Annotated in this window: 95 protein-coding genes, 1 tRNA gene and 2 pseudogenes (1 of these 98 running past the window's edge); 66 read left to right on the plus strand and 32 right to left on the minus strand. The window is 71.6% G+C overall.

All coding sequences use genetic code 11. The annotated features are described in order from the left end of the window. Positions 1-227 precede the first annotated feature (227 nt). Together AC27L3_RS18655 and AC27L3_RS18660 are read left to right on the plus strand one after the other, a co-directional pair. On the plus strand, positions 228-1,085 hold the full coding sequence (locus tag AC27L3_RS18655; RefSeq protein WP_487235177.1) for a thioredoxin domain-containing protein: 858 nt from the start codon (positions 228-230) through the stop codon (positions 1,083-1,085). A 125-nt stretch (positions 1,086-1,210) separates the two neighbouring features. Then, positions 1,211-2,893, plus strand: coding sequence for an alkaline phosphatase D family protein (locus tag AC27L3_RS18660; RefSeq protein ID WP_487235178.1), 1,683 nt, complete (start codon positions 1,211-1,213; stop codon positions 2,891-2,893). Positions 2,894-3,105: 212 nt separating this feature from the next. On the opposite strand, the gene AC27L3_RS18665 is transcribed toward AC27L3_RS18660, so the two are convergent. Together AC27L3_RS18665 and AC27L3_RS18670 are read right to left on the minus strand one after the other, a co-directional pair. Beyond that, a complete protein-coding gene (locus AC27L3_RS18665) occupies positions 3,106-3,843 on the minus strand; it encodes an LON peptidase substrate-binding domain-containing protein (RefSeq protein WP_487235179.1) in 738 nt (245 codons plus the stop codon). 70 nt (positions 3,844-3,913) lie between these two features. Then, positions 3,914-5,515 carry an oxidoreductase gene (locus tag AC27L3_RS18670; RefSeq protein ID WP_487235180.1) on the minus strand — a complete coding sequence of 534 codons (1,602 nt, stop codon included), beginning with the start codon at positions 5,513-5,515 and terminating at the stop codon, positions 3,914-3,916. A gap of 201 nt (positions 5,516-5,716) precedes the next feature. Here AC27L3_RS18670 and hisD point away from each other — a divergent pair, with 201 nt between their 5' ends. Genes hisD through hisF form a run of 8 tightly spaced genes read left to right on the plus strand, consistent with a single transcriptional unit; the run spans position 5,717 to position 11,446 of the window. Beyond that, complete coding sequence (hisD, locus tag AC27L3_RS18675) at positions 5,717-7,042, plus strand: histidinol dehydrogenase (protein WP_487235181.1); 1,326 nt, start codon at positions 5,717-5,719, stop codon at positions 7,040-7,042. Continuing rightward, complete coding sequence (locus AC27L3_RS18680; RefSeq protein WP_487235182.1) at positions 7,039-8,145, plus strand: histidinol-phosphate transaminase; 1,107 nt, start codon at positions 7,039-7,041, stop codon at positions 8,143-8,145. The genes hisD and AC27L3_RS18680 overlap by 4 nt, the downstream gene beginning before the upstream one ends. After that, positions 8,142-8,735, plus strand: a complete 594-nt coding sequence (gene hisB / locus AC27L3_RS18685; RefSeq protein ID WP_487235183.1) for an imidazoleglycerol-phosphate dehydratase HisB — start codon at positions 8,142-8,144, stop codon at positions 8,733-8,735. The genes AC27L3_RS18680 and hisB overlap by 4 nt, the downstream gene beginning before the upstream one ends. Next, positions 8,732-8,899: a hypothetical protein gene (locus AC27L3_RS18690; RefSeq protein ID WP_344439203.1), complete on the plus strand. Its 168-nt coding sequence runs from the start codon at positions 8,732-8,734 to the stop codon at positions 8,897-8,899. The genes hisB and AC27L3_RS18690 overlap by 4 nt, the downstream gene beginning before the upstream one ends. Beyond that, positions 8,896-9,549, plus strand: coding sequence for an imidazole glycerol phosphate synthase subunit HisH (gene hisH / locus AC27L3_RS18695; RefSeq protein WP_487235184.1), 654 nt, complete (start codon positions 8,896-8,898; stop codon positions 9,547-9,549). Before AC27L3_RS18690 ends, hisH begins: the two co-directional genes overlap by 4 nt. Next, positions 9,549-10,274, plus strand: a complete 726-nt coding sequence (gene priA / locus AC27L3_RS18700; RefSeq protein ID WP_487235185.1) for a bifunctional 1-(5-phosphoribosyl)-5-((5-phosphoribosylamino)methylideneamino)imidazole-4-carboxamide isomerase/phosphoribosylanthranilate isomerase PriA — start codon at positions 9,549-9,551, stop codon at positions 10,272-10,274. The genes hisH and priA overlap by 1 nt, the downstream gene beginning before the upstream one ends. Then, complete coding sequence (locus AC27L3_RS18705; RefSeq protein WP_487235186.1) at positions 10,271-10,681, plus strand: RidA family protein; 411 nt, start codon at positions 10,271-10,273, stop codon at positions 10,679-10,681. Before priA ends, AC27L3_RS18705 begins: the two co-directional genes overlap by 4 nt. A 9-nt stretch (positions 10,682-10,690) precedes the next feature. Then, a complete protein-coding gene (gene hisF / locus AC27L3_RS18710; protein WP_487235187.1) occupies positions 10,691-11,446 on the plus strand; it encodes an imidazole glycerol phosphate synthase subunit HisF in 756 nt (251 codons plus the stop codon). 135 nt (positions 11,447-11,581) lie between these two features. Here the strand turns inward: hisF and AC27L3_RS18715 are convergent, their stop codons facing one another. Then, the gene (locus tag AC27L3_RS18715; RefSeq protein WP_487235188.1) at positions 11,582-12,106 is read right to left on the minus strand and encodes a DoxX family protein; all 525 of its coding nucleotides are present in this window, start codon (positions 12,104-12,106) and stop codon (positions 11,582-11,584) included. Between the two features lie 50 nt (positions 12,107-12,156). Beyond that, positions 12,157-12,789 carry a TIGR03085 family metal-binding protein gene (locus AC27L3_RS18720; RefSeq protein WP_487235189.1) on the minus strand — a complete coding sequence of 211 codons (633 nt, stop codon included), beginning with the start codon at positions 12,787-12,789 and terminating at the stop codon, positions 12,157-12,159. Between the two features lie 166 nt (positions 12,790-12,955). Between AC27L3_RS18720 and hisI the strand changes: the two genes are divergently transcribed. From hisI to AC27L3_RS18780, 12 genes are all read left to right on the plus strand, one after another. Then, a complete protein-coding gene (hisI, locus tag AC27L3_RS18725) occupies positions 12,956-13,321 on the plus strand; it encodes a phosphoribosyl-AMP cyclohydrolase (RefSeq protein WP_365964910.1) in 366 nt (121 codons plus the stop codon). A 91-nt stretch (positions 13,322-13,412) separates the two neighbouring features. Continuing rightward, positions 13,413-14,876: an anthranilate synthase component I gene (locus tag AC27L3_RS18730; protein ID WP_487235341.1), complete on the plus strand. Its 1,464-nt coding sequence runs from the start codon at positions 13,413-13,415 to the stop codon at positions 14,874-14,876. Positions 14,877-14,917: 41 nt separating this feature from the next. Beyond that, the gene (locus tag AC27L3_RS18735) at positions 14,918-15,610 is read left to right on the plus strand and encodes a TIGR02234 family membrane protein (RefSeq protein ID WP_487235190.1); all 693 of its coding nucleotides are present in this window, start codon (positions 14,918-14,920) and stop codon (positions 15,608-15,610) included. 53 nt (positions 15,611-15,663) lie between these two features. Next, entirely contained in the window at positions 15,664-15,909 is a 246-nt protein-coding gene (locus AC27L3_RS18740) for an HGxxPAAW family protein (protein ID WP_487235191.1), read from the plus strand. 134 nt (positions 15,910-16,043) lie between these two features. After that, positions 16,044-16,499: a DUF2752 domain-containing protein gene (locus tag AC27L3_RS18745; RefSeq protein WP_487235192.1), complete on the plus strand. Its 456-nt coding sequence runs from the start codon at positions 16,044-16,046 to the stop codon at positions 16,497-16,499. A gap of 223 nt (positions 16,500-16,722) precedes the next feature. Beyond that, on the plus strand, positions 16,723-17,532 hold the full coding sequence (gene trpC / locus AC27L3_RS18750) for an indole-3-glycerol phosphate synthase TrpC (protein WP_487235193.1): 810 nt from the start codon (positions 16,723-16,725) through the stop codon (positions 17,530-17,532). Between the two features lie 7 nt (positions 17,533-17,539). Continuing rightward, positions 17,540-17,701, plus strand: coding sequence for a tryptophan biosynthesis modulator TrpM (gene trpM / locus AC27L3_RS18755; protein WP_425583338.1), 162 nt, complete (start codon positions 17,540-17,542; stop codon positions 17,699-17,701). A gap of 51 nt (positions 17,702-17,752) precedes the next feature. Then, on the plus strand, positions 17,753-19,030 hold the full coding sequence (gene trpB, locus AC27L3_RS18760; protein WP_487235194.1) for a tryptophan synthase subunit beta: 1,278 nt from the start codon (positions 17,753-17,755) through the stop codon (positions 19,028-19,030). After that, positions 19,030-19,845 (plus strand): tryptophan synthase subunit alpha, encoded by an 816-nt coding sequence (gene trpA / locus AC27L3_RS18765; protein WP_487235195.1) that lies wholly within the window; start codon positions 19,030-19,032, stop codon positions 19,843-19,845. The genes trpB and trpA overlap by 1 nt, the downstream gene beginning before the upstream one ends. An 80-nt stretch (positions 19,846-19,925) precedes the next feature. Then, complete coding sequence (locus AC27L3_RS18770; protein ID WP_487235196.1) at positions 19,926-20,714, plus strand: DsbA family protein; 789 nt, start codon at positions 19,926-19,928, stop codon at positions 20,712-20,714. Between the two features lie 221 nt (positions 20,715-20,935). Further along, positions 20,936-31,402: a LamG-like jellyroll fold domain-containing protein gene (locus AC27L3_RS18775; protein ID WP_487235197.1), complete on the plus strand. Its 10,467-nt coding sequence runs from the start codon at positions 20,936-20,938 to the stop codon at positions 31,400-31,402. Further along, on the plus strand, positions 31,377-31,901 hold the full coding sequence (locus AC27L3_RS18780) for an SMI1/KNR4 family protein (RefSeq protein ID WP_487235198.1): 525 nt from the start codon (positions 31,377-31,379) through the stop codon (positions 31,899-31,901). Before AC27L3_RS18775 ends, AC27L3_RS18780 begins: the two co-directional genes overlap by 26 nt. Before the next feature lie 103 nt (positions 31,902-32,004). Here the strand turns inward: AC27L3_RS18780 and AC27L3_RS18785 are convergent, their stop codons facing one another. Next, a complete protein-coding gene (locus AC27L3_RS18785) occupies positions 32,005-32,184 on the minus strand; it encodes a hypothetical protein (protein WP_487235199.1) in 180 nt (59 codons plus the stop codon). A 478-nt stretch (positions 32,185-32,662) separates the two neighbouring features. Here AC27L3_RS18785 and AC27L3_RS18790 point away from each other — a divergent pair, with 478 nt between their 5' ends. Continuing rightward, a complete protein-coding gene (locus AC27L3_RS18790) occupies positions 32,663-33,631 on the plus strand; it encodes a helix-turn-helix domain-containing protein (protein ID WP_487235200.1) in 969 nt (322 codons plus the stop codon). Between the two features lie 21 nt (positions 33,632-33,652). On the opposite strand, the gene AC27L3_RS18795 is transcribed toward AC27L3_RS18790, so the two are convergent. Both AC27L3_RS18795 and AC27L3_RS18800 read right to left on the minus strand, forming a co-directional pair. After that, on the minus strand, positions 33,653-34,540 hold the full coding sequence (locus AC27L3_RS18795) for an AraC family transcriptional regulator (RefSeq protein WP_487235201.1): 888 nt from the start codon (positions 34,538-34,540) through the stop codon (positions 33,653-33,655). A 37-nt stretch (positions 34,541-34,577) separates the two neighbouring features. Then, positions 34,578-34,976, minus strand: a complete 399-nt coding sequence (locus tag AC27L3_RS18800) for a hypothetical protein (RefSeq protein WP_487235202.1) — start codon at positions 34,974-34,976, stop codon at positions 34,578-34,580. A gap of 148 nt (positions 34,977-35,124) precedes the next feature. Between AC27L3_RS18800 and lgt the strand changes: the two genes are divergently transcribed. The 4 genes from lgt (at position 35,125) to AC27L3_RS18820 (ending at position 43,399) form a co-directional block, all read left to right on the plus strand. Further along, positions 35,125-36,087, plus strand: coding sequence for a prolipoprotein diacylglyceryl transferase (gene lgt / locus AC27L3_RS18805; protein WP_487235203.1), 963 nt, complete (start codon positions 35,125-35,127; stop codon positions 36,085-36,087). A 210-nt stretch (positions 36,088-36,297) separates the two neighbouring features. Then, on the plus strand, positions 36,298-37,029 hold the full coding sequence (locus AC27L3_RS18810) for a VIT1/CCC1 transporter family protein (RefSeq protein WP_344439147.1): 732 nt from the start codon (positions 36,298-36,300) through the stop codon (positions 37,027-37,029). Positions 37,030-37,392: 363 nt separating this feature from the next. Beyond that, complete coding sequence (gene gltB / locus AC27L3_RS18815) at positions 37,393-41,946, plus strand: glutamate synthase large subunit (protein ID WP_487235342.1); 4,554 nt, start codon at positions 37,393-37,395, stop codon at positions 41,944-41,946. Then, positions 41,939-43,399, plus strand: coding sequence for a glutamate synthase subunit beta (locus AC27L3_RS18820; RefSeq protein ID WP_487235204.1), 1,461 nt, complete (start codon positions 41,939-41,941; stop codon positions 43,397-43,399). The genes gltB and AC27L3_RS18820 overlap by 8 nt, the downstream gene beginning before the upstream one ends. A 60-nt stretch (positions 43,400-43,459) precedes the next feature. Here AC27L3_RS18820 and AC27L3_RS18825 read toward each other — a convergent pair whose 3' ends face one another. The 3 genes from AC27L3_RS18825 to AC27L3_RS18835 form a co-directional block, all read right to left on the minus strand. Next, positions 43,460-44,128: a calcium-binding protein gene (locus AC27L3_RS18825; protein WP_487235205.1), complete on the minus strand. Its 669-nt coding sequence runs from the start codon at positions 44,126-44,128 to the stop codon at positions 43,460-43,462. A 20-nt stretch (positions 44,129-44,148) separates the two neighbouring features. Continuing rightward, on the minus strand, positions 44,149-45,318 hold the full coding sequence (wecB, locus tag AC27L3_RS18830; RefSeq protein WP_487235206.1) for a non-hydrolyzing UDP-N-acetylglucosamine 2-epimerase: 1,170 nt from the start codon (positions 45,316-45,318) through the stop codon (positions 44,149-44,151). Between the two features lie 65 nt (positions 45,319-45,383). Continuing rightward, on the minus strand, positions 45,384-46,640 hold the full coding sequence (locus AC27L3_RS18835; protein ID WP_487235207.1) for a glycosyltransferase: 1,257 nt from the start codon (positions 46,638-46,640) through the stop codon (positions 45,384-45,386). A gap of 551 nt (positions 46,641-47,191) precedes the next feature. Here AC27L3_RS18835 and AC27L3_RS18840 point away from each other — a divergent pair. Both AC27L3_RS18840 and AC27L3_RS18845 read left to right on the plus strand, forming a co-directional pair. Further along, positions 47,192-49,033 carry a DUF2334 domain-containing protein gene (locus AC27L3_RS18840; RefSeq protein WP_487235208.1) on the plus strand — a complete coding sequence of 614 codons (1,842 nt, stop codon included), beginning with the start codon at positions 47,192-47,194 and terminating at the stop codon, positions 49,031-49,033. Between the two features lie 28 nt (positions 49,034-49,061). Beyond that, positions 49,062-50,108, plus strand: coding sequence for a glycoside hydrolase family 113 (locus AC27L3_RS18845; protein ID WP_487235343.1), 1,047 nt, complete (start codon positions 49,062-49,064; stop codon positions 50,106-50,108). Between the two features lie 52 nt (positions 50,109-50,160). On the opposite strand, the gene AC27L3_RS18850 is transcribed toward AC27L3_RS18845, so the two are convergent. Continuing rightward, positions 50,161-51,018 carry a hypothetical protein gene (locus tag AC27L3_RS18850; RefSeq protein ID WP_487235209.1) on the minus strand — a complete coding sequence of 286 codons (858 nt, stop codon included), beginning with the start codon at positions 51,016-51,018 and terminating at the stop codon, positions 50,161-50,163. 255 nt (positions 51,019-51,273) lie between these two features. Between AC27L3_RS18850 and AC27L3_RS18855 the strand changes: the two genes are divergently transcribed. From AC27L3_RS18855 to AC27L3_RS18870, 4 genes are all read left to right on the plus strand, one after another. Then, entirely contained in the window at positions 51,274-52,071 is a 798-nt protein-coding gene (locus AC27L3_RS18855) for a S1 family peptidase (protein ID WP_487235210.1), read from the plus strand. Between the two features lie 245 nt (positions 52,072-52,316). Beyond that, positions 52,317-53,072: a hypothetical protein gene (locus AC27L3_RS18860; RefSeq protein ID WP_487235211.1), complete on the plus strand. Its 756-nt coding sequence runs from the start codon at positions 52,317-52,319 to the stop codon at positions 53,070-53,072. Between the two features lie 113 nt (positions 53,073-53,185). Further along, positions 53,186-53,878 (plus strand): response regulator, encoded by a 693-nt coding sequence (locus tag AC27L3_RS18865; protein ID WP_487235212.1) that lies wholly within the window; start codon positions 53,186-53,188, stop codon positions 53,876-53,878. Then, entirely contained in the window at positions 53,875-55,038 is a 1,164-nt protein-coding gene (locus tag AC27L3_RS18870) for a sensor histidine kinase (protein WP_487235213.1), read from the plus strand. The genes AC27L3_RS18865 and AC27L3_RS18870 overlap by 4 nt, the downstream gene beginning before the upstream one ends. Before the next feature lie 204 nt (positions 55,039-55,242). On the opposite strand, the gene AC27L3_RS18875 is transcribed toward AC27L3_RS18870, so the two are convergent. Continuing rightward, entirely contained in the window at positions 55,243-55,641 is a 399-nt protein-coding gene (locus tag AC27L3_RS18875; RefSeq protein ID WP_487235214.1) for a VOC family protein, read from the minus strand. Between the two features lie 280 nt (positions 55,642-55,921). On the opposite strand from AC27L3_RS18875, the gene AC27L3_RS18880 reads away from it, so the two are divergent. Together AC27L3_RS18880 and AC27L3_RS18885 are read left to right on the plus strand one after the other, a co-directional pair. Then, entirely contained in the window at positions 55,922-56,788 is an 867-nt protein-coding gene (locus tag AC27L3_RS18880) for a helix-turn-helix domain-containing protein (RefSeq protein ID WP_487235215.1), read from the plus strand. 10 nt (positions 56,789-56,798) lie between these two features. Then, positions 56,799-57,134, plus strand: coding sequence for a chorismate mutase (locus AC27L3_RS18885; RefSeq protein ID WP_487235216.1), 336 nt, complete (start codon positions 56,799-56,801; stop codon positions 57,132-57,134). Between the two features lie 127 nt (positions 57,135-57,261). On the opposite strand, the gene atpF is transcribed toward AC27L3_RS18885, so the two are convergent. Further along, the gene (atpF, locus tag AC27L3_RS18890; protein WP_487235217.1) at positions 57,262-57,813 is read right to left on the minus strand and encodes a F0F1 ATP synthase subunit B; all 552 of its coding nucleotides are present in this window, start codon (positions 57,811-57,813) and stop codon (positions 57,262-57,264) included. A 273-nt stretch (positions 57,814-58,086) separates the two neighbouring features. Between atpF and AC27L3_RS18895 the strand changes: the two genes are divergently transcribed. Both AC27L3_RS18895 and AC27L3_RS18900 read left to right on the plus strand, forming a co-directional pair. Beyond that, positions 58,087-59,613, plus strand: coding sequence for a pyridoxal phosphate-dependent decarboxylase family protein (locus AC27L3_RS18895; RefSeq protein ID WP_487235218.1), 1,527 nt, complete (start codon positions 58,087-58,089; stop codon positions 59,611-59,613). Continuing rightward, complete coding sequence (locus tag AC27L3_RS18900) at positions 59,610-61,046, plus strand: lysine N(6)-hydroxylase/L-ornithine N(5)-oxygenase family protein (RefSeq protein ID WP_487235219.1); 1,437 nt, start codon at positions 59,610-59,612, stop codon at positions 61,044-61,046. The genes AC27L3_RS18895 and AC27L3_RS18900 overlap by 4 nt, the downstream gene beginning before the upstream one ends. On the opposite strand, the gene AC27L3_RS18905 is transcribed toward AC27L3_RS18900, so the two are convergent. Continuing rightward, the gene (locus tag AC27L3_RS18905) at positions 61,002-62,813 is read right to left on the minus strand and encodes a bifunctional metallophosphatase/5'-nucleotidase (RefSeq protein ID WP_487235344.1); all 1,812 of its coding nucleotides are present in this window, start codon (positions 62,811-62,813) and stop codon (positions 61,002-61,004) included. The two genes, AC27L3_RS18900 and AC27L3_RS18905, sit on opposite strands and share 45 nt — an antisense overlap. 257 nt (positions 62,814-63,070) lie before the next feature. On the opposite strand from AC27L3_RS18905, the gene AC27L3_RS18910 reads away from it, so the two are divergent. Together AC27L3_RS18910 and pyk are read left to right on the plus strand one after the other, a co-directional pair. Beyond that, positions 63,071-63,796, plus strand: coding sequence for an SIMPL domain-containing protein (locus AC27L3_RS18910; protein WP_487235220.1), 726 nt, complete (start codon positions 63,071-63,073; stop codon positions 63,794-63,796). A gap of 145 nt (positions 63,797-63,941) precedes the next feature. Then, positions 63,942-65,378 carry a pyruvate kinase gene (pyk, locus tag AC27L3_RS18915; RefSeq protein WP_487235221.1) on the plus strand — a complete coding sequence of 479 codons (1,437 nt, stop codon included), beginning with the start codon at positions 63,942-63,944 and terminating at the stop codon, positions 65,376-65,378. Here the strand turns inward: pyk and AC27L3_RS18920 are convergent. Then, positions 65,375-65,890, minus strand: a complete 516-nt coding sequence (locus AC27L3_RS18920) for a WYL domain-containing protein (RefSeq protein ID WP_487235345.1) — start codon at positions 65,888-65,890, stop codon at positions 65,375-65,377. The two genes, pyk and AC27L3_RS18920, sit on opposite strands and share 4 nt — an antisense overlap. A 2-nt stretch (positions 65,891-65,892) precedes the next feature. Here AC27L3_RS18920 and AC27L3_RS18925 point away from each other — a divergent pair. Together AC27L3_RS18925 and AC27L3_RS18930 are read left to right on the plus strand one after the other, a co-directional pair. Beyond that, positions 65,893-66,126, plus strand: a pseudogene (locus tag AC27L3_RS18925) (VOC family protein); the annotation flags it as partial. A gap of 48 nt (positions 66,127-66,174) precedes the next feature. Then, positions 66,175-66,498 (plus strand): DUF6191 domain-containing protein, encoded by a 324-nt coding sequence (locus tag AC27L3_RS18930; RefSeq protein WP_487235222.1) that lies wholly within the window; start codon positions 66,175-66,177, stop codon positions 66,496-66,498. 21 nt (positions 66,499-66,519) lie between these two features. Here the strand turns inward: AC27L3_RS18930 and AC27L3_RS18935 are convergent, their stop codons facing one another. Together AC27L3_RS18935 and AC27L3_RS18940 are read right to left on the minus strand one after the other, a co-directional pair. Beyond that, complete coding sequence (locus tag AC27L3_RS18935) at positions 66,520-67,308, minus strand: transposase (protein WP_487235223.1); 789 nt, start codon at positions 67,306-67,308, stop codon at positions 66,520-66,522. A gap of 87 nt (positions 67,309-67,395) precedes the next feature. After that, positions 67,396-67,478, minus strand: a tRNA-Leu gene (locus AC27L3_RS18940). A 90-nt stretch (positions 67,479-67,568) separates the two neighbouring features. On the opposite strand from AC27L3_RS18940, the gene AC27L3_RS18945 reads away from it, so the two are divergent. Continuing rightward, positions 67,569-68,216, plus strand: a complete 648-nt coding sequence (locus tag AC27L3_RS18945; RefSeq protein WP_365964876.1) for an ANTAR domain-containing response regulator — start codon at positions 67,569-67,571, stop codon at positions 68,214-68,216. Positions 68,217-68,272: 56 nt separating this feature from the next. Here AC27L3_RS18945 and AC27L3_RS18950 read toward each other — a convergent pair whose 3' ends face one another. The 7 genes from AC27L3_RS18950 to AC27L3_RS18980 all read right to left on the minus strand — a co-directional run bounded on the left by AC27L3_RS18950 (position 68,273) and on the right by AC27L3_RS18980 (position 76,969). Continuing rightward, positions 68,273-68,989, minus strand: a complete 717-nt coding sequence (locus AC27L3_RS18950; protein ID WP_487235224.1) for an ABC transporter ATP-binding protein — start codon at positions 68,987-68,989, stop codon at positions 68,273-68,275. Continuing rightward, the gene (locus AC27L3_RS18955) at positions 68,986-69,786 is read right to left on the minus strand and encodes an ABC transporter ATP-binding protein (protein ID WP_487235225.1); all 801 of its coding nucleotides are present in this window, start codon (positions 69,784-69,786) and stop codon (positions 68,986-68,988) included. The genes AC27L3_RS18950 and AC27L3_RS18955 overlap by 4 nt, the downstream gene beginning before the upstream one ends. Then, on the minus strand, positions 69,783-71,579 hold the full coding sequence (locus AC27L3_RS18960; protein WP_487235226.1) for a branched-chain amino acid ABC transporter permease: 1,797 nt from the start codon (positions 71,577-71,579) through the stop codon (positions 69,783-69,785). The genes AC27L3_RS18955 and AC27L3_RS18960 overlap by 4 nt, the downstream gene beginning before the upstream one ends. 5 nt (positions 71,580-71,584) lie before the next feature. Next, positions 71,585-72,517 carry a branched-chain amino acid ABC transporter permease gene (locus tag AC27L3_RS18965; protein ID WP_487235227.1) on the minus strand — a complete coding sequence of 311 codons (933 nt, stop codon included), beginning with the start codon at positions 72,515-72,517 and terminating at the stop codon, positions 71,585-71,587. A gap of 98 nt (positions 72,518-72,615) precedes the next feature. Continuing rightward, positions 72,616-73,851, minus strand: a complete 1,236-nt coding sequence (locus AC27L3_RS18970; RefSeq protein WP_487235228.1) for a branched-chain amino acid ABC transporter substrate-binding protein — start codon at positions 73,849-73,851, stop codon at positions 72,616-72,618. A 288-nt stretch (positions 73,852-74,139) separates the two neighbouring features. Continuing rightward, positions 74,140-74,601 (minus strand): PaaI family thioesterase, encoded by a 462-nt coding sequence (locus AC27L3_RS18975; RefSeq protein WP_487235229.1) that lies wholly within the window; start codon positions 74,599-74,601, stop codon positions 74,140-74,142. A gap of 67 nt (positions 74,602-74,668) precedes the next feature. Further along, the gene (locus AC27L3_RS18980; RefSeq protein ID WP_487235230.1) at positions 74,669-76,969 is read right to left on the minus strand and encodes an FdhF/YdeP family oxidoreductase; all 2,301 of its coding nucleotides are present in this window, start codon (positions 76,967-76,969) and stop codon (positions 74,669-74,671) included. Between the two features lie 260 nt (positions 76,970-77,229). Between AC27L3_RS18980 and polA the strand changes: the two genes are divergently transcribed. The 4 genes from polA (at position 77,230) to AC27L3_RS19000 (ending at position 81,587) form a co-directional block, all read left to right on the plus strand. Further along, positions 77,230-79,887 carry a DNA polymerase I gene (polA, locus tag AC27L3_RS18985; protein ID WP_487235231.1) on the plus strand — a complete coding sequence of 886 codons (2,658 nt, stop codon included), beginning with the start codon at positions 77,230-77,232 and terminating at the stop codon, positions 79,885-79,887. Positions 79,888-80,166: 279 nt separating this feature from the next. Further along, on the plus strand, positions 80,167-80,301 hold the full coding sequence (locus AC27L3_RS18990; protein ID WP_487235232.1) for an SPW_0924 family protein: 135 nt from the start codon (positions 80,167-80,169) through the stop codon (positions 80,299-80,301). 15 nt (positions 80,302-80,316) lie between these two features. Then, a complete protein-coding gene (gene pgfA / locus AC27L3_RS18995; RefSeq protein WP_487235233.1) occupies positions 80,317-81,399 on the plus strand; it encodes a cell envelope lipid trafficking protein PgfA in 1,083 nt (360 codons plus the stop codon). After that, on the plus strand, positions 81,396-81,587 hold the full coding sequence (locus AC27L3_RS19000) for a hypothetical protein (protein ID WP_365964866.1): 192 nt from the start codon (positions 81,396-81,398) through the stop codon (positions 81,585-81,587). The genes pgfA and AC27L3_RS19000 overlap by 4 nt, the downstream gene beginning before the upstream one ends. 131 nt (positions 81,588-81,718) lie before the next feature. Here AC27L3_RS19000 and hrpB read toward each other — a convergent pair whose 3' ends face one another. Both hrpB and AC27L3_RS19010 read right to left on the minus strand, forming a co-directional pair. Next, entirely contained in the window at positions 81,719-84,265 is a 2,547-nt protein-coding gene (gene hrpB, locus AC27L3_RS19005) for an ATP-dependent helicase HrpB (protein WP_487235234.1), read from the minus strand. Positions 84,266-84,269: 4 nt separating this feature from the next. After that, entirely contained in the window at positions 84,270-85,073 is an 804-nt protein-coding gene (locus tag AC27L3_RS19010; protein WP_487235346.1) for a class I SAM-dependent methyltransferase, read from the minus strand. Positions 85,074-85,549: 476 nt separating this feature from the next. Here AC27L3_RS19010 and rpsA point away from each other — a divergent pair, with 476 nt between their 5' ends. The 7 genes from rpsA to AC27L3_RS19045 all read left to right on the plus strand — a co-directional run bounded on the left by rpsA (position 85,550) and on the right by AC27L3_RS19045 (position 90,998). Continuing rightward, positions 85,550-87,043, plus strand: coding sequence for a 30S ribosomal protein S1 (rpsA, locus tag AC27L3_RS19015; RefSeq protein ID WP_344437057.1), 1,494 nt, complete (start codon positions 85,550-85,552; stop codon positions 87,041-87,043). Positions 87,044-87,209: 166 nt separating this feature from the next. Beyond that, positions 87,210-88,154, plus strand: a complete 945-nt coding sequence (locus AC27L3_RS19020) for a PAC2 family protein (protein ID WP_487235235.1) — start codon at positions 87,210-87,212, stop codon at positions 88,152-88,154. 24 nt (positions 88,155-88,178) lie between these two features. After that, complete coding sequence (gene coaE, locus AC27L3_RS19025; RefSeq protein ID WP_487235236.1) at positions 88,179-88,790, plus strand: dephospho-CoA kinase; 612 nt, start codon at positions 88,179-88,181, stop codon at positions 88,788-88,790. 217 nt (positions 88,791-89,007) lie between these two features. Continuing rightward, positions 89,008-89,589 carry a hypothetical protein gene (locus AC27L3_RS19030; RefSeq protein ID WP_487235237.1) on the plus strand — a complete coding sequence of 194 codons (582 nt, stop codon included), beginning with the start codon at positions 89,008-89,010 and terminating at the stop codon, positions 89,587-89,589. Positions 89,590-89,603: 14 nt separating this feature from the next. After that, positions 89,604-89,918, plus strand: coding sequence for a type VII secretion target (locus tag AC27L3_RS19035; protein WP_487235238.1), 315 nt, complete (start codon positions 89,604-89,606; stop codon positions 89,916-89,918). Between the two features lie 7 nt (positions 89,919-89,925). Continuing rightward, positions 89,926-90,660 carry a hypothetical protein gene (locus AC27L3_RS19040; protein ID WP_487235239.1) on the plus strand — a complete coding sequence of 245 codons (735 nt, stop codon included), beginning with the start codon at positions 89,926-89,928 and terminating at the stop codon, positions 90,658-90,660. A 26-nt stretch (positions 90,661-90,686) separates the two neighbouring features. Next, a complete protein-coding gene (locus tag AC27L3_RS19045; RefSeq protein ID WP_487235240.1) occupies positions 90,687-90,998 on the plus strand; it encodes a hypothetical protein in 312 nt (103 codons plus the stop codon). Positions 90,999-91,296: 298 nt separating this feature from the next. Here AC27L3_RS19045 and AC27L3_RS19050 read toward each other — a convergent pair whose 3' ends face one another. Together AC27L3_RS19050 and AC27L3_RS19055 are read right to left on the minus strand one after the other, a co-directional pair. Beyond that, a complete protein-coding gene (locus tag AC27L3_RS19050; RefSeq protein ID WP_487235241.1) occupies positions 91,297-91,572 on the minus strand; it encodes a DUF6343 family protein in 276 nt (91 codons plus the stop codon). Positions 91,573-91,640: 68 nt separating this feature from the next. After that, positions 91,641-92,570: a glycerophosphodiester phosphodiesterase gene (locus AC27L3_RS19055; protein WP_487235242.1), complete on the minus strand. Its 930-nt coding sequence runs from the start codon at positions 92,568-92,570 to the stop codon at positions 91,641-91,643. A gap of 245 nt (positions 92,571-92,815) precedes the next feature. On the opposite strand from AC27L3_RS19055, the gene uvrB reads away from it, so the two are divergent. The 4 genes from uvrB (at position 92,816) to AC27L3_RS19075 (ending at position 99,035) form a co-directional block, all read left to right on the plus strand. Further along, positions 92,816-94,951, plus strand: coding sequence for an excinuclease ABC subunit UvrB (gene uvrB / locus AC27L3_RS19060; protein ID WP_487235243.1), 2,136 nt, complete (start codon positions 92,816-92,818; stop codon positions 94,949-94,951). Positions 94,952-95,102: 151 nt separating this feature from the next. Further along, a complete protein-coding gene (locus AC27L3_RS19065; protein ID WP_344437046.1) occupies positions 95,103-95,681 on the plus strand; it encodes a TerD family protein in 579 nt (192 codons plus the stop codon). Positions 95,682-95,854: 173 nt separating this feature from the next. Then, complete coding sequence (locus AC27L3_RS19070) at positions 95,855-97,954, plus strand: TerD family protein (RefSeq protein ID WP_487235244.1); 2,100 nt, start codon at positions 95,855-95,857, stop codon at positions 97,952-97,954. Positions 97,955-98,054: 100 nt separating this feature from the next. Further along, positions 98,055-99,035, plus strand: a complete 981-nt coding sequence (locus AC27L3_RS19075) for a TerC family protein (protein ID WP_487235245.1) — start codon at positions 98,055-98,057, stop codon at positions 99,033-99,035. Between the two features lies 1 nt (position 99,036). Here AC27L3_RS19075 and AC27L3_RS19080 read toward each other — a convergent pair whose 3' ends face one another. The 3 genes from AC27L3_RS19080 to AC27L3_RS19090 all read right to left on the minus strand — a co-directional run bounded on the left by AC27L3_RS19080 (position 99,037) and on the right by AC27L3_RS19090 (position 101,827). Continuing rightward, positions 99,037-100,320 (minus strand): MFS transporter, encoded by a 1,284-nt coding sequence (locus AC27L3_RS19080; RefSeq protein WP_487235347.1) that lies wholly within the window; start codon positions 100,318-100,320, stop codon positions 99,037-99,039. Positions 100,321-100,464: 144 nt separating this feature from the next. Further along, positions 100,465-101,121, minus strand: coding sequence for an MBL fold metallo-hydrolase (locus AC27L3_RS19085; RefSeq protein WP_487235246.1), 657 nt, complete (start codon positions 101,119-101,121; stop codon positions 100,465-100,467). A gap of 10 nt (positions 101,122-101,131) precedes the next feature. After that, positions 101,132-101,827, minus strand: a complete 696-nt coding sequence (locus tag AC27L3_RS19090) for a maleylpyruvate isomerase family mycothiol-dependent enzyme (protein WP_487235247.1) — start codon at positions 101,825-101,827, stop codon at positions 101,132-101,134. 225 nt (positions 101,828-102,052) lie between these two features. Between AC27L3_RS19090 and uvrA the strand changes: the two genes are divergently transcribed. Further along, the gene (gene uvrA / locus AC27L3_RS19095) at positions 102,053-104,953 is read left to right on the plus strand and encodes an excinuclease ABC subunit UvrA (protein WP_487235248.1); all 2,901 of its coding nucleotides are present in this window, start codon (positions 102,053-102,055) and stop codon (positions 104,951-104,953) included. 112 nt (positions 104,954-105,065) lie between these two features. Beyond that, positions 105,066-105,479 carry a Rieske (2Fe-2S) protein gene (locus tag AC27L3_RS19100; RefSeq protein ID WP_487235249.1) on the plus strand — a complete coding sequence of 138 codons (414 nt, stop codon included), beginning with the start codon at positions 105,066-105,068 and terminating at the stop codon, positions 105,477-105,479. Between the two features lie 263 nt (positions 105,480-105,742). Here AC27L3_RS19100 and AC27L3_RS19105 read toward each other — a convergent pair whose 3' ends face one another. After that, positions 105,743-106,687 (minus strand): hypothetical protein, encoded by a 945-nt coding sequence (locus tag AC27L3_RS19105; RefSeq protein ID WP_487235250.1) that lies wholly within the window; start codon positions 106,685-106,687, stop codon positions 105,743-105,745. Positions 106,688-106,944: 257 nt separating this feature from the next. Here AC27L3_RS19105 and AC27L3_RS19110 point away from each other — a divergent pair, with 257 nt between their 5' ends. From AC27L3_RS19110 to AC27L3_RS19140, 7 genes and pseudogenes are all read left to right on the plus strand, one after another. Next, complete coding sequence (locus AC27L3_RS19110) at positions 106,945-107,583, plus strand: papain-like cysteine protease family protein (RefSeq protein ID WP_487235251.1); 639 nt, start codon at positions 106,945-106,947, stop codon at positions 107,581-107,583. A 5-nt stretch (positions 107,584-107,588) separates the two neighbouring features. After that, entirely contained in the window at positions 107,589-108,455 is an 867-nt protein-coding gene (locus AC27L3_RS19115; RefSeq protein WP_487235252.1) for a hypothetical protein, read from the plus strand. 170 nt (positions 108,456-108,625) lie between these two features. Further along, positions 108,626-110,599 (plus strand): excinuclease ABC subunit UvrC, encoded by a 1,974-nt coding sequence (gene uvrC / locus AC27L3_RS19120; RefSeq protein ID WP_487235253.1) that lies wholly within the window; start codon positions 108,626-108,628, stop codon positions 110,597-110,599. A gap of 97 nt (positions 110,600-110,696) precedes the next feature. Next, positions 110,697-111,629, plus strand: a complete 933-nt coding sequence (rapZ, locus tag AC27L3_RS19125) for an RNase adapter RapZ (RefSeq protein WP_344437036.1) — start codon at positions 110,697-110,699, stop codon at positions 111,627-111,629. Continuing rightward, the gene (locus tag AC27L3_RS19130) at positions 111,626-112,687 is read left to right on the plus strand and encodes a gluconeogenesis factor YvcK family protein (RefSeq protein WP_487235254.1); all 1,062 of its coding nucleotides are present in this window, start codon (positions 111,626-111,628) and stop codon (positions 112,685-112,687) included. The genes rapZ and AC27L3_RS19130 overlap by 4 nt, the downstream gene beginning before the upstream one ends. Next, positions 112,678-113,676 carry a DNA-binding protein WhiA gene (gene whiA, locus AC27L3_RS19135; protein ID WP_344437033.1) on the plus strand — a complete coding sequence of 333 codons (999 nt, stop codon included), beginning with the start codon at positions 112,678-112,680 and terminating at the stop codon, positions 113,674-113,676. Before AC27L3_RS19130 ends, whiA begins: the two co-directional genes overlap by 10 nt. Positions 113,677-113,885: 209 nt before the next feature. After that, positions 113,886-115,343 (plus strand): annotated as a pseudogene (locus tag AC27L3_RS19140) (M14 family metallopeptidase); its annotated part runs 795 nt beyond the window's last position; the annotation flags it as partial.

Below are 115,343 nucleotides of genomic sequence, written 5' to 3' on the forward strand. Positions count from 1 at the left end.
CCCCGCCCTGCGCCTGCTGCTGCCGGCCGCCGCCCTCGCGGCCCGCCGCGACCCCGGCGCCGCGCGCCCCCGCCCCGTGCGGGACACCCTGCCGGCCCGGGCCCTGCCCCTGCTCGTCCACTCCGTCGTCCGGCGGGGACCCCCGGTGCGCCCGGCGTTCGCCTGAGCGCGTCCGCCCCCCCCCAGGTCCTCCACTCCTCACCTTCGTACCGACGGAGCAGACACCCATGAGCACCCGCAACTCCTCCACGAACAAGTCGGCCGCGCGCGAGCGGCTGCGCGCCGAGCGCGAGAAGCAGGCCAAGCGGGACAAGGCCCGCCGCAAGCTGATGGTCGGCGGTGCCGTCGTCGCCGTCCTCGCCGCCGCTGCCGGCATCGGCGTCGTCGTGGCGAATGCGACCAGCGGCGGCAAGAACACCAAGGTCTCCAGCGCCGACTGGGAGGCGGAGGCGAAGAACCACGCCTTCAAGCAGCCCGCCAACACCACCGGCGAGAAGGGCACCACCGTCGTCATCGGCAAGCCCGACGCCAAGAACACCCTCGAAGTCTTCGAGGACATGCGCTGCCCCATGTGCGCCGGCTTCGAGCAGAACGTCGGGCGGACGCTGCAGAAGGACATCAAGGACGGCAAGTACAAGGCGCAGTTCAGAGTGGGCACCTTCCTCGACCGCAACCCGATGATCAAGGGATCCGGGTCGAAGAACGCCCTCAGCGCGCTCGGCGCCGCCCTCAATGTGAGCCCCGACGCCTTCCTGGCGTACAAGGAGGCCCTGTACGCCGCCAAGAACCACCCCGACGAGCAGGACGACGCCTTCTCCGACGACGAACGCCTGCTGAAGGTCGCCGAGCAGGTGCCCGCGCTCAAGGGCAACGCGGCCTTCGAGAAGGCCGTCAAGGACGGCACCTACGACCAGTGGGCGCTGGCCATGTCCGCCGACTTCGACAAGTACGTCGGCGCCGACAAGCCCCTCAAGGGCACCCCGGGCCTGAAGCTCAACGGGAAGGTGCTCGCCAACCCCCAGGGGCAAACCCCTCAGGCCGCACCGGTGTTCACCGCCCTGGTCGACGAGAACCTCGCCAAGTAGCCGGGCGCGGGGGCGACATGGCGAACCGGAGGTAAGAGGGGAAACGGCGAAGGGCGGGCGAACAGTCGGTGACGGTCCGTCCCGGGCCTTACCGCCGGTGCTACTCGGCAGTAAAGTGACGGCCCGTGACCTCCCACGACATATCCCGCCGCACTGCCGTCACGGCCGTCGCCGCAGGCGCGACGGCCGCCCTGCTGCCGGGCGCCGCACAGGCCGCCACCGGCACCACCGGCCGCCGGGCCGCCGCGTCCGCCGCGGCCACCCGCACCGCCCCCGCCTTCCTGCACGGCGTCGCCTCCGGCGACCCGCTGCCCGACGGGATCCTGCTGTGGACCCGGGTCACCCCCGGTCCCGAGGCCGTCCCCGGCTCGGGCCTGGGCCCGGCCGTCGAGGTCGCCTGGCAGGTCGCCGAGGACGCCGGCTTCACCCGCGTCGTCGCCCGCGGCACCGTCACCGCCACCGCCGCGAGCGACCACACGGTCAAGGCGGACGTGCGCGGCCTGCGCCCCGCCACCGCCTACTGGTTCCGCTTCACCGTCGCCGCGGACGGGACCACCGTCACCTCGCCCACCGCCCGCACCCGCACCGCCCCCGCCCACGACGCCGCCGTCGAGGGCCTGCGCCTGGGCGTGGTCTCCTGCGCCAACTGGGAGTCCGGCTACTTCGCCGCATACCGGCACCTGGCCGCCCGGGCCGACCTGGACGCCGTGCTGCACCTGGGCGACTACATCTACGAGTACGGCACCGGGCAGTACCCCACGGCCAAGTACGTCGTGCGCAAGCACGAGCCGGCGCACGAGATCCTCACCCTCGCCGACTACCGCATCCGCCACGGCCACTACCGCACCGACCCCGACCTGCAGGCCGTGCACCACGCCCACCCGATCGTCGCCATCTGGGACGACCACGAGTTCGCCAACGACGCCTGGAGCGGCGGCGCGGAGAACCACACCCCCGGCACCGAGGGCGACTGGGCCGCCCGCGTGGCCGCCGCCAAGCAGGCCTACTTCGAGTGGATGCCGGTGCGCCCCTCCATCGAGGGCACCACCTACCGCAGGCTGCGCTTCGGCCGCCTGGCCGACCTGCACCTGCTGGACCTCAGATCCTTCCGCTCCCAGCAGGTCAAGTCCGGCAGCGGCAAGGTCGACGACCCCGAGCGCACCATCACCGGCCGCGCCCAGCTCGACTGGCTCAAGGAGGGCCTCGCGGCCTCCGACACCACCTGGCGGCTGGTGGGCAACCCGGTGATGATCTCGCCCGTCGCCTTCGGCTCCCTGCCCTCGTACCTGCTGGAGCCGCTCGCCCAGCTGCTCGGGCTGCCCAAGGAGGGCCTGGCCGCCAACACCGACCAGTGGGACGGCTACACCGACGACCGCCGCGAACTGCTGGCCCACCTCACCGACCGGGCGATCCGCAACACCGTCTTCCTCACCGGCGACATCCACATGGCCTGGGCCAACGACGTGCCCGTCAAGGCCGCCACCTACCCGCTGTCGGCCTCGGCCGCCACCGAGTTCGTCGTCACCTCGGTCACCTCCGACAACCTCGACGACCTCCTGCACGTCCCCGCGCACACCGTCTCCGTCCCCGCCGCGGCCGCCATCAAGGCCTCCAACCGGCACGTGAAGTGGCTGGACATGGACTCGCACGGGTACGGCGTGCTGGACGTGACCGCCGAGCGGGCGCAGATGGACTACTACGTGCTCTCCGACAAGCGCGACGCGAAGGCCGGCGCCTCCTGGGCGCGCTCCTACCGCACCGCGTCGGGCACCCAGCGCGTGGAGCGGGTCGACGCGCCGGTGCGCTGAGCGCCCTGGTGCCGCAGCGGCCGTCGCCTACGCCGGGCGGCGGCCGTGGTTGGCGCGGGACTTCCTCAGCCGCCAGCGGCGCTTGCGGGTGCGCTTGGACATCGTCCCTCCCCGGCTGGTGGGCCGCCCGGGCGGCGGCCCGCCGCAACCGGTCCTAGTCGAGGCCCGCTCCGCTGTCCAGCCGTCGCGCACGCCCGTGCCCCCGGGCGCCCTCAGTTGGGGCTGGTGGGGCGCTGGGTCAGCGCGACGGCCGGCAGCGACGGCAGCTTGCTGATCACCGCGGTCTCCGCGCGCAGCAGCCGCAGCTCGTCCGCCAGCCGGGAGGCGGTGTCGGGCGCCTGCAGCAGCCGCTGCTTGGCCGGGGTGTCCAGCACAGCCGCCGCGGCGACCAGGTAGGACAGCACCCTCGGCTCGCCCGGCAGCTCCGACTGCCGGGCCAGCGACGACTCGTTCGCCCCCGCCAGCCGCTTCTGGTACGCGCGAAAGGCCCGCACGACGCCGGAGGCCAGCACCCCCGCGCCCTCGCCCTGCTCCTCCTCGATGTGCTCGCACTCGCCCGTCAGGTACGCGCCCGAGGCGTCCACCGAGCGCAGCCGGAAGCGGGTGGTGCCGGTGGCCAGCACCTCGTACGTGCCGTCCGGGCGCTCCCGCACCGAGGTGAGGTCGGCCACGCAGCCCACCGCGTAGAAGGCGCGCATCGGGTCGGGGCCGAAGCCGGAGGCCGGCCCCGGCTCCGGGCGCATGCCCTCGGGCAGGCCGGGGGCGCTGGGCGCCACCTCGTGCCCGTCGCGGATGGCCACCACCCCGAAGCGGCGCGGGCCGTCGTCCGGCAGGGCGGCGAGGTCGCGCATCAGCGCGCGGTACCGCTGCTCGAAGACGTTCAGCGGGAGCACGAGGCCCGGGAACAGCACCGAGTTCAGCGGGAAGAGGGGAAGGCGCGCGGTGGTCACGGCCGGTAAGCCTAATCGCCCCCGCCACGGTGGTGCCCCGGTATCGCGCCCTCCGCCCCGACGTCGCACGTCACTGGCGCCGCAGCAGCCGCGAGGCACCCGCCGCGACGGTGGTCGCCAGGATCCAGCCCAGCAGGGTGAGCACCGCCACCACCCACTGGGTCGCCCCGCCCGGCCGCCAGGCGCCGCCCTGCCCCAGGTCGATCACCGGCAGCAGCAGGTCCAGGGTGTACAGCTCCGGGCTCCACACCGGGCCCTCGCCCTCCTTGATCGGCGGCAGCGGGTGCACGGAGAAGTACACAGCGCCCAGCGCCCACAGCACCGCCATCCACACCGCCGCCCGGCCCGGCCGGTAGCCGTAGGCCACCGTCCAGTCCTGCAGGTAGCCCCACGCCTTGCCGGCCGGCGGCAGCGTCTCGCGGCGTCTGCGCTGCTTGGCCAGCAGCACCTGGCGGGCCTCGGCGTCCTCGCCGCTGGCGCGCAGGGCGCTCGCCAGGCGCTCGTAGGGCTCGGGCGCGTACTCCGGCGTGGCCGCCGCCACCCAGGCCAGGCGGTGGGCGAGCGGGAAGGGGCCGAGCGGGATGAGGTTCTCGTAGGAGAAGCCGGCCATCGCCAGCCCGCCCGGGCCCGGCCAGCTGTCGTAGCGGTCGACCAGGTTGACCACCCGCGCCCCGGAGAGCACCACCCGGCCGCGCTGCTGCCGCTCGCCCAGGAAGCGCAGCTCCGGCGTCTGCACCCGGCGCAGCGACAGCTCCTGGTCGGCCTCCATCACGAAGCGGGCCTCGCTGAAGTCCACCGCGTCGCCGAAGCGCCCGTCGTCCAGCCGCGCCCCGCCCAGGCACTCGAAGCGCCGCATCCGCGCCGAGCCCTGGGTGCCGGTGGCGATGCCGTACGGGGGAGTGGCGCCGGAGGCGTAGCGGGCGTAGCCCAGGCCCGCCGACGTCAGGTACAGCGTGCGCTCCACGGTCAGCTGCGGGGCGTTCAGGGCCCGCCGGCCGTAGGGATTGTTCAAGGTGGAGCCGCGCAGGCTCAGCGAGGCCCCTATCGTCGCCCCGCGCATGCTCAGCTCGCCGTGCGAGCGCATCATCTCCGCCTGCAGGTCCTGGCCCACGCTCATCCCGTCGGCGGCGATCGACAGCCCGCGCCGGTCCCGGCGCACCACCAGCTGGTTGAGCAGCAGGTCGGTGCCGATGTGCGCGTCGGTCAGCCGGATGCCGTGCTGGACCTGGCAGCGGGGTAAGTGCAGATCGCCCTCGGTACGGATGCGGGCCGCCTCCACCCGCGGTATCGCGCAGCCCACCAGGCGCAGCGTGGTGAAGGTGCTCTCCGGCAGCAGCAGCTGCTGATCGAAGCGGCAGTTGTGCATCTCCACGTACGGGGAAACGGTTCCCCCCGACAGGTCGAGGGTGCCGGTGATCTGCAGCCCGTTGAGCTTGAGCGCGGCGACCCGGCCCGGGCGGGCCGGCGGGCCGCTGAGCAGCAGCAGCGCCACGATCCGGGCACGCACGCTGCGCTCGGGCCCCCAGGTGTCGGCGCCGGCGGGGTCGTTGCGGCCCGGCTCGGGGCTGCGCCGGTCGAGGGTGGTGCCGGTGCGGAACGCCTCCCACATGTCCCGCTCGGTCACGGTGAGCTCCAGGCCGCTGGGCGGCGCGCCGTCGGCAGGCTCGGACACGACTGTCCCCCTTCTCACGGACCCCCGTACGGGCCACCTTCCCGCCGGGTGACCGACCGGACACCCGCCGTGAGAGCCGATTGTCCGTCCGCGGTCAGGCAAAGATCAACTCTTTGGCGGCACGACCGCGGCCACCGGTCGGCGTATCAGTCGGTGGTACGGGGAGCCGTGGGGCGGGACGGGTCTGCGACAATTGGGCGTGTGATCTCCCGAATCGATCTGCGCGGCGACGCCTTCCCCACCGGGGGCATCGACCGCGACATGCTGCCCCGTGCCGAGCTCGACGTCGCGGCCGCCCTGGAAAAGGTGCGGCCCATCTGCGACGACGTGCATCATCGCGGCACCGCGGCCCTGATCGACTACGCGGAGCGCTTCGACGGAGTGACGATCGACCGCGTGCGGGTGCCCGCCGAGGCGATCACCAAGGCCCTCGACGAGCTCGACCCCGCCGTGCGCGCCGCCCTTGAGGAGTCCATCCGGCGCGCCCGCATCGTCCACCGCGAGCAGCGCCGCACCGACGTCACCGTCCAGGTCGTGCCCGGCGGCACGGTCACCGAGCGCTGGGTCCCCGTCGACCGCGTCGGTCTGTACGTGCCGGGCGGCCGTTCGGTCTACCCCTCGTCCGTCGTGATGAACGTCGTCCCCGCCCAGGAGGCCGGCGTCGGCTCCATGGCCGTCGCCTCCCCGCCGCAGAAGGAGTTCGGCGGGCTGCCGCACCCCACCATCCTCGCCGCCTGCGCCCTGCTGGGCGTCGACGAGGTGTACGCGGCCGGCGGCGCCCAGGCCGTCGCCATGTTCGCCTACGGCACCGAGGAGTGCCGCCCGGTGAACATGGTCACCGGCCCCGGCAACATCTGGGTCGCCGCCGCCAAGCGGCTGCTCAAGGGCCGCATCGGCATCGACGCCGAGGCCGGCCCCACCGAGATCGCCATCCTCGCCGACGCGAGCGCCGACCCCGCCCACGTCGCCGCCGACCTCATCAGCCAGGCCGAGCACGACCCGCTGGCCGCCGCCGTGCTGGTCACCGACTCCGAGGACCTCGCCGAGGCCGTCGAGAAGGAACTCCAGGCCCAGGTCGCCGCCACCCGCCACGTCGAGGACCGCATCCTGCCCGCCCTCGGCGGCCGGCAGTCCGGCATCGTCCTCGTCGACGACATCGAGCGCGGCCTCGAGGTCGTCGACGCCTACGCCGCCGAGCACCTGGAGATCCAGACCGCCGACGCGGCCGCCGTCGCCGCCCGCGTCCGCAACGCCGGCGCGATCTTCGTCGGCGCCTGGGCCCCGGTCTCCCTCGGCGACTACGCCGCCGGCTCCAACCACGTCCTGCCCACCGGCGGCTGCGCCTGCCACTCCTCGGGCCTGTCCGTGCAGAGCTTCCTGCGCGGCATCCACGTCGTCGACTACACCCGCGAGGCACTCGCCGAGGTCGCCGGTCACGTGGTGACGCTCGCCGAGGCCGAGGACCTGCCGGCGCACGGCGCGGCGATCAAGGCGCGGTTCGGATGGAACGTCCCGGAGGAGAAGTGACCCGGATCGACGAGCTCCCCCTCCGGGACGAGCTGCGCGGCAAGACCCCCTACGGCGCCCCCCAGCTGGAGGTGCCCGTACGGCTGAACACCAACGAGAACCCCTACCCCCTGCCCGAGCCCCTGGTCGCCCGCATCGCCGAGCGCGTCGCCGAGGCCGCCCGCCACCTCAACCGCTACCCCGACCGCGACGCGGTCGAGCTGCGCACCGAGCTGGCCGCGTACCTCACCCGCAGCACCGGCTACGAGGTGACGCGCGCCCACGTGTGGGCCGCCAACGGCTCCAACGAGGTCCTCCAGCAGCTGCTGCAGACCTTCGGCGGCCCCGGCCGCACCGCCCTCGGCTTCGAGCCCTCGTACTCGATGCACGCCCTCATCTCGCGCGGCACCGGCACCGGCTGGCTGCACGGCCCCCGCCGGGCGGACTTCACCATCGACGTCGAGGCCGCCGAGCGCACCATCGCCGAGCACCGGCCGGACGTGGTGTTCGTCTGCTCGCCCAACAACCCCACCGGCACCGCCGTCGACGCCGACACGGTGCTGCGGCTGTACGAGGCCGCACAGGCGGCGAAGCCGTCGATGGTCGTCGTCGACGAGGCGTACGGCGAGTTCAGCCACCACCCCTCGCTGCTCCCGCTGCTGGCGGGCCGGCCGCACCTGGTGCTCTCGCGCACCATGTCCAAGGCGTTCGGCGCCGCCGGGCTGCGCCTGGGCTACCTCGCCGCCGACCCCGCCGTCGTCGACGCCGTCCAGCTGGTGCGCCTGCCGTACCACCTCTCCGCCGTCACCCAGGCCACCGCGCTCGCGGCCCTGGAGCACACCGACACCCTCCTGGGCTACGTCGAGCAGCTCAAGGCCGAACGCGACCGCCTCGTGACCGAGCTGCGCGCCATGGGCTGCGAGGTCACCGACTCCGACGCCAACTTCGTCCAGTTCGGCGTCTTCGACGACGCCCACGCCACCTGGCAGGCGCTGCTCGACCACGGCGTGCTCGTGCGCGACAACGGCGTACCGGGCCGGCTGCGGGTCACCGCGGGCACCCCCGCCGAGAACGACGCGTTCCTCGACGCGATGCGCGCAGTACTGAAGGAGAACAACCGATGAACCGCGTTGGGCGCGTCGAGCGCACCACCAAGGAAACCTCCGTCCTGGTCGAAATAGACCTCGACGGCACCGGACAGGTCGACGTCTCCACCGGCGTCGGCTTCTACGACCACATGCTCGACCAGCTCGGCCGGCACGGTCTGTTCGACCTGACCGTCAAGACCGACGGCGACCTGCACATCGACACCCACCACACCATCGAGGACACCGCCCTCGCGCTCGGCGCCGCCTTCCGCCAGGCCCTCGGCGACAAGGTGGGCATCTACCGCTTCGGCAACTGCACCGTGCCCCTGGACGAGGCCCTCGCCCAGGTCACCGTCGACCTCTCCGGCCGCCCCTACCTCGTGCACACCGAGCCCGAGAACATGGCGCCGATGATCGGCAGCTACGACACGACGATGACCCGGCACATCCTGGAGTCCTTCGTCGCCCAGGCCCAGATCGCCCTGCACGTCCACGTCCCCTACGGGCGCAACGCCCACCACATCGTGGAGTGCCAGTTCAAGGCGCTGGCCCGGGCCCTGCGCTACGCCTGCGAGCGCGACGAGCGGGCCGCGGGGATCATCCCGTCGACGAAGGGCGCACTGTGAACGGCACTTCCACGGCGCTGATCCTCGTCGGGCTCTTCCTGGTCGGCGGCATCATCTCGTTCCTCAAGCAGGGCATGCCCAAGGGCGTGATCGTCCTGCTCGGCATCGGCGCGGCCATGTGCCTGACCGCCGGTGTGCTGCGTATCGAAGGACTGTGGTCATGAGTTCCCCCGCCACCTCCCGCAAGAAGGTCGTCGTCCTCGACTACGGCTTCGGCAACGTCCGCTCCGCCGAGCGCGCCCTCGCCCACGTCGGCGCCGACGTGGAGATCACCCGCGACTTCGACGCCGCCATGAACGCCGACGGCCTCCTCGTGCCCGGCGTCGGCGCCTTCGCCGCCTGCATGCAGGGCCTGCGCGCCGCCCGGGGCGACTGGATCGTCGGCCGCCGGCTCGCCGGCGGCCGCCCGGTCATGGGCATCTGCGTCGGCATGCAGGTCCTCTTCGAACGCGGCGTCGAACACGGCGTGGAGACCGACGGCCTCGACGAGTGGCCCGGCACCGTCGAACCCCTCAAGGCCGACGTCGTGCCCCACATGGGCTGGAACACCGTCACCCCCGCCGAGGGCTCCCGGCTCTTCGCCGGCCTCGACGCGGACACCCGCTACTACTTCGTGCACTCCTACGCCGTACGCAGCTGGGACTTCGAGACCGGCAACCCCCGCATCGACGCCCCGAAGGTCACCTGGGCCACCCATGGCGAGCCCTTCGTCGCCGCGGTGGAGAACGGACCCCTGTGGGCCACCCAGTTCCACCCCGAGAAGTCCGGCGACGCCGGCGCCCAGCTGCTGACCAACTGGATCGAGACGCTCTGATGCCCACGCTTGAACTCCTCCCCGCCGTCGACGTCCGCGACGGGCAGGCCGTCCGCCTGGTGCACGGCGAGTCCGGCTCCGAGACCTCCTACGGCGACCCCCTCGCCGCCGCCCGCGCCTGGCAGCGCGCCGGCGCCGAATGGCTGCACCTGGTCGACCTCGACGCCGCCTTCGGCACCGGCGACAACCGCGACCGGATCGCCGAGGTCGTCCGCGCCATGGACATCAAGGTCGAACTCTCCGGCGGCATCCGCGACGACGCCACCCTCGCCGCCGCCCTCGCCACCGGCTGCACCCGCGTCAACCTCGGCACCGCCGCCCTGGAGAGCCCCGAGTGGGTCGCCAAGGTCATCGCCGAGCACGGCGACCGCATCGCCGTCGGCCTCGACGTCCGCGGCACCACCCTGCGCGGCCGCGGCTGGACCCGCGACGGCGGCGACCTCTACGAGACCCTCGCCCGCCTCGACTCCGAGGGCTGCGCCCGCTACGTCGTCACCGACATCGCCAAGGACGGCACCCTCACCGGCCCCAACCTGGAGCTGCTGAAGAACGTCTGCGCCGTCACCGACAAGCCCGTCGTGGCCTCCGGTGGCGTTTCCTCCCTTGACGACCTGCGGGCAATTGCCACCCTGGTACCGGAGGGCGTGGAAGGCGCCATCGTCGGCAAGGCCCTCTACGCCAAGGCGTTCACCCTGGAAGAAGCCCTGGAGGCAGTGTCCGCATGAGTGAGACCCCGGCCGCACGGCGCGTACAGACGAACAGTCCCTGGGAAGAGACGATCGGATTCGCACGCGCCGTGGCGGCCGGGGACCGGGTGCACGTCGCCGGCACCATGCCCCTGGTCGACGGCGTCCTGCAGGGCGAGGGCGACCCCTACGAGCAGACGCGCGCCGCCTTCCGCAACGCGCTGGACGCGCTCAAGGAATTCGGCCTGGGCCCCGAGTCCGTCGTGCGCACCCGCATGTACGTCACCCACCTGCGCGACGTCGAGGCCGTCGGCCGCGCCCACAAGGAGCTGTTCGACGCCGTCCGCCCGGCCTCGACCCTCGTCGTGGTCTCCGGCTTCGTCGACTCGCGGGTGCTGGTGGAAGTGGAAGTAGAAGCCTTCAATGAAGCCTTCGAAGGAGCTTAGGAGCACGGCGTGACCCTCGCGGTCCGAGTCATCCCCTGCCTGGACGTCGACAACGGCCGGGTCGTCAAGGGCGTCAATTTCCAGAACCTGCGCGACGCGGGCGATCCCGTCGAGATGGCCGCGCTCTACGGCCGCGAAGGCGCCGACGAGCTGACCTTCCTCGACATCACCGCCTCCTCCGGCAACCGCGAGACCACGTACGACGTCGTGCGCCGCACCGCCGAACAGGTCTTCATCCCCCTCACCGTCGGCGGCGGCGTGCGCACCGCCGACGACGTCGACAAGCTGCTGCGCGCCGGCGCCGACAAGGTCGGCGTCAACACGGCGGCCATCGAGCGCCCCGACCTCATCCGTGAGATCGCCGAGCGCTTCGGCCGCCAGGTGCTCGTCCTGTCCGTCGACGCGCGCCGCACCGCCTCCGGCTCCTTCGAGGTCACCACCCACGGCGGTCGCCGCGGCACCGGCATCGACGCCGTCGAGTGGGCCCACCGGGCCGCGGAGCTCGGAGCCGGCGAGATCCTGCTGAACTCCATGGACGCGGACGGCACCAAGGACGGCTACGACACGGAAATGATCACGGCGGTGCGCCGCCATGTGACCGTCCCCGTCATCGCCAGCGGCGGCGCCGGCAAGCTCGCGGACTTCGCCCCGGCGGTGGCGGCGGGCGCGGACGCGGTCCTGGCGGCGTCGGTCTTCCACTTCGGCGACCTGCGCATCCCGGACGTCAAGCAGGCACTGAAGGAAGCCGGCCACCCGGTCCGCTGATCCCTGGTCCTCAAACGCCGGACGGGCTGCAATGCAGCCCGTCCGGCGTTTGAGGACACCGGGGGTCCGGGGGCGGAGCCCTCGGGAAACGGAGAAAGGGCGGGGCCGGGGAGAAGCCACCCGCAGGGCCACCGCCTAGCGGCGGATGAGCAGGAACACCGCCCCCGCCACGCACGCCAGTGCAATCGCCGCCACCCCCACGGCCAGCCGCGGCGGCGGCCGCAACCCCGGAACGAAGCGATCCACCGCATACCTGCCCGGCCCCGTCAGCGCCAGCCCCGTCGCCGTCAGCGCGATCAGCAACGTGTACTCGACCCCCTGCGGCAGCAGGAAGCCGCGGTCCCACGTCACACCCAGGGCGTTGATCATCGTGCCGAGCAGGGCCGCCGCGGCCAGCGGGGTCAGCAGGCCCAAAAGGATTCCCGCCCCGCCGAGCCCTTCGCTCAGCCCCGCCACCACCGCCATCGTCCTCGGCGAGGGATAGCCGACCTGGGCGAAAAACTTCGCCGTGCCGTTGATCCCCGGCCCCTCGAACCATCCGAAGAGTTTCTGCGTGCCGTGCACCATCATGATGATGCCCAGCATCATCCGGATCAGCAGGAGTCCGAGGGAGATGCCTTCAAGGGAGCGCGCGTAGCCCTCCCCTCTGCGGAGAGCCATGGTCGGGCACCTTCTTCCGTCCATCACTCCCAGTGTCCCGCTGCGGTTGCCTAGATGCCGAGCGAGGAGGCCTTCAGCTTGGCGATCGCCGTCTGCTCGCCCTCCAGCTCCACTTTTGCCGCGTCCATCCGCCCGAAGGCGAACACCAGCAGCTCCCCGGGCTCCCCGGTGGCCGTCACCACGGGCGCGCCGCGCCGGGCCACCGCCGTACGCCCGTCCGGCCGCCGCAGCACCAGGCCCACCGGCGCCTTGCGGCCCAGCAGCCGCGCGGTGCGCTCCAGGCGGCTCCACAGCGCGTCGGCGAAGACGGGGTCCAGCGTGCGCGGCGTCCACTCGGGCTGTGCCCGGCGCACGTCCTCGGTGTGGATGTAGAACTCGACGGTGTTGGCCGCCTCGTCCACCGGCTTGAGGCTGAACGGCGACAGCCGGGGCGGCCCGGTGCGGATGAGCTGGATCAGCTCCTCGTACGGCTTGGCGGCGTACTCCGCCTGCACCCGTTCCAGACGCCCGGCCAGCGGTGCGAAGACGACACCGGCCGCCGCGTCGGAGCGTCGTTCGCGCACCACGACGTGCGCGGCGAGGTCCTGGGAGCGCCAGCCGGCACAGAGCGTGGGCGCGTTGGGGCCGACCGTCTCCAACAGGTCGGCGAGAAGAAGACGTTCGCGCTGAGCGTGGGTCGACATGGCGTCAGCCTACGGCGGGCGCCCCGCGGCGGCCACGGCACCTCGTTCCCAGGCGTGTCCGGACGCGGCCCCGCACCCGTCCCGTACCGCCAGGCGGACCGGCCCCGCGCCGCCCGCCCGCATCGCGGACGCCGATCGGACCGCCGCGGACGGGCACAATGGGGGCATGACCGGCAACGCCCAGCCCTCCCCGCTCGACCCCGCCCTCGCCGCCCGCCTCAAGCGCAGCGCCGACGGCCTGGTCCCCGCCATCGCGCAGCAGTACGACACCGGCGAGGTGCTCATGCTCGGCTGGATGGACGACGAGGCCCTGCACCGCACCCTGACCACCGGCCGCTGCACCTACTGGAGCCGCAGCCGCAGCGAGTACTGGGTCAAGGGCGACACCTCCGGCCACGTCCAGCACGTGAAGTCGGTCGCCCTGGACTGCGACGCCGACACCATCCTGGTGAAGGTCGACCAGGTCGGCCCCGCCTGCCACACCGGCACCCGCACCTGTTTCGATGCCGGCGACCTGCCGCTGGGGCAGTAGGCTCCGCGCCATGGCTGCCACGTCCGCAACTGCCCCTGCCCCGCCGAGCGGTGCCGGCGGGAACGTCCTGCCCGACGCGGAGACGTTCCGCATGCTCGCGAAGGACCGCCGCGTCATCCCGGTGACCCGCCGCCTCCTCGCCGACGGCGACACCCCCGTGGGCCTGTACCGCAAGCTCGCCGCCGAACGCCCGGGCACCTTCCTGCTGGAGTCCGCGGAGAACGGCCGCACCTGGTCCCGCTACTCCTTCGTCGGCGTCCGCAGCGCCGCCACCCTCACCGTCCGCGACGGCCGGGCGCACTGGCTGGGCACCCCGCCCGTCGGCGTGCCCACCGACGGCGACCCGCTGGCCGCCCTGCGCGCCACCCTGGAGACCCTGCACACCCCCCGCGACCTCATAGAGGGTGCCGGGCTGCCGCCCTTCACCGGCGGCATGGTGGGCTACCTGGGCTACGACGTCGTCCGCCGCCTGGAGAAGATCGGCGAGCACGGCGAGGACACCCTGGGCCTGCCCGAGCTGACCATGCTGCTCACCTCCGACCTCGCCGTCCTCGACCACTGGAACGGCACCGTCCTGTTGATCGCCAACGCGATCAACCACAACGACCTCGAGACCGGTGTGGACGAGGCGTACGCCGACGCCGTGGCCCGCCTCGACGCCATGACGGCCGACCTGGCCCGGCCCGCCCCGACCGGCCCCACCGCCCTGCCGGCCTCCGAGCTGCCCGAGTACACCGCCCGCTGGGGCGGCAGCGACTACATGGCGGCCGTCGAGGACATCAAGGAGCGCATCCGCGCGGGCGAGGCCTTCCAGGTCGTGCCCTCCCAGCGCTTCGAGACGCCCTGCACCGCCTCGGCCCTGGACGTCTACCGCGTGCTGCGGGCCACCAACCCCAGCCCGTACATGTACCTGCTGCGGTTCGACGGGTTCGACGTCGTCGGCTCCAGCCCGGAGGCCCTGGTCAAGGTCGAGGACGGCCAGGCGCTGGTGCACCCCATCGCCGGCACCCGCCCGCGCGGGGCCACCCCGCAGGCCGACGCCGCGCTCGCCGAGGAACTGCTGGCCGACCCCAAGGAGCGCGCCGAGCACCTGATGCTCGTCGACCTCGGCCGCAACGACCTGGGACGGGTCTGCGAGCCGGGCAGCGTGGAGGTCGTCGACTTCATGTCGATCGAGCGCTACAGCCACGTGATGCACATCGTCTCCACCGTCACCGGCCGCCTCGCCCCGGACCGCACGGCCTTCGACGTGCTCACCGCCTGCTTCCCGGCCGGCACCCTCTCCGGCGCGCCCAAGCCGCGGGCGATGCAGATCATCGAGGAGCTGGAGCCCACCCGCCGCGGGCTGTACGGGGGCTGCGTCGGCTACCTGGACTTCGCCGGGGACTCCGACACCGCCATCGCCATCCGCACGGCCCTGCTGCGCGAGGGCACCGCCTACGTGCAGGCGGGCGCCGGCGTCGTCGCCGACTCCGACCCGGCGGCCGAGGACGCCGAATGCCGCAACAAGGCCGCAGCAGTCCTCAGGGCAGTCCACACGGCGAACAGGATGTAGGCCCGCACCCGGGCGACGGCCGCCGTTCCCGACCAGGGATAGTGGTAGGCGTGAGTGCAGCACCCGTACCGTCCCCCGCCACCGCGGCACGGCGTACCGTCGCCGCCGCCCTCGTCCTCGCCGCCGCCGGCGCGGCCGTGACCCTGCTGGCCGCCGGCCGCCCCTGGGTCCGCGGCACCGCCGTCGCCGTGGCGAACGACGGCGTCGCCCAGCAGGCCAGCGGGCAGGACGTCACCGCCCTGCCGGGCGCCCTGGCGATCGTCGGCCTGGCCGCGCTGGTGGCGGTCTTCGCCGTGCGCGGGGCCGCCCGCGTCCTGGTCGCCGCGCTGCTGGCGCTCAGCGGCGCCGGCGTCGTCGCCGCCGCGGTCGCCGGCCGCGGCGACACGGGCGCCCTGGAGGAGAAGGCGGCCAAGGTTGCGGGCCTGACCCGGGCCTCCGTGGCGGACGTCACCCATACGGCCTGGCCGTGGGTGGCGGTCGCGGGCGGTGTGCTGCTGCTCGCGGCGGGGCTGCTGGCCCTGCGCTACGGCCGCGCCTGGCCCGCGATGTCCGGTCGCTACGAGCGCACGGGCGCCCCGCAGGCCCGCCGCCCCCGCCGTGCGGCGGCGCCGGACCCGGACCGCCCGGAGGAGCTGTGGAAGGCCCTGGACCGGGGCGAGGACCCCACCGGCGGGGCCGGCGAGGGTGACACGCCCACCCCAGCTCCATCCCGCTCGCCCGGTCGGGGAGAATGACCCCAGCGATCAACTGCGCCCGCCGGCGCGCCACAGCAACGAGGAGTCAACTCATGTCGGGTAGCAACCACGACAGCCACGGGCACACCCCTGCCGCCTGGACCGGCGTCATCATCGCCTTCATCGGCTTCTGCGTCGCCTCCGCCTTCGTGGTGATGGCGAAGCCGGTCGGCTTCTGGGTGGGCATCGGATTGACCCTGCTCGGCGCCGTCGTCGGCGGCATCATGCGCATGATGGGCCTCGGCCAGGACCCCAAGGGCGCCGTGCTGCGGCCGAGCGCCTCGCAGTCCCGGAGCTGAAGCCGCCGGGCTCCGGCCCGCACCCCCACGCACCACCCGGCGCAAAGGCGCGGCCGGGGCGGCCCGTACCGACCGACCGTCCGTACGTGGCGCTCGGGCTGCGCCTTCGTGCTGTGCGGCGGACACTCGGTGGTGTGAGGACAGCGGCACGGACGGCGGCACGAGTGGCGGCACGGACGCAGGCGTCCGGTGCGCTGCCCGCCCGGCTGGCACCGCCGCTGGGGGTGGCCGCCGCTCTCGGCGCGGCCTGCGCCTGGGTCGGGGCGGTGGACCCGTGCGTGCCCGGCCGCTACCCGGTCTGCCCGCTGCTGCACTGGACGGGCCTGTACTGCCCGGCCTGCGGTGGCCTGCGCGGCCTGCACGCCCTGGTCCACGGCGACCTCGCCGCCGCGCTCGGCGCGAACGCCCTGGCCGTCGCCGGCTATGCGGTCTTCGCCGTGCTGTGGGTCCGCTGGCTGGTGCGGGCGGCGCGCAGCGGCGGCGGCATGCCGCTGCGGCCGGGGGCGCGGCACGCGTGGGCGGTGGCCGGCGTGGTGCTGGCCTTCACCGTCGTCCGCAACCTTCCGTTCGGCGCGGCGCTCGCACCCTGAAGCCCGGACGCGCCCGATGCGCCGCATGCGCCGGAGGTGCCCGACGCGCCGAACGGGCGTCCACGCAGTGGGCAAAGCGTCAACCGGATGCGAAACCTTCGCCTTCCGGCAAGTACCATCGCAGTGCCTGGTGAAGTGAGGAGGATGCCCCGGTGATCTCCGGCGGCATCCGAAGGATCACGACACCAGCCCAGACAGCCGAGTCCGGAAGGGGGCCGCTCGCGTGAGTGTGCTCGACGAGATCATCGACGGGGTACGAGCCGACCTCGCGGAGCGGCAGGCGCGCGTCGGCCTCGATGAGCTCAAGGAGCGAGCGGCCAGGGCCCCGCAGGCCAAGGACGGGGCGGCCGCCCTGCGCGGCGAGAACGTCAGCGTGATCTGCGAGGTCAAGCGCTCCAGCCCGTCCAAGGGGGCGCTGGCGGCCATCGCCGACCCGGCCGGCCTCGCGGCCGACTACGAGGCGGGCGGCGCGGCCGTGATCAGCGTCCTGACCGAGCAGCGCCGCTTCGGCGGCTCGCTGGCCGACCTGGAGGCGGTGCGCGCCCGGGTGGACATCCCCATCCTGCGCAAGGACTTCATCGTCACCGCCTACCAGCTGTGGGAGGCCCGCGCCCACGGCGCCGACCTCGCCCTGCTGATCGTCGCCGCGCTGGAGCAGGAGGCCCTGGTCTCCCTGATCGAGCGGGCCGAGTCCATCGGTCTGACGCCGCTGGTCGAGGTGCACGACGAGGAGGAGGTTCGGCGCGCGGTCGACGCCGGCGCGCGGGTCATCGGCGTCAACGCCCGCAACCTCAAGACCCTGGAGGTCGACCGGGACACCTTCGCCCGCGTCGCCCCCGAGATCCCCGACGGCATCGTCAAGATCGCCGAATCGGGCGTGCGCGGCCCGCACGACCTGATCGCCTACGCCAACGAGGGCGCCGACGCCGTGCTGGTCGGCGAGTCGCTGGTGACCGGCCGCGACCCCAAGGCGGCCGTGGCCGACCTGGTCGCCGCCGGCGCCCACCCGGCGCTGCGGCACGGGCGGGGCTGAACCGGCGATGACCGGAATGCGGGCGTACGCGCGACTGGCCCGGGGCTGCCGGCCCCGGGGCGCACGTGCGCCCGCGCGGCGGGTGCTGGGCCGCCGCGTGCGGTACCACATCGGCTGCGAGCCGGGGCAGATCAACGGGCGGCGATGGCGCGGTGGCCGCTCGCAGTAGCCGAGCCCGCAGCCGTACCTTCACCAACGCCCACCTGCCAGGAGTACGTCAGTGACACCTGCATCTTCCGCATCGCCGGATTCCCCGGACGCCTCGGCCTTCTTCTTCCCCGACACGGGCGGCCAGGTGCCCAGCGCCGAGGGCTACTTCGGTGCCTTCGGCGGCAAGTTCATCCCCGAGGCCCTGGTCGCGGCCGTCGACGAGGTCGCCGCGGAGTACGAGAAGGCCAAGGCCGACCCCGCGTTCGCCGCCGAGCTCAGCGACCTGATGGTCAACTACGCCGGCCGGCCCAGCCCGCTGACCGAGGTGCGGCGCTTCGCCGAGCACGCCGGCGGCGCCCGCGTCTTCGTCAAGCGCGAGGACCTCAACCACACCGGCTCCCACAAGATCAACAACGTGCTGGGCCAGGCCCTGCTCACCAAGCGCATGGGCAAGACCCGGGTCATCGCCGAGACCGGCGCCGGCCAGCACGGCGTCGCCACGGCCACCGCCTGCGCGCTGTTCGGTCTGGAGTGCACCGTCTACATGGGCGAGGTCGACACCCAGCGCCAGGCGCTGAACGTCGCCCGCATGCGCATGCTCGGCGCCGAGGTCGTCTCCGTGAAGTCCGGCAGCCGCACCCTGAAGGACGCCATCAACGAGGCGTTCCGCGACTGGGTCGCCAACGTCGACCGCACCCACTACCTCTTCGGCACCGCGGCCGGCCCGCACCCCTTCCCCGCCCTGGTGCGCGACTTCCACCGCGTCATCGGCGTCGAGGCCCGCCGCCAGGTCCTCGAGCGCACCGGCCGGCTGCCCGACGCCGCGATCGCCTGCGTCGGCGGCGGCTCCAACGCCATCGGCCTCTTCCACGCCTTCCTGCCCGACGCGGGCGTGCGCCTGATCGGCTGCGAGCCCGGCGGCCACGGCGTGGAGAGCGGCGAGCACGCCGCCACCCTCACCGAGGGCACGCCCGGCGTCCTGCACGGCTCCCGCTCGTACGTGCTGCAGGACGAGGACGGCCAGATCACCGAGCCGTACTCGATCTCCGCCGGCTTGGACTACCCGGGCATCGGCCCGGAGCACTCGTACCTGAAGGACAGCGGCCGCGCCGAGTACCGCGCCGTCACCGACGAGGCGGCCATGGAGGCCCTGCGGCTGCTCTCGCGCACCGAGGGCATCATCCCGGCCATCGAGAGCGCGCACGCCCTGGCGGGCGCCCTGGAGGTCGGCCGCGAGCTCGGCGAGGACGGCATCGTGCTGGTCAACCTCTCCGGACGCGGCGACAAGGATATGGACACGGCGGCCCGCTACTTCGGGCTGTACGACGACGCGGCGGGGGAGAAGTGATGGCAGGCAACATCGATCTGCTGAGGGACGTCCTGGCGGCGGCCCGGGCGGAGAACCGCGCCGCCCTCGTCGGCTACCTGCCGGCCGGCTTCCCGACCGTGGCCGACGGCGTCCGGGCCATCACCACCATGCTCGACGGCGGCTGCGACGTCGTCGAGGTCGGTCTGCCGCACAGCGACCCCGTCCTGGACGGCCCGGTCATCCAGACCGCCGACGACATCGCCCTGCGCGGCGGCGTGAAGATCGCCGACGTGCTGCGCACCGTCAAGGAGGCGCACGAGCTCACCGGCGCCCCCGTCCTGGTCATGACGTACTGGAACCCCGTCGACCGCTACGGCCCCGAGCGCTTCGCCGCCGACCTGGCCGCCGCGGGCGGCGCCGGCTGCATCCTGCCGGACCTGCCGGTCGAGGAGTCCACCGCCTGGCGCAAGGCCGCCGACGAGCACGGCCTGGCCACGGTGTTCGTGGTCGCGCCGAGCAGCCGCGACGAACGCCTCGCCAAGATCACCGCCGCCGGCTCCGGATTCGTCTACGCCGCCTCCCTCATGGGCGTCACCGGCACCCGCGAGTCCGTCGGCCGCGAGGCCGAGGACCTGGTGCGCCGCACCCGCGCCACCACCGACCTGCCGGTGTGCGTGGGCCTGGGCGTCTCCACCGCCGAACAGGCGGCCGAGGTCGCCCGGTTCGCCGACGGCGTCATCGTCGGCTCCGCGTTCGTCAAGCGCCTGCTGGACGCCCCCGACCTGGAGAGCGGCCTCGCGGCCGTCCGCGCGCTGGCGGGCGACCTGGCCGAGGGCGTGCGGGGACGCGCGTAACTCTTCGGCGGGTAACTCTTTGGAAGGAAAAGCGGCCGGGGGCGGCCCATGAGGCCGCCCCCGGTTCGTTGTAGGGGGATGTGAGCCAGAAGAACAGCGACGGAAAGCGCAGCGCCCGCGAGCGGCTGCAGGAACAGCGCCGGCTCGAGGAGAGCCGCGCGAAGCGCAAGCGGACCCTGATCGCCGCCGCCGTGGTGGTCGCCGTCCTCGCCGCCGGGGGCGGCATCGCCGCCCTCGTGGCCAGCTCCAACTCCGCCAAGGACAACAAGCGTCGGACCGCCGGCCCCCTGCTGGCCCCCCAGGGCGCCGTCGGCGCCGAGAACCTCGCCATCCCCGTCGGCGCCCCCGGCGCCAAGGCCGCGCTCACCGTCTACGAGGACTTCCGCTGCCCCGGCTGCGGCCAGTTCGAGAACGGCTTCCGGGACACCGTCCACGACCTGGAGAAGAAGGGCCAGCTCAAGGCGGAGTACCACCTCGTCACCCTCATCGACAAGAACCTCGGCGGCTCCGGCTCCGTCAACGCCGCCAACGCCGCCGCCTGCGCCCAGGACGCCGGCAAGTTCCTCGCCTACCACGACGAGCTCTACAAGAACCAGCCGCCGGAGACCCAGGACGCCTACGGCAAGAAGTCCCGCCTGCTGGAACTGGCCGGCAAGGTCGAGGGCCTGAACACCCCCACGTTCCAGCAGTGCGTGGAGAACGGCACGCACGACAGCTGGGTGAAGAAGTCCCAGGAGACCTTCTCCAAGTCCCAGTACCGCGCCACCCCGACGGTCCTGCTCAACGGCAAGTCCATCTACGGCGACCCGGCCAACCCCCTGACACCGCAGAAGCTGCGCGACATGGTGGCGGAGGCGCAGAAGGGCTGATGTCACCGCGATGATCGCGTGACGACGATATGCCAGATCTTGGTGGTATCTGCAACAATTTGCGCTTACGCCTGGTAGTAACGGAACTATAAATTCCACCCATTGGCGCGCGATATGCCCCTTATGGGCTTGAGTGAAGATCGTCTAAGTAGTAGACATGGGCGATTTTTGTTCACTCCTTAGGGAAAGTCGTGCGTTTCACGCGATACATAGCCATCGTCATGGCGTTTGCCATGGCTCTGCTATGCGGCACAGAACAAGTGGCGCTAGCAGTTGATCAATGGAACCGAAGTTCAAGCAGCACGGATGCGCCCGATCAGCGGTGGGGTTCCGCTGAGGGGCGCGGTCACCGCACCTCCGGTGGTGCGACCGAGGCCGCCGCCCAGGGCGGCAGTCCGGGAGCCCTCGAGGCCCCGGGGCAGCTGCCGGCCGAGCATAAGCCGACCCCGCAGGAGCTGGTCGGTAAGCCGCAGCAGCCGAAGATGGGCCCTGCCGAGCCGGCCGAGGCACCCGCCGTCGCGACGCCGCAGGGCTTCTCCGAGAAGAGCAGCAAGGAGCTGCTCGCCGAGCGCAAGGAACGGCAGCGCACCTTCCTCAACGAGGACGGGACGTATACGACCCGGCACTACAACGAGCCGGTCAACTACCGTGGTGCCAATGGCACGTGGGAGAAGATCGACTCCACCCTGACCCAGCGCGAACGGAAGAGCGCCGAGCCCGCCCCCCTATGGGAGACCCGCTCGACCGCCATCGCCATCCGCTTCTCCGCGACGGCGGACGCGGACCCGGTCCTGCGCATGGCCCTGGGCGACGGAGTCGCCCTGGGCTACGGCCTGGAGGGCGCCTCACGCGCGTCGGGCGCGGTGGACGGCAGCGTCATCACCTACCCGAATGCACGTCCCAACGCCGACCTGCGCTACGTCGCGAGCAACGACACGGTCAAGGAGACCCTCGTTCTCAAGAGCAAGGACGCGCCGACCGAGTGGCGCTTCCCGCTCCGCACGGAGGGCCTGACCGCCAAGCTCGACGACCAGGGCGGGGTCGTGTTCACCGACCGGGCCGGCAAGCAGCGCGCCCGCATCCCGGCCGGCTGGATGGAGGACTCCCATCTCGCGGAGAACGCCAATCAGGGCGAGATCTCTTCGGGTGTCCGTTACGCACTGGCGACGGACAAGGCTCGTCAGGTCCTCGTGGTCACCCTCGACAAGGACTGGCTGAACGCGCCGGAGCGCGTGTTCCCGGTGAAGGTGGACCCGTCGGTCAAGGGGGTCACCTCGACTTCCGGTACCTACGTGCAGTCACCGTACTCCCAGGACTTCTCCACCGACACCATTCTCAAGGCGGGTACGTACGACGGCGGTACACACAAGGCGGCCTCGTTCCTTCGCTTCGATGGTGTCGAGAGCTCGCTGAAGAACGCCTGGGTTCTCGACGCCAAGCTGTCGCTGTTCAACACCTGGTCGTACTCCTGCGACGCGCGACCGGTCACCGTCCACGCCATCACATCGGACTGGGCGGAGTCCTCGACCAAGTCGTACCCCGGGCCGGACACGGGGCCGTCGCTGGTGTCCAAGAGCTTCGCCCACGGCTGGCGCCCGCCCAACACGGAGTCGTGGTCGTGCGGTGCAGCCTGGGAGTCCATCAGTCTCGGTTCGTCCGGCCGTGAGCTCGTCGACGACTGGACCCATGGGCGGAAGAAGAACTACGGCCTCGCCGTCAAGGCGTCGGACTCGGACAGCAAGAGCTGGAAGCAGTTCGGTTCCGACGACTACCCGAACGGCGGTCCGCGGCTGGACATCACCTGGACCAAGTACGGCGCCACGTACAAGCTGGGCAACTTCACCGCTCCGGTGACCGCGACCTCTCAAGGTTCCATGCAGGTCACCGTCACCAACCAGGGCCAGGACACCTGGACCAAGGGCGGGAACGTCCAGCTGCGCTACAACCTCCTCGATGCCTCCGGCAAGGAGATCAACGACACGACGCACATCGCGTGGACACCCATGCCGCGCGACGTCGCCCCAGGGCAGAGTGTCACCCTCGACGCGAAGATCGCTCCGCTTCCCCCCGCCGAGTACACACTGCAGTGGACCATGGACGTGCTCGACGGTCCGCGTTTCACCAGCGAAGGCGTCCCGGGGCCGGCCGTGAAGTTCTCGGCCGTAAACCTTCCGCCTCAGCTGACCGCCGAATCTCCCGCCAGCGGTGCGGTGCTGAACTCCCTGACCCCGACCCTGTGGGCGGCGGGCAAGGATGCCGACAGTTCCCCGAGCGGGGCTCTGCAGTACAACTTCGAGATCTGTGAGGTCGCAGGGAAGGACACTCGGAAGAACTGTCGGAGCGGCCCGCGCAGCACCGCTCAGCAGTGGGCGGTGCCGAGTGGCTGGCTGTCCTGGAGCAAGAACTACGCCTGGTACGCGTACGTCTTCGACGGCAAGGACACCTCCGCACGGCAGAACCCAGCCTTCTTCTCCACGCAGGTACCGCAGCCCGCTGAGACCGGTCATCTGGGCGGTGACAGCGGGCGCGAGTTCGGTGTGCGGTCGGGCAACTACTCGACGCAGGCAGCCGACGCGGTCGTGCCGACCATCGGCCCCGAGTTGGCGGTCACGCGCACGTACAACTCACTTGAGTCACGGACGGACGACGTCTTCGGTGCGGGCTGGTCGACGCGTTGGGACATGCGAGCTATCGCCGAGAGCAGCGGCAACGTCGTTGTCACTCTCGCCAGCGGCACGCGGATGCGATTCGGCCGGAACACCGACGGCAGCTATGCGGCGCCGCCGGGAAGTCCGACCACCCTCACCGCCGTCACCAACGGCGGTTGGGTGCTGCGGGACAAGTCGGCCACCACGTTCTCGTTCGACTCCACCGGTCGGCTGACGAAGATCGCCGACGGTGCGGGCCGGGAGCAGCGACTGGCCTACACGGACGGCAAGCTGACCGAGGCCCGTGACATGCTCTCGGGTCGCTCACTCGCCTTCACCTGGAGCGGTGGCAAGGTCACCTCGACCACTGCCAAGGGCACCGGCTCCAACACCGACGGACCGACGTGGACGTACACCTACTCCGGTGACCGGCTCACCAAGGTCTGCCCGCCCGGTTCGACCGACAAGTGCACCGTCTACGAGTACGGTGACGGCTCGCTCTACCGCAGCATGGTGCTCGACCAGAACCCCGTTTCGTACTGGCGGCTGGGCGAGGCCCAGGGTGCCGTCGCGGCGAGCGACGCACCGTCCCGTACCGGCCTGAACCAGGCCCTGTACCGTGACGCGAAGCTGGGTGCCGACGGTGCCGTCGCGGGCACGTCCGACAAGGCAGCCGGCTTCGACGGCGCCAACTCCTACGTGGAGCTTCCCGAGGACACCCTGCGGACGTCGACCTTCCTGACGACCGAGTTGTGGTTCATGACCACCAAGCCTGGCGTTCTCGTCGGTTTCCAGGACGGTCGTCTGGCCGACGGCCAGCCCAACGACTGGACACCGACGCTGGCGGTCGACAAGAACGGCAAGCTCGTCGGTCAGTACTGGACCGGAAGGGTCCAGCCGATCATCAGCACGGCTGCCGTCACGGACGACACCTGGCACCATGCCGCCCTCACGGCCGCCGGGACGACGCAGTCGCTGTACCTCGACGGTGCGCTCGTCGGCACGGTGACCGGACCGATCGACCACCGCAAGCAGTCGTTCACCTACCTCGGCGCGGGCTACTCCAGCGCCGGCTGGGACGGGCTGGCTGCAGGGATACGGCGCTTCACCGGGTCGATGGACGAGGTGGCCGTCTACCATCAGTCCCTCGACGCCACGACCGTAGCCGAGCACTACCGCGCACGAGCCGCCTCCGGTCGGCTGAACAAGGTCACATTGCCGTCCGGCCGCGTCCACAGCCAGGTCGCCTACGACTCCGGTACCGGGCGCGTCACCGAGACCACGGACGACAAGGGCGGTACGTGGAAGGTTTCCGCTCCGGCCTACTCCGCGGGCTCGGCAGCGTACGCCGACACGGTCCGCACCTCCGCCCCCGTCGAGTACTGGCGGCTCGGTGATCGCAGCGGTTCCACTGCGGCCAACGAAGTCACCGGCGGTGCGGACGGTTCCTATCGGGACGGCGTGACGCTCGGTGCCGTCGGCGCCTTCTCCGACGGCGACGACGGCTCGGCCACGCTGGACGGTTCCGCAGGCGCGGTGGAAGTGCCCACCGACCCGCTGAAGGGTGCCGACTCGCTCTCCTTCGAGCTGTGGTTCCGCACCGGCAAGCAGGGTGTGCTCCTCGGGTTGCAGAACGCGGACCTGGGCAAGACCCCGACCGACTGGAATCCCAGCCTCCTCGTCGATGCCGACGGCAAGCTGCGCGGCCAGGTGTGGCACGGCGGTTCGTGGCAGCCGATCACCTCGACACAGAAGGTGACGGACAACGAATGGCACCACGCGGTGCTCACCGGCGGTACGACTGGGCAGACGCTCTACCTGGACGGCGCGAAGGTGGGTTCCCGGACGGGTGCCGCCAAGCCGGAGACCCTGGACCATGCCTATCTGGGTGCGGGCTATTCGAGCGAGGGCTGGGACGGGCAGAAGCCCGGCACCCGCTACCTCGCCGGCCAGTTGGACGAGGTCGCCTTCTACACCAAGGAGCTGACGGAAAGCACTGTCACGGAGCACTACCGCTCCCGCACGGGCCTGGTCTCCGGCGACGGCATCCACTACCGGGGCGCCGTGACCGCGGATGCTCCGACGGGCTACTGGCGTCTGGGCGAGTCCAGCGGCGACAAGGCCCGCAGTCAGAGCGCCGTGTACGCCGGTGACGGCACGTACAGCAAGACCAAGCTCGGTGCGACCGGCGTCTTCGGGCCCGGCGACAACACGGCGATCAGCCTCGCCGGAGACGGCTCGGTCGAGCTGCCGTACGGTCTGATGGGCAACACGCCGGCGATGTCGGCCGAGCTGTGGTTCCGCACGGGCAAGGCCAACGCCGTCCTGTTGGGTCTGCAGGACGCCGAGCTCGGCAAGGTACCCACCGACTGGAACCCGAGCCTGCTGATCGACGCCGACGGCAGGCTGCGCGGCCAGATCTGGCACGGAGGCTCGGGAAAACCGGTCGTTTCCGGTACGGCCGTCACCGACAACCAGTGGCACCACGTGGTGATCACTGGTGGTACGAGCAGCCAATCCCTCTACCTCGACGGCACCAGGGTCGGCAGTCTGAACGAGCCGTCCAGGCCCGAGACGCTGGTCCATGCCTATCTGGGTGCGGGCTATTCGAGCGAGGGCTGGGACGGGCAGAAGCCCGGTACCCGCTACTTCACCGGTGACCTCGACGAGTTCGCCGTCTACCCCAAGGAGCTGACCGAGGACCAGGTGGCCGAGCACTACCGGGCCATGCGGTCGTCAGGGATGTCCTCGCTCACCTCGACCATCACGGTCACCGACCCTGCCGGTCGTACCAGCAGTGCGACGTACGACGCCCTGCGCGGCCAGCGCCCCGTGACGTCGACGGACGCCGAAGGCGGTCGCATCACCTACGCCTACGACACCGGCGGCTTCCTGCACACAGTGATCGACCCCAACGGACACATGGCCGTCACCGGGCACGACGCCCGCGGCAACACGGTCTCCAGGACCACGTGCCGTGACGCCAATTCCTGCTGGACGTCGTTCACGGACTACTACGTCAACAGCAGCGATCCGCTCGACCCGCGCAACGACAAGCCGACGGCCACCCGCGACGCCCGCTCCACGAGCGCCGGCGACGACCGCTACCGCACGTCCATGACGTACACGGCGCTCGGCCTGCCGGAGAGCAGGGTGCTTGCCGATGGCCGCAAGTCGGTCACGGCGTACACCACCGGCCAGGAATCCGCGGTCGGCGGCGGCACCATGCCGGCCGGACTCGTCCGCACCATCACCGTGCCCGGAGGCGCCGTCACCGAGTACGCCTACACCGCTCAGGGCGACCTTGCCCAGGCCACTGCTCCTTCCGGAGCGGTGACGAGGTACGCGTACGACGGCCTCGGCCGCAAGGTCTCGGAGACCCAGGTCTCCGACAGCCAGCCGAACGGCGTCACCACGACCTTCGCCTACGACTCCATGTCCCGGATCGTCTCGGAGACGGGCCCCGGGGTGAAGAACGAGATCACCGGCTCCCTCCACACCGCGAAGGTCACGCGGGCCTTCGACCCCGACGGCAAGGTCCTGAGCGAGTCGATGGAGGACACCACGGGAGGCGACACCACTCGCACCACCACCCATCACTACGACGAGCACGGACTGGAGGACCGGACCACCGACGCCGAGGGCAACGAGACCGCCGCCGGCTACGACGCTTTCGGCCGCAAGGCACGGACGACGGATGCCCTCGGCACCACGTACGAGTTCCACTACACGCCTGCCGGCCGGCTCGCGGACACGGTGCTGAAGGACTGGAAGGGCGACCCGTCCGGCAAGGTCAAGGACCTTGTCGTCGCGTCCAATGCCTACGACCCCGCAGGTCGTCTGGCTTCGACGGCCGATGCCATGGGGGCCGTCACGGCCTACACCTACTACGACGACGGAAAGCTCGCCTCGAAGACGGCCAAGGCAGTCACCCGGGCCGACGGCAGCAAGCACGACATCGTGCTCGAGTCCGACACCTACGACGGCGCTGGAAACCTGGTCGAGCGCACCACCGGCGGCGGCATCGCCACCATCACCAACCAGGTGGACACGACCGGCCGCGTCACGCGCAGCGTGCTCGACCCCAACGGTCTGAACCGTTGGACCGAGTTCACTTACGACGACGCCGACCGCCCCGTTGAGCAGAAGACCGCGCTGAACAGTCAGCGCTTCACCTATGACAAGGCCGGCAACAAGCTCACCGAAACGATTGTCGACGGGGACCGCACGCGCACGGCGATGTATGCGTACGACCAGCGCGGCTTGGTGACCGCTGCCGTCAGCCCACGCGGCACCACCACCGGCACCGACGCCGCGGCCTACACCACCACCAACCGCTACGACGCCCTCGGCCGTCTCGTGGAACAGACCGCTCCGCAGGTACAGGCCGAGCAGCAGGGCCAGCAGCCCGCGGCCGTCAAGCCGAGCACAGCAAAGGGGTACAACACCTTCGGCGAGGCCACCGAAAGCCGTGACGCGAACGGGGCAGTGACCCGTATCGCGGTCGACAGGCTTGGGCGGCCCACGGCCACGACCCTGCCCGACTACACACCGCCGGGCGGCGAAAAGATCACCGCTGTCTCGCGCGTCGCCTATGACGCCCTGGGCCGCACGACGGCGACGACCGACCCGCTGGGCCGGACGGTCAGCTATGCCTACGACCAGCTCGGCCACCTCATCCGCCGGTCGCTCCCGGCGACGAGCCTGCTGAGCGCCAACACCCTGAATGGAGACAGCAACCCGCTGCAGCCGGCGTCGGTCGACGACAAGGCGAATCGATTCACCTGGACGCCCACGGGCCTGCAGCTATCGGCCGTCGATCCGACCGGTGCCCGCACCGAGGCGACCTACGACGAGCTCGGCCGCCGGCTGACGGCGACGACTGTCGAGCGCTATCCGTCGTTGCAGAATCTCACCACCCGTTACACCTGGGACGACGCCGGTCGCCAGACCTCGTCCACCAGCCCGGCGGGCCGGGTCACGACGGCAACGTACGACGTGGCCGGTGAGGCACTGACCGTCACCCTGCCGGGTGGAGGCACGACCAAGCTCGACTACGACGCTTTGGGACGTCAGGTCGAGTCCGTCGACGCAACGGGCCGTAGGAGCACCATGCGCTACGACGGCTTCGGCAGCGTCGTCGGCACGGCCGACTACGGCACGGGCACCTCGGCGCTGCGTACCACGGCTGCGGAGTACGACGCCGACGGCAACCGCACCTCCGTCACCTCGGCGACCGGTGCAAGGACCACGTTCGCGTACGACGCCCTGGGCCGGATGACGCAGCAGGTCGAACCGGTGGCCGACGGCAAGTCGATCATTGTCTCGTTCGGTTACGACGCGACCGGCCACCGCACGCGAATGACGGACGGCCGTGGCAACGCCACGACCTACACCTTCACGCCGTGGGGCCTGCCCGAGTCCACGACCGAGCCGGCGACGGCGGCAACGCCGAAGCCCGCCGACCGCACGTGGACCAAGGTCTACGACGCGGCCGGGCAGAACGTCGCCGAGCTTCTGCCCGGTGGTGTGCAGCGGCACAGCGCGTACGACGTCTACGGCTTCTTGGCCAAGGAGACGGGTACGGGCGCAGAGGCCGAGACCCTCGATCGCACGCTGGAGCACGACCTGGCGGGCCACCTGACGAAGGCCGGCTCGGGCGATGTCCTCAACCCGAACACCTACACGTACAACGACCGTGGTCAGCTGCTCACGGCCGACGGCCCGGGAGGCAAGTCCACCTACACCTACGACAACGACGGGGCCATGACGTCGCGGACCGACAAGTCCGGCACGACGACGTACGGCTACGACGGCGCGGGCCGTCTGAACGTCACGGAGGATGCCGTCACCGGGGCCCAGACACGCACCGCGTACGACCCGGCGGGTCGCGTGCTGCAGCAGCAGTACGCCACGAAGCCGGTTGGTGCGACGGACTGGCAGAACGGAGGCAAGCGCGACTACGCCTACGACCAGCTCGGCCGACTGACCGGTTCCAACGTCACGGGGACGGACGGCACCACCCAGGTGACGTCGACCGCATACGACTACGACCTCGACAACCGCCTGACAGCGAAGACCACCACTGGTGTGGCCGGTGCGGGGAAGGAGACCTACGCCTATGACAAGTCCGGTCGCCTGACCTCGTGGACGAGTGACGGCAAGACCACGACGTATGCGTGGGACGACGCGGGCAACCGCATCAAGTCCGGCGACATGTCGGCCACGTTCGACGAGGCCAACCGCCAGCTGACGGACGGCACCACACGCTACGGCTACACGCCGCGGGGCACGCTCTCGTGGGTCGACATGGGCAATGGCAAGCGAACCCTGGCTCATGACGCCTTCGAGCGTCGCATCACCGACGGCGATGCGACGTACGGGTACGACTCCCTGGATCGCGTCACCCGTCGAGGCAACACTGCCTTCACATACGACGGTGGCTCCAACAACCTCGTCTCGGACGGTTCCAGCACGTACAGCCGCACACCGGGTGGAGCGCTGCTGGGCACCACGGACGGCACGACCGCGCAGCGGTCGCTGACCGACCAGCACACGGACGTGGTGGCGGGCCTGTCGGCCGACGGCACGAAGGTGCTGGGCTCGACGTCCTACGACCCGTTCGGCTCGGTGCGCGCCAAGGCGGGCGCGCGCTCGTCGCTCGGCTACCAGTCGGGCTGGACGGACCCGTCGACCGGCGACGTCAACATGGCCGCCCGCTGGTACCAGCCGAGCACGGGCCGCTTCGGGTCGCGCGACACATGGCAGCTCACCCCGAGCCCGTCGGCTGAGGCCAACCGATATTTGTACAGCAACGGTGACCCTCTGGATTACACCGATCCGGATGGACATAAGAAGTTCGGACGATATCCAGATATTTGTGGAGTTGCATGTGAGCTCCTCAATATGTTGATTAATGTTGAAGCGCCGACCCCAACTGCAGATGACGGATGCTTTGGAAGCCTCAGTAACTTCACCTTCTGCATGAACAGTCGTAACCAGTCGGCTCTCGAGCGGCAGGCCGAGTTTCAGCGCTCACTGGCTGGTGGATCGGAGTCGTCTCGCATCGAATCTCTGCGATACGTGGGAGACGATGATGACGGCAGCTATTACTACGGTGATGACGACGACGATCAGCCGCGTCGTTCACCTGTCCATCATAATCGGCCTATACGTATCGTAAAGCCGCCGGAGCCGCCGATCATTCAAAACCCAAATCGGGGGCACCATCCGATCTCTGCGCCGACTCTGGTCGGCCCTGTGGTCGCCTTCACCGGAGCGGCCGTTACTGCTGCCACTGCCGTTGCCGCGACCGCTGTGACGGTCACGGCCCAGGCCCTGATCGACCTCGCGGCAATTGCGCTGTTCACACCGGATGCACCCCACAACTCGAGTCCTCACAGGGCGCCGGTGGACAACGCCGGTATGGACGAGTTGGAGCTGATGTTCCCCGATGAAGATATCGAGCATGATCTGGGTGAAGGAGGGTCCGGAGCTAGCGGCATGAGGAAGAACACCAAGGAGCCTTGTTCGTTGGACTTCCCTTCGGACAATCCAGCGTTCTACTACGCCCCTATGACCCGATTCGGTCCGGGGCCCGGCGACTGTCGTGCGACTGGCGCCGTGGCGACCATCAACGAGTTCGACCTGAGGCCCTATCGGGAGGACCCCATGTGGGACCCGGCAGGATTTGATCGTTTGCCGGCGGATAATCGAGCCAGACTCCACGTCATCGGTAACCAAATGGGAGGTGCTCGGGATACCCTGCGCAACTTTGTCGCTGGCTATCAGAAGTACACAAACTCTCCGGATATGCTGGCTCTGGAGAACGACGTGACCAAGGCAGCGCACAGTCAATCCGTCATCTATGGTGTGCTGCCCGTCTACGGGGGGGCGGACCCGGCCATCCCCACAGAGATTAAGATGCATGCGGTGGGCGAGAGCGGATATCGCCTCGACTGCACTGTCTACAACAGGCCCAAGGGTGGCTATACCTGCTCTGAAAGGACTTCGGGTGGTCGTCTCACGAGGAGTCACTAGCCTGCTTGGCAGGCCTCGGGTCAACGGCGATGTCGATCAGGACTGGGAAGATTTCGAGACGTCGGTGGGCGTGTCATTGCCCGAGGACTACAAGGAGTTCATCTCGGCATACGGGCCCTGCTATCTCAATGACAATCTTCTCCTGTTCCACCCTAGAGGTGAGACAGGAGGCCAGGGGCTCAATCTCGGTAAGTTCTTGGAAGATGTCGCTGACACTTACGAATGCCTGAATGAGGAAGATCCGGACGAGTATCCGTATCCGGTTTATCCGGCCGAGGGAGGGTTTTTCCCTGTCGGAAGGACGAGCTCAGGTAATCACCTCTTCCTGCGGCCTCCCGGGCGCGGCGATCAATCGTGGGGGGTCGTGGTCCACATGGGGGATTGGGTGTTCCTTGACATGCCTTTCACGGAGTTCCTCTGTCTGGGGCTAAGTGGAGAGCTGTTCATTCCGCTGTTCGAAGGAGAGCCGACATATGAGGTCGTGGGTTCTGTCGTTTGACAGCCGAAACCTTGTGAAACCTCGGTGATTGTGTCGGGCAAATAGCCCATGACACAACAACGACAGCCCGCCCCGGTGCGTCGGGGCGGGCTGTCATGCGTTCTCAGGCGTGCGCCATGCGCAGGTGCACGCTCATCGCCGTAGCCATCGCCGCCGCGCCCGTGCGGTCGCCAATCGCCAGGGCCTCGGTCCGTTTGCGCTTGATGTGCCGGCGCGCTTCGCAGCGCGGACGGCAGGGGAGCGGCGTGGCAACCGCTGTCTCGACGGGTTGCTCGCCCGTCACGGCTCCGACCTCCGCCGGCTGCCCCGGTTGGCCTTGGCGACCTTGGATCGGGGCAGGTCTTCGGAGGACGCTTTCGACTCGGGCTCGTCCCCCTGCGTCGGAGCCGGCACCTTGTCCGCAGCCGTACTCATCGAGCCACCTCCGCTTCGCGCCTCCCGCGTGGGCGGAAATCGATGCCGCGCGCGGTCTCGCACGGGAAGACCTCACCAGCAACACTTCGGTCGCCTCCTTCGGGCGACCGGCGTGAGCGCGCACCGGTGAACCAGCCCGCACAAACAGTGCTCTTACTCGGCGGAACCATTGAGAGATAACGTCGGACACGTCGACGCTCCTTGTCAGCGTTGGCCATGCCCCGGGCCGGTCGCACGGTCGCGGGGGTTCCGGTCGTGCTGTCCATCATCTGATCGGGCCTTTGTCACGCGGCAGTTGACCTGACTTGACTAAACTTGCAGGCCCAGTCAATGCCTAGGGGTTCACCGTGAGCGACTTCGCTGACCTTGCCCGTCGTGCACTGAGGGACAGCGGCTACTCCATGAGCGCCGCTGCTCGCGCGATCCAGTACGACCTGGCATACCTCTCCCGCGTACTCAATGGGAAGCAGCAGGCGTCCCTGCAATTGGCGAAGGCCTTGGACGACCTGCTCGGAACCGGTGACGCGCTGGTGGGGGTGGTGTCGGGCCCCGACGACCGGTCGCGCGTTGCCCGTAGCGCTCGGCGGCCCCCGCGCGTCGACGAAAGCACGGTGGATGCCCTGAGCCGCGTGCTGGCCGGCTATCGGCGCCTTGACGATGTACTCAGCCCGCAGTTGGTCATTCCCGCGACCCTCCTGCACGTCAAGGACATCAGCCGCATGCTCAAGCAAGCACGCTGTCCCTACTGCGAACAGCTGGCAGCTGTTGCCTCCGAATTCGCGCCGTTCGCCGGTTGGATGCTCGCCCAGGTGCGGCGTGGCGATGAAGCCGTGGTCTATTTGACACAGGCCCTGGAGCTGGCGGACGCGATCGAGGACGGGACTCTCGTCGCCCAGGCGTTGAACTTCCGGGGGTATCTCGCTCGTCAGCAGGGGCGGCAGCAGGTTGTGGCCCGCAGGTACGCCGTCGCTGCCACTACCCCTGGTGCGCACCCAGCTCAGAAGGTGGGGGATCTGCTGCAGCCCGCCGCAGGGCTGGCGGCGCTGGGGGAGACGGATCAAGCGTTGCGCGTGGCCGAGCAAGGCGAGCGACTGGCCGCCGCGGCCGCCGCAGTGCCGCCTCCCGCCACGGAGTACTGGCTCACCCCCGAGTTCAACCGGCTGAACATTGGGCTGTGCACCCTCGCCCTCGGGCGTTACGACGAAGCCGTCGACCACTTCACCGCCGGGCTGGCCGGGCTGCCGGCGGATCAGCGGGGTGCGGCATGGACGCAGGAGCACCGGGACGCGCTCGAGCGGGCCTTGGCGGCCCGCTGAGCACGCCCAGCATCCGACGCCTTACGCCACCGGTGCGCGCTCCACCGGGATCCACAGTTCGGCCTCCGCCTCCTTGCCGTCCGGGGATATCGCCGTGCGCAGGATCTCCGGGCCCGGGCGGCTGATGTAGGGGTTGGAGGGGAACCACTGGGTGAACACGTCGCGCCACAGGTACTGGAGCGCCTCCGGGTACGGGCCCGTGTGCTCGAAGACCGCCCAGGTGCCGGCGGGCACCGCCAGGGTGGCCGTGCCGGAGATGCCGTGGCCGTCCGCCGCGTTCGTCACCGCTCCGAAGTAGAAATCGAACTCCGTGCCCTCCGCACGGCTCGGGTCGAGGTCGTCGCAGACACTGATCATGCCGCGCGGCCCTTCCTGCGAGCGGTCGGCGAGCTCCTCCAGCTGCTGCCGCGTCCCCGGGTCGATCCCCTGCAGGACCGTGACCATCGCCGGGTTCGGCCCCAGGTGCACAAGCGGCAGGCGCGCCTTCGCGCCGACCACCTGGAACTCGTCCTTCTCCACGATCCGGTATCGCATGCTGCTGTTCCCTTCGACGATGAGGCGGAAGGACATCCGGGGCTGGGAGTGCAGTGCCGCGCCGTTGCGCCGGGCCTCGCCCGGGCCGACGCCGTGCATCGCACGGAACGCGCGGGCGAAGGCCTCGGCGGAGCCGTAGCCGTACCGGACGGCGATGTCGAGCAGCGTGCGCTCGCCCGCCAGGACCTCCGCCCCCGCGACCGTCAGCCGCCGCCGGCGGACGTACTCGGACAGCGGCAACCCCGCCAGTGCCGAGAACAACCGCCGGAAGTGGTACTCCGACGTCATCGTGATCCGTGCGAGATCCGCCACGTCGAGTGGCCCGTCGAGGCACTCCTCGATGTGGTCCATGGCCCGGTTCAGCTGCTGGAGCACTCCCGGCCCCTCCTTCCGTTTCCTTACGACCGTCACGCTACGAAGGCAGCACCTCACCGGACCCGACATCCTGTGCCCGCTTCGGTCGGGTAAACCAGGCCACGGCCTCCTTCGGTACCGAGCCGATAAGGATTGGCAGGCCGAAGACGATCGCCACGATGGGCAGGCCCTTGCCGGTCGCGAAGCTCACCACGTCTTCGACCACGATGACCGAGCCGAAGACCACCACGCCGTTCCGGACGGCCATCCCTCGGGTCTGGAACCTCGCAGCCAGGAGCAGTGCTACGGCGCCTTGCATCAAGAGGAGGGCGCCGGTCAAATACGAAAGATCTTCGATGCCCACAGCCGCTCCCGCCAGTAGCAGCACGCCCGCGGGGATGCCGAAGCCGGCCAGAACGAGCAGCGCTATTCGTGCGCTCTTGACCCTTGAAGGCATCGTTGGTCGCTGTGGGGTCACCTGGATCCTCTCTGAGGGCGATCTCCGGAACACGCGACTGGTAAATGCCCGGGGTGCTACTGAGAGTAAGTGATCCCGAAGCCCACTCTGGGACTCCGGCGCCGCACACGGTAGGTTCGTAGCTGTCATGGAACTCGCATACATCCCCAGCCCCTCGACCGGCGTGATCCACCTCGGGCCGATCCCGCTGCGCGGCTACGCCTTCTGCATCATCATCGGTGTCTTCGTCGCCGTCTGGCTCGGCAACAAGCGGTGGGTCGCGCGCGGTGGCCGGGCCGGGACCGTGGCGGACATCGCCGTGTGGGCGGTGCCCTTCGGGCTCGTCGGCGGGCGGCTCTATCACGTGATCACCGACTACGAGCTGTACTTCGGCTCCGGTCGGAACTGGGTCGACGCCTTCAAGGTGTGGGAGGGCGGCCTCGGCATCTGGGGCGCCGTCGCGCTCGGTGCCGTGGGTGCCTGGATCGGGTGCCGCCGGCGCGGGATCCCGCTGCCCGCGTACGCCGACGCCGTTGCGCCCGGCATCGCGATCGCGCAGGCCATCGGGCGCTGGGGCAACTGGTTCAACCAGGAGCTCTACGGCCGGCCCACCGACGTGCCCTGGGCGCTGAAGATCGACCCCGACCCGGCGATCGGCCGCGTGGGCGGCACGTACCACCCGACGTTCCTGTACGAGTCGCTGTGGTGCCTCGGCGTCGCCGCGCTGGTGATCTGGGCCGACCGCCGCTTCAAGCTGGGGCACGGCCGGGCCTTCGCGGTGTACGTCGCCGCGTACACCGTGGGCCGCTTCTGGACCGAGTACCTGCGCGTCGACGACGCCCACCACGTGCTCGGCCTGCGCCTCAACGGCTGGACGGCGATCCTGCTCTTCCTCGCCGCGGTCGCCTACATCGTCGTCTCCCACAAGCGCGTCCCCGGGCGGGAGGCCGTCGTCGAGCCCGGTGCCCTGGAGGACGCCACCACGGAGACCGCGCCCGCCGGCGCGGAGCCCAAGGCCGACCTCACCAAGTCCGAGCCCGAGGCCGCGTCCAAGCCCGCGCCCGAGGCCACGTCCGCGCCCGAGCCCGCGCCCGAGAGCAAGAAGCTCTGACACCCTCGCGCCCCCGGCGCTCCCGTGCCCCCGTGGCGGAATCTTCCGCCGCGGGGGCCTTTTTCGTTGCCCCCGTCGCAAAACCGCAGGTCAGCGAGGTAAGTTCGGCCTTCCTTGCTAGCGGATCACGGCCTTGCGTGCCTACCGTCGAGAGCAGAGGGGCGGGGCGCAGGGTCTTCGCCCCCTGGATCCAAGGGAGCACCCGGAGCAATGGCTGTCCTCGATACGGCCGCGGCCACGCACATAGCCCACCGCGACAATCACACGCACCGCGATGTGAACGGCGGCTGGCTGCGGCCCGCCGTGTTCGGGGCGATGGACGGGCTCGTCTCCAACGTCGCCCTGATGACCGGCGTCGCCGGCGGCAGCGCCTCCTCCGGCACGATCGTGATCGCCGGGCTCGCCGGTCTGGCGGCCGGCGCCTTTTCGATGGCGGCGGGGGAGTACACCTCCGTGGCCTCGCAGCGCGACCTGGTCCTCGCCGAGCTGGACGTCGAGCGGCGCGAGCTGCGCAAGCACCCCACCGACGAGCTGGAGGAGCTCGCGGCGCTGTACGAGTCCCGTGGCGTGGAGCCGAAGCTGGCCCGCGAGGTGGCCCGGCAGCTGTCGAAGGACCCGGAGCAGGCGCTGGAGATCCATGCCCGCGAGGAGCTCGGCATCGACCCCGGTGACCTGCCCTCGCCCGCCGTGGCCGCCGTCTCCTCGTTCGCCTCGTTCGCGCTGGGCGCGCTGCTGCCCGTCCTGCCGTACCTGCTGGGCGCCAGCGAGCTGTGGCCGGCGGTGCTGCTGGCGCTGGTGGGTCTGTTTGCCTGCGGGGCCGTAGTGGCCCGTGTGACGGCGCGTACCTGGTGGTACAGCGGGCTGCGGCAGCTGCTGCTCGGCGGCGCGGCCGCCGGTGTGACGTACCTCCTGGGTATTGCATTCGGCACCGCTGTCGGGTGATCCTATGCGCTCCGCCGCATAACCAGTGGTGTCCGGTTACCGGATTGTTTCGGGATCCCGGCGGCGGGGCACAATCCGTGAGCGCAGTTGGGCAACGCCGCCGTAGCTGTGCGATCCGTCCCCTGCGGTGCCCGGCCCGGCGATCCCGGGGCCCTCGGAGCGCCCGCCCCCTGCTGCAGCCGTCCGCAAGCACGGCCCGCTGTCCACATGCTGGAATGTTGCTTCCACTTTTCGGGAAGCAGCCCATCATGTAACCTGCACCAAATTTCTCAGCGCGCAGCACATTCTTCTTCGCGGAGGGCCAGCGTCGTCCCTCGGCACATGCATCACGCCATGACTGCCAAGACGACGACGGGAGCGCCGATGCGCCACGCATCCCACCCCGCCCAGCAGGGGATGTACGACCCCCGCAACGAACACGACGCCTGTGGCGTCGGCTTCGTCGCGACCCTCACCGGCGACGCGAGCCACGAGCTCGTGGAAGCGGCGCTCACCGTCCTGCGGAACATGGAGCACCGCGGCGCCACCGGATCCGACCCGGACTCCGGCGACGGCGCCGGCATCCTCACGCAGGTCCCGGACGCCTTCCTGCGCGGATGCGTCGAGGGCTTCACCCTCCCCGCCCCCGGCGCGTACGCCGTCGGCATCGCCTTCCTGCCCGCCGACGACCGGCAGGCGGCCGAAGCCGTCTCGCGCATCGAGACGATCGCCGCCGAGGAGGGGCTGACCGTCCTCGGCTGGCGCCCCGTCCCCGTCGCCCCCGAGCTCCTCGGCGCCGCCGCCCGGGCCACCATGCCCGACTTCCGGCAGCTGTTCGTCACCGACGGGGTCAGCGAGGGACTCGCCCTCGACCGCAAGGCCTTCGCCCTGCGCAAGCGCGCCGAGCGCGAGGCGGACACCTACTTCCCCTCCCTCTCCGCCCGCACCCTCGTCTACAAGGGCATGCTCACCACCGGGCAGCTGGAGCCGTTCTTCCCCGACCTGTCCGACCGGCGGTTCGCCACCGCCATCGCACTCGTCCACTCCCGCTTCTCCACCAACACCTTCCCCAGCTGGCCGCTCGCCCACCCCTACCGCTTCGTCGCCCACAACGGCGAGATCAACACGGTCAAGGGCAACCGCAACTGGATGCGCGCCCGCGAATCCCAGCTGGCCAGCGGCCTGTTCGGCGACAACGACAGCCTGCAGCGCCTCTTCCCCGTCTGCACGCCCGACGCCTCCGACTCCGCCTCCTTCGACGAGGTCCTGGAACTGCTCCACCTCGGCGGCCGCTCGCTGCCGCACAGCGTGCTGATGATGATCCCCGAGGCGTGGGAGAACCACCCCTCCATGGACCCCGCCCGCCGCGCCTTCTACCAGTACCACTCCACCCTGATGGAGCCCTGGGACGGCCCGGCCTGCGTCACCTTCACCGACGGCACCCTCGTCGGCGCCGTCCTCGACCGCAACGGCCTGCGCCCCGGCCGCTACTGGGTCACCGACGACGGCCTCGTCGTGCTCTCCTCCGAGGTCGGCGTCCTCGACCTCGACCCCGCCAAGGTCGTGCGCAAGGGCCGCCTCCAGCCCGGGAAGATGTTCCTCGTCGACACCGAGGCCCGCCGCATCATCGAGGACGACGAGATCAAGGCCGGCCTCGCCGCCGAACAGCCCTACCAGGAGTGGCTGCAGGCCGGGCTCGTCGAGCTCGCCGACCTCCCCGAGCGCGAGCACATCGTGCACACCCACGCCTCGGTCACCCGCCGCCAGCAGACCTTCGGCTACACCGAGGAGGAGCTGCGCGTCATCCTCGCCCCCATGGCCAGGACCGGCGCCGAGCCGATCGGTTCAATGGGCACCGACTCGCCCATCGCCGCGCTCTCCGCCCGGCCGCGCCTGCTCTTCGACTACTTCACCCAGCTCTTCGCGCAGGTCACCAACCCGCCGCTGGACGCCATCCGCGAGGAGCTCGTCACCTCGCTGATCTCCTCCCTCGGCCCCCAGCGCAACCTGCTGGAGCCGACCGCGGCCTCCTGCCGCAGCGTCACCCTGCCCTTCCCGGTCATCGACAACGACGAGCTCGCCAAGCTCATCCACATCAACGCCGACGGCGACCTGCCCGGCTTCAAGGCCGTCACCCTCTCCGGCCTCTACCGCGTCGCCGGCGGCGGCGAGGCCCTCGCCGCCCGCCTGGAGACGATGTGCGCCGAGGCGGACGCCGCCATCGCCGACGGCGCCCGGCTCATCGTGCTCTCCGACCGGCACTCCGACGCCGAGCACGCGCCGGTGCCGTCCCTGCTGATGACCTCCGCCATCCACCACCACCTCATCCGCACCAAGCAGCGCACCCAGGTGGGCCTGCTGGTCGAGGCCGGCGACGTCCGCGAGGTCCACCACGTCGCCCTGCTCATCGGCTACGGCGCGGCGGCCGTCAATCCGTATCTGGCGATGGAGTCCGTCGAGGACCTCCTGCGCGCCGGCACCTTCCTGTCCGACATCACCCCCGAGGAGGCCATCGGCAACCTCATCAAGGCGCTCGGCAAGGGCGTGCTGAAGGTGATGTCGAAGATGGGCATCTCCACCGTGGCCTCCTACCGCGGCGCCCAGGTCTTCGAGGCCGTCGGCCTGGACGAGGAGTTCACCGACACCTACTTCCACGGCACCGCCACCAAGATCGGCGGCGTCGGCCTGGACGTCGTCGCCCGCGAGGTCGCCGAGCGGCACGCCAAGGCGTACCCCGCCACCGGCATCCCCGCCAGCCACCGCCGGCTGGAGATCGGCGGCGAGTACCAGTGGCGCCGCGAGGGCGAGCCGCACCTGTTCGACCCCGAGACGGTCTTCCGCCTGCAGCACTCCACCCGCGAGCGCCGCTACGACATCTTCAAGCAGTACACGCAGCGCGTGAACGAGCAGTCCGAGCGGCTGATGACCCTGCGCGGCCTGTTCGGCTTCACCAGCGACCGCAAGCCCGTCCCCCTCGACGAGGTCGAGCCCGTCAGCGAGATCGTCAAGCGCTTCTCCACCGGCGCCATGTCGTACGGCTCCATCTCCCGCGAGGCCCACGAGACCCTCGCCATCGCCATGAACCGGCTGGGCGCGAAGTCCAACACCGGCGAGGGCGGCGAGGACCCCGAGCGCCTGTACGACCCGGCCCGCCGCTCGGCGATCAAGCAGGTGGCCTCCGGGCGCTTCGGCGTCACCAGCGAGTACCTCGTCAACGCCGACGACATCCAGATCAAGATGGCCCAGGGCGCCAAGCCCGGCGAGGGCGGCCAGCTGCCCGGCCACAAGGTCTACCCCTGGGTCGCGAGGACCCGGCACTCCACGCCCGGCGTGGGGCTGATCTCCCCGCCCCCGCACCACGACATCTACTCCATCGAGGACCTCGCCCAGCTCATCCACGACCTGAAGAACGCCAACCCGGCCGCCCGCATCCACGTCAAGCTGGTCTCCGAGGTCGGCGTCGGCACCGTCGCCGCCGGCGTCTCCAAGGCCCACGCCGACGTCGTCCTCATCTCCGGCCACGACGGCGGCACCGGCGCCTCGCCGCTGACCTCCCTCAAGCACGCCGGCGGTCCCTGGGAGCTCGGCCTGGCCGAGACCCAGCAGACCCTGCTGCTCAACGGCCTGCGCGACCGCATCGTCGTGCAGACCGACGGCCAGCTCAAGACCGGCCGCGACGTGGTGATCGCCGCCCTCCTCGGCGCCGAGGAGTTCGGCTTCGCCACCGCCCCCCTGGTCGTCTCCGGCTGCGTCATGATGCGCGTGTGCCACCTGGACACCTGCCCGGTCGGCATCGCCACCCAGAACCCGGTGCTGCGCGAACGCTTCACCGGCAAGGCCGACTTCGTCGTCAACTTCTTCGAGTTCATCGCCGAGGAGGTCCGCGAACTCCTCGCCGAACTGGGCTTCCGCACCTTGGAAGAGGCCGTCGGCCACGCCGAACTCCTCGACGTCACCCGCGCCGTGCGGCACTGGAAGACCCAGGGCCTGGACCTGAAGCCGCTGCTGCACGTGCCCGACCTGCCCGCCGGCGCCGTCCGCCACCGCATCGCCGAGCAGGACCACGGCCTGGCCAAGGCCCTGGACAACCAGCTCATCAAGCTCGCCGCCGACGCCCTGGACGTCGTCGGCACCGAGGAGCCCCAGCCCGTCCGCGCCCAGCTGCCCATCCGCAACATCAACCGCACGGTCGGCACCATGCTCGGCCACGAGGTGACCAAGCGCTACGGCGGCGCGGGCCTGCCCGACGACACCATCGACATCACCTTCACCGGCTCCGCGGGCCAGTCCTTCGGCGCCTTCCTGCCGCGCGGCATCACCCTGCGCCTGGAGGGCGACGCCAACGACTACGTCGGCAAGGGCCTGTCCGGCGGCCGCATCATCGTCCGCCCCGACCGCGGCGCCGACCACCTCGCCGAGTACTCCACCATCGCCGGCAACACCCTCGCCTACGGCGCCACCGGCGGCGAGCTGTTCCTGCGCGGCAGCGTCGGCGAGCGCTTCTGCGTCCGCAACTCCGGCGCCACCGTCGTCTCCGAAGGCGTCGGCGACCACGGCTGCGAGTACATGACCGGCGGCCGCGCCGTCGTCCTCGGCCCCACCGGCCGCAACTTCGCGGCCGGCATGTCCGGCGGCGTCGCCTACGTCCTCGACCTCGCCCCCGAGAACGTCAACAAGGAACTGGCCACGGCCGTCGAGGAACTCGACGACACCGACCGGACCCGGCTGCACGACCTCGTGCGCCGCCACCACGAGGAGACCGGCTCCACCGTCGCGGCCGCCCTCCTCGCCGACTGGGCGGCGGCAGCGGCCCGCTTCCGCAAGGTCGTGCCCCCCACCTACAAGGCAGTGCTCGCCGCCAAGGACGCCGCCGAGCGAGCCGGTCTGACCGAGACCGAGACCCACGAGAAGATGATGGAGGCGGCGACCCATGGCTGACCCGAAGGGCTTTTTGACCACCGACCGCGTCCTCGCCCGCACCCGTCCGGCCGCCGAACGCGTCCGCGACTGGAACGAGGTGTACGTCCCCGGCTCGCTCCTGCCCGTCATCAGCAAGCAGGCCGGTCGCTGCATGGACTGCGGCATCCCCTTCTGCCACAACGGCTGCCCGCTCGGAAACCTGATCCCCGAGTGGAACGACTACGCCTACCGCGACGACTGGCGGGCCGCCGGCGAACGCCTGCACGCCACCAACAACTTCCCCGAGTTCACCGGCCGGCTGTGCCCCGCCCCCTGCGAGGCCGCCTGCGTGCTCGGCATCAACCAGCAGCCCGTGACCATCAAGAACGTCGAGGTCACCATCATCGACAAGGCATGGGAGGCCGGCCACGTCACCCCCCAGCCGCCCGAGCGCCTCTCCGGCAAGACCGTCGCCGTCATCGGCTCCGGCCCCGCCGGCCTGGCCGCCGCCCAGCAGCTGACCCGCGCCGGCCACACGGTCGCCGTCTACGAGCGCGCCGACCGCATCGGCGGCCTGCTGCGCTACGGCATCCCCGAGTTCAAGATGGAGAAGCGGCACATCAACCGCCGCATCGAGCAGATGCGCGCCGAGGGCACCAAGTTCCGCACCGAGATCGAGATCGGCCGGGACATCGACGCCGCCACGCTCCGCAAGCGCTACGACGCCGTCGTCGTCGCCGCCGGCGCCACCACCTCCCGCGACCTGCCCGTCCCCGGCCGCGAGCTCAAGGGCATCCACTTCGCCATGGAGTACCTGCCGCTCGCCAACAAGGTGCAGGAGGGCGACCTGACGGTCTCCCCGATCAGCGCCGAGGGCAAGCACGTCGTCGTCATCGGCGGCGGCGACACCGGCGCCGACTGCGTCGGCACCGCCCACCGGCAGGGCGCGGCCTCCGTCACCCAGCTGGAGATCATGCCCCGGCCCGGGGAGGAGCGCAGCGCGGGCCAGCCCTGGCCCACCTTCCCCATGCTCTACAAGGTCACCTCGGCCCACGAGGAGGGCGGCGAGCGCATCTACTCCGTCTCCACCACCCACTTCGAAGGCGACGAGGACGGCAACGTCCAGTGGCTGCACCTGGTGGAGGTCGAGTTCGCCGGCGGCAGGATCGAACCCAGGCCCGGCACCGAGCGGCGCATCCCCGCCCAGCTCGTCACCCTCGCCATGGGCTTCACCGGCACCGACCGGACCAACGGTCTCGTCGAGCAGTTCGGCCTGGCGCTGGACGAGCGCGGCAACATCGCCCGCGACGCCGACTTCGCCACCAACGTGCCCGGCGTCTTCGTCGCCGGCGACGCCGGACGCGGCCAGTCGCTCATCGTCTGGGCCATTGCCGAGGGCCGCTCGGCCGCCCGCGGTGTCGACCGCTACCTGACCGGCACCAGCACCCTGCCCGCCCCGATCCGGCCGACCGACCGGGCCCTGGCCGTCTGACGGCCACCGGTTCCCACCAGCCCGGCGCCCGCCCGTCCCCGGCCCGAGGGGCGGGCGCCGTCACTCCTGCTCCGGCTCCTGCGCCGAGATGTCGGTGAACAGCACCCGGGCGTCCTCGGTGTACACCCCCACGCTGCCGCCGGTGTACGGCCGCTCGTGGTCCTCGTACGCCACCAGCCCCTTGCCGTCCACGCTGACCTCCATCCGCCCGCCGCGCTGTGCGACGCGCACGTCGGAGGCCCGGCCGACGGGGAAGTGCTCCGAGCCGGTCGCGAGGAACCGCTGCCCGCCCGGGTACGCCGGATCCCGCTTGCCGAGCTCCCAGCCGTTCGGCTTGAGGGTCACGTAGTAGAAGTGCTCCGGGTCGCTGTACGCCCACACCAGCCACGGCACCTCCCACGGGTTCGGCCGGGGAGTGCGCAGCTGGGCGAGCGTGCGCATCTTGGCCCGGAAGTCCACGTCCCCGTAGCGGCGGACGGAGACGATGAGCCCGGCGTGGGTCTCGCCGGCCTCCCGCGAGGGCCTGGGGGACAGGGCCAGGCCGTCGTGCCGGCCGATGTTCTCCCCGTGCCCGTCGAAGACCGACCGCCAGGGGCCGTGGACCGAACCCTCGGCCCACGGCCGCTCCGGCTCCCCGCTGTTCTCCCAGATGGTGCTCACGGCTATGGCGATACCCGCCACCGCGGCGACCACCAACAGGACGAGAACGAGGAGCCGGCGTCTGGTCATGCCGTCGAGTATGGCCCCGCTCAGTCGGGCTGCGTGGCGACCAGCGGCTCGGGCGCGGCAGGCGCTTCGGCGTCCGCCCCGAAGTCCTCGGCGAGCTGGGCCACGATGCGCTCGGTGGCCCGCCCGTCCCCGAACGGGTTGCCCGCGCTCGCCATCCGTCCGTAGGTCTCCGCGTCGTCCAGCAGGTGCATCGCCGCCTCCAGGATGACCTGCGGTTCGGTGCCCACCAGCCGCGCGGCCCCCGCCTCCACCGCCTCCGGCCGCTCGGTGGTGGTGCGCAGCACCAGCGCGGGCTTGCCCAGGCTCGGGGCCTCCTCCTGGATGCCGCCGGAGTCGGTGAGGACCAGGTCGCAGCCGGCGAGGGTGGCGGAGAAGTCCACGTAGTCCAGCGGCTCGACGATACGCACGTGCAGGTGACCGGTCAGCTCCGGCAGCAGGGCCTCGCGCACGGCCGGGCTCTTGTGCAGCGGCAGCACGATCTCCACGTCGCCGCGGTCGGCCAGCCTGCGCAGCGCCTTGCCCATGGCCCGCATCTTGTCGCCCTGGTTCTCCCGGCGGTGCAAGGTGACCAGGACGCGCCGCAGGTCGCTGCGGAAGGCACTGCGCCCGGTGCCCTGCTGCAGGATCCACAGCAGGTTGTCGATGACGGTGTTGCCGGTGACGAACACCTCGGCCTCGGCGACGCCCTCGCCCGTCAGGTGGCCGGCGGCCCGGGGCGTGGGGGCGAAGTGCCAGCGGGCGATGCGGCCGATGAGCCGCCGGTTGAGCTCCTCGGGGAAGGGGTTGTCCAGCACCCCGGTGCGCAGGCCGGCCTCGACGTGGGCGACGGGCACGTGCTCGTAGAAGGCGGCAAGGGCGCCGGTGAGGGCGGAGGTGGTGTCGCCCTGGACGACGACGAGGTCGGGCCGCTCGGCGCGGACGACCTCGCCGAGGCCGTCCACCAGCCGTGCCGTCAGCGTCGACAGCTGCTGGCGCTCGCGCATCACGTCGAGCTCCACCTTCGCCGGGATCTGCAGCATCTGCAGCATCTGGTGGAGCATCTCGCGGTGCTGGCCGGTGGTGACGACCAGCGGTTCGAACAGGGGAGAGGCGGCCATGGCACGGGCCACGGGCGCCAGTTTGATCGCCTCGGGACGCGTGCCCAGGACGAGCATGGCGCGCACGGGCGTGGTGATGACGTTCGGGGACATGGGTCTCCCTAGGAAGGTGCGTGCTCGAACTTGGTGGAGGAGTGCCGCGCGGTCGCCGGCGGCGCTCAGGTGCGCGCGGTCTTCAGCCAGGTCTGCTTGCCCGTGAGCATGCGCCACAGGCCCCACCACCCGGCGGCGAACCAGATGTAGCCGTAGAAGACGAACAGGTGGGAGTACAGGACGGCACGGACGAGCCCGATGCCCTTCTCCCGCCGGTGGTACACCCAGCCGTAGGCGTACGCCGCGGTGAACGACAGCACGTACGGGCCGACGACCCACATGGGCGACAGCAGCGGGTGCCCGGCCTGCACGGATCCGATGACGGCACCGGCCACGGCGATGAGGAAGGACAGCGGGAGCAGCGAGGTGAGCAGGATCAGCACGGGGCTGGAGAGGTGGTAGAGCAGGTCGACGGCGGCCCGTACGGGCACCTCGCGCAGGATGAGCGGCACGAGGTTGGCCGACTGCAGGTGGCCCTGGAACCAGCGGGAGCGCTGGCGCACCAGCCGGCGCACGTCGAGGACGGCCTGCTGGGAGACGGCGGCGGTGGTGCAGTGGTGGTTGATCCAGCCGCGGGCGATGAGCCGGACGCCCAGATCGAGGTCCTCGGTCAGGGAGTCGCTCCACGGCCCGCGCCCGCCGCTCGCCGCGCTCAGGGTGTCGAGCGCGGCGAGCCGCATGAACTGCCCGTTGCCGCCCATGCCGACGCTGCCGAAGTAGCGCCGGGCGGACTGGAAGACGTCGCCGTAGATGACGAACTCCATGTCCTGGAGCCGGGCGAGCAGGCCCTTGTGGCGGTTGTACATGCGCACGCCGACCTGGGTGGCGCCGGTGCGCGGGTCGTCGAAGTAGGGGTCGACCGCCTGGACGATGTGCGGGTCGAGGCGGCCGTCGGCGTCGACGACGCAGACGATGACGTCGGTGGGGTCGCGCCCGTCGAGGATGCCGGACTCCCGAAGGTGCCGGATGCCGGCGTTCAGGGCCGCGCCCTTGCCCTTGCGTGCGTTCGGCAGCGTGCGCTGCAGCAGGCGTACGCGGTCCGAGGCGACGGACCGGACGATGTCGGCGGTGCGGTCGTCGGAGGCGTCGTCGATGACGAGGGCCAGGAAATTCCCGGCCGGCAGGGCGGTGATGCGGGCGAGGCTCTCCGCGAGCACCTTCTCCTCGTTCAGACAGGCGAGGAGGAAGACGTACAGGCGCTCGGCGCGCGGACCGCGGTCGCGGCGGACGCGGAGTCTGGAGAGGGTGAAAAGGGTGGAGTTGTAGCAGCCGGCCATCACGATGATGGCGATGCTCGCCCACAGCAGAATTTCGTTGATCATGAATGTCCGCCGGAACCCCGGAGGACGAACCACAGCTTCGCCGAAAGAAGGACGGCGGCTATCGCGCAGTAGAGAAGAAAGCCGGCTCCGGCCGCTTCCTGCAGACCCTCCGCAAAGGGTATGCCCGGCAGTGCTTTTGGGGCCGCCGTCAGCCCGGCCAAGGGCAGGACTGTCCCCAGAGCGGGTTTTCCGTACATGAGTTCCCCCCGGATTGCGCCTCAATCCCTCACCTGAGGCGTGCGCAGGGAAAGTATCAGATCGGCCGGTGCGTTTAGAGGTTGATGGTGGGAGTTGTTGAATCGGAACACTGAATTCTGTGGACCAACCGGTAGTTATGCCTGGTGGTGGCTTTGGTGTTACAGGAGTGATCTCCGGTCCAGTCCAATAGGCTTGTCGTTCATTGCCCGTGTTGGACCAAAGTTGTCTATTGACACCCATCCGTCACCCCACAAGAATCGGCCAACTGTCGGCACCTCCACACCATCGGCCTGCCAGTGACGGAGGAATCGGCAACAGCGCGACCAACCGCGCGACATTCTGGGGGGAACCAAATGAAGAACATGCGGCCGAGATCAGGGGTGTCCCGGGTCTCGATCGTCCTGGCCGTCATCGCCGCCCTGGTGGGCGGCGCGACTCTTTCCACGGGCGCGGAGGCGGCAATAGACGGCGGCGGCACCAAGCCCCGCCCGCCGCACAGCCTGCAGGGCATCGGCCCCGCCTCCGTCTCGCCGACCGGCACCGGCGATCTGAAGTCCTGGGTCTCCACCCAGCTGAGCAACGACCGCAAGCGCGCGTCCCACTCGCTCACGATCACCCCGGCCCCGAAGACGACCACCGCCTCGGCCCCGCTGCAGACCCTGGCCGCTGCCCCGGGCACCTCGGCCCTCGTGCTCTACGACACGACCGGCCCCTACGGCTACCTCGGCGAGCTGTACGCCATGGCGATCGCCAACCTCGCCGGCCACTTCGGCACCGTCACCGCCAAGCCCGTCTCCGCCTACACCGCGGGCATGGTCGAGAACTACAGCGCCACCGTCTACGTCGGCTCGACGTACTACGGCGGCACCATCCCGGACGCCGTCCCGGCCGCCTTCTACCAGGACGTCAAGAACACGTCCAAGCCCGTGGACTGGATCGGCGACAACATCTGGAACATGGCCAACGCCGTCGGCATCGAGGCGTTCAAGCAGAAGTACGGCTGGGACCCGACCAACTCGTTCTACGAGACCAACGGCACCGTCGGGAACATCACCGAGGTCACGTACAAGAACCAGCAGCTGACCCGGAAGATCCCGGCCGGCTTCGACGGCGGCGTGCTGCACCCGGCCGTCGTCACCGGCACCGGCTACCCCGCGGTCACCCAGCTGGCCACCGCCACCGACGCCAACAGCGGCACCACCTCGCCGTGGGCCATCCGCTCGGCCAACCTCACCTACCTCGGTGAGATCCCCTTCACCTACGTCTCCGAGTCGGACCGCGTGATCGTCTTCGAGGACCTCCTCTTCGACGCCCTCGCCCCGGCCACCGCCGAACGCCACCGGGCCTTCGTCCGGCTGGAGGACATCAGCCCCAAGTCGGACCCGACCGAACTGCGGGCCATGGCGGACTACCTCTACGGCCAGAAGATCCCGTACGGCATCAACGTCATCCCGGTCTACACCGACCCCAAGGGCGTCTACAACGGCGGCAAGGCCGAGACCGTCAGCCTCGCCCAGGCCCCGCAGGTCGTCTCCACGCTGAAGTACATGCTCTCCCACGGTGCGGTGCTGATGAACCACGGCTACACCCACCAGTACAGCAACGTGATGAACCCCTACACCGGGGTCACGGGCGACGACTTCGAGTTCTTCCGCGCCCACGTCGACGCCTCGAACAACGTCGTCTACGACGGGCCCGTCGCCGAGGACAGCGCCGTCTGGGCCCAGGGCCGGGTGACCTCCGCGCTCGCCGGCTTCACCGCCGCCGGGCTGCCGAAGCCGGTCATCTGGACGACGCCGCACTACGCGGCCTCCGCCACCGACTACAAGACCCTCGGGCTGAACTACACCTACCGGCTGGAGCGTTCCCTGTACTTCGCCGGAACGCTCAGTGGCGGCACGGTGAACGCCTCGCGCTACATCGGGCAGTTCTTCCCGTACAGCGTCAAGGACGTCTACGGTACGACCGTGCTGCCGGAGAACATCGGCAACTACGAGCCCCTGCCCTACAACAACCACCCGGCCCGCCTGCCCGCCGACCTCATCGCCTCGGCCAAGGCCAACCTGGCCGTCCGCGACGGCGTGGCGAGCTTCTTCTACCACCCGTACTACGCCGTCGACCCGCTGAAGCAGACCATCGACGGCATCAAGGCCCTCGGCTACACCTTCGTCGGGCCGACGGACCTCGCCCAGTGACCCAAGGAGTCCGGTCGAAGTGAACGTGATGAGGAGGACGGCCGCCGCACTCGCGGCGGTGGCCGTCCTCTTCGTCGCCGGATGCTCCGGCTCCGGCGACGAGGCACCCGACGACAGCCCCGACCCCTCGTCGAGCAGGAAGGTGAGCGGCTTGCGCGGCATCACGCTCCCCTCGTGGAACACCGACGACTACGCCGGCCCGCAAGCCGGAACGTATCTTCGCCAGATAGCGGACACCGGCGCCCGGTGGGTCACCTTCACCCCCACCTGGTACCAGGACACCGTGACCGACGCGGCCATGCGCACCACGGACGAGACCGCCGGCGACGCCGGCCTGCGCCACATCATCCGCCTCGCCCACGACGCCGGCCTGAAGACCATGCTCAAGCCGCACGTCGACCTCACCAAGGGCGGCGACCGCGCGGAGATCCACCCCCGCGACACGGACGCCTGGTTCGCGGCGTACGAGCGCTTCATCACCCACTACGCGCGGCTGGCCGCCGACGCGGGCGTCGAGCAGTTCGCGGTGGGCACCGAACTGGCGGGCACCTCCGGCGACGGCGCGCACTGGAGCCGCGTCGTGGCCGCCGTGCGCGAGCGCTACAAGGGCACGCTGACCTACGCCGCCAACTACGACGAGTACCGCAAGGTCGCCTTCTGGAAGGACCTCGACCTCGTCGGCATCGACGCGTACTGGCCGCTCGGCGACAAGCCGACGACGGACACGGCACGGCTGCGCCAGGCGTGGCAGCCGATCGTGGACGAACTCGCCGCGTTCTCCGCCCGCACCAAGCGCAGGATCCTCTTCACCGAGGCCGGCTACGTCAGCCAGCGCGGCTCCACCACGGCCCCCTACTCCTGGACCGTCAGCAAGCGCGACGGCGACGCGGAACAGGCGGCCGCCTACGAGGCCCTCCTGGCGACGTTCGACGGCAAGCCGTGGTGGGCGGGCGTGTGCTGGTGGATGTGGGACGACTGGCCCGACAGCGGCGAGACGGCGAAGAAACTCGCCTACACACCCCACGGCAAACCGGCGGAGAAGGTGCTGCGCCGCTGGTGGTCGCGGGGGGAGTGAGCGTTTCCGCCCCCGCGGGCACCCGGGGCGGGGGAGGGTCCGCCGCGGGCGGCTAGGTGTCGCAGTCCAGCACCGCGCGGCACAACCCGCACCGCGCGCGGAAGCGCCCCCGCACCGGCACCCGCAGCTGCTGGTCGCACTCCGGGCACGCGAACGTCACCCGCGCCCCCTCGAACGCGTAGCCCGCCCCCGCCGCGCCCACCCGCCGGTCGCGGGCGTAGCGGTGGCGCCCCAGCCGTCCGGCGGCGGCCAGCGGCGGCCGTCGGCCGTCCTGCCGGGCGCGCTCACGGCCGCGGACGTACGCGTCGTAGGCCTGGGCGCTGGTGAACCACGGCGAGGGGTCCTCGCCGAACGCCTGCGCCCGCTTGGCCAGTACGTACCCGAACTCCTCGGGCGTGAGATACCCCAGCTTCTGCGTCGAGACCTCCGACTCCCGGTAGGCGTCGAGCAGCAGCCAGCCGGCACCCAGGTACGCCGCGGCGGTGTCGGTGAGGATCTCGTTGTCGCGGGTGCCGGCGAACTCCAGGCCGAGGCGGTGCAGGTAGACGTGCATGACCTCGTGGGAGAGGGCGGCCCCGATGTCCCTGCGGTGGGTCTTGAAGCGGGAGTTGAGCTCGATGAAGTACTCGGGCCCGGCGGCGAGCTCGACGTTGCCGGCGTGCCGCATGTCGCGGAAGGCGACGATCATGCGGGCGTCCGGCAGCCGCAGGTGCCGCACCATCTCGCGGGCGACGCGCTGGACGCCGAGGTAGAGGTCGTCGGTGTCGGGGAAGGCCACGTCGGCCGGCGGGACGCTGACCTCGAAGGAGTGCACCCCGTCGTAGGAGAGCCGCCTGTACAGGGCGTGGATCGCCGCCCGCACGGTCTCCAGGTGCGGGAAGCCGTGCTCGATCGCGACGTCCGGGGCCACGCGGCACCACCCTTCGGGGAAGGGCACGACAGGAGCGGGCCGGCGGCCCGTGCCCTTCCACTCTAGGGGCGTCCGCGCGGCCCGCCAGGGTGCCTGCACACGGCCGAACGAACGTCCGGGCGACTGTCCGAAAAGGGGGCTGGGGCGCAGGCGCCGTGCGGCCCGATAATCACCTCGCGCATTGTCATGCGCCCAACAAGCACGCACACCCCACCACGCGTGCAATGCGCACAACCTCCCACGAAAGGAAGTCCGTTGCGCAATCACCCCCAGGCGCTCGGAAGACTCACCGCCATCGGCACCGCCGCCCTCGCCGCCCTCTCCCTCCAGGTCGGCAGCGCCGCGGCCCAGGACCCCGGCCCCACCCCCGGCCCGAGCGTCGTCGGCGGCGTGCCGGCCGCACAGGGCGAGTTCCCGTGGATGGTGCGGCTGTCCATGGGCTGCGGCGGCGCCCTGTACACCCACCAGATCGTCCTCACCGCCGCCCACTGCGTCAGCGGCAGCGGCGCCAACACCTCCATCACCGCCACCGCCGGCGTCGTCGACCTCAACTCCTCCCAGGCGATCAAGGTCAGGTCCACCCGCGTCCTGCAGGCCCCCGGCTACAACGGCTCCGGCAAGGACTGGGCGCTGATCAAACTCGCCAGGCCGATCGACCTGCCCACCCTCAAGACCGCCGACACCCCGGAGTACAACACCGGCACCTTCACCGTCGCCGGCTGGGGCGCCACCCGCGAGGGCGGCGGCCAGCAGCGCTACCTGCAGAAGGCCGACGTGCCCTTCGTCGACGACACCACCTGCCAGGGCGCCTACGGCAACCTCATACCCGGCGAGGAGATCTGCGCCGGCCTCGTCGACACCGGCGGCGTGGACACCTGCCAGGGCGACTCCGGCGGCCCGATGTTCCGCAAGGACGACTCCGGCAACTGGATCCAGGTCGGCATCACCAGCTGGGGCCAGGGCTGTGCACGCCCCGGCTACCCCGGCGTCTACACCGAGGTCAGCACCTTCGCCTCCGACATCGCCTCCGCCGCGGCGAGCCTGGGCGGCTGAACCGCGGCCGTACCCCGTTCGCCCCGCGCGCCCGTACCGGCCCCGTCGCCGGTACGGGCCCGCACCCGGCCACCGGAACCCGCCTGCGGTATGACCCCGGGCCCCCTCGTCATCCTTTCGGCCGACACGGGAATGGTCGGACAGTCGAGGTGTGCGGCGCCGATCCATCCGTAACGTAAGGGGGTGGCCCCGCCGGACCGGCGGAGCACCCCTGAAGCCGCCCGTTACGGAAAGGCCCCACTTCCGTGTCCGTCACGTCGTCCGCCGCGCCCCGCGTCGCAGCCGCCGCGCTCCTCACCGCCGCCGTCGCCGCCGTGGTGTACCCGACGGCGACCGCCTTCGCGGCCCAGCCGACCGACCGCGACACCCGCCCCGGCGGCCCCGGCACCACCACCGTCCAGCAGGTCCTGCTGCCCGACGGCAGCCGCGCCCGGCTCAGCTCCGGCAGCGGCGGCACCAGCGTGACCGTCACCCGCGGCACCCAGCACCGCACCCTCGACACCGGCCGCCCCGCCGCCGACCTCGACCGCCTCCACCTGCGCATCCTCGGCGGCAACACCACCCGCCCCACCCTCAGCGCCCGCCTCGACGGCAGCCGTCTGCCCACCTACTACGACTTCGCCTCCGGAGCGCCCCGGCACACCCTCGACACCGGCGAGGCCGCCCGCCCCGCCGCCACCGCCTCCGGCGCCAAGGCCCGCACCAAGGACCACCGCACCCTGGCCACCGGCGGCACGGGCGGCGCCACCACCGTCACCGTCACCCCGCACACGCCCGCCCCCGGCGGCCACCGCAGCACCGGCCACCACGGCAAACCGCCCCACGACTCCTCCGGCAACCCCGTCAAGCGCGTGGTCGAGGCCGGCCAGGTGATCAAGGCCAGCCACGACGCCGGCGAGGTCGGCACCCCCGTCGTCGTCGGCGGCATCGCCCTGCTCGCCGTCGGCGGCGCCTACGGCGTACGGGTGGCGCTGCGGCGTGGCGGCCGCACCGCCGGCTGACCGCCCGCTCGGCCGTACGCCGCTGCGGTTGCGGCACCCGGGCACCACCGGTGACATGGGAGGAGCCCGACCGCATCCGCACCCCACAAGCGTTCGAGGAACTAGGGCACAGCATGCCGATCAGCGTGGTCATCGCCGACGACCAGGAAATGGTCCGCACCGGGTTCCGGATGATCCTGGAGAGTCAACCCGACATCGAGGTCGTCGCCGACGTCGTCGACGGCGAGGCCGCCCTGGAAGCCGTCGAACGCCACGACCCCGACGTCCTGCTCCTCGACATCCGCATGCCCAAGCTCGACGGCCTGGAGGTCACCCGCCGGCTGTCCGCCCTGGCCGCCACCCGGCCCGAGCGCGCCCAGCGCCCCCGCATCGTCATCGTCACCACCTTCGACCTCGACGAATACGTGCACACCGCGCTGCGCAACGGCGCCTCGGGCTTCCTGCTGAAGGACGCCAGCCCCGCCATGCTCGTCGAGGCCGTGCAGGCCGCCGCCGTCGGCGACTCCCTGATCTCCCCGGCGATCACCGTCCGCCTCCTGCGCGACATGGCACCCGGAGCCACCGCCGCCGCAGCCGCGGGCACCCCCCTCAAACAGCCCTCCGAGCCGCTCACCGACCGCGAGGCCGACGTCGTGCGCTGCCTGGCCCGCGGCGCCACCAACGCCGAGATCGCCGCCGAACTGTACGTCTCCCTGTCCACGGTCAAGACCCACCTGGCCAACGTGCAGCTCAAGCTCGACGCCCGCAACCGCGTCGAGATCGCCGCCTGGGCCTGGGAGAGCGGGCTGGCCACGGGCAGCACGTGAGCAGATGGGCCGGCTGGGCCGTCCGCCACCCGCACCGGGCGGCGGCCGCCAAGGCGGTGCTCGCGGCGGCCCTGCTCTTCCTCGTCGCCTTCGAGGGCATCGCCCTGGCCACCCAGCCCAGCCGGCCGCACGCCGTCGTCCTGGCCACCGGCGTCCTGGTGTGCCTGTGCGCCGTCCCCTACGCCTGGATCCCGCTGCCCGCCCGCGCCGCCGCGGCCGTCGCCGTCTCCGGCACGGCCTCCGGCGTCCTGATGACCGGACAGCACCCCACCGTCGTGTGGGGCATGGGCGAGGACATCGCCCTGCTGGTGCTCCTCAGCGCCGTCCTCACCCGCTCGCCGGACCGCATCGCCGCCCTCCTCGGGCCGGCGCTCGCCGTCGCCATCGTCGCCGTCCCCCTGCGCGACCTGCACCCCGGCTGGTTCACCGCCCTGTTCTGCGTCCTGCTCGTCGTCGTCGGCACCTACTCCCTGCTCCTGCGCGGCCACGCCACCCAGCGCCTGCGCGACATGGCCGCCGTCCGCTCCGCCGAACGCCTCGAACTCGCCCGCGAACTGCACGACCTGGTCGCCCACCACATCACCGGCATCGCCGTACAGGCCCAGGCCGCCCGCTTCACCGCCCTCAGCGGCGCCGACGCCGCCGCCACCTTCCAGCGCATCGAGACCTCCGCGAGCGAGGCCCTCGGCGCCATGCGCCGCCTGGTGCGCGTGCTGCGCGAAAGCGGCGGGGCCGAGACCGAACCCGTCGCCGGCCTGCCCGAGGTCCGCGCCCTGACCGAGGAATTCGCCCGGACGGGCCCACCCGTCGCCCTCTACATCGAAAAGGGCATGGAGACCTGGATCCCCGGCGAAGTCGCCGCCGGCGTCCACCGCGTCGTCCGCGAGTCCCTCACCAACATCCGCAAGCACGCCGCCGACGCCACCGCCGTGCGCATCGGCGTACGCGGCGTGCCCGCCGGCGTCGAACTGCGCATCGCCGACGACGGCAAGCACGCCGCCCGGCTCGCCGAGAACGCCCGCGGCGGCGGCTTCGGCCTCGTGGGCCTGGCCGAACGCGCCAAGGCCATGGGCGGCCGCCTGACCGCCGGCCCCGCCCCCGAGGGCGGCTGGCAGGTCACCGCCCTCTTCCCGGTGGACCGCGGCGCCCCGCGCCCCTGACGGGGCGCTGCACGATCCGGCCCTGGGCCGCGTCCGGCCGGATCCTCCTCCGCGCCACCACGGCGCCCCGTAGGGGCGCGGGGAACTGCGCGACAAGCCACGACGCGCCCGCAGTCGACCCCGGGGTGGCGTGTCGGCTGCGGGCCGTCGCCGGCCGATCGCGCCCACGCGGCGGCAGCCGCAGACCGGCACAGCCCCGGGCCCCTACGGGGCCTGGCCCTCCTGCCCGTAGCACAGGCAGAAGGGATGACCCGCGGGGTCGGAGAAGACCACGAAGCCCCGCTCCTTGCCCCCGCTGTCGTGCAGGAACACCGCCCCCAGCGCGATGACCTCCTCCCGCGCCCGCTCCACGTCCTGGCGGGTCGGCACGTCGAAGTCCAGGTGCATCTGCTGCGGATGCTCCGGATGCGGCCAGCGCGGGGGAACGTACTCGCCCTTCACCCCCTGGAAGGCGATGCGCCGCCCGGTGTCCGGCTCGCTCAGCCACACCCACTCCGGCTCCTGGTCGGCTTCGACACGCCATCCCAGGATCGCCGCATAGAACTCTGCCAGGGCCCGGGGATCGGGGCAGTCGACGACGAGACACTGCAATTTCGCGATCATGAACCTACGGTCCCACACCCTGCCCCGCACCCTTACAAAAAAATGGCTTCATCGCCGCCGCCGTCGGGCAATAGACAGGCAACGGGGTTCCGTCCCGTTGGTCACCGTCATCGGCCGGTGACCAGCGGGACGGGGCTCGGTTCCCGGTCCTGGTACGAACCGGCTTCCCCTTGGCCGCGCCGCCATTCCTCCCGACGCCCGCCGTCGCCCTCTGGCGGGGGAGCGGCCCATGGACGAAGATCGACGCTGACGGGACGCCGACGACCGGGCGGAGGGCGGCATGTACCACTCCTGGGCGCGCTCCTTCACCCCCCGCGCCGTCCACCACCGCCTCGGCCTGGTCTGCCTCGGCGTCGGCCTGCGGCACGGCGCCCTGCCCCCCGTCGGCCCCCGCACCCCCGACCACCACACCGCCGTCGTCATCAGCGCCGGCAGCGGCTGGCTGCGCACCCCCGACGGCCGCACCCGCCCCGTCACCGCGCCCTGCCTGCTGTGGCTGCCGCCCGGTACCCCCCACCACTACGGGGCGTCCCGCGGCGCCGGCTGGGACGAGGCCTCCGTCGACTTCACGGGCCCCGCCGTCGAGGCCTACACCGAACTCGGCTGCATCGACCCCGACCGCCCGCTCGTACCGCTCACCGACGCCACCACCGCCCGCGCCGCCGTCACCCGCATCGCCCGCGCCGCCCGCCCCGGCAACCCCCTGCTCGAAGTCGAGACCTCCGCCGCCGTCCACGAACTCCTCGTCGCCCTGTGCCGCGCCGGCACCGACGCCCCGCGCGCGAGCGACCCCCTGCTGCAGGCCCTCGCCCGCGACGCCTTCCTGCCCCTGTCCGTCGCCCAGCACGCCGCCCGCCACGGCATGACGCCCACCGAGCTGCGCTCGGCCGTACGACGCGGCGCCGGCTGCAGCCCCAAGGACTACCTCCTCGGCATCCGCATCGGCCGCGCCAAGGAACTCCTCACCGCCACCGAACTGCCCGTGGCCGCCGTCGCCCGCCACGTCGGCTACACCGACCCCGCCTACTTCAGCCGCCTGTTCACCCGCCGCATCGGCATCCCACCCGTGCGCTTCCGCGCCCGGCACGGCGCCCGCGTCCCCTCCCCGGAGCACCCGCCGGTCATCACCGCGCCGACTTCCGCATAGGGTCGGTGGCGTGGAAGACAAGAACAACCGTGCCCCCGACGCCGACGCCGGCACCCTCGACGAGGCCGCCCTGGCCGAACTCGTCCGGCTGCGGGACAGCATCGACAACATCGACGCCGCAGTGATCCACATGCTCGCCGAGCGCTTCAAGGCCACGCAGCAGGTGGGTCACCTCAAGGCGGCCCACAAGATGCCGCCCGCCGACCCCTCCCGCGAAGCGCGCCAGATCGCGCGCCTGCGGCAGCTGGCGGAGAACGCGAAGCTCGACCCCGCCTTCGCGGAGAAGTTCCTCAACTTCATCATCGCCGAGGTCATCCGCCACCACGAGACCATCGCCCGCTCCTGAGAGCCCGGAAAAAGAGCCGGAAAGACCCGGAAAGAGCCGGAAGAGCCGGAAAAGGAGCCCGGAAAAGACAAGGCTCCCCGCACCCTGACGGGTGCGGGGAGCCCGGGCCTATGGCTTCGCCGGCTGATCAGTCGCGGGTTTCGCCCGCCGCGTCCGACGCCTTCGCCGTCCGCAGCTCCTCCAGGTAACGGTCGACGATGCCGCTGCGCTGCGCGTACTCCGCCATCGACTCGCCCACGATCCGGCCCGCCAGCTCCGTCGCCAGCACACCGACCTGCTCGCGCAGCTCCGCCTCGGCCACCGCACGCTCCGCGTCGATCACCGCGTGACCGGCGGAGATGATCTCGTCCCGCTGGCGCTGACCCTCGGCCCGCAGCTCGGCGATGATCGCCGTACCCTGCTCCACCGACTCCTGACGCAGCCGCGCCGCCTCGTGCCGGGCCTCGGCCAGCAGCTCCTGGTACTCGGCGTGGACCCGCGCCGCCTCGGCGCGCGTCTCCTCCGCCTCGTCCATCCGGCCCTCGGTGGCCTGCTCACGCTCGACCAGCACCTTGTTGATCCGGGGCAGGATCCCCTTCGCCATCACGGCGAACACGAGGAAGAAGAGCACCAGACCCAGAACGAGCGGTGCGAGGTCGGGCTTCAGGGGCCCCACGTCGAGAGCAAAAGTCATGGCCATGGTGTGCACAATACCGGGCCGCCCACCCCGCCCCGCGCCACCCACCCCGGCCGAAGGGGCCAACCGGCTCCCACCACAAGGTATCGCCGCCCCAATACCCACCATCGGGCGAAACCTCCCCCACCCCATGTCACCGAACGTACACGCACAGGTACCTTCAACGGCTGGTGCGGCCGCCCCGACCCGAAAGGGCCGCACCCGCACCACCACCCCGCCCGGACGACCCCCACCCGTCCGACGCACCACCGCACCACCGACCGAAGGGGCACCCCCATGCCCGCGCCGCCCCCGGCCCGCCTCACCCCCGCACCCCCCCTCGCGGGCGGCACCCAAGGCACCCACGCCCTGCGCCCCCTCATCGACATCGCCCTCAACGCCCTCGCCCGCGGCGCCACCGCCCGCGGCGGCCCCCTGCCCACCGGCGGCCCCCACACCGTCGCCGCCCGCATCCGCGCCACCGCCACCCCCGTCCTCCCCGAGGACGGCACCGGCGCCGACGAAGCCCTCCACACCCTGCTGCAAGCCCTCGCCGAAGGCGCCGCCGACCCCGCCGACCCCCGCTGCGCCGCCCACCTCCACAGCCCGCCCCTCGCCCTCGCCGTGGCCGCCGACCTCGCCGTCAGCGCCCTCAACCCCTCCCTCGACTCCTGGGACCAGTCCCCGTCCGCCACCGCCCTCGAAGCCCTCACCACCCGCACCCTGGCCGCCCTCGCCTACCCGGCCCGCCCCGCACCCGACGCCCTCGTCACCACCGGCGGCACCGAGTCCAACCAACTGGCGCTGCTCCTGGCGCGCGAAGCCGCGGGGGTACGCACCCCGGGTGCCGCCGGCGAGCCGCCGCCCGGCATCCCCGCCGCGCGCGAAGCGGCCCTTGGGGACGCCCTCGCGGCGGCCGGCGGCGGAAGCGCCGCCCCCGCCGGATCCGCGGCTGTGCTGCGGGTCGTCTGCGGGGCCAACGCGCACCACAGCATCCACCGCTCCGCCTGGCTGCTGGGCCTGCCCGCACCCGAGGTCCTGCCCACGCCGACCGGCGTCCTGCACCCCGACGACGTGCGGGCCGCCCTCGCCCGCCCCCACCCCGGCCCCACCCTCGTCGTCGCCACCGCCGGCACCACCGACACCGGCCGCATCGACCCCCTGCCCGCCCTCGCCGACCTGTGCGACGCCCACGGCGCCCGCCTGCACGTCGACGCCGCCTACGGCGGGCCCCTGCTCTTCAGCGACAGCCTCAAACCGGCCCTCGCCGGACTGGAGCGCGCCCACACCGTCGCCCTCGACCTGCACAAACTGGGCTGGCAGCCCGTCGCCGCCGGACTCCTGGCCGTCCCCGACGCAGCCGACCTGCGCCCCCTGGCGCACCGCGCCGACTACCTCAACCCCGCCGACGACACCGAGGCCGGGCTGCCCGACCTCCTGCACCGCTCCCTGCGCACGACCCGCCGCCCCGACATCGTCAAGATCGCCGTCACCCTGCGCGCCCTCGGCCGTCGCGGCATCGCGGCCCTCGTCGAACACGTCTGCGCCAACGCCCAGTACCTCGCCGACCTCGTCGAGGCGCACCCCGCCCTCGAACTGCACTCACGCCCCACCATCAGCACCGTCCTCTTCCGCCCCCTCGGTGCCGATCCCCGCACCACCGCCCGCACCCGGCGCCGCCTGCTGCACACCGGCCACGCCGTCCTCGGCCGCGCCACCACCCCTCAGGGCCTCTGGCTCAAGGCCACCCTGCTCAACCCCCACACCCGCCCCGACGACCTCCGACACCTGCTGACACTCGTGGAAGGCCACACCACCCGATGACCCCGCAGCCCCCCGCCTCCGCCCCCGACCAACCCCTCGACCTCGTCGGCGTCGGCATCGGCCCCTTCAACCTCTCCCTCGCCGCCCTCGCCCAGCCCCTGGCCGACCTGCGCATCGCCTTCTACGACCAGAACCCCGCCTTCCACTGGCACCCCGGCCTGCTCATCGACGACACCACCCTCCAGGTCCCCTGGCTCGCCGACCTCGTCACCCTCGTCGACCCCACCAGCCCCTGGTCATTCCTCAACTACCTCAAAAGCCGCGACCGGCTCTTCCCCTTCTACTTCGCCGAGCGCCAGCACATCCACCGCGCCGAATACGACGCCTACTGCCGCTGGGTCAGCCGGCAGCTGACCGGCCTGCACTTCAACCACCACATCGACGCCGTCCGCTGGAACCCCGAACGCATCCTGTTCGAAATCGACTACACCCAGCTCGACCCCGAGGGCGAAGCCGACGCCCTCGGCCGCGCCTACGCCCGCAATCTCGTCCTCGGCGTCGGCACCGCCCCCTACGTGCCCGAACCCCTGCGCCCCCTGGCCGAGGCCCCCGGCGTCCCCGTCCTGCACTCCGCCGACTACCTCGACCACCGCGACGCCCTGCTCGCCGCCGAGCACATCACCGTCATCGGCTCCGGCCAGTCCGGCGCCGAAGTGCTCCTGGACCTCCTGCGCAACCGCCCGGCCGGCCGCGAGAAGCTCCACTGGCTCGCCCGCACCCCCGCCTTCGCCCCCATGGAGTACAGCAAGCTCGGCCTGGAGCACTTCACCCCCGACTACACCCACTACTTCCGCACGCTCCCCGAGCCCGTGCGCGACCAGGTCCTGCCCCGGCAGTGGCAGCTCCACCAGGGCATCGACAACAACACCATCACCGCCATCCACGACGAGCTCTACCGCCGCAGCCTCCACGGCGGCTGGCCCGACGTCACCCTCACCCCCGGCGTCTTCGTCCGCACCGCCGGACGCGTCGGCACCACCCGCGTCGAACTCCACCTCGAACACATCCAGCAGGGCAGCCGCTCCCGCCTCACCACCGACGCCGTCGTCCTCGCCACCGGCTACCGCGAACGCCGCGTCGACACCCTGCTGGCCGCCCTCGACCCCTACATCCGCCGCGACTCCAACGGCCGCCCCCGCATCGACGAACACCACCGGCTCGTCCTCGACCCCTCCGTCAAGGGCGCCATCCACGTCCAGAACGCCGAATCCCACACCCACGGCATCGGCACCCCCGACCTCGGCCTCGCCGCCTGGCGCAGCGCCGTCATCCTCAACGCCCTCGTCGGCAAGACCGTCTACCCCCTGCCCGACCGCACCGCCTTCACCACCTTCGGCCTGGAGCCGCGGCCCGCGCCGCGACCCCAGAACGCCATCGGCGGCCCCGGCTCAGAAAACCGGCACACCATCCCGCGTCAGCTTCCAGTCCACTGACGCGAAACGCTCCACCTCGATCGAGCCCTTCGCCTTCACCCAGCCGATGATCGTGTTACGGATCTCCTCCGAATTCGCCCACACCTGCTTCGCCCCCGCCACGTGCGGGAAATTGCCCCCACCGCTGGCCCGGTAATTGTTCACCGCCAGCACGAACCGCGCCGAGTCGTCGAGCGGCTTGCCGTCGAAGGAGAGATGTGCGATCCGCGCCCCCGGCGCCTTCGCAATGTCGATCTCGTACGACAGGCCGCTCACCACGTCGTAGTTGTAATCCGGAACGCCGTCCGCATTCGTCAGCTTCGCCGGGTCCACCGGCCCGCCGGACGGCGTCCGCACGTAGTACCGCGCCGAGAACTCCAGATAATCCCGCAGCTGCGCACCGGTCAGCACCCGCGCCTCCAGCGTGTTCTCGAACGGGTACAGCCCCGCCACCTGCCGGATCGACACCTTCCCCGCCGGCACCCCCGCCGTCCGCGAGAAGCACGACGCCTGCGACAGGACCGGCAGCGCCGCGTACTGCGTACCCGCCAGCGCCGCCCGCACGGTCTCCACCTGCACGTGGTTGATGAAATCGATGATCGGCGTGTCCTTGTACGCCGCCTCCGCCGCGCTCATCGCCGCCGTCGACGTACCGATCACCTCATTGACGTACGCCACCACCTTGCGGTGCTCCGCACCCAGCAGCTTGGTGATCTTCGGGTCCTCGGCGACCGTGTTCGAGTTCAGCACCTTCGCCGACACCGACTCCACCTGCCAGGAACCCCGCTCCCACACCACGGAGAAGTCGAACAGCGTCAGCCGCTGTCCCCACTTCAACGGCTCGGAGAGCACCACCTGCTTGCCGGTCTTCTTGTTCGACACCCGGTACTCCGGGATCTCCGTGTGGGCGTGCCCCACCAGGATCGCGTCGATCCCCGGCACCTGCTCGGCCACCAGCGCCGCCGCGTTCTCCACGTACGGCAGCGCATCACCGTACGAGGACGTGCCGCTCGACCCCGAGTGCGCCGCCACGATCACCACGTCCGCACCCATGGACCGCAGCTTCGGCACCCACTTCGCCGCCTGCTCCTCCAGGCCGGGGAAGACCATCTTCCCCTGCACATTGGCCTTGTCCCAGATCGCGATGCCCGGGTTCGTCAGCCCCAGGACCGCCACCTTCACATCCCGCCCGTGCGGCGTGCACACCCGCTTCATCACATACGGACGGAACGCCGGCTTCAGCGTCTTCGCGTCCAGCGCGTTCGCACCGAGCAGCGGGAAACGGCACTGCTCCTCGAACTTCCGCAGCGTGGGAATGCCGTAATTGAATTCGTGATTGCCCAGCGCCGCCGCGTCGTACCCCATCGCGTTCATCGCCCGCGCCATCGGGTGCACCGGACCGTGCGCACCGGTGATCGGATCGACCCGGGCGTAGTAGTACGACAGCTGCGTGCCCTGGATCGTGTCACCCGCGTCGATCAGCAGGGTGTTGCCGCGGCCCTTCTCGCTCCGTACCTGGTTCACCAGGGTCGAAATCTTCGCCAGGCCCACGTCATTGTGCGCCTTGTCGTCGAATTCCGCGTCGGTGAAGTAGTCCCAGTTGAAGACGTTGCCGTGCAGGTCGGTGGTGCCCATCACCGTGAACGCGTACCGCTTCTTCGGCCGGCCGTGGCCCCGGTCCGCGGCGGCGGCCGGAGCCGCCTGGGCCACCCCCGCCGCCCCGGCGAGCGCCACTCCGGCGCCCGTGACGGCCGTACGCCCCAGAAAGTCCCTGCGGTTGAGCGGCATGTGTGGTGTTCTCCCCAAGTAGTGGTCAACGCGAAGCAGCGTGGTCAACGCGCGTAGATTCGCGTGGATTCGCGCGTAGATTCTGAACCAGCCACCGCCCCCCGCACCACGTACGAAGCACCAAACCTTCACCGCCCGCCGAGCCGCCCGCCGAGCCGCCCGCCGAGCCGCCCGCCGAGCCGCCCGTCGAGAACGCATCCGGCCCTCGCACGCCGGCCCCGCTCCCGCGGGACCGCAGGCTCTGCAACCCTCGTCCCATGACCAGCCACCCCACCGCCGCAGCGGATGCCGCACCTCTGCCCTACGGCACCCCCGACACCCCCCGCATCGCCGTCCGCGGCGAAGCCCGCATCGACGCCGACCCCGAAATCGCCCACCTCGGCATCACCGTCACCGCCCGCGGAACCGACCGCCGCGCCACCCTCGACGACCTCACGCGCCGCAACCACCACGTCCTCGAACTCCTCAAGACCTACGGCGACGCCGTCGAGAAAACCGAGACCGGCACCTTCACCCTCACCCCCCAGCTCCACGACAAGGGCCGCGGCGAACGCATCCGCGCCTACCACGGCCACGTCCACCTCACCACCACCCTCACCGACTTCACCGCCCTGGGTGAACTCGCCACCCGCCTCGCCGACCTCGACCTCACCCGCATCGACGGACCCTGGTGGGGCCTGCGCCCCGACTCGCCCGTCCACGGCGAAGCCCGCCGCCGCGCCGTCAAGGAAGCCGTCCAACGCGCCCGTGAATACGCCGCCGCCCTCGGCGCCGAACTCGTCGCGGTCGTCGAGCTCGCCGACATCGGCGCCGAGAACGCCCCCGCCCCCGGCCCCATGCCCGCACCGCCCGGCGCCGTCATGCGCTCCGCCGGCTACGGCGGCGCCCCCGGCACCGCCCCCGCACTCGACCTCGAACCCCGCCGCCAGACCGTCCACGCCCACGTCAACGCCCGCTTTACGATGACCCGACCAGTGCTCTGAAAACACCGGTGGAGAACACTCCGGGGCGCTCATCAGAGCGCCCCCTTGCACGTTTCACAAGGTGTCAACAACGGTTCATACAAACGACGTTGGCAGGTTATGGCGGGCGAACTCTCTACCGGTCAGTAGGTCCTAGAGTCGAGACATGCGCCGAGCGAAAATCGTCTGCACCCTGGGCCCCGCCACCGATACGTACGAGCAGATCAAGGCACTGATCGAGGCCGGCATGGACATCGCCCGCCTCAACCTCAGCCACGGCACCCACGCCGACCACGAGGCCCGGTACCAGCGCGTACGCAAGGCCGCCGAAGAAACCGGCCGCAACGTCGGCATCCTCGCCGACCTTCAAGGCCCGAAGATCCGCCTCGGCCGCTTCCACGAAGGCCCCGTACTCCTTGAACGCGGCGACACCTTCACCATCACCGTCGAGGAAACCCAGGGGGACCGCCACCACTGCGGCACCACCTACCCCGGCCTCGCCACCGACGTCACCAAAGGCGAACGCATCCTCGTCGACGACGGCCGCGTCACCCTCGAAGTCGTCGAAGTCGACGGCCCCCGCGTCAAGACCCTCGTCCTCGAAGGCGGCATGGTCTCCGACCACAAGGGCCTCAACCTCCCCGGCGTCGCCGTCTCCGTCCCCGCACTCTCCGAAAAGGACGTCGAAGACCTCCGCTGGGCCATCCGCACCGGCGCCGACATCATCGCCCTCTCCTTCGTCCGCAACGCCCACGACATCGACGACGCCCACCGCGTCATGAACGAAGAAGGCCGCCGCCTCCCCGTCATCGCCAAAATCGAAAAACCCCAAGCCGTCGACAACCTCGACGACATCGTCGCCGCCTTCGACGGCATCATGGTCGCCCGCGGCGACCTCGGCGTCGAAATGCCCCTCGAAACCGTCCCCATCGTCCAAAAGCGCGCCATCAAACTCGCCAAGCGCAACGCCAAGCCCGTCATCGTCGCCACACAAATGCTCGACTCGATGATCGACGCATCCCGCCCCACCCGAGCCGAGGCCTCCGACGTCGCCAACGCCGTCATCGACGGCACCGACGCCGTCATGCTCAGCGGCGAGACCAGCATCGGCAAACACCCCGTCGAAACCGTCCGCACCATGAGCCGCATCCTCGCCGCCGCGGAAGAGGACATCCTCGCCAAGGGCCTGCCACCCCTCACCGAACGCAGCAAGCCCCGCACCCAGGGCGGCGCCGTCGCTCGCGCCGCCGCCGAAATGGGCGACTTCCTCGGCGCCAAATACCTGGTCGCCTTCACCCAATCCGGCGACACCGTCCGCCGCCTCTCCCGCTACCGCTCGCCGATCCCCCTGCTGGCCTTCACACCCGAACCGGCCACGCGCTCACAACTCAACCTCACCTGGGGCGTGGAAGCCTTCCTCGGCCCCATGGTCCAGACGACGGACGAGATGGTGAACCAGGTCGACGAATACCTGCTGCGGATCGGCCGCTGCCGGCGCGGCGACATGGTCATCATCACCGCAGGCTCACCCCCGGGCACCCCGGGAACCACCAACCTCGTCCGCGTCCACCACATCGGAGAGGACGACGCACCGAAGACCTAGGCGGACACGTTCTCCGCCACCAGCTCCCGCGCGCGACGCAACACGGCCTCCCGCACCTCCTCCGGCCCGACCACCCGCAGCGGCGTGCCCAGACCGACGAGGTACCCGGCAAGACCCTCCACATCCGGACCACCGATCTCGACCATCGTCGCACCGGGACCATCCGGACGATGACTGCCCACCGTCGCCGGCACCAGCCGCAGGGCCTCGTCCATCGGCACCGGCAACCGCACCGTCGCACACACCGGATACGGACCCGTCGCAACCGACCTCGACACCAGCAGCGCCGGATCGGGCGGATCGACCACCACCACCACCGGACGCCCGGTCGGCTCCACCCCGTCGACCCTGTCCACCCGAAACGTCCGCCACCGATCCCGCGCCACATCCCGCGCCACGAAATACCACCGACGACCCGTATGCACCAGGCGGTACGGATCCACCTCCCGTACCGTCGCCCGTCCCTCCCAGTCCCGGTACGACAGACGAACCCGCTCGTCCTGCTCGGCCAGGAGGCGCGGCCGGCCTCGGCTTCAACCGCCTGACCGACTACCGCCGCCCCACCTGGCCCGACCCCACCCAGGAGAAGCAGGCCCACATCGAAGTCGGCGTCGACGACCTGGACACGGCCGAGGCCCACCTGCTGACGATGGGCGCCACGAAGCCGGAGCACCAGCCCGAGCCCGACCGGTGGCGCGTCCTGCTGGACCCCGCGGGCCACCCGTTCTGCATCTCGACCCTGGTTTGAACAGGCGGCCAGGGGAACTGTCATGCCTGACCGGTGCGTTGGCCGGTCATGGTGATGATGGTGGGCCTGCTGTTCATGACTGCGCTGGTGATCGTGCCGTTCACATTCGCCTCGATCCGGTACATGGTCCTGCGATCGAAGCGCCCGTCCTGGTTACGCCGCCGGCTGGCGGCGCGCTCTCCGCACAGCGGGGTCGGCCTGGGAGCCACGGTGACCGAGGAACTGCACGCGTTCATGAATGCCAACAAGCGCGTGCAGATCGAGCGGCGCCAGGTGGACCTGGTGCTGAGGGACGACGTGCACGGCGGTGCGCCGCCGCGCATGGGCGTCGACCTGGAGGCGGGGAAGGCCGTGATCCGGCGGCGTGGGTAGCTGCTGGTCGGAACCGGCGTCTCAGTACTTGGGGCCGATGTGGGCGTCCATGAGGGCGACGGAGGCGCGACGGGCGACGGAGATGTTGTAGGGGTTCGTGCCGCGGCGGGTCACCTTCCACTCCACGCCGACCCGGTCGAGGGTCTCGCCGCAGAGTCGCAGGAGGTCCTCGGACTTATTGGTGAAGAAGTAGCGCGGGTACTCGTACCGCTTGCGTTCACCGCCGATCAGGCGGGTCGTCCAGTTGGTGATGCGGCACCCGTCGGAGTGGACGAGGCCGCGTATGAAGCCCCACGGGTGCGCGTCCACGATGCGTTGCTGCCAGGGCTCCAGGGCGATGGTTCGTTCATGCTTCTTCCCGGGGCCGTGCTGCGGGAAGACGCACGGAAGGTGCTTGGAGTAGACCTTCACGTTGTGACAGCCGGTCCGTCGCACACGACAGACGGAGTTGTCGGGGAAGACGGCCTTCATGGCAGCCTCGCAGGAGTCCATCAGCCCGGGCCAGTTGTCGCCGCAGGTGATCATGAGGCTGGGTGCTCGGTGCTGCGAGTACTGGATGATGTGGCCGTCGCCCAGGTACAGGGCCAGCAAGTAGGAGTAGGCGGCCTCGTCCAGCGGTCGGCCGTCGCATCGTGGACAAGGCCGGTTGGGTTTTCCGGGAAGAGATCCGCGTCTCGTTCGCTCTTGGTGGAGCCAGTAGCCGACGGTCCCGGCAGGGACGGACAGCCGTCGGGCCACCTCGGCGTTGGTGACGCCGGACTCGATCAGGTCGAGAGCCTTCTGTCGCACGCCAGTGCCATGAAGTCGCATGCGGTCACCCTGTGTGACCAGCTCGTGACGCGCCAGTGGATTCGGGGGAATTCACGCGACGGTGAAATTCCGCTTTTGCTGAATGTGTGCCGGGTGCGGGACTCGAACCCGCAAGCCCTCTCGGGCAGATGTGTTTGAGACATCCGTGTATACCGTTCCACCAACCCGGCCAGCACGGCGTCGTCAGCTTACCTTGTACGGGCCGAGGGCGTCTCGCAGGTAGGCTCATAAGGCACCACCTGTCCCGAACGAGGAGACCCGTGAGCGCCGCCGAGCCCCAGCCGCCTGTCGACGACGAGCCGCAGCACACCCCTCCGCAGACCACCCGTGTCGTGATCGCCGAGGACGAGGCGCTGATCCGTCTCGATCTGAAGGAGATGCTCGAGGAAGAGGGCTACTCCGTCGTCGGTGAGGCGGGCGACGGGGAGACCGCCGTGGCGCTGGCGCGGGAGCACCGGCCCGACCTCGTGATCCTCGATGTGAAGATGCCCGTCCTCGACGGGATCTCCGCGGCCGAGCGGATCGCGGGGGAGTCGATCGCGCCGGTGCTGATGCTGACCGCGTTCTCGCAGCGCGACCTGGTGGAGCGGGCCCGGGACGCGGGCGCCATGGCGTACCTCGTGAAGCCGTTCAGCAAGAGCGACGTCGTGCCGGCGATCGAGATGGCGGTGTCGCGGTTCGCGGAGCTGCGGGCGCTGGAGAAGGAGGTCGCGGATCTTTCGCTGCGGCTGGAGACGCGCAAGCTGGTGGACCGGGCGAAGAGCATTCTGCAGACGCAGTACGGGCTGACGGAGCCGGCGGCGTTCCGGTGGATTCAGAAGACGTCGATGGATCGGCGGATGTCGATGCAGCAGGTGGCGGAGGCCGTGATTCAGGACGCGGAGGAGAAGAAGGCGCAGCGGGGGTAGTGCATCCCTTGCCCCAGGGGCCCTGATCCGGTCGTTCGGCCGGGTCGGGGCCTTTTTCAGTCTTCGCCGAGGTAGGCCTTGCGGACGGATTCGTCGTGGAGGAGGTCGGCTCCTGTTCCGGACAGGACGATCCTGCCGACTTCCATGACGTGGCCGTGGTCGGCGAGGGACAGTGCGGCCTGGGCGTTCTGTTCGACGAGCAGGATGGTGGTGCCGGTGGCCTTGAGCTCGGCGATGGTGTCCATGATCTTGCGCATCATGATCGGTGAGAGGCCCATGGAGGGTTCGTCGAGCATGAGGAGTTTGGGTCGGGACATGAGGGCGCGGCCCATGGCGAGCATTTGTTGTTCGCCGCCCGACAGTGTGCCGGCGGCTTGGTTGCGGCGTTCGCCGAGGATGGGGAAGAGGTCGTAGACGCGCTGTGCGTCCTTCGTTATGGCCGCTGTGTCCTTGCGGAGGAAGGCGCCGAGCTGGAGGTTTTCGGCGATGGTGAGGCGGGGGAAGATGTGGCGGCCTTCGGGGGAGTGGGCGAGGCCGCGGGCGACGATGTCGTGGGCGGGGATGCCGGCGAGGGGGTGGCCGTCGAAGTGGATGGTGCCGGCGAGGGGTGGGTGGAGGCCGGAGAGGGTGCGCAGGGTGGTGGTTTTTCCGGCGCCGTTGGTGCCGATGAGGGTGACGACCTGGCCGGTTTCGACGGTGAAGCTGATGCCTTTGACGGCTTCGATTTTTCCGTAGGCGACGCGGAGGTTTGTCACTTCGAGGAGTGCGGTCATCGGTCGGTCTCCTCCGGGGTGGGGGTGCCGAGGTAGGCGGCGATGACGCGGTCGTCGTTCTGGACGGTTTGCGGGGTGCCTTCGACGAGTTTTTCGCCGTGGACGAGGACGGCGACGTGGTCGCAGAGGTTGAAGATGAAGCGCATGTCGTGCTCGATGACGAGGACGGCTATGCCTTGGTCGCGGATGGCGCGGACGAGGTGTTCGGCGGCGCGGGTTTCCTGGGGGTTCATGCCGGCGGTGGGTTCGTCGAGGAGGAGGAGTCCGGGGTCGCTGGCGAGGGCGCGGGCTATTTCGAGTTTTCGTTGTTCGCCGTAGGGGAGGTTGCGGGCGAGGTGGTCGCGTTTGGGGGCGAGGCCGGTGAAGTCGAGGAGTTCCATGGCGCGTTGTTCGGAGGCTTTTTCGGCGTGGCGGAAGCGGGGGCCGCGGAGGAGGGCGGAGAGGAGTCCTTCTTTGGTGCGGGTGTGGCGGCCGACGAGGACGTTTTCGAGGACGGTCATGTTGGCGAAGAGGCGGATGTTCTGGAAGGTGCGGGCGATGCCGGCCTGGGTGACGAGGTGGGGTTTGGGCGGGAGGACGGTGCCCTGGTAGGTGACGGTGCCTTCGGTGGGGATGTACAGGCCGGTGAGGCAGTTGAAGAAGGTGGTTTTTCCGGCGCCGTTGGGGCCGATGAGGCCGACGATCCGGCTGGGGTGGACGGTGAGGTCGACGGCGCGTACGGCGGTGAGGCCGCCGAAGCGCATGGTGACGCCGGTGGCGGCCAGGACGGGGGGCGGGGGCGGTGGGGTGGTGGTCATGCGTCCGCCTTGGTGAGTGTCGTGGCCGTGGCGGCCGTGGTGTCCTCGTGGAATTCGAGTTGTTGCCGGCGGCTGGGGATGACGCCTTCGGGGCGGAAGCGCATGAGGAGGATGAGGGCGATTCCGAAGGCGAGGAGTTGGTAGTCCTGGAGGAATTGGAGTTTGGCGGGGATGAGGTAGAGGAGGGCGGCGCCGAGGAGGGGTCCGGTGATGGTGCCCATGCCGCCGAGGATGACGGCGGCGAGGAGGAATGCGGAGTTGGGGGGTACGGGGCCGGCGAATACGTAGAGTTCGGGGACGACGGTGCGGGAGACGTGGGCCTGGACGGTGCCGGCGAGTCCGGCGAGGGTGGCGCCGAGGGCGAAGGCGATGAGTTTGAGGCGGAATCCGTTGATGCCCATGGCGGTGGCGGCGGTTTCGTCCTCGCGGATGGCGACCCAGGCGCGGCCGATGCGGCTGTTTTCGGCGCGGCTGAAGACGAGGATGACGAGGACGGTGAAGAGGAGCATGAGGAGGTAGTAGTTGGCGAAGGGGGTGAGGGTGATTCCGGCGAGGGTGTGGGTGTTGCCGAAGTCGTAGCCGAAGAGGCTGAGGTCGGGGATGTTGGGGATTCCGTTGGGGCCGTTGGTGAGTGAGGGGCCGGATTCGCCGTTGAGGTTGCCGACGGCGATGCGGAAGATCTCGCCGAAGCCGAGGGTGACGATGGCGAGGTAGTCGCCGCGCAGGCGCAGGGTGGGGGCGCCGATGACGACGCCGAAGACGAGGGAGGCGGCGGCACCGGTGAGGACGGCGGCCCAGAAGGGGAAGTGGAGGTGGAGGGTGGAGGCGGTGGAGCCGGAGACGAGGGCGGCGGTGTAGGCGCCGACACCGAGGAAGGCGACGTAGCCGAGGTCGAGGAGGCCGGCGAGGCCGACGACGACGTTGAGGCCGAGGGCGACGGTGGAGAAGATCAGGATGTTGACGATGATGAGGGTGTATTCGTCGGTGTTCTGGGTGAGGGGGAACGCCACGGCGGTGGCGAGGGCGGCGGTGAGGGTGACGCCGCGGTGGGTGCGGGTGAGGGCCCTCAGGCGTCGGCCGAGGCCGGCGGTGGCCAGGGCGGCGGTGGTGAAGCCGGTGAGCAGTAGGAAGCCGGTGAAGAGTTCGCCGTAGGCGGTGGCGATGCCGTAGGTGAGGACGTACAGGCCGAGGCCGAAGGCGGCGGCGATGACGAGGATTTCGGCCCAGGTGGGCAGGGGCCGGGGCGGCGGGAGGGGGGTGCGTGCGGGGCGCAGGGCGTGCAGGAGCGCGTCGGCGGTGGCGCGGAGCCGGCCGGGCGTAGGGGCGTCTTCGGTGGTGTGTCGTGGGGGCGCGGGCAGGGCGAGTGCGCCGATGGTGGCGAGGAGGGTGGCGGCGCCGGCGATCCAGCCGCCGGGTTCGAGGTTGACGAGGCCGCCGAGGTCGGTGGCGATGGTGATGAGGGTGTACCAGGTGGTGGCGAGGGTGGCGAGGCTGAGGTGGAGGGTGGGGGTGTGGGTGTGTGAGGGGTTGAGCCAGCGGAGGCCGGGGAGTCCGGCGGTGGCGAGGAGTTGGGCGAGGGTGAGGAGGGCGCCGGTGAGGGTGAGGAGTTGGAGTCCGCCGGGGTAGCCGGTGACGGTGAGGTTGCCGGGGAAGGCGGTGGTCCAGGTCCAGGGGAGGAAGGTGGAGGCGAGGGCGAGGGCGGCGCCGCCGGCGGTGATCAGGCGGGCGGTGGCCGGGGGGAGGGGGATCACTGCACGGTGTTCCCCGGTGGCGGGGTGTTCGGTCCTGGTCATGTCTCTCACGCCCGATCCGCGACGCGTTCGCCGAGCAGGCCCTGGGGCCTGACGAGGAGGACGACGATCAGCAGGACGAAGGCCCAGACGTCCTTCCAGCCTGCGCCGCCGAGTTGCTGCATGCCGGGTATGTGCTGGATGTAGGTGGTGGAGAGGGCCTCGGCGATGCCGAGGACGACGCCGCCGAGCATGGCGCCGTAGATGTTGCCGATGCCGCCGAGGACGGCGGCGGTGAAGGCCTTCAGGCCGAGGATGAAGCCCATCTCGAAATTGATCTGTCCGGCGCGCAGTCCTTGGGCGACGGCGGCGACGGCGGCGAAGGCGCCGCCGATGGCGAAGGCCAGGACGATGATGCGGTCGGTGTTGATGCCCATGAGTTTGGCGGTGTCGGGGTCCTGGGCGGTGGCCTGCATGGCGCGGCCGGTGCGGCTGCGGGCGACGAAGAGGCCGAGGGCGAGCATGCACAGGGGGGCCGCGGCGAGGACGAAGAGGTCGTCGCGCTGGAGGTGGAGGTTGGCGGTGATTTCGAGGGCGTCGCCGTGGAACTGGGGGAAGCTGCGGGACTTCTTGGCGTCGGGGTAGAAGGCCCAGACGAGTTGCTGGAGGGTGATGGACAGCCCGATGGCGGTGATGAGCGGGGCGAGGCGGGGTGCGCCGCGCAGCGGGCGGTAGGCGAAGCGTTCGGCGGCGGTGGCGACGGCGACGGAGGCGAGGGCGCCGCCGAGGAGCATGAGGGGGAGGGCGGCGGCGAGAGGGACGGTGTCGGGGAGCCACAGCCGTACGGTGAGGGCGCCGAAGCCTCCGATCATGACGATCTCGCCGTGGGCGAAGTTGATGAGTTGGACGATGCCGTAGACCATCGTGTAGCCGATGGCGATCAGGCCGTAGAGGGTGCCGAGGGCGAGTCCGCTGACCAGGGTTTGCGGCAGTTCGTGCACCGACGTGCCTCCCCGTTGGGTGTGGGTCGCGGCCCCGCGCGGGTGGATTTCGCGCGGGGCTGGGCCGGGTGTGGGAGCGAGGGTGGTGCGGGGCGGGGTCAGTCCTTGAAGGTGGCGCTCTTGAGGGTGGTCCAGGCGTTGTTCTTGACCTGGTAGACCGTGAGCTGTTTGTTGGTGGTGTCGCCGTACTGGTCGAAGGAGACCTTGCCGGTGACCCCGTCGAAGGAGACGCTGCTCATGGCGTCGAGGACCTTGGTGCGGGGATTGGCGGGGAGTTTGCCGTTGTTGTCCGCGACGGCTTTCTTCACTGCCTCGATGATGGCCCAGGCGCCGTCGTAGGCGTAGCCGCCGTAGGTGGCGTAGGGGTCCTTGTAGCCGGCGTCCTTGTATCCGGTGACGAATTTCTTGGCGGAGTCGAGGTCTTCGACGGGGTAGCCGACGGAGGTGGCGAGGTCGCCGTCGTTGCTTTCGCCGGAGGCGGTGATGAAGCCGGGGTTGTACATGCCGTCGCCGCCCATGAGGGGGATGCGGGCGCCGGCTTTCTTGACCTGGTCGGAGAGCAGGCCGGCCTCGGGGAACTGGCCGCCGAAGTAGACGGCGTCGGCCCCGGCGTTCTTGATCTTGTTGGCGGTGCCGGAGAAGTCGGTCTCCTTGACGGTGAGGTGGTCGGTGCCGACGACGTCGCCGCCGAGGCGTTTGAATTCCTGGGCGAAGAGGGTGGCGAGTCCGACGCCGTAGGTCTGTTTGTCGTCGACGACGAAGACCTTGCGCTTGCCGGCGTCCTTGTAGAGGAACTGGGCGGCGAAGCGGCCCTGGATGATGTCGGTGGTGGCGGTGCGGAAGTAGGTCTTGAAGGGGCGTTTCTTCTCGCCGGTGGCCCAGTTGTCGCCCTGGCTGAGGGCGGGGTTGGTGTTGGCGGGGGAGACCTGGGTGAGGTCGGCCTTGGCGAGGACGTCCTGCATGGACTGGGCGACACCGGAGTTGACGGGGCCGACGACGCCGATGACGTTCTTGTCGGCGGCGAGTTTGGCGGCGTTCTGCTGTCCGGTGCCGGGCAGGGCCTGGTCGTCGAGGGCGGTGATGGCGAAGGTGACGCCCTTGACCTCGTTGTTCTTGTTGGCGGTTTTGACGGCGAGGTCGACGGAGTTCTTGATGCCCTGGCCGAAGGGGGAGAGCGAGCCGGTCAGCGGGACGGTGATGCCGATGGTGACGGTGGTCCTGCCGCCGTCGTCGCCGCTGCCGCTGTTGCCGCTGTCGCGGGAGCCGCAGGCGGTCAGCAGCAGGGCACCGGTGGTCAGCGTGGTGGTGAGGGCGAGGAGGGAACGGTGTCGCACGGTGAGTCCTTTCCCTGGCGCGGCGGCCTCTGCTGAGGTGCCGTGTCGCTCGCCGGGCGGGGACGGCGGTGCGCGGTGCTGGGTCGGGCAGCCCGGCGGGGTGTGGTGCGCCGTGACTTTAAGGGCTGGGGGAGCGCGGGGGGCAGGGTGGCGACGGCGATGTGACTCTCTTGTTATGACGAAGATCACATTCCGCGCGGGTGTGCGGCGACCTGGGGCGGAGTCCGAGGCGTACGCGAACGGCCGGCCGCGGGTGCCGCGGCCGGCCGTCGGGGCAGGGGGTGGGCGTCAGGCGCCCTGGGCGTCGCGCAGGAGGCAGGTGAGGCGGGCGGAGCACACGCGCTTGTCCTGCTCGTCGGTGATGACGATCTCGTACGTGGCCGTGGTGCGGCCGCGGTGGATGGGCGTGGCGACGCCGGTGACCAGGCCGGAGCGCACCCCGCGGTGGTGGGTGCAGTTGAGGTCGACGCCGACGGCGATGCGGCCGGGGCCGCCGTGGAGCATGGCGCCGACGGAGCCGAGGGTCTCGGCGAGCACGGCCGAGGCGCCGCCGTGCAGCAGGCCGTAGGGCTGGGTGTTGCCCTCGACGGGCATGGTGCCCACGACGCGCTCGGGGGACGCCTCCACGACGGTGACGCTCATGCGCTCCCCGAGGTGGCCCGCGGAGAACAGGGCGCCGAGGTCGAGCCCGCTGTCGGCCCACTGGTCGAGGATCTCCTGCGGGAACGTGGTCTTGCTGTGCTCGCCCATGCGCTGTGGCTCCGATCACCCGTGGTCATTGTGATGTGAACGTTTTTTCAGCCGGAGTGTCCTGCCGTCAACTGCCGTCGGCCGCCGCGGATGCGGCGGCCGGTTCGAGCCTGATGACGACGGACTTGCTGGCCGGGGTGTTGCTGGTGTCGGCGGTGTGGTCCAGCGGGACCAGGACGTTGGTCTCGGGGTAGTAGGCGGCCGCGCAGCCGCGTGCGGTGGGGTAGTGCACGACGCGGAAGCCGGGCGCGCGGCGCTCGGTGCCGTCGGTCCACTCGCTGACGAGGTCGGCGTAGGCGCCGTCGGCCAGACCGTGGGCCCGGGCGTCGTCGGGGTGCAGCAGGGCGACGCGGCGACCGTTCTTGATGCCGCGGTAGCGGTCGTCGAGGCCGTAGATGGTGGTGTTGTACTGGTCGTGCGAGCGCAGGGTCTGCAGCAGCAGCCGGCCCTCGGGGACGTGGGGGTGCTCGACGGGGGCGGCGCTGAAATTGGCCTTGCCGGTGGCGGTGGGGAAGCGGCGGGCGTCGCGCGGGGCGTGGGGCAGGGTGAAGCCGCCGGGCCGGGCGACGCGGGCGTTGAAGTCCTCGAAGCCGGGGATCACGCGGGCGATGCGGTCGCGGATCGTGGCGTAGTCCTTCTCGAACTCCTCCCAGGGCGTGCTGCTGGCGGGGCCCAGGACGCGGCGGGCGAGCCGGCAGACGATGGCCGGCTCCGACAGCAGGTGCTCGCTCGCGGGGGCGAGGCGGCCGCGGGAGGCGTGGACCATGCCCATGGAGTCCTCGACGGTGACGAACTGCTCGCCGCCGGCCTGCCGGTCGCGCTCGGTGCGGCCGAGGGTGGGCAGGATCAGGGCGCGGGCGCCGGTGATGACGTGCGAGCGGTTGAGCTTGGTGGAGACGTGCACGGTCAGGCGGGCGCGGCGGATCGCGGCCTCGGTGACGTCGGTGTCGGGGGTGGCGGCGACGAAGTTGCCGCCCATGGCGAAGAAGACCTTGGCGTCGCCGTCGCGCAGGGCGCGGATGGCGCGGACGACGTCGAGGCCGTGATGGCGGGGCGGGGCGAAGCCGAACTCCTTCTCCAGGGCGTCGAGGAAGGCGGGGGCGGGGCGTTCGAAGATGCCCATGGTGCGGTCGCCCTGGACGTTGCTGTGGCCGCGCACGGGGCACACGCCGGCGCCGGGGCGGCCGATGTCGCCGCGCAGCAGCAGGAGGTTGACGACTTCCTTGATGGTGTTGACGGCGTGCTTGTGCTGGGTCAGGCCCATGGCCCAGCAGACGATGGTGCGGCGGGAGGCGAGGATCATGCGCAGGGCGCGCTCGATCTCCTCGCGGCGCAGGCCGGTGGCGGCGAGGGTCTGCTCCCAGTCGGCGGTGCGGGCGGCGTCGGCGTACTCCCGGAAGCCGTGGGTGTGCTCCTCGATGAAGGCGGTGTCGAGGGCGCCTTCGGTCTCGAGGAGGAGTTTGCCCAGCATGCGGAAGAGGGCCTGGTCGCCGCCGAGGCGGATCTGCAGGAAGAGGTCGGTCAGGGGGGTGCCGCGGCCGGCGAGGCCGCGGGCGTTCTGGGGGTTGTTGAACCGTTCGAGGCCGGCTTCGGGCAGCGGGTTGACGGTGATGATTTTGGTGCCGCCGCGCTTGGCCGTCTCCAGGGCGCTGAGCATGCGCGGGTGGTTGGTACCGGGGTTCTGCCCGGCGACGATGATCAGGTCGGCCCGGTGGAGGTCGTCGAGGAGGACGCTGCCCTTGCCGATGCCGATGGTCTCGCTCAGTGCGGAGCCGGAGGACTCGTGGCACATGTTGGAGCAGTCGGGCAGGTTGTTGGTGCCGTATTCGCGGGCGAAGAGCTGGTAGAGGAAGGCGGCTTCGTTGCTGGTGCGCCCGGAGGTGTAGAAGACGGCTTCGTCGGGGGAGGCGAGGGGGGCCAGTTCCTCGGCGATGATGTCGAAGGCGCGCTCCCAGGTGACGGGTTCGTAGTGGGTGGCGCCCTCGGCGAGGTACATGGGGTGGGTGAGGCGGCCCTGCTGGCCGAGCCAGTAGCCGCTGCGGGTGGCGAGCTCGGCGACGGGGTGGGCGGCGAAGAAGGCGGGTGCGACGCGGCGCAGGGTGGCTTCCTCGGCGACGGCCTTGGCGCCGTTCTCGCAGAATTCGGCGGCGTGGCGCTTGTCGGGTTCGGGCCAGGCGCAGCCGGGGCAGTCGAAGCCGTCCTTCTGGTTGACCTTGAGAAGGGTCAGGGCCGTGCGGCGCAGGCCCATCTGGTCGTTGGCCACGCGCAGCGTGTGGGCGATGGCGGGCAGTCCGGCGGCGGCGTGCTGTGGTGCGGTGACGCTGGGCGCGTCCTGGACGGGGTCGTCCTTGGGCGGGTTGCCTGCCATCTCGCTCCCCCTTGAGCGGCTCGGTGGGTACGGGGGTTCGTACCCCATCGGCGCCGATCCTGTCACGGGTGCGGGGCGCGGCCGGGGGAGGGTGACGCCGGTGGCCGGCGCGGTCGGTTCGGCGGTCGGGTTTGTCAGTGGGTCGTGGCAGGATCGGGTGCGTGGCAGCAAAGGCAGCGAATACCGCACCCAAAGCGGACGAAGCGAACGAAACGACCGGAACCGGGGCAGGGGAGGGAGGCCGGCGCCGTCTGCTGTTGATGGACGGGCACTCCATGGCGTACCGGGCGTTCTTCGCGCTGCCCGCGGAGAACTTCACGACCTCGGCCGGGCAGACGACGAACGCGGTGTACGGCTTCGCGTCGATGCTCGCCAACACGCTGCGTGACGAGCAGCCCACGCACTTCGCGGTGGCCTTCGACGTCTCGCGCAAGACGTGGCGCTCGGAGGAGTTCCCGGAGTACAAGGCGACGCGGTCGAAGACCCCCGACGACTTCAAGGGCCAGGTCGCCCTGATCGGCGAGCTGCTGGACGCGATGAACGTGCCGCGGTTCGCCGTCGACGGCTTCGAGGCCGACGACGTGATCGCCACGCTGGCCACCGAGGCGGAGAAGGAGGGCTACGAGGTCGCGATCGTCACCGGCGACCGGGACTCCTTCCAGCTGGTGACCGATGCCGTCACCGTGCTCTACCCCACCAAGGGCGTCTCCGAGCTCACCCGCTTCACGCCCGAGAAGGTGCAGGAGAAGTACGGCCTGTCCCCCCGGCAGTACCCCGACTTCGCGGCGCTGCGCGGCGACCCGTCGGACAACCTCCCCGGCATCCCCGGCGTCGGCGAGAAGACCGCCGCCAAGTGGATCAACCAGTTCGGTTCGTTCGCCGAGCTGGTGGAGCGCGTCGAGGAGGTCAAGGGCAAGGCCGGGCAGAACCTGCGCGACCACCTGGAGGCGGTCAAGCTCAACCGCCGCCTGACCGAGATGGTCCGCGACGTGGAGCTCGCCACCCACCCCGACGACCTGGCGCGCCAGGCCTACGACCGGCTCGCGCTGGCGACGTTCCTGGAGCGGCTGGAGATCCGCAACCCCGGCCTGCGCGACCGCCTGCTGGCCGCCGACCCGGGCGCCGAGTCGGCCGAGGAGGCCCCTGTCGAGGCGGGCGCCGAGGTCGAGGGCGTGGTGCTGGCCACCGGCGACGTGGCCCCCTGGCTGGCCGAGCACGGCACCGGGCCGCTGGGCGTGGCCGTCACCGACGCCTGGTCGCAAGGGGCCGGCCGCGCCGTGGAGGTCGCGCTGGCGACCGCCACCGGCCCGGCGGCGTGGTTCGACCCGGCCGAGCTGGACGAGTCCGACGAGCGGGCGTTCGCCGCCTGGATCTCGGACGGGGCGCGGCCGAAGGTGATGCACGACGCCAAGTCCGTCATGCGGGTCTTCGCCGAGCACGGCTGGCCCGTCGAGGGCGTGACCATGGACACCGCCCTGGCCGCGTACCTGGTCAAGCCGGGCCGGCGCTCCTTCGCCCTGGACACCCTGTCGGTGGAGTACCTGGGCCGCGAGCTGGCCTCGGCCGCCGCCGGCGACGGCCAGCTGGCCTTCGGCGCGGACGAGCAGGCCGAGGCCGAGGCGCTGATGGGCCGCGCCCGTACGGTGCTGGATCTGGGCGAGGCGTTCGCCGGGCGGGTCGCGGAGGTGGGCGCCGCCGGTCTGCTGACCGACGTGGAGCTGCCGACCAGCGCGGTGCTCTCGGGCATGGAGCGGGCCGGCATCGCCGCCGACCGCGCCTGGCTGGAGCGCATGGAGCAGCAGTTCGCCGCCGCGGTGCAGCAGGCGGTGCGCGAGGCCCACGAGGCCGCCGGGCGCGAGTTCAACCTGGGCTCGCCCAAGCAGCTGCAGGAGGTCCTCTTCGGCGAGCTGGGCCTGCCGAAGACGAAGAAGACCAAGACCGGCTACACCACGGACGCCGACGCACTGGCCTGGCTGGCGGCGCAGACCACCAACGAACTGCCGGTGATCATGCTGCGGCACCGGGAGCAGTCCAAGCTGCGCTCCACGGTCGAGGGCCTGATCAAGGCCATCGCCCCCGACGGCCGCATCCACACCACCTTCAACCAGACGGTGGCCGCCACCGGCCGGCTCTCCTCCACCGACCCGAACCTGCAGAACATCCCGGTGCGCACCGACGAGGGCCGGGCCATCCGGCGCGGCTTCGTCGTCGGCGAGGGCTTCGAGTCGCTGATGACCGCCGACTACAGCCAGATCGAGCTGCGCGTGATGGCGCACCTGTCGGAGGACGAGGGCCTGATCGAGGCGTTCACCTCCGGCGAGGACCTGCACACCACGGTGGCCTCGCAGGTCTTCGGCGTCGCCAAGAGCGAGGTCGACCCGGAGATGCGCCGCAAGATCAAGGCCATGTCCTACGGCCTGGCGTACGGCCTGTCGGCGTTCGGGCTCTCGCAGCAGCTGAACATCGCGGCGGACGAGGCCCGGCGCCTGATGGACACCTTCTTCGAGCGCTTCGGCGGGGTCCGCGACTACCTGCAGCGCGTGGTCGAGGAGGCCCGGGCCACCGGCTACACCGAGACCATGCTCGGCCGCCGCCGCTACCTGCCCGACCTCAACAGCGACAACCGCCAGCGCCGCGAGATGGCCGAGCGGATGGCGCTGAACGCGCCGATCCAGGGCACCGCCGCCGACATCGTCAAGATCGCAATGCTGCGGGTGGCCGAGGCCCTTCAGGCAGAGAAGCTCGCCTCCCGGATGCTGCTCCAGGTGCACGACGAAATCGTGCTGGAGATCGCCCCGGGGGAGCGGGAGAAGGTCGAGGAGATGGTCCGCCGCGAGATGGCTGGTGCGGTCGCCCTGAGCGCCCCGCTGGATGTGTCGGTGGGCGTCGGCAAGGACTGGGAGTCCGCCGCGCACTGACGCGGTCCGCAGTCCCTTGCAGGGGTCGGGGCGTGCCCGGCCCCCCCGCGAGGGGCGCGGCGGCAGCCGCGGACGGGCACTGCCCCGGCCCCTTGCCGGGCGCTGCGCGATCCGCCGGACAGGCCCCAGGGTGACGCCCGCCGCGGCCCCCGTCCTCCCGGTCCCGCCGGGAGGACGGGGGCCGCGGCCGTCGTGCGGTGTGGTTCTCATCCGCGGCGGGCGTTGCTACCCTCCCCCACGACCTGACGCCCCGTCAGGCATCTGCCGGGAGGCCGACCCATGCGCGCACTGGCCGCCGCGGCCGCAGGAGCGGCCGCCGCCCTCGCCCTCGTCCTCGCCGTCACCGCCGTCGGCCCGCCCGACAGCGGCACCTCGCCCGAGCCCCTGCTCACCTTCGCACCCGCCCACCCCTGAGCGGGGAGGCCGGCCGTGCGCCGCACCGCGAGCCTGGTCCTGCTCGGCCTCGCCGTCTTCTTCGCCGTCCTCGCACCCCTGCTGCGCTCCTACGCCTACCCCCGGCTCGCCCAGGTCCCCACCGGCCGCTACCAGAGCATCGTCATGGAGGCCAAGGACGCCACCCTCGTCGACTACGGCACCCTGCGCCCCCGGCAGGTCCCCCGCGTCACCATCACCCAGACCCTCAAGGGCAACGCCGAGGAGGCCCGGCGGATCAAGGACGCCACCGGCCGCGACGTCGTCGTCTGGGACACCCTCTCCCACGCCGCCGGCCCCGACGGCGCCATGGTCTCCAGCATTCCCGAGCGCTACGTCTTCGACCCCCACACCCAGCAGCCCGTCCACGCCGGCGGCGAGCACGTCGACGGCACCCCCGTACGGCGCGACGGCATCGAATTCAAGTGGCCCTTCGGCGTCGAGAAACGCGACTACCGCTACTTCGACCTCATGACCCGCACCTCCGCACCCATCCACTACCGCGGCACCCGCACCTTCCACGGCCTGGAGGTCTACTTCTTCGAGCAGACCGTCCCCTGGACCCAGGTGCCGCTGCCGCGGAAGCTGCCGCTCGGTATCAGCCCCGACACCGTCCGGCAACTGGGGCTGGAGCGCTGGTACACCACCCGGCGCATGTTCTGGGTCGACCCCGTCACCGGCGCGCCCGTCAACGGCGAGGAGGTCCACCGCGAGGAGCTGCGCTGGACCGGGCAGCCGGGCAGGGAACCCATCACCGCCTTCGCCGGGCACGTGACGATGCGACCCGACTACCTCGACCACACCGTCTCCCTGGTCGCCTCCCAGCGGCAGCTGGTACTCCTGCTGACCACCTACCTCCCATGGGCCTTCGCCGCCCTGGCCGCCGCCCTGCTGGCCGCCTCGCTCCTGCTGGAGGCACACGACCGGCGCCGCGGCCATCGGCACGACAACCGCCACGCCGACCACCACGACCCTCACCACAACCGGCGTGCGCACGCGACACCCAGGGCACACGATGGAAGGAAACCCGAACGGGCGACCCCCGGCGAGGGGACGCCGAGCAGAGGAGGCCCGCCGTGAAGGAGACCCCCGAGGAGACGTCCACGACGTCCCGGCCGAGCCGGCTGTACACCGGCGGAGAACGCCCCTTCGACCCCGAGGACCTGGTCATGGCCTCCGGGCACGACGTGACGCCCGAACGCGTCGAGGCGGCCAAGCGCCTGATCGAGGAGAAGGGAGCGGCCGCCGTCGAGCGCTACCTCCCGTAGTGCAGCGCCCGTAGGGGCGCGGGGAACTGCGCGATCAGCCACGACGGCCTGCAGCACAGCACTCCGTCTGCGGGCGCGTCGTGGCTTGTCGCGCCGTTCCCCGCGCCCCTACAGGGCGCCGTATCCGCCGGCTAGCTGCGACGCGCGTTGGTGCGGCGCGTCGCCGTGGCCCCGGCCGGGTCCTCCGGCCACGGATGCCGGGGGTAGCGGCCGCGCAGCTCGGCCCGCACCGACCGGTAGCCCTCCCGCCAGAACGACGCCAGATCCGCCGTGACGGCCGCCGGCCGGCCCGCCGGCGAGAGCAGGTGCACGAGCACCGGCACCCGCCCGTCCGCCACCCGTGGCGTCTCCTGCAGCCCGAACATCTCCTGCAGCTTCACGGCCAGCACGGGCTGCTCACCGCCGTAGTCGACCCGGATCCGCGAGCCGCTGGGCACCTCCAGCCGTTCCGGCGCCAGCTCGGCCAGGCGCACGGCCTGCCCGTCCGCCCACGGCAGCAGTCGCTCCAGCGCCGCACCGGCGTCCACCCGCTCCAGGTCCGCGCGCCTGCGGGCCCGGTCCAGCTCCGGGCCGAGCCACTCCTCGGCGCGGTCGAGCAGCGCCGCGTCCGACACGTCGGGCCACGGCTCGCCCAGTACCCGGTGCAGGAACGCCAGCCGCTGCCGCAGCCCCGTTCCCTCCGCGCTCCAGCGCAGCAGCCCCGGGCCCTCCCGGCGCAGCCCCTCCAGCAGCGCCGCCCGTACCAGCGTCGCGTCCGGCGCGCTCAGCGCGGCCGAGGCCAGCTCCACGGCGCCCAGGCGCGTCACGCGGCGTGCCACCACGTCGCCCCGCTCGGGCGACCAGTGCACCTCCTCGCCCTCGGCGAACAGCGCCCCCGCGGCGGTACGGGCCGTCTCCTCGTCGATCACGGCGCCGAGCCGCACCCGGGCGGAGGCGGCCGTGACGGGCCGGTCCGCGACGGCCACCGCGAGCCACGGCGCACTGCGCAGGCGCGAGCCCTCGCCGAGCTCGGCCCGGGTGCCGGAGGCCATCAGGTACGACCCGCCCCCGCGCGCGTGCGCCACCCGCTCGGGGTACGCGAGCGCGGCCACGAGCCCGGCGGCGACGTCGTCGGTGGGGGAGTGCCCCCGCTCCGGGGCATCGGCCGCCCGCTCGCCGGGGGCGGTCACCGTGGCCAGGGCCTTCTCCAGGCGGCCGGCCTCGGCGCGCCAGCGCGCGGCGTAGGCGTCGGTGGCGCGGCGCGCCGTGCGCCAGGCCGCGGCGAGGTCGTCGCCGTACTCGCGGGGCGGTTCCTCGCTCAGCAGCGCCACCACCTCCGCCGCGCGGCGTGCGCCGACCTCCCGGGCGCCGTCCAGGAGAGCGCGCGCCAGGCGGGGGTGCACGCCCAGGCGCGCCATGCGCCGGCCGCGTCCGGTGGGGCGCCCCACCTCGTCCACGGCGCCCGTGGCCTGCAGCACGGCGCGCGCGGCGGCCAGTGCGCCGGTCGGTGGCGGGTCGAGCAGGGCCAGGCCGCTCGCATCGGGGTCGCCCCAGCACGCCGCCTGCAGCGCGAACGCCGTCAGGTCGGCCACCGTGATCTCCGCCGGCGGGAACGCCGGCAGCCGCGCCTCGTCGGCCTCCGCCCAGCAGCGGTAGACCGTGCCCGGCGCCTCGCGCCCCGCCCGGCCCGCGCGCTGCCGCCCGGCCGCCCGGGACGCCCGTACGGTCGTCAGGGCGCTCAGGCCCCGCGCGTGGTCCGTGCGCGGCTCGCGGGCCAGGCCCGCGTCCACCACGACCCGCACCCCCGGCACCGTCAGGCTCGACTCGGCGACCGCGGTCGCCAGCACCACCCGGCGCAGGCCGCTGCCGCCGGCCAGCACGGCGTCCTGGACCGCCGCCGGGGCCCGCCCGTGGACCTGGAGGACCTCCGCGCCCAGCTGCTGCGGGCCGCCCAGCAGGCCGGCCACGCGGCTGATCTCGCCGACGCCCGGCAGGAAGCACAGCACGTCACCGGTGCGCTCGCGCAGGGCGCGGCGCACCACGCCGGCGACGTGCTCCAGCAGCACCGGGTCCACCCGCAGGCCGTGCGGCGGGCGCACCGGCCGCTCCGGCGGCGCCCAGACGACGTCCACCGGGTGGGTGACCGACCGGGCCTCGACGACCGGCGCGCCGCCCAGCAGCCGGGCCCAGCCCTCGGCATCGGTGGTGGCCGATGCCGCGACCAGGCGCAGGTCCGGGCGCAGGGCGGCCCGGACGTCCAGCAGGAAGGCGGCGGCGGTGTCCGCGTCCAGGTGCCGCTCGTGGCATTCGTCGAGGACGACGACGTCGGCGCCGGCGAGCTCGGGGTCGCGCTGCAGGCGCTGCAGGAGCACACCGGTGGTGACAACCTCGACGACGGTGGCGGGCCCGGCCCGCCGCTCGCCGCGGACGGTGAAGCCGATCCGCCCGCCGACCGGCTCGCCCAGCAGCCAGGCCAAGCGCCGGGCCGCGGCCCGGGCGGCGATGCGGCGGGGCTCGGCGACGACGACGCGCCGCGGCGCTCCGCCGCCCGGCACCAGGCCGGCGAGCACCAGGGGGACGAGGGTGGTCTTGCCAGTGCCGGGCGGCGCGCACAGCACGGCCGCGCCGTGCTCGTCCAGGGCGCGCGTGAGGTCCGGCAGGGCACTGCGGACGGGCAGGTCCAGGAGGGCGTCGCGCATCGGGTCAGTCGCGGGCGCAGACGAAGACGGCGGTGCCGGGGATCAGGTGCCCGCGCAGCGGGGACCAGCCGCCCCACTCCTGCCGGTTCCAGGCGGGCCACTCCGGCTCGACGAGGTCGAGCAGGCGGAAGCCGGAGGTGACGACGTCGCGGACCCGGTCGCCGAGGGTGCGGTGGTGCTCGACGTAGACGGCCCGGCCCTCCTCGTCCTGTTCGACGTAGGGCGTGCGATCGAAGTAGGAGGCGGACACCGACAGCCCCTCGGGCCCGGGCTCGTCGGGGAAGGCCCAGCGGATGGGGTGGGTGACGCTGAAGACCCAGCGTCCGCCGGGCCGCAGCACGCGGTGCACCTCGCGCATGACCCGTGCCGGGTCGGCGACGAAGGGCACCGCCCCGTAGGCGGAGCAGGCCAGGTCGAAGGAGGCGTCGGCGAACGGCAGGGCGCCGGCGTCGGCCTCGACGAGCGGGAAGTCTGCGCCGATGCGCAGGGCGTGCTGGAGCTGGCGGTGGGAGAGGTCCAGGGCGACGGGCCGGGCGCCCTCGGCGGCCAGCCAGCGCGAGCACTGGGCGGCGCCGGCGCCGATCTCCAGCACGTCGCGGCCCGCGAGGGAGCCGGCGGGCCCGAGCAGGCGGGCCTCGGCCTCGTCCAGGCCCTCGGGGCCCCACACGAAGCGGTCGTCGCCCAGGAAGCCGCCGTGCTCGCTCTGGTACTCGTCGGCGTTGCGGTCCCACCAGCCACGGCTGGCCCGGCTGCTCTCGCTGTCGCCCGTCTCCCGGCGGGTCGCCTCGGGCTCGTACTCTTGGATCATGTCGGTGGTCGTGTCCCCGGCCTCGGCTGTGTCGCTGTGCATGCTCTGCGGTGGTCCTGCCCTGAATGGTCGTGCTCGGCCCGATCTTCGCAGGCGCGCGCCCGAACGTGACGCTACGGGGTGGTAGGGAGCCGGCGCGCGGTGCGTTCCCGTGTCCCGGGGGGCCCTCGTGGCCTCGCACAACCCGAGTTGTGCCGGATTTATGATGTTTCATCCCGGGTGGGCGCCTTCGCGCATTGACCGTGTCCGGCTGCCCCCGTATGCTACAAGTTGCGCTGCGGGCCTGCGCGCCTCAGACAGAGCAGGTCGCGCTCGCATCTGTTGTATGTCCCCTCGGTTTCCGAGGCGCTCCCGGTGGTCTTCGGGCTCTTTGCGGAGAGTGCGCCTCCAAAGCTGTCCGGCTTCGGCAGTGCGATACGGGCTCACGGCGTAGCAGTACCTACGACTTCAATGTCCGTACCGGAGCCCTTTCCCACATGACGAGCAGCACCGAGACCACCGCCACCACTCCGCAGGTTGCGGTCAACGACATCGGTAACGAGGAAGCCTTCCTCGCCGCGATCGACGAGACGATCAAGTACTTCAACGACGGCGACATCGTCGACGGCGTCATCGTGAAGGTCGACCGGGACGAGGTCCTGCTCGACATCGGTTACAAGACCGAGGGTGTCATCCCCTCCCGCGAGCTCTCGATCAAGCACGACGTCGACCCGAACGAGGTCGTCAAGGTCGGCGACGAGATCGAGGCCCTGGTTCTCCAGAAGGAGGACAAGGAAGGCCGCCTGATCCTCTCGAAGAAGCGCGCCCAGTACGAGCGTGCCTGGGGCACCATCGAGAAGATCAAGGAAGAGGACGGCATCGTCACCGGTACCGTCATCGAGGTCGTCAAGGGTGGTCTCATCCTCGACATCGGCCTCCGTGGCTTCCTGCCGGCCTCCCTGGTCGAGATGCGTCGTGTCCGCGACCTCCAGCCCTACGTGGGCAAGGAGCTCGAGGCCAAGATCATCGAGCTGGACAAGAACCGCAACAACGTGGTCCTGTCCCGCCGCGCCTGGCTGGAGCAGACCCAGAGCGAGGTCCGCCAGACCTTCCTCACCACCCTGCAGAAGGGCCAGGTGCGCTCCGGCGTCGTCTCCTCCATCGTCAACTTCGGTGCCTTCGTGGACCTGGGTGGCGTCGACGGTCTCGTCCACGTCTCCGAGCTGTCCTGGAAGCACATCGACCACCCGTCCGAGGTTGTCGAGGTCGGCCAGGAGGTCACGGTCGAGGTCCTGGACGTCGACATGGACCGCGAGCGCGTCTCCCTGTCGCTCAAGGCGACCCAGGAGGACCCGTGGCAGCAGTTCGCCCGGACCCACCAGATCGGTCAGGTCGTCCCGGGTAAGGTCACCAAGCTCGTTCCGTTCGGTGCGTTCGTCCGCGTCGACGAGGGCATCGAGGGCCTGGTCCACATCTCCGAGCTGGCCGAGCGCCACGTGGAGATCCCGGAGCAGGTCGTCCAGGTCAACGACGAGATCTTCGTCAAGGTCATCGACATCGACCTCGAGCGCCGCCGCATCAGCCTCTCGCTGAAGCAGGCCAACGAGTCCTTCGGTGCCGACCCGTCCGTGGTCGAGTTCGACCCGACCCTGTACGGCATGGCCGCGTCCTACGACGACCAGGGCAACTACATCTACCCCGAGGGCTTCGACCCCGAGGCCAACGACTGGCTGCCGGGCTACGAGAAGCAGCGCGAGGAGTGGGAGCGCCAGTACGCCGAGGCGCAGGCCCGCTTCGAGCAGCACCAGCAGCAGGTCATCAAGTCCCGCGAGGCGGACGCCGAGGCTGCCGCCGCCGGCGACCAGGCCGCTGCCCAGGCCGCTCCGGCCGGTGGCTCGTACTCCTCCGAGTCGGCCGACACCTCCGGTGCCCTGGCGTCGGACGAGGCGCTGGCCGCCCTCCGCGAGAAGCTCGCCGGCGGCCAGAGCTGAGGCTCTGCACCGAAGGCAGCTGACCGCAGCTGACTGATGTAAGGCCCGCTCTCCTTGGAGAGCGGGCCTTACTCATGTCCGTCACTCCACCTCGTGCGGCCGCCCGGGAATGGTCCGGGCCGTCAAATGCGTTCCCCCGTACGGAACATGAGGAGGAACGGTCACTGTGTTGGATCCGCAGGGTTTGTACGAATGGGAGCCCAAGGGGCTCGCCGTGGCCGACCTGGCCCTTGCCCAGGACTCGGCCGGTCTGGTCATGCTCTACCACTTCGACGGGTACATCGACGCGGGGGAGACCGGTGACCTGATCGTCAGGCACCTCCTCGACGGCCTGCCGCACCAGGTCGTCGCCCGCTTCGACCACGACCGGCTCATCGACTACCGCGCCCGGCGCCCGCTGCTGACCTTCCGGCGCGACCGCTGGACCGCGTACGAGACGCCCCGGCTCGAACTGCACCTGGTGCAGGACACCACCGGCGCCCCGTTCCTGCTGCTCGCCGGGCCCGAGCCGGACGTGGAGTGGGAGCGCTTCGCCGCCGCCGTCCGCGAGATCGTCGAGCGGCTCCGGGTGCGCCTGGCCGTCAACTTCCACGGCATCCCCATGGGCGTCCCCCACACCCGCCCCGTCGGCATCACGCCGCACGGCAACCGCACCGACCTGACGCCCGGCCACCGCAGCTACTTCGACGAGGCCCAGGTGCCCGGCAGCGCGGAGGCACTCGTGGAGTACCGGCTCGCCCAGGCCGGCCACGACGTCCTCGGGGTCGCCGCCCACGTGCCGCACTACGTCGCCCGCTCCGCCTACCCCGACGCGGCGCTGACCGTGCTGGAGGCCGTCACGGCCGCCACCGGGCTCGTCCTGCCCGGCACCGCGCACGCCCTGCGCAGCGCGGCCCACCGCACGCAGGAGGAGATCGAGCACCAGCTCGCCCGGGGCGACGAGGAGCTGGTCTCCCTGGTGCGCGGCCTCGAGCACCAGTACGACGCCGTGGCCGGCGCCGAGTCCCGCGGCAACCTCGTCGCCGAACCCGCCGAGCTGCCCTCCGCCGAGGAGCTCGGCGCCGAGTTCGAGCGCTTCCTGGCCGACAGGGAGGGCGAGGGCGGCCACTGACCGCCCGCCCGATAGCGTGGGCCCATGCTGAGAGTGGGCCTGACGGGCGGAATCGGTGCCGGCAAGAGCGAGGTCTCGCGGCTCCTCGCCGCGTACGGAGCGGTGATCGTCGACTCCGACAGGATCGCCCGGGAGGTGGTGGAGCCGGGGACGCCCGGACTGGCGGCCGTCGTCGCCGAGTTCGGCCCCGGCGTCCTGACCCCCCAGGGCGCCCTCGACCGGCCCCGGCTCGGCGCCGTCGTCTTCGCCGACCCCGACCGGCTCGCCGCCCTGAACGCGATCGTGCACCCCCTCGTCAGGGCCCGCTCCGCCGAACTCGAGGCCGCCGCCGGGCCGGACGCCGTCGTCGTCCACGACGTGCCGCTGCTCGCCGAGAACGGGCTGGCCCCGCTGTACGACCTGGTGGTGGTCGTCGACGCGAGCACCGAGACCCGGCTGGAGCGCCTGGTGCGGCTGCGCGGCATGACCCCCGACGAGGCCCGCTCCCGCATGGCCGCCCAGGCCACCCGCGCACAGCGGCTGGCCGTGGCCGACGTCGTCCTGACCAACGACGGCCCCCTCGACGCGCTCGAACCCCAGGTGCGGGCCCTGTGGGAGCAGTTGCGGGAGCGGGCCGCGCACGGCACCGAGGATTGATCGGTTCGTCCTATCGGGTGGTGCTCGCCGTGACCCGCCGGGCCCCGCCGCACCCCGCCCCGGCCTTGTCGTACAAGCATCCCGGCGGCCTCGGGGGAGCGCCACGGGCGGCCCAGCGGCCGTCGTGGCGTCCGTGCGCGCCCCTTCCCCCTCGGTAACGTGACGCCCCTCGCACGGCAACAGCGGCCCACCGGCCGGTTCTTCGAGGGGAGTGCCCATGGCCACGCCGGAACTGCTGGGGGCCGGCCCCTTCGCGCCCCCGCCCGCGCGCACCCTCAAGGCGCGCCTCGGCGGCGTGTGCGTCGTCCTGCTGGGGATCTACCTCATGGATGGCGCGCTCACCAACGCCTGGTGGGCCGCCGGATACGCCGAGCACCAGGGCACACTGACGGTGCGCCACTGCCACGTCGAGCACACCGGGCACTCCGGCGACGAGCAGAACGTCTGCGAGGGCGTCTTCCACCCCTTCGACGGCGGACCCGCCCGCCTCGACGCCGCGCTGAACGGCTCGTACGTGCCCGGGGAGCGCGTCAAGGTCTACCGCGACGACGCCCGCTACGCGCCCGTGAGCCTGCGGTCCTGCTGGGGCTGGCTGTTCTTCTTCTTCCTCCTGCTGCTGATCGCCACGTACGGCGTCGTGGTGACCGCGGTCGGATTCAGCCCCAAGGACTCCGGCCGGCGCACCGCCGCCCGCGAGCGGCTGCGGGGAACCGTCCTGGCCGCCCCCGTCGTCTGGCTGCTGCGCCTGGGCGGCGCCGGTGCGGTGGTGTGCTTCCTGCTGGCCTGCGTGGTGCCATGAGCGAGGGGGAGTCCGTGCGACTGAGAGTGGAGGCCCAGCGGCTGGCGGAGTTCGCGGGGCAGGTGCAGCGGGGTGCGGAGGACACCAGCGCGATGCTGCAGTACCTCGCGCGGTTCGGCCGCCTGACCGGCCCCCAGGGCGGACTGCTGTCCGTTGCGGCCGGAGGGCATGAGCACGTGCGCGGCGCCGTCCACGGTGCGCTGCAGCGGCTGGACGCCGTCCTGCGCGAATCCGCGCGGGAACTGCACGCCGCGGCCGCGTACTACCGCCGGACCGACGCGGGCGTCGCCGCCGACATGGACGCCTCCTACGCCACGGCACGGCGCTGACGGCCCGATGAGCTTCCACGACGTCGCCTCCCCCACGGCCCCGCTGACCCCGCCGCACAAGCCCGCCGGGTTCGTCGACCCGCTCCACGCCGTCAACGCCGTGGGCGACGTGCTCAGCCCCACGGGCTGGCTCGTCAAACTCGCCGAACTCGTGCTCGGCGAGGACCCCGTCGCATGGCTGGAGGCGCACCTGGCCGGGGACTGGGAGAGCTTCGCCCGCTGCGCCGAGACCTGGCACAACCTCGCCCGGGCCACCGACGCCCTCGCCCGCAACATCGGCTCCGGCACCGCGGCGAGCGAGAGCGTATGGGAGGGCAATGCGGCCGACGCCGCGCGCACCTACTTCACCGTCCTGCGCACCCATCTCGAAGAGATCCGCGACGAACTGCACGCCGTGGGCGAGGAGTACCTCGTCATCTCCCGCTCGGTCTGCGCCACCGGCCAGGCCGTCGGCGAGGGCCTGTCCCTGCTGATGGACGCGCTGATCACCGGCGCCCTCGCGGCAGCCGTGGGCACGGCCTCGGGATGGACCGGCTGGGGCGCCGCGATGGGGTACGCCCTCGGGGCCGCCGAGGCCCGGGTCGCGCTGAAGGAGTGGGAGCGCATCACCGCACTGGTCAACGCCGCACAAGTGGTCATGAACACCAGCTGCGCGGTCATCGGCAGAGCGGGCGGGGAGATCGCGGCTCGGCTGGGCACCTTCCCGCTGCCGCGCACGGGATACGACCACCCGGCGGTCTGACGGCGCACGAGAGAGCAGGGGCAACCATGGCCGAAGCGGAAGTCCGCCCGGAGGAGTTCATCACCCCCGGGCGCGACAGGGCACGCGCCCGCGTGGTCCACGACGCCCTCCGGCAGCTCGCGACGGGCAGTGCCGGTGACGTCCTGCAGGAGATGGCCCGCGAGGTGCTCGCCGGCCGCACCGGCCTGCGCGAGGCCCTGCAGGTCGGCGCGTACGCCGATGCCCTGCTGGAGCGGTTCGCCCAGGCGCGGGCCGCCTGGGAACGCCTGCCGGAGCAGGAGCGCGAGCACCGCGCCGAGGAGGCCCGCCGATACCTGGCCGAGGACGGCGCCCCGTAGGGGCGCGGGGCGTTGTCGATCTGCGGCTGCCGCCGAGTGGGCGCGGCACGGCAGCCCGTCTGCAGGCGCGTGGTGCCTTGTCGCGCAGTTCCCCGCGCCCCTATGGGGCGCCGTGGACTGGTGCAGTGCCCCGTCAGGGGCGCGGGGAACTGCGCGATCGGCCCGCGACGGCCCGCAGCCGACACGCCACCCCCGGGGGCGACTGCAGGTGCGTCGTGGCCTTTCGCGCCCGCGCGGCGGCAGCCGCAGATCGGCGCAGCCCCGCTCCCCTTACGGGGCACTGCAGGACCGGCGCGACCTAGGGACGGTTCCCGCCGGAACCGGGCGGCGGCTCGTAGGGCGGCACGTCCGGACCCGGCTGGTAGTGCGGCCCCTGCCGCATGTGCCGCACGATCACGCAGATGTCCACCACGCTGACCGCGGCCACCACCGCGCAGGCCACTGCCCAGCCCACCCGTCCGGCCAGGACGAAGGCGGCGGTACCGGCCGCCGTGCACACCAGCCCGAAGACGGCCAGCCCCAGGCGCAGCCGCAGCGGGCTGCGCGCCGTGACGGGTTCGTTTCCGCTGCGCATGCGCATCACCTCCCGTACTCCCAGGATCCCGGCTCCGGGATCCTGCTGCAGGGCCGGGGGGCGTCGGCTCAGGCGGCCGGGTCCGGCAGGAACGAGGGGTCGTCCGCCTCGTCGGCGAGGGCGTCGGCGATCGTGTGGGCGGTGTTGCTGATGATGCCGTCCACCCCCAGGCGCGCCAGGGCGACGGCGTCGTCGCCGTCGTCCACGGTCCAGGCGCAGACCTCCAGCGGGCGCCCGTGGGGGCCCTTCACGGCGTGCACGGCACGCACCCACTGCGCGGTGACCTTGGCGTGGTCGGGGTTGATCTGGTCGGCGAAGGCGGCGTAGGAGCGCAGCTCGGTGGGCTGGGGGGCGCCGAGGAAGCCCTTCTTGATGTCGGGTCGCAGCGCGTGCAGCGTCTTCAGGGACGCCGCATTGAAGCTCTGGACGACGAGCCGGTCGGCGACGTGGTCGCCGTCCAGCCAGCCCGCCCGGTCCAGCTCGGCCGTCAGCTGCCGTTCGATGCCCGGGTAGAGCTCGGGGGCCTTGACCTCCAGCAGCAGCTTCTGCCGGTTGTGATCGACCTGCCGCAGGTAGGCGGCGAGGGTGGGCACCCGTTCGCCGGCGAAGCGGCGGTCGTACCAGCTGCCGGCGTCCAGCGTGCCGATCTCGGCGAGCGTGAAGTCGGCGACCTTCCACGGGGCGCGACCCGGGTAGCGCTGTTCGACGTCGGTGGTCCGGGCCAGGGTGGTGTCGTGCAGGACGATCAGGGCGCCGTCCTTGGTGCGCTGGACGTCGTTCTCCACCCACTCGGTGCCCAGTTCGGCGGCTCTGTCGATGGAGGCCAGGGTGTTCTCGGGCGCCTCGGAGGGCACCCCGCGGTGGCCGATGGCGACGGGGAGCGGGGCGCGCCCGGGGGCGCCCGGGGCCGGGGCCGCGGAGGTGGCGGCGGGGGCGAGCGCGGCGAGGGACAGGCCGACGAGCGTGCCGGCCACGGCGGCGAGGGGACGGATGCGCATGCGGGCTCCTTGCGGCGTCCGGGCCGGGCGCGGCGGTGACGCTCCCGGGGGCGTGTACGCAACGTCGTACGGGGTGCACGGAAAGTCGTACACGCAACACCTACGTGATCGCGACCGTCCCGGCACCCCGGAACGGTGACCCTTTGCCGTCTCTTCGCCCTGTGTTCGCCGGGGAACGGCCGCGGCGGGGCGGGCCGCGCGAGGGAGACGAGCACGTTGTCAGTGGTGGGCCGTACGGTGGTCTCATGCGGCCCGTATCCCAGATCGAACGCAAGGTGGCGCCTTTCGAGGTCGTCAGCCCCTACCGTCCCAGCGGTGACCAGCCGGCGGCCATCGCGGAGCTGGAGCGGCGCATCCGCGCCGGCGAGAAGGACGTCGTCCTGCTCGGCGCGACCGGCACCGGCAAGTCGGCGACCACGGCGTGGATGATCGAGAAGTTGCAGCGGCCGACGCTCGTGATGGCACCGAACAAGACGCTCGCGGCCCAGCTCGCCAACGAGTTCCGCGAGCTGCTGCCCAACAACGCCGTCGAGTACTTCGTCTCGTACTACGACTACTACCAGCCCGAGGCGTACGTCCCGCAGTCGGACACCTACATCGAGAAGGACTCCTCGATCAACGAGGAGGTCGAGCGGCTGCGGCACTCCGCGACGAACTCCCTGCTCACCCGGCGCGACGTCGTCGTGGTGGCGTCGGTGTCCTGCATCTACGGTCTGGGCACGCCCCAGGAGTACGTCGACCGCATGGTGCCGCTCAAGGTCGGCCAGGAGATCGACCGCGACCAGCTGCTGCGGCGGTTCGTGGAGATCCAGTACACGCGCAACGACCTCGCCTTCACCCGTGGCACCTTCCGGGTGCGCGGCGACACCATCGAGATCTTCCCGGTCTACGAGGAGCTCGCCGTGCGCATCGAGATGTTCGGCGACGAGATCGAGGCCCTGTCGACCCTGCACCCGCTCACCGGCGAGGTCATCTCCGACGACCAGGAGCTGTACGTCTTCCCCGCCAGTCACTACATCGCGGGCCCGGAGCGCATGGAGAAGGCGATCTCCGGCATCGAGGCGGAGCTGGAGGCACGCCTGGCCCAGCTGGAGAAGCAGGGCAAGCTGCTGGAGGCCCAGCGGCTGCGCATGCGCACCACCTACGACATCGAGATGATGCGCCAGGTCGGCTCCTGCTCCGGCATCGAGAACTACTCGCTGCACATGGACGACCGGGAGCCGGGTTCCCCGCCGAACACCCTCCTCGACTACTTCCCCGAGGACTTCCTCCTCGTCATCGACGAGTCGCACGTCACCGTGCCGCAGATCGGCGCCATGTACGAGGGCGACGCCTCCCGCAAGCGCACGCTCGTCGAGCACGGCTTCCGGCTGCCGTCGGCGATGGACAACCGCCCGCTGAAGTGGGAGGAGTTCACCGAGCGCATCGGGCAGACCGTCTACCTGTCGGCCACCCCCGGGCCGTACGAGCTCTCGCGCGGCGACGGGTTCGTGGAGCAGATCATCCGCCCCACCGGCCTGGTCGACCCGGAGGTCGTGGTCAAGCCCACCGAGGGCCAGATCGACGACCTGGTGCACGAGATCCGCAAGCGCACCGAGCGCGACGAGCGCGTGCTGGTGACCACCTTGACCAAGAAGATGGCCGAGGACCTCACCGACTACTTCCTGGAGCTGGGCATCGCCGTGCGCTACCTGCACAGCGACGTCGACACGCTGCGCCGGGTCGAGCTGCTGCGCGAGCTGCGCGCCGGCGAGTTCGACGTGCTCGTCGGCATCAACCTGCTGCGCGAGGGCCTCGACCTGCCCGAGGTGTCGCTGGTGGCCATCCTGGACGCCGACAAGGAGGGCTTCCTGCGCTCGGGCACCTCCCTGATCCAGACCATCGGCCGCGCGGCGCGCAACGTCTCGGGCCAGGTGCACATGTACGCGGACAAGGTCACGCCGGCGATGGAGAAGGCCATCGACGAGACCAACCGCCGCCGCGAGAAGCAGGTCGCCTACAACAAGGCCAACGGCATCGACCCGCAGCCGCTGCGCAAGAAGATCGGTGACATCGTGGCGACCCTCGCGCGCGAGGAGCTCGATACCGAGGAGCTGCTGAACACCGGCTACCGCCAGGCGCCCGCGGGCAAGGGCAAGGGCAAGGCCCCGACCCCCGCCAAGGGCAGGACCAAGGCCGCCGCGAAGGCCGGTGCCAAGGACAAGGCGGAGGTGCTCACCGACCGGCCGGCCGCCGAACTCGCGCAGACCATCGAGGAGCTGACCGACCGCATGCGGGCCGCGGCGGCGGAGCTGCAGTTCGAGGTCGCGGCACGACTGCGCGACGAGGTGAGCGAGTTGAAGAAGGAGCTGCGGCAGATGCGGGAGGCCGGGATCGCCTGAGCGGCCCGCCCGCGTCACGGCGCGTGTTTCAAGACCGCCACAAACCCACCGGGGGGTGTCGGAGCACTCCCCGGTTGTGCGTAGGGTCGTTCACGAGGACCGCGCGGACGTGCGGTCACGGGGGAAAGAACGAACGAGAGAGGGACTGCGCGTGACGGTCAACTTGTCCAAGGGCCAGGGCATCAGCCTGCAGAAGGCCGACGGGGGCACCCTGACCGCGGTGCGGATGGGGCTGGGCTGGCAGGCGGCCCCCCGCCGTGGCCTGTTCGGTACGCGGACGAAGGAGATCGACCTCGACGCCTCGGCGGTGCTCTTCGCCGACAAGCAGCCGGTCGACGTGGCCTTCTTCCAGCAGCTGGTCAGCAAGGACGGCTCGGTGCGCCACACCGGCGACAACCTCGTCGGCGGCGCGGGCCAGGGCGGCGACGACGAGTCCATCCTCGTCGACCTGCAGCGCGTCCCCGTGCACGTCAACCAGATCGTCTTCACGGTGAACTCCTTCACCGGCCAGACCTTCTCCGAGGTCCGCAACGCCTTCTGCCGGCTGGTCGACGAGACCACCGGCCAGGAGCTGGCCCGCTACACCCTCGACGGCGGCGGCCCGTACACGGCGCAGATCATGGCCAAGGTCCACCGCGTCGGCAACGGCTGGCAGATGACCGCCATCGGCACCCCGGCCAACGGCCGCACCTTCCAGGACCTGCTCGCGGAGATCCAGGCCGTCCTGTGACACCCCGGCCGGCCCCGCGGGGCCGGCACGGCGAGACGCACACGGGCCCGGCGGAGCGCCATCCGCCGGGCCCGTCGCACAATGGGCGCGATCATGCACGGGCGCAGGCGCGGGCATGGGCACGAAAGCAAGCACGACGAGGCGCGCCGGGCGCGCAAGGGGGACGAGCGGCGATGACGGCCGAGCTGGTGCGGGGCCAGAACCACCCGCTGACCGGGAGCCGACTGCAGGTGCGGATCTCGGCGGGTCACCCGGTGATGGCCGCGGCGGCCCTCACCGGCGAGGACGGCACGGTGCCCGGACCCGAGTGGGTCGCCCACCCGGGGTCGCCCCGCCTGCCCGGCGCCGAGGTGCCCGGCCGGGCCGCGGCCGAGCATGTGCTGACGGTCGACCTGGACGCCGTCCCCGAGACCGCGCACCGGCTGGCCGTGGTGCTCGCCGTCGTCCCGCAGGCGGCCGGGCCCGCGCGCTTCGGCGCACTGGCCGCGCCGTACGTCGCCGTCGCCACGGACGCCGGCGAGGAGATCGCCGGATACACGGTCACCGGTCTGGATGCGGAGACGGCCGTCGTCGCCGTGGAGCTCTACCGCAGACAGGGCGCCTGGAAGGTGCGCGCGGTGGGCCAGGGCTACGCGGAGGGCCTGGCGGCCCTCCTGCGCGACCACGGCCTGGTCGAGGCCGCCGGGACCGCGGAGGCCGCGGAGCGGGCGCTGGCGGTGCCCGCGGAGGCCGCAGAGGCGGCGGTGCCGGTGACGCCCGTGGCGGGTGAGGGGGAAGCAACGGCGGCCGCCGTGGCGTCCGGGACCGGCTCCGAGGCCGCCGTGGCGTCCGGGACCGGCTCCGTGGTCTCGGCGGGAGCGGTCGACGGTTCCGTCGGCCGGGAGGCGGCCGGCCTCGGCACGGCTGGCGACGGGACGGCTGCCGCCGTTCCGACCGGCCGCGAGGCGGCGGCCGAGGGCACCCGGGGCGCGTCCGCGGGCCCTGTCAGCTACCGGCACCCGGGCCGGCACCGCACGCCCGCCGGGCACGAAGCCGGCCATGCGCCCGCGGCCGCCGCAGGGACGCCGTCCGCCCCGACGGAGGCCGCAGCCGCACTGCCGCCCGGGACGGTGCCCGAGGGCGGCCGTGCCGAGCGCAGCGGTCCGGTCGCCGGGGACGCCACCGGGTGGTCGATGGACGAGCGGCTCTACAACCAGGTCCGGGGCATGTTCGAGGACCTGGCCCGGGCCGTCGCGGCCTACCGCAGCGCGGTCGACTTCGCCGAGTCGCGCCTGGACCGCGAGCTGGACCAGGTGCTGACGGACCCGGCCACCCGGGTCGGGCCGGCCGCCGACGCGGCACGGCAGGAGGCCCGCGACCGCCACCGGCAGCTGGTCGAGCAGGCACGGGCCGTCCTGGACCGGGACCTGGCCCAGCTCGCAGAGGAGGCCGAGGTCGTCGAGCACGCGCTGCCGCCCTCGTGCGCCCGCTGGGACCACCCCGTCTGGCAGGGCTACCAGGTGCCGCTGGAGCGGCCGCTGGCGCTGCGGCTGGGGGACGTCCACCTGCCCGAGCGCACGGACCTGCGCATTCCGCTGCTGGTGCGGCTGCCGCTGGAGCGCGGCCTGTGGGTGGATGCCGGCCGGCCGACCGGGGGCCCCGGGGCGGGCCTGTGGGACCCGGCGGAGCTGCGTACGTCCGCCATGAGCTGCGCGGTGAACCTCGCCGTGCGGCTGCTGGCCGTCCACCCCGTCGGCGACTACACGCTGCACGTCATCGACCCGGCGGGCGCGGGCGGCACGGCGCTGGCCCCGCTGCTGGAGTCGGGGGCGCTGCGCGAGGCGCCGGTGACCGGGGCGCGCGGGGTGAGCGAGACGCTGGAGCGGCTGACGCGCCGCGTCGACCTGGTGCAGATGGCCGTGCGCAACCGCGCGCTGGATTCGTTGCCCGAGGACGTCGACACCGGGGAGCAGGTGCTGCTGGTCAACGACTTCCCGCACGGTTTCGACGACCGGGCCGTCACCCAGCTGCGGTACCTGGTGGACGAGGGCCCGTCGGTGGGCGTGCACGTGGTGCTGGTCGCCGACCGGGACGACGCGCGGGCGTACGGGCCGGTGCTCGATCCGCTGTGGCGGTCCCTGCTGCGGATCACCCCGGTGCCGGACGACCACTTGGCGGACCCGTGGGTGGGGCACGCCTGGACCTACGAGCCGCCGGTGGTGCCGCCGGGCAGCGACGTGGTCCGCGACGTGCTGCGGAAGGTGGGCCAGTCGCGCCGGGCGTACGGCATCTAATGCCCTGACCTGGTCTTTTGGTTTTCTCTTTACTTTTCTTTGGGGTTTCCTGTACTGTTCTCGGAGTTGCCGTACGCCCGTACGACACACCGGAGGAACAGTGGACGTCACCTTGACGCTGTGGGTGCTGACCGTGCTCGGTCTGTGCGCCCTCGTCGCCGCCGACTTCTTCATCGGAGGCCGCAAGCCGCACGAGGTCTCCTTGAAGGAGGCCGGCACCTGGACGGTGGTCTGGGTGGTCCTGGCCGGGCTCTTCGGGCTCGGCCTGCTCGTCTTCGGGGGCGGGCGGCCGGCCGGCGAGTTCTTCGCCGGCTTCATCACCGAGAAGTCGCTGAGCGTCGACAACCTCTTCGTCTTCGTGCTGATCATGTCGAAGTTCGCCGTGCCCTCGATCTACCAGCAGCGGGTGCTGATGGTCGGCGTGCTCATAGCCCTGGTGCTGCGGGCCGGCTTCATCGGCGCGGGCGCGGCCGTCATCGCCAACTTCTCGTGGATCTTCTACATCTTCGGCGCCTTCCTCGTGTGGACGGCATGGAAGCTGATCCAGGAGGCCAGGTCCGGGGAGCAGGAGGAGGAGTTCGAGGAGAACCGCTTCCTGAAGATGGTCGAGCGCCGCTTCCCCTCCACCGACCGCTACCACGGCACGCGGCTGTTCGTCGTCGAGAACGGCAAGCGGCTGATGACGCCGATGCTGATCGTGATGCTGGCGATCGGCACGACGGACGTGCTCTTCGCCCTGGACTCCATACCGGCGATCTTCGGCCTCACCCAGGACCCGTACATCGTCTTCACCGCCAACGCCTTCGCGCTCATGGGCCTGCGGCAGCTGTACTTCCTGATCGGCGGCCTGCTGCAGAAGTTGGTGCACCTGTCCTACGGCCTGTCGGTGATCCTCGGCTTCATCGGCGTCAAGCTGGTGCTGCACGCGCTGCACGAGGGCGGTGTGGCGGTCCCGGAGATCAGCACCGCCGTCTCGCTCGGCGTCATCTGCGCGGTGCTCGTCGTCACCACCGTCACCTCCCTGCGCGCCTCGGCCCGCGAGGAGCGGGCCGAGGCGGTGCCGGCCGGCTCGCGCGGCTGACTCACGCCGGCGAGGGGTCGGCGGCCGGCCGGCGAGCGACCACCGGCCGGGTCTCGGGCAGCAGCAGGAAGCAGCCGAGGCTGAGCAGCGCCATGCCGGTGAGGTAGACGGCCACGCCCCAGGGCGTGCCGTCGCCCCGGGCAGCCGCGGTGGCCACGAGCGGGGTGACCGCCCCGCCCAGCACGCCGGCCAGGTTGTAGCCGACGGCGGCTCCGGTGCAGCGCACCCGGGCCTCGTACAGCTCCGGCAGGTAGGCGCCGACGACGCCGAAGGTGATGACGAAGGCCAGCATGGCGACGACGAAGCCCAGCAGCATCAGCGCCGGCCGGCCGGTGTGCAGCAGGCCGACCAGGGGGAACATCCACAGCGCCACGGCCACGCAGCCGGCCAGGCACAGCGGTCGGCGGCCGAGGCGGTCGGCGGCCAGGGCCACCAGCGGGGTGGCCACGCCCGAGGCGGTGACCGCGACCATGATGCAGACGAGCAGGACGGTGCGGTCCACCCCCAGGTGCTCGCTGCCGTAGGCCAGGGACCAGGTGGTGACGGTGTAGAAGACGGCGTAGCCGAAGGAGAGCGCACCGGCCGTCAGCAGCACCAGCCGCCAGTGGTCGCGCACCACCTCGGCCAGCGGCAGGGACGCCCGGGCCTCGCGGGCGGCCAGCGCCCGGAAGTCGGGGGTCTCCTCCAGCCGGCTGCGCAGCAGCAGCCCGGCCACCGCCAGCAGCCCGGCCACCCAGAACGGCACCCGCCAGCCCCAGCCGAGGAACTGCGCCTGGTCGAGGGTGACCGACAGGGTCAGGGCGATGCCGTTGGCGAGCAGGAAGCCGACGGTCGGGCCGGTCTGGGGAAAGCTGGACCACAGCGCGCGCCGGTGCGCGGGGGCGTGTTCGGCGGTGATGAGCATCGCGCCGCCCCACTCCCCGCCGAGCCCCAGGCCCTGCAGGAAGCGCAAGGCCACCAGCAGCAGCGGGGCGGCGGGACCGATGTCGCGGTAGGTCGGCAGCAGGCCGACGGCGACGGTGGCGGCGCCGGTCAGCAGCAGCGAGGAGATCAGGACCGGACGGCGGCCGAGCCGGTCGCCGATGTGCCCGAAGAGCATCGAGCCCAGGGGGCGGGCGACGAAGCCGATGCCGAAGGTGCCGAAGGCGGCGAGGGTGCCCATGAGGGGGGAGGCGGTGGGGAAGAACAGCCGGCCCAGGACGAGGGCGGCGGCGGTTCCGTAGGTGAAGAAGTCGTAGAACTCAATGGCGGTGCCGGCCATGGACGCCGCCGCGAGGCGGAGCATGGCCGGGGAGCGGTCCCGGTTCATGTACTGCCCAACTTCCCCGGGCCGCCGGGGAAACGGGGCGCGGGGGAGCGCTGCCGGGGGCGCGCCGGAATCGCGTCGTCCGCCTGGCGTGCGGACGACGCGCTCCCCTGTGCCGGGCTGCTACCAGCCGCGCTCGCGCCACTCCGCGAGGTGCGGGCGCTCGGCGCCCAGCGTGGTGTCGTTGCCGTGGCCGGGGTAGACCCAGGTCTCGTCCGGCAGCTGCCCGAAGATCTTGGTCTCCACATCGCCGATCAGGCTGGCGAAGGCCTGCGGGTCGTCGTGGGTGTTGCCGACGCCGCCCGGGAAGAGGCAGTCGCCGGTGAAGACGTGCGGGTGGCCGTGCGGGTCGTCGTACACCAGCGCGATGCTGCCCGGCGTGTGGCCGACCAGGTGGCGGGCCGTCAGTTCCACGCGGCCGACCCGGATGACGTCCCCGTCCTCGACGGGCACGTCGGTCGCGACCGGGATGCCCTCGGCGTCGTACCGGCCGGCGTACGTACGGGCGCCGGTGGCCTCCACGACCTCCTGCAGGGCGCCCCAGTGGTCCTGGTGCCGGTGGGTGGTGACCACCGAGGCGATGCCACTGTCACCGATCAGGGTGAGGAGCGTCTTCGGCTCGGCGGCGGCGTCGATGAGCAGCTGCTCGTCCGTCGCGCGGCACCGCAGCAGATAGGCGTTGTTGTTCATCGGGCCGACCGCGACCTTGGAGATCATCAGATCGGTCAACTCGTGCACGTCCGCAGGTCCGCCGACCTCTACCACTCCGGTGTACGTCATGGAAGTCACCCTATAGCGAAGGAAGTACGGGCAGCTTGACGCCACCGGCTTCGAGCCCCGCGCCGTCGCGCCGGCCCGCCAGCCAGCCCAGCAGGTCGGCGGCGGAGCCGGTGACCGTCAGGGGGTCGCCCTCGGTGCGGCCGCTGCTCCACCGGCCGCCGCCGGTCGCCTCCAGCCGCAGCGCGGGGACGTCGGGGTTGCCGGCGAACCGCCGGGCAAGGAAGTCGATCTCGTCCGCGACGAAGCCGGCGGGCAGGTCCTCCAGCTCGTAGCCGATGCCGAGGTCGACGTGGTGCAGTTCCACCTCGACCAGGCGGCGGAAGGGGACGCGGGCGGCCACGTCGGTGACGCCGCCCCGCAGCTCGACGGTGCGCGTCCAGTCCGCCGGTGCGGCGGCGGCCGTGAAGAAGCGCTCCGCGCTCTCGCGCAGGTCGGTCAGCTGCTCCGCGAGCGGGCGCGGGGCGCCGCGCTCGATGTCGGCGTCGCGGGCCTCGGCGCTGGCGTACATCGGACGGCCTTCGAGCACGTTGACCAGGGCGTCGGCGTTGCGGGCCAGGTGGGCCAGGACGTGCCCGCGGCTCCAGCCGGGCAGCCGGGACGGCGCGGTGACGACGGAGCCGTCGTGATCGTCCAGGCCGTCGAGTGCGGATGTCAGTCGCTCGGTCGCCTCGCGCAGGGAAGCGAGGTCCTGCACATGATCAATCATGGCCCGACCCTAGCCCCCGCCACTCCTTCGGGTGAAGGGATCGGCTTGTGCCCGTAAATCGAATGTGCGTGCTATACGCTCGTGGGTGGCATCGCTTTACGACATCCGCGCGGCCCCCTCGTTGTCACAGGCCCCCCGTACTCTGGATCGGGGGCGTGGCATCGGGGGTGCGGCCCACCCCCTGCAGCTCTTCAGAGCCGACTCTCAAGAAAGGTGCCGACCGGCGTGGCTGACCGTCTCATCGTCCGTGGCGCTCGCGAGCACAACCTCAAGAACGTCTCGCTCGACCTCCCGCGCGACTCCCTGATCGTCTTCACGGGGCTCTCGGGATCGGGCAAGTCCTCCCTCGCGTTCGACACGATCTTCGCCGAGGGGCAGCGTCGCTACGTCGAGTCGCTCTCCTCCTACGCACGGCAGTTCCTCGGGCAGATGGACAAGCCCGATGTGGACTTCATCGAGGGCCTGTCCCCGGCCGTGTCGATCGACCAGAAGTCGACCTCGCGCAACCCGCGCTCCACGGTCGGCACGATCACCGAGGTCTACGACTACCTCCGCCTGCTCTTCGCCCGGATCGGCAAGCCGCACTGTCCCGAGTGCGCCCGCCCGATCTCCCGGCAGTCGCCGCAGGCCATCGTCGACAAGGTGCTGGAGCTGCCCGAGGGCAGCCGCTTCCAGGTGCTCTCGCCGCTGGTGCGCGAGCGCAAGGGCGAGTTCGTCGACCTCTTCGCCGACCTGCAGACCAAGGGCTACAGCCGGGCGCGCGTGGACGGGCAGACCGTCCAGCTCACCGACCCGCCCAAGCTCAAGAAGCAGGAGAAGCACACCATCGAGGTGGTCGTCGACCGCCTGACCGTCAAGGACAGCGCCAAGCGCCGGCTGACCGACTCGGTCGAGACCGCGCTCGGCCTGTCCGGCGGCATGGTCGTCCTCGACTTCGTCGACCTGCCCGAGGACGACCCCGAGCGCGAGCGGATGTTCTCGGAGCACCTGTACTGCCCGTACGACGACCTGTCGTTCGAGGAGCTGGAGCCGCGGTCCTTCTCCTTCAACTCGCCCTTCGGCGCCTGCCCCGACTGCACCGGCATCGGCAGCCGCATGGAGGTCGACCCCGAGCTCGTCGTCCCCGACCCGGACAAGTCCCTGGACGAGGGCGCCATCAGCCCCTGGTCGCACGGCCACACCAAGGACTACTTCACCCGCCTGGTCGGCGCCCTCGCCGACGCCCTGGGCTTCCGCACCGACATCCCCTGGTCGGGGCTGCCGCAGCGGGCCAAGAAGGCCCTGCTCAACGGCCACCGCACCCAGATCGAGGTGCGCTACCGCAACCGCTACGGGCGCGAGCGGGCCTACACCACGGCCTTCGAGGGCGCGGTGCCCTTCGTCAAGCGGCGCCACTCCGAGGCGGAGTCCGACTCCAGCCGCGAGCGCTTCGAGGGCTACATGCGCGAGGTGCCCTGCCCCACCTGCGAGGGCACCCGCCTCAAGCCGATCGTCCTCGCCGTCACCGTGCAGGGCCGCTCCATCGCGGAGGTCTCCGCGATGTCGATCAGCGAGTGCGCCGACTTCCTCTCCGGCATGAAGCTCACCGGCCGCGAGAAGAAGATCGCCGAGCGGGTGCTCAAGGAGGTCAACGAGCGCCTGCGCTTCCTCGTCGACGTCGGCCTGGACTACCTCTCGCTCAACCGCGCCGCCGGCACCCTCTCCGGCGGCGAGGCCCAGCGCATCCGCCTCGCCACCCAGATCGGCTCCGGCCTGGTCGGCGTGCTGTACGTGCTGGACGAGCCCTCCATCGGTCTGCACCAGCGCGACAACCACCGCCTGATCGAGACCCTGGTGCGGCTGCGCGACATGGGCAACACCCTCATCGTCGTCGAGCACGACGAGGACACCATCAAGGTCGCCGACTGGGTCGTGGACATCGGCCCCGGCGCCGGCGAGCACGGCGGCAAGGTCGTGCACAGCGGCCCACTGAAGGAGCTGCTGAAGACCGAGGCGTCCATGACCGGGCAGTACCTGTCCGGCAAGCGGTCCATCCCGCTGCCGGACGTGCGCCGCCCCGTCGACCCCCAGCGGAAGCTGACCGTGCGCGGCGCCAGGGAGAACAACCTGCGCGACATCGACGTCTCCTTCCCGCTCGGCGTGCTCACCGCCGTCACCGGCGTGTCGGGCTCGGGCAAGTCGACGCTGGTCAACGACATCCTCTACACCCACCTGGCGCGCGAGCTGAACGCCGCCCGCGCGGTGCCCGGCCGGCACACGCGGGTGGAGGGCGACGACCTGGTCGACAAGGTCGTCCACGTCGACCAGTCGCCCATCGGCCGTACGCCGCGCTCCAACCCGGCCACGTACACCGGCGTCTTCGACCACATCCGCAAGCTGTTCGCGGAGACGATGGAGGCCAAGGTCCGCGGCTACCTGCCCGGGCGCTTCTCCTTCAACGTCAAGGGCGGCCGCTGCGAGAACTGCGCGGGCGACGGCACCATCAAGATCGAGATGAACTTCCTGCCGGACGTCTACGTCCCGTGCGAGGTCTGCCACGGTGCGCGCTACAACCGCGAGACGCTGGAAGTGCACTACAAGGGCAAGTCCATCGCCGAGGTGCTGGACATGCCCATCGACGAGGCGCTGGAGTTCTTCGAGGCGGTGCCCACCATCGCCCGACACCTGCGCACGCTCAACGAGGTCGGCCTCGGCTACGTCCGGCTCGGCCAGTCCGCGCCGACGCTCTCCGGCGGCGAGGCCCAGCGCGTCAAGCTCGCCAGCGAGCTGCAGAAGCGCTCGACCGGGCGGACGGTGTACGTCCTGGACGAGCCGACCACCGGCCTGCACTTCGAGGACATCAGCAAGCTGATCTCCGTGCTGTCCGGGCTGGTCGACAAGGGCAACACGGTCATCGTCATCGAGCACAACCTCGACGTGATCAAGACCGCCGACTGGGTCGTCGACATGGGGCCCGAGGGCGGCTCCGGCGGTGGCCTCGTCGTGGCCGAGGGCACGCCGGAGGAGGTCGCGGCGGTGCCGGCCAGCCACACGGGCAAGTTCCTGCGCGACATGCTCGGCGACCGCGTCAGCGACGCGCCGGCGCCGCGGCGGAAGCCCGCGAAGCGGGCCGCTGCGCGGCGGTAGCCGGTGTTCTCCGTCCCGGGGGCCGCGCCTCCGGGACGGCCGCGCCTCCGGGACGGAAACGGGCGTCCGTTATTGTCACTGCGTTCCACCGCGCCTTCCCGTTGGAGTCCCCATGACCTCGCCCGCTCGCCGTACCGTGCTGCGCGGAGCGGCCCTCGCCGGTGCCGCCGGGTTCTGTGCCGCCGCCTGCGGGCCGGCGAACGGCCGGGACGCCGCCCTGCCCACCGCCCCCGTCGAGCTGGGCGCGGCCAGAGAGGTGCCGGTGGGCGGTGCCCGGCTGTACCGGGACCACAAGCTCGTCGTCTCGCAGCCCAGCGAGGGGCAGTACAAGGCGTTCAGCGCGGTGTGCACCCACGCCGGCTGCGTCGTCGACAAGGTCGAGAAGGGGCGGATCAGCTGCCCCTGCCACGGCAGCGCGTTCGACGCCGCCACCGGCAAGGTGCTCGCCGGCCCGGCCGGCGCGCCCCTGCCCGAGTGCCCGGTGAAGGCCGAGGGCGGCCGGCTCGTGGCGGGCCCCGCGGCCTGAGGCCCACGGCGCGCAGGCGCCGAAGGCGCCAGGGCGTGCCCGGCGGATCAGGCAGTGCCCCGTCAGGGGCGCGGGGAACTGCGCGATCAGCCACCGACGGCCCGCAGCCGACGCGCCACCGAGGCCCGGGCGAAGCACAGCACCCTGTCTGCGGGCGCGTGGTGGCTTGTCGCGCCCACGCGGTGGCAGCCGCAGATCGACACCGCCCCGCGCCCCTGACGGGGCGCCGTGGTGGCGCGTGACGAAGATCCGCCGGACACGCTCTACGACCAGTCCCAGGAGATTCCCACGATTCCCGGGCGCACCACCTGTTCCACCAGGTGTACGCCGCGGTGTCGTCCCGACAGCGTCAGCTCCTGCTGGCCGCAGCGCGGGGCGCCGGCTCCGGCCTGGTGGAAGCGGCGGCAGCGCACCGGCAGGGCCGCGTCGTCGAAGTGCACCTGCAGGACGTACTGCCCGCCGGCGAAGCTGAAGCCGCGGACGTACTCCCGGCTCGTGCCGCCCGTCGTGTCGTCGAAGCCGTAGCCGAAGACGTAGGTGTCCCCGGCGCGCAGCCGGGCGTCGAAGAGGAGCTCGGCGACGAGCACGCCGGAGGCGGCGTGCCAGCGCACCCGGCCCACCCGGCAGTTCTCCTCGGCGCGCACCACCACGCGGGCCGGGTCGCAGCCCGGGTCGCCGTGGTGGATGGCGAGGTAGCGGTCGACGCCGTCGCGGTGCGCCCGCACCACGTGGTGCGAGTCGCGGCCGTGCAGGACGCGGTCCGGCCCGATGCGGACGCGTTCGAGGTGGCAGACGGTGTGCAGGCCGCCGTCCTGCGGGGCCTCCAGGTCGGCCAGCAGCCGTTCGACGGTCCGGGCCTCCTCCACCAGCGTGCGGTAGGAGCGCGTGGCGGGCCGGCCGGCTGCCGGCCCGCCGGCGGCGGGCTCGGTGAGCAGCCGGGTCAGCGCGTGGGCGGGCAGGTCGAGGACCTCCTCCAGCACCCGCACGGCCCGCAGGGACTCCGGGCGCCGGGGTCGGCGCAGGCCCTGCTGCCAGTAGCTCAGGCTGGTCACGCCCACTTTGACCCCGCGCTGGGCGAGTCGGTGCTGCACCCGGTGCAGGGCCAGGCCGCGGGCCGAGAGGGCGGTGCGCAGGGCGAGATGGAAGGGGCCCGTCCGCAGCGCCCGCTCCAGGTCGGTCCCGTCGGCGCGGGGGGTGCTGCGTGCCATTGCCGTGCTCCTTCGTCCCCCTGGGAAGCCCCCGGCGCGATGTGAACATTCACGATCGGTGGGGGCCGCCGCCCTGGTCGGATTGGTACGGACCATTTGGTGGGGCGCAGGTCGTTCACTTCTCCGTCGAACCGTTCACACCGTGCCCTCGGTTCGTATTGAAACTGGTTGACCGGTCCCCGACAACATCCGATGCTCCTCACACGCGTCCGGACGCGCTCCTCCACCCCACCCCCCAACACGGGAGGAACGCGAAGATGTCCCGTGCTTCGGCATCGGCAACTCCAAGCAAGTCCCGCCCCCGCGGCAGACGGTTCTCCCTCGCCGCGCTCGTCGCCGCCGTCCTGCTCGCCGTCCCCACCACGGCGAGCGCGGCCACCGGCGACCGGTCCGATCTGATGGCGGCCAAGAAGCTCGACATCACCATGCAGGCCCAGGAGAAGAGCAACTGGTGCTGGGCGGCCTCCGGCAACACCATCGCCACCTGGTTCGGCCGCACCTACAGCCAGAACCAGTTCTGCAACGCCGCCTTCAACCGCTCCCAGGGCACCACCTGCCCCAACAACCAGGCCACGCTGGGCAATGTGCAGAACGCCCTGGCCTGGGCGGGCATCAACAAGGGCCTGTACGTGAACGGCTGGCTGCGCTACTCCACCGTGCAGGGCGAGGTCAACGCGGGCCGGCCGGTGGAAACGCGCATCCAATGGACCTCCGGCGGCGGCCACATGCACGTCCTGTACGGCTACGACGACGACCGGAGCCTGGTCTACTGGGGCGACCCCTGGCCGTCCAACACCCGCTACAACTGGGCCTCGCACAGCTGGTACGTCGGCGGCGACGGCAGCGGGAACGAACGCTTCTCCTGGACCCACTCGCTCTACCGGATCGGAGCGTGAGGGCCATGCCGCACCCCACCGCACGCACCGCGGCCCGTACGGCCGCCGCCGGCGCCCTGACCGCCGTGGTGCTGGGCCTCGCCCCCCTCGCCCACGCCGCCCCGGCACCGGCCGCCGCCCCCGTACCGCCCGCGGAATCGGTCACCGCCGCCCACCGGGCGGCCGAGGCCCCCGCGACCCTGGAGACGCTCACGCGCTTCTTCGCAGGCGCCCCGCACGCTCCCGGCGCTGCCGCCCGGCAGGACGCGCAGCCCCGGATCGACGGCACGACCGTGCCCGTCTACACGCTGTCCCCCGACTTCGTGGCGGGCAAGGACGGCGCGCCCCTCGCCCGGCTGGAGTTCCTCGCCAGCACGGCCGTCTCGGCCGACGGACGCAAGGCGTCGGTGTGGACGGTCCCGGCGGATACCGCCGCCAAGGGCGCCGACTGGAAGAGCGGCAGCTGGAAGGTCGTCAACATCGCCACCGGCGACGACGAGACGCGCTACGCCGCCGAGGGCGCGCGCCGGCTCGCGGGCGGCACGGTCTTCCGCGAACCGCAGATCGACGCCTGGTACGTCCAGCGCGGCGACCGCGTCCTGCCGCTCGATACGGACGCCGAGCACGCGATCGGCGCCCGCGGCACCACCGTCGACGCCTACCGCGCCCGCGTCCACCGGGCGTACGGCGACCAGCTGCCCGGCTCGGCCTACGACCGGCGCGGACTGGCCGGCGGCGGGCAGGCCGCCGCGCCGACCGCCGCCGGGACGGCCACGGCGGCACAGCAGGACGAAGGGTCCCCGGCGCCGGCCGCACTGGCCGGCGGGGCGGCCGCTGCCGCGGCCCTGGGACTCGCCGCGCTGGCGGCCCGCGGGCGACTGCGGCGCCGCTGACCGGAGACGGACTCCCGCCCGGCCGTGCGGGCCGGGCGGGAGCACCCCCCACGTTCCGCTCCGGTCGCCCTCCGGCCCCGGCGGCACCGGCCGCCGGGGCCGGAACCCGTCCCCCGCCGCCGCGGCCGACCGGGCCCCGGATTGTCACTGCCCGCAAGTAGGGTTGTGGCATGGCCGACCCCAGCAGCTACCGACCCAAGCCGGGACAGATCCCCGACTCGCCCGGGGTCTACCGGTTCCGCGACGAGCACGGCCGGGTGATCTACGTCGGGAAGGCGAAGAGCCTGCGCCAGCGCCTCTCGTCGTACTTCCAGGACCTCGCCGGCCTGCACCCGCGCACCCGCACCATGGTCACCACGGCGGCCTCCGTGGAGTGGACGGTGGTCTCCACCGAGGTCGAGGCGCTCCAGCTGGAGTACTCCTGGATCAAGGAGTACGACCCGCGCTTCAACGTGAAGTACCGCGACGACAAGAGCTATCCCTCGCTCGCCGTCACGCTGAACGAGGAGTTCCCCCGGGTCCAGGTCATGCGCGGCCCCAAGAAGAAGGGCGTGCGCTACTTCGGCCCCTACGCCCATGCCTGGGCCATCCGCGAGACCGTCGACCTGATGCTGCGGGTCTTCCCCGTCCGCACCTGCTCCGCGGGCGTCTTCAAGCGCTCCCACCAGATCGGCCGCCCCTGCCTGCTCGGCTACATCGGCAAGTGCTCCGCTCCGTGCGTCGGCCGCGTCAGCCCCGAGGAGCACCGCGAACTGGCCGAGGAGTTCTGCGACTTCATGGCCGGCCGTACCGGTGCGTACATCCGCCGTTTGGAGCGGCAGATGCACGATGCCGCCGAGGACATGGAGTACGAGAGGGCGGCAAGGCTCCGCGACGACATAGAGGCGCTCAAGCGCGCCATGGAGAAGAACGCCGTCGTCCTGGCCGACGCCACCGACGCCGACCTGATCGCGGTCGCCGAGGACGAGCTCGAAGCGGCCGTGCAGATCTTCCACGTCCGCGGCGGGCGGGTGCGCGGCCAGCGCGGCTGGGTCACCGACAAGGTCGAGGCCGTCGACACCGCCGGCCTCGTCGAGCACGCCCTGCAGCAGCTGTACGGGGAGGAGAGCGGCGACGCGGTGCCCAAGGAGGTCCTCGTCCCCGCCCTGCCCGACCCGCTGGAGCCGGTCGTCCAGTGGCTGGGCGGGCGCCGCGGCTCCCGGGTCGACCTGCGCATCCCGCAGCGCGGCGACAAGAAGGACCTGATGGCCACGGTCCAGCGCAACGCCCAGCAGGCGCTGGTGCTGCACAAGACCAGACGCGCCTCCGACCTGACCACCCGCTCGCGGGCCCTGGAGGAGATCGCCGAGGCGCTCGCCCTGGACTCCGCGCCCCTGCGCATCGAGTGCTTCGACATCTCCCACCTGCAGGGGCAGGACGTGGTGGCGTCCATGGTCGTCTTCGAGGACGGCCTGGCGCGCAAGAGCGAGTACCGCCGCTTCCAGATCAGAACCTTCGAGGGACAGGACGACGTCCGGTCCATGCACGAGGTCGTCTCCCGGCGCTTCCGCCGCTATCTGCAGGAGAAGCTCAAGACGGGGGAGTGGACGGAGGAGGGCGACGGCGAGGTCCCGGCCGAGACGGACGAGGGCAGGCCCAAGCGCTTCGCCTACCCGCCGCAGCTGGTCGTGGTCGACGGCGGCAAGCCGCAGGTCATGGCGGCCCACCGGGCGCTGGAGGAGCTCGGCGTCACCGATGTGGCCGTCTGCGGCCTGGCCAAGCGCCTGGAGGAGGTCTGGCTGCCCGGCGAGGACGACCCGGTCGTCCTGCCGCGCACCAGCGAGGGGCTGTACCTGCTGCAGCGCGTGCGCGACGAGGCGCACCGTTTCGCGATCTCCTACCAGCGCAGCAAGCGCGGCAAGAGCATGAAGGCCGGGCCCCTGGACGCGGTGCCCGGCCTGGGCAGCACCCGCAAGCAGGCACTGCTGAAGCACTTCGGTTCCCTCAAGCGGCTGCGCGCCGCGACGGTCGAGCAGATCTGCGAGGCGCCGGGCATCGGCCGCAAGACGGCCGAGACCATCGTCGCGACGCTCGCCGCGGCGGCGCCCGCCGCACCCGCCGTCAACACGGCGACCGGCGAGATCATCGACGACGCGGAGGAATGATGGACCTCCTGCCCTCCGGGCCCGGAGCCCGGAGAAGCAGCAGTATGGAAGAGGAGACGGCGCGGGGGCGCCGTCCGCGGACACGGGGGAAGGCAGCATGAACGCGACAGAGCGGGACGGAGCAACGGTGAGTACGGGCACGACGGCGGACACGGCCGCGGAGACGACGGGCATCCCCGAGCTGGTGATCATCTCCGGCATGTCGGGGGCGGGCCGCAGCACCGCCGCCAAGTGTCTGGAGGACCTGGGCTGGTTCGTCGTGGACAACCTGCCCCCCGCCCTGATCCCCACCATGGTGGACCTCGGCGCCCGCTCCCAGGGCAACGTGGCGCGCATCGCCGTGGTCGTGGACGTGCGCGGCCGCGGCTTCTTCGACAACCTGCGGGAGTCGCTGGCGGACCTGGCGGCCAAGAAGGTCAAGCGGCGGGTGATCTTCCTGGAGGCGTCCGACGACGCCCTGGTGCGCCGCTTCGAGTCGGTGCGCCGCCCGCACCCGCTGCAGGGCTCGGGCCGCATCGTCGACGGCATCGCCGCCGAGCGCGACCTGCTGCGCGAGCTGCGCGGGGACGCCGACCTGGTGATCGACACCTCCAGCCTCAACGTCCACGAGCTGCGGGCGAAGATGGACGCCCAGTTCGCGGGCGAGGAGGAGCCGGAGCTGCGGGCCACCGTCATGTCCTTCGGCTACAAGTACGGCCTGCCCGTCGACGCCGACCTCGTCGTCGACTGCCGCTTCCTGCCCAACCCGCACTGGGTGCCGGAGCTGCGGCCCTTCACCGGCCTGAACGAGGAGGTCTCGGGCTACGTCTTCAACCAGCCCGGCGCCAAGGAGTTCCTCGACCGCTACACCGAGCTGCTGCAGCTCATCGCCGCCGGCTACCGCCGCGAGGGCAAGCGCTACGTGACCATCGCGGTCGGCTGCACCGGCGGCAAGCACCGCTCGGTCGCCATGTCCGAGAAGCTCGCCCACCGCCTGGTCTCCGAGGGCGTGGAGACCGTCGTCGTGCACCGGGACATGGGGCGCGAGTGACCGGACGCAGCTTCCGCATGCGCCGCGTCGGCCGCCTGGTGGCCGGCCGGCCGCGCGGCGACGGGCAGCGGGCGCACCGCCGGCCCGTCCGCGGCGCGCAGCCCAAGGTCGTCGCCCTGGGCGGCGGCCACGGGCTGTCGGCCTCGCTGGCCGCGCTGCGGCGCATCACCGGCGACCTGACGGCCGTGGTCACCGTCGCCGACGACGGCGGCTCCAGCGGCCGGCTGCGCGACGAGCTCGGCGTGCTGCCCCCCGGCGACCTGCGCAAGGCCCTGGCGGCCCTGTGCGGGGACGACGACTGGGGCCAGACCTGGGCCCGGGTGATCCAGCACCGCTTCGTCAGCGAGGGCGAGCTGCACGGCCACGCCGTGGGCAACCTGCTCATCGTGGCCCTGTGGGAGCAGCTGGGCGACCATGTGCAGGCGCTGGACCTGGTCGGCAAGCTGCTGGGCGCGCACGGCCGGGTGCTGCCGATGTCCGCCGTGCCGCTGGAGCTGCAGGCGCTGGTGCGCGGCCACGACCCGGCCGAGCCGGACGCGGTGAGCACCGTGTGCGGGCAGGCCACCGTGGCGCTGACCCCGGGCGAGGTGCAGTCGGTGCACCTGGTCCCGGAGGACCCGCCGGCCGTGCCGGAGGCGGTGGAGGCCGTGCTGGACGCCGACTGGGTGGTGCTCGGTCCCGGCTCCTGGTTCTCCTCGGTGATCCCGCACCTGCTGGTGCCCGAGCTGCTGCAGGCACTGCAGGAGACCCGGGCCCGGCGGGTGCTCTCGCTGAACCTCGCGCCGCAGCCCGGCGAAACCGATGGCTTCTCCCCGCAGCGTCATTTGGAGGTTTTGGCCCGACACGCCCCTAAACTCGCCCTGGACGTGGTGCTGGCCGACGAGGCCGCCGTGCCCGATCGGGACAGCCTCACCGAGGCCGCCAAGCGGCTGGGGGCCGCGGTCGAGCTGGCGCCGGTCGCCTCGCCCGACAGCTGCCAGACGCACGACCCGGAGCTGTTGGCCGCCGCGTACGACCGTATTTTTCGGATGCATGGAAGGATCGGCCCATGGCGATGACGGCTGCGGTGAAGGACGAGATCTCCCGGCTCCCCGTCACCCGCACCTGCTGCCGGAAAGCGGAGGTCTCGGCGATCCTGCGGTTCGCGGGGGGCCTGCACCTGGTCAGCGGCCGCATCGTGATCGAGGCGGAGCTGGACACCGGGATCGCGGCCCGGCGGCTGCGCAAGGACATCCTGGAGATCTTCGGGCACTCCTCCGACCTGGTGGTGATGGCGCCCGGCGGGCTCCGGCGGGGCAGCCGGTACGTGGTGCGGGTGGTGGCGGGCGGTGACCAGCTGGCCCGCCAGACCGGCCTGGTCGACGGCCGCGGCCGGCCGATCCGCGGGCTGCCGCCGCAGGTCGTCTCCGGTGCCACCTGCGACGCGGAGGCGGCCTGGCGCGGCGCCTTCCTGGCCCACGGCTCGCTGACCGAGCCGGGCCGCTCCTCCTCGCTGGAGGTCACCTGCCCCGGCCCGGAGGCGGCCCTGGCGCTGGTGGGCGCCGCCCGCAGACTGCAGATCGCCGCGAAGGCCCGCGAGGTGCGCGGGGTGGACCGTGTCGTCGTCCGGGACGGTGACGCGATCGGCGCCCTGCTGACGCGCCTGGGCGCGCACGAGTCGGTGCTGGCCTGGGAGGAGCGGCGGATGCGCCGCGAGGTGCGGGCGACCGCCAACCGCCTGGCCAACTTCGACGACGCCAACCTGCGCCGCTCGGCCCGGGCCGCCGTCGCCGCGGGCGCCCGGGTGCAGCGTGCGCTGGAGATCCTCGGCGAGGAGGTGCCCGAGCACCTCGCCGCCGCGGGCCGGCTGCGCATGGAGCACAAGCAGGCGTCCCTGGAGGAGCTGGGCGCCCTGGCCGACCCGCCGCTGACCAAGGACGCCGTCGCGGGCCGCATCCGCCGCCTGCTGGCCATGGCCGACAAGCGTGCCCAGGACCTGGGCATCCCCGGCACCGAGTCGAACCTGGCCGAGCTGACCGAGGAGATGGCCGAGGGCATGGTCGGCTGATCACACCACCGGTACCGGCTGATCGCACCCCCGGTGGTCGGCTGATCGCACCGCTGTACGGCGCCCCCGTCACCCCTGTGGTGGCGGGGGCGCCGCGCTGTGCGCGGAGACCCGGGGGGAGGGGCGCAAAAGGCATCGTTGACATGATCATGATCTCGCCAAGAGCCTGACCCCCGAACCCCAGTGGCCCACAACGACAAGGGGGGCACATGAGACGCACGACCGGAACGGTCGTCACCGTGGCCGCGCTGTTATTCGGCGGCCTCACGGCAACACCCTCGGCCCACGCCCGCAGCGCCGCACCCGGCGCGGCCGCCGAGAGCATGGCGGTGTGGACCGCCGACGTCACCGCCGCACAGGTCCCGCTGCTGCTGCGCGCCGGCGTCGACGGCCACGAGCTGGGCGAGCGCGTCCCCGATGGGAAGACGAAGGCCGTCGAGCTGTACCTCACCCCGTCCCAGGCCCGTGCGCTCGGGCAGCAGGGCATCGACGTCAAGGAGAAGCGCACCTCCGACGCCGCCCGCAAGCGCCTGACGGCGCAAGGGGACGGCGTCTTCCGCCCGTACAGCGGAAAGAACGGCCTGCAGCAGGAGATCCGGGACACCGCCCGCGCCCACCCGGCGCTCACCAAGGTCGTCAGCATCGGCAGGACCGTGCGCGGCCAGGACATCCTCGCCGTCAAGGTCTCCAAGGACGCCGGCCGCACCCCCGACGGCACCCGGCCCGCCGTGCTGTACATGTCCAACCAGCACGCCCGGGAGCGGATCACCCCGGAGATGAACCGGCGGCTGCTGCACCACGTCCTCGACGGCTACGGCAAGGACGCCCGCGTCACCCGCCTCGTCGACCGCACCGAACTGTGGTTCCTGCTGTCCGCCAACCCCGACGGCTACGACTACACCTTCCAGAGCCCCGCCACCCGCCTGTGGCGCAAGAACCTGCGCGACAACGACGGCGACGGGAGGATCGCCCCCGGCGACGGCGTCGACCTCAACCGCAACTTCCCCTACAAGTGGGGCTACGACAACGACGGTTCCTCCCCGCGCCCGGCGTCCGAGACCTACCGGGGCCCGGCCCCGGCCTCCGAGCCCGAGACCCGCGCGCTGGACGCCTTCGAAAAGCGCCACGACTTCGTCTACGCCGTCAACTACCACTCCGCGGCCGAACTGCTGCTCTACGGCGTCGGCTGGCAGGAGGCCACCCCCACCCCCGACGACGTCGCCTACCGGGCCCTGGCCGGCACCCCGGGGAACTCCGCGATCCCCGGCTACCGCCCGCAGCTGTCCTCCGAGCTCTACACCACCAACGGCGAGGCCGACGGCCACGCGGCGAACGTCAACGGCACGATGATGTTCACCCCCGAGATGTCGACCTGCGCGACCGCGTCGAAGGCCGACACCACCGGCCGCTGGAACCCCAAGGACTGCCCGTCGGTGTTCAACTTCCCCGACGACGAGAAGCTGATCCAGCGGGAGTTCACCAAGAACCTCCCCTTCGCCCTCGCCGTCGCCGAGAGCGCCACCCACCCCGACCGGCCCTCCTCCCCGGTCGGCCTGGCCGCCCCCGACTTCACCCCGCACACCTTCACCACGTCCTACGCCCACGACGGCCGGCAGACCGTCGCCGTCACCGCCCGCAGGAGCCTGACCGACACGCGCCTGAACTAC

The sequence above is a fragment of the Streptomyces sp. PKA51 genome (assembly GCF_057552455.1).

Excerpts from the sequence above, each read along its gene's own strand:
- AC27L3_RS18655 (WP_487235177.1), top strand. The coding sequence starts at position 228 with ATGAGCACCCGCAACTCCTCCACGAACAAGTCGGCCGCGCGCGAGCGG.
- hisB (WP_487235183.1), top strand. The coding sequence starts at position 8,142 with ATGAACCGCGTTGGGCGCGTCGAGCGCACCACCAAGGAAACCTCCGTC.
- hisH (WP_487235184.1), top strand. The coding sequence starts at position 8,896 with ATGAGTTCCCCCGCCACCTCCCGCAAGAAGGTCGTCGTCCTCGACTAC.
- priA (WP_487235185.1), top strand. The coding sequence starts at position 9,549 with ATGCCCACGCTTGAACTCCTCCCCGCCGTCGACGTCCGCGACGGGCAG.
- AC27L3_RS18705 (WP_487235186.1), top strand. The coding sequence starts at position 10,271 with ATGAGTGAGACCCCGGCCGCACGGCGCGTACAGACGAACAGTCCCTGG.
- AC27L3_RS18715 (WP_487235188.1), bottom strand. The coding sequence starts at position 12,106 with ATGGCTCTCCGCAGAGGGGAGGGCTACGCGCGCTCCCTTGAAGGCATC.
- AC27L3_RS18720 (WP_487235189.1), bottom strand. The coding sequence starts at position 12,789 with ATGTCGACCCACGCTCAGCGCGAACGTCTTCTTCTCGCCGACCTGTTG.
- hisI (WP_365964910.1), top strand. The coding sequence starts at position 12,956 with ATGACCGGCAACGCCCAGCCCTCCCCGCTCGACCCCGCCCTCGCCGCC.
- AC27L3_RS18730 (WP_487235341.1), top strand. The coding sequence starts at position 13,413 with ATGCTCGCGAAGGACCGCCGCGTCATCCCGGTGACCCGCCGCCTCCTC.
- AC27L3_RS18740 (WP_487235191.1), top strand. The coding sequence starts at position 15,664 with ATGTCGGGTAGCAACCACGACAGCCACGGGCACACCCCTGCCGCCTGG.
- trpM (WP_425583338.1), top strand. The coding sequence starts at position 17,540 with ATGACCGGAATGCGGGCGTACGCGCGACTGGCCCGGGGCTGCCGGCCC.
- trpA (WP_487235195.1), top strand. The coding sequence starts at position 19,030 with ATGGCAGGCAACATCGATCTGCTGAGGGACGTCCTGGCGGCGGCCCGG.
- AC27L3_RS18775 (WP_487235197.1), top strand. The coding sequence starts at position 20,936 with ATGGCGTTTGCCATGGCTCTGCTATGCGGCACAGAACAAGTGGCGCTA.
- AC27L3_RS18800 (WP_487235202.1), bottom strand. The coding sequence starts at position 34,976 with ATGCCTTCAAGGGTCAAGAGCGCACGAATAGCGCTGCTCGTTCTGGCC.
- lgt (WP_487235203.1), top strand. The coding sequence starts at position 35,125 with ATGGAACTCGCATACATCCCCAGCCCCTCGACCGGCGTGATCCACCTC.
- AC27L3_RS18810 (WP_344439147.1), top strand. The coding sequence starts at position 36,298 with ATGGCTGTCCTCGATACGGCCGCGGCCACGCACATAGCCCACCGCGAC.
- gltB (WP_487235342.1), top strand. The coding sequence starts at position 37,393 with ATGCGCCACGCATCCCACCCCGCCCAGCAGGGGATGTACGACCCCCGC.
- AC27L3_RS18820 (WP_487235204.1), top strand. The coding sequence starts at position 41,939 with ATGGCTGACCCGAAGGGCTTTTTGACCACCGACCGCGTCCTCGCCCGC.
- AC27L3_RS18825 (WP_487235205.1), bottom strand. The coding sequence starts at position 44,128 with ATGACCAGACGCCGGCTCCTCGTTCTCGTCCTGTTGGTGGTCGCCGCG.
- wecB (WP_487235206.1), bottom strand. The coding sequence starts at position 45,318 with ATGTCCCCGAACGTCATCACCACGCCCGTGCGCGCCATGCTCGTCCTG.
- AC27L3_RS18835 (WP_487235207.1), bottom strand. The coding sequence starts at position 46,640 with ATGATCAACGAAATTCTGCTGTGGGCGAGCATCGCCATCATCGTGATG.
- AC27L3_RS18840 (WP_487235208.1), top strand. The coding sequence starts at position 47,192 with ATGAAGAACATGCGGCCGAGATCAGGGGTGTCCCGGGTCTCGATCGTC.
- AC27L3_RS18845 (WP_487235343.1), top strand. The coding sequence starts at position 49,062 with ATGAGGAGGACGGCCGCCGCACTCGCGGCGGTGGCCGTCCTCTTCGTC.
- AC27L3_RS18865 (WP_487235212.1), top strand. The coding sequence starts at position 53,186 with ATGCCGATCAGCGTGGTCATCGCCGACGACCAGGAAATGGTCCGCACC.
- AC27L3_RS18875 (WP_487235214.1), bottom strand. The coding sequence starts at position 55,641 with ATGATCGCGAAATTGCAGTGTCTCGTCGTCGACTGCCCCGATCCCCGG.
- AC27L3_RS18880 (WP_487235215.1), top strand. The coding sequence starts at position 55,922 with ATGTACCACTCCTGGGCGCGCTCCTTCACCCCCCGCGCCGTCCACCAC.
- atpF (WP_487235217.1), bottom strand. The coding sequence starts at position 57,813 with ATGGCCATGACTTTTGCTCTCGACGTGGGGCCCCTGAAGCCCGACCTC.
- AC27L3_RS18895 (WP_487235218.1), top strand. The coding sequence starts at position 58,087 with ATGCCCGCGCCGCCCCCGGCCCGCCTCACCCCCGCACCCCCCCTCGCG.
- AC27L3_RS18900 (WP_487235219.1), top strand. The coding sequence starts at position 59,610 with ATGACCCCGCAGCCCCCCGCCTCCGCCCCCGACCAACCCCTCGACCTC.
- AC27L3_RS18905 (WP_487235344.1), bottom strand. The coding sequence starts at position 62,813 with ATGCCGCTCAACCGCAGGGACTTTCTGGGGCGTACGGCCGTCACGGGC.
- AC27L3_RS18910 (WP_487235220.1), top strand. The coding sequence starts at position 63,071 with ATGACCAGCCACCCCACCGCCGCAGCGGATGCCGCACCTCTGCCCTAC.
- pyk (WP_487235221.1), top strand. The coding sequence starts at position 63,942 with ATGCGCCGAGCGAAAATCGTCTGCACCCTGGGCCCCGCCACCGATACG.
- AC27L3_RS18930 (WP_487235222.1), top strand. The coding sequence starts at position 66,175 with ATGGTGATGATGGTGGGCCTGCTGTTCATGACTGCGCTGGTGATCGTG.
- AC27L3_RS18935 (WP_487235223.1), bottom strand. The coding sequence starts at position 67,308 with ATGCGACTTCATGGCACTGGCGTGCGACAGAAGGCTCTCGACCTGATC.
- AC27L3_RS18950 (WP_487235224.1), bottom strand. The coding sequence starts at position 68,989 with ATGACCGCACTCCTCGAAGTGACAAACCTCCGCGTCGCCTACGGAAAA.
- AC27L3_RS18955 (WP_487235225.1), bottom strand. The coding sequence starts at position 69,786 with ATGACCACCACCCCACCGCCCCCGCCCCCCGTCCTGGCCGCCACCGGC.
- AC27L3_RS18960 (WP_487235226.1), bottom strand. The coding sequence starts at position 71,579 with ATGACCAGGACCGAACACCCCGCCACCGGGGAACACCGTGCAGTGATC.
- AC27L3_RS18975 (WP_487235229.1), bottom strand. The coding sequence starts at position 74,601 with ATGGGCGAGCACAGCAAGACCACGTTCCCGCAGGAGATCCTCGACCAG.
- AC27L3_RS18980 (WP_487235230.1), bottom strand. The coding sequence starts at position 76,969 with ATGGCAGGCAACCCGCCCAAGGACGACCCCGTCCAGGACGCGCCCAGC.
- polA (WP_487235231.1), top strand. The coding sequence starts at position 77,230 with ATGGACGGGCACTCCATGGCGTACCGGGCGTTCTTCGCGCTGCCCGCG.
- AC27L3_RS18990 (WP_487235232.1), top strand. The coding sequence starts at position 80,167 with ATGCGCGCACTGGCCGCCGCGGCCGCAGGAGCGGCCGCCGCCCTCGCC.
- hrpB (WP_487235234.1), bottom strand. The coding sequence starts at position 84,265 with ATGCGCGACGCCCTCCTGGACCTGCCCGTCCGCAGTGCCCTGCCGGAC.
- AC27L3_RS19010 (WP_487235346.1), bottom strand. The coding sequence starts at position 85,073 with ATGATCCAAGAGTACGAGCCCGAGGCGACCCGCCGGGAGACGGGCGAC.
- rpsA (WP_344437057.1), top strand. The coding sequence starts at position 85,550 with ATGACGAGCAGCACCGAGACCACCGCCACCACTCCGCAGGTTGCGGTC.
- coaE (WP_487235236.1), top strand. The coding sequence starts at position 88,179 with ATGCTGAGAGTGGGCCTGACGGGCGGAATCGGTGCCGGCAAGAGCGAG.
- AC27L3_RS19030 (WP_487235237.1), top strand. The coding sequence starts at position 89,008 with ATGGCCACGCCGGAACTGCTGGGGGCCGGCCCCTTCGCGCCCCCGCCC.
- AC27L3_RS19040 (WP_487235239.1), top strand. The coding sequence starts at position 89,926 with ATGAGCTTCCACGACGTCGCCTCCCCCACGGCCCCGCTGACCCCGCCG.
- AC27L3_RS19045 (WP_487235240.1), top strand. The coding sequence starts at position 90,687 with ATGGCCGAAGCGGAAGTCCGCCCGGAGGAGTTCATCACCCCCGGGCGC.
- AC27L3_RS19050 (WP_487235241.1), bottom strand. The coding sequence starts at position 91,572 with ATGCGCAGCGGAAACGAACCCGTCACGGCGCGCAGCCCGCTGCGGCTG.
- AC27L3_RS19055 (WP_487235242.1), bottom strand. The coding sequence starts at position 92,570 with ATGCGCATCCGTCCCCTCGCCGCCGTGGCCGGCACGCTCGTCGGCCTG.
- uvrB (WP_487235243.1), top strand. The coding sequence starts at position 92,816 with ATGCGGCCCGTATCCCAGATCGAACGCAAGGTGGCGCCTTTCGAGGTC.
- AC27L3_RS19070 (WP_487235244.1), top strand. The coding sequence starts at position 95,855 with ATGACGGCCGAGCTGGTGCGGGGCCAGAACCACCCGCTGACCGGGAGC.
- AC27L3_RS19080 (WP_487235347.1), bottom strand. The coding sequence starts at position 100,320 with ATGCTCCGCCTCGCGGCGGCGTCCATGGCCGGCACCGCCATTGAGTTC.
- AC27L3_RS19085 (WP_487235246.1), bottom strand. The coding sequence starts at position 101,121 with ATGACGTACACCGGAGTGGTAGAGGTCGGCGGACCTGCGGACGTGCAC.
- AC27L3_RS19090 (WP_487235247.1), bottom strand. The coding sequence starts at position 101,827 with ATGATTGATCATGTGCAGGACCTCGCTTCCCTGCGCGAGGCGACCGAG.
- AC27L3_RS19100 (WP_487235249.1), top strand. The coding sequence starts at position 105,066 with ATGACCTCGCCCGCTCGCCGTACCGTGCTGCGCGGAGCGGCCCTCGCC.
- AC27L3_RS19105 (WP_487235250.1), bottom strand. The coding sequence starts at position 106,687 with ATGGCACGCAGCACCCCCCGCGCCGACGGGACCGACCTGGAGCGGGCG.
- AC27L3_RS19110 (WP_487235251.1), top strand. The coding sequence starts at position 106,945 with ATGTCCCGTGCTTCGGCATCGGCAACTCCAAGCAAGTCCCGCCCCCGC.
- AC27L3_RS19115 (WP_487235252.1), top strand. The coding sequence starts at position 107,589 with ATGCCGCACCCCACCGCACGCACCGCGGCCCGTACGGCCGCCGCCGGC.
- uvrC (WP_487235253.1), top strand. The coding sequence starts at position 108,626 with ATGGCCGACCCCAGCAGCTACCGACCCAAGCCGGGACAGATCCCCGAC.
- rapZ (WP_344437036.1), top strand. The coding sequence starts at position 110,697 with ATGAACGCGACAGAGCGGGACGGAGCAACGGTGAGTACGGGCACGACG.
- whiA (WP_344437033.1), top strand. The coding sequence starts at position 112,678 with ATGGCGATGACGGCTGCGGTGAAGGACGAGATCTCCCGGCTCCCCGTC.